Annotated in this window: 102 protein-coding genes (2 of these 102 running past the window's edge); 46 read left to right on the top strand and 56 right to left on the bottom strand. The window is 73.5% G+C overall.

The window, feature by feature from the left end:
* From DOO78_RS10720 to DOO78_RS10740, 5 genes are all read right to left on the bottom strand, one after another.
* A protein-coding gene (locus DOO78_RS10720; RefSeq protein ID WP_111469760.1) for a polysaccharide deacetylase family protein crosses the window boundary here: on the bottom strand, window positions 1–190 show its start. It extends 467 nt beyond the left edge of the window; 190 of the gene's 657 nt are visible here — the first part of the coding sequence; its start codon is at window positions 188–190; its stop codon lies beyond the left edge, outside the window.
* A 100-nt stretch (window positions 191–290) separates the two neighbouring features.
* Window positions 291–884, bottom strand: a complete 594-nt coding sequence (locus DOO78_RS10725; protein WP_111469761.1) for a hypothetical protein — start codon at window positions 882–884, stop codon at window positions 291–293.
* Window positions 885–895: 11 nt separating this feature from the next.
* Entirely contained in the window at window positions 896–2740 is a 1845-nt protein-coding gene (locus DOO78_RS10730) for a methanol/ethanol family PQQ-dependent dehydrogenase (protein ID WP_207802859.1), read from the bottom strand.
* A 93-nt stretch (window positions 2741–2833) separates the two neighbouring features.
* Window positions 2834–3409, bottom strand: coding sequence for a QcrA and Rieske domain-containing protein (locus DOO78_RS10735; protein ID WP_207802860.1), 576 nt, complete (start codon window positions 3407–3409; stop codon window positions 2834–2836).
* Window positions 3410–3699: 290 nt separating this feature from the next.
* Window positions 3700–4917 (bottom strand): polyhydroxyalkanoate depolymerase, encoded by a 1218-nt coding sequence (locus tag DOO78_RS10740; RefSeq protein ID WP_111469762.1) that lies wholly within the window; start codon window positions 4915–4917, stop codon window positions 3700–3702.
* A 169-nt stretch (window positions 4918–5086) separates the two neighbouring features.
* Between DOO78_RS10740 and DOO78_RS10745 the strand changes: the two genes are divergently transcribed.
* The gene (locus DOO78_RS10745) at window positions 5087–5746 is read left to right on the top strand and encodes a glutathione S-transferase (RefSeq protein WP_111469881.1); all 660 of its coding nucleotides are present in this window, start codon (window positions 5087–5089) and stop codon (window positions 5744–5746) included.
* Window positions 5747–5900: 154 nt separating this feature from the next.
* Here DOO78_RS10745 and DOO78_RS10750 read toward each other — a convergent pair whose 3' ends face one another.
* The 5 genes from DOO78_RS10750 to DOO78_RS10770 all read right to left on the bottom strand — a co-directional run bounded on the left by DOO78_RS10750 (window position 5901) and on the right by DOO78_RS10770 (window position 10536).
* Complete coding sequence (locus tag DOO78_RS10750; protein ID WP_111469763.1) at window positions 5901–6335, bottom strand: cupin domain-containing protein; 435 nt, start codon at window positions 6333–6335, stop codon at window positions 5901–5903.
* Between the two features lie 175 nt (window positions 6336–6510).
* Window positions 6511–7428 (bottom strand): substrate-binding periplasmic protein, encoded by a 918-nt coding sequence (locus tag DOO78_RS10755; RefSeq protein ID WP_123060017.1) that lies wholly within the window; start codon window positions 7426–7428, stop codon window positions 6511–6513.
* Window positions 7425–7772 carry a c-type cytochrome gene (locus DOO78_RS27455; RefSeq protein WP_165838829.1) on the bottom strand — a complete coding sequence of 116 codons (348 nt, stop codon included), beginning with the start codon at window positions 7770–7772 and terminating at the stop codon, window positions 7425–7427. The genes DOO78_RS10755 and DOO78_RS27455 overlap by 4 nt, the downstream gene beginning before the upstream one ends.
* 217 nt (window positions 7773–7989) lie before the next feature.
* Window positions 7990–9666 (bottom strand): methanol/ethanol family PQQ-dependent dehydrogenase, encoded by a 1677-nt coding sequence (locus DOO78_RS10765; RefSeq protein WP_207802861.1) that lies wholly within the window; start codon window positions 9664–9666, stop codon window positions 7990–7992.
* 513 nt (window positions 9667–10179) lie between these two features.
* On the bottom strand, window positions 10180–10536 hold the full coding sequence (locus tag DOO78_RS10770; protein ID WP_111469766.1) for a DUF962 domain-containing protein: 357 nt from the start codon (window positions 10534–10536) through the stop codon (window positions 10180–10182).
* A 108-nt stretch (window positions 10537–10644) separates the two neighbouring features.
* Here DOO78_RS10770 and DOO78_RS10775 point away from each other — a divergent pair, with 108 nt between their 5' ends.
* Window positions 10645–12255, top strand: a complete 1611-nt coding sequence (locus tag DOO78_RS10775; protein WP_111469883.1) for an MFS transporter — start codon at window positions 10645–10647, stop codon at window positions 12253–12255.
* Window positions 12256–12428: 173 nt separating this feature from the next.
* Here DOO78_RS10775 and DOO78_RS10780 read toward each other — a convergent pair whose 3' ends face one another.
* Window positions 12429–12947: a hypothetical protein gene (locus DOO78_RS10780; RefSeq protein WP_111469767.1), complete on the bottom strand. Its 519-nt coding sequence runs from the start codon at window positions 12945–12947 to the stop codon at window positions 12429–12431.
* Window positions 12944–13795 carry a calcium-binding protein gene (locus DOO78_RS10785; RefSeq protein WP_111469768.1) on the bottom strand — a complete coding sequence of 284 codons (852 nt, stop codon included), beginning with the start codon at window positions 13793–13795 and terminating at the stop codon, window positions 12944–12946. Before DOO78_RS10785 ends, DOO78_RS10780 begins: the two co-directional genes overlap by 4 nt.
* A gap of 348 nt (window positions 13796–14143) precedes the next feature.
* On the opposite strand from DOO78_RS10785, the gene dps reads away from it, so the two are divergent.
* From dps to DOO78_RS27460, 4 genes are all read left to right on the top strand, one after another.
* Window positions 14144–14647: a DNA starvation/stationary phase protection protein Dps gene (dps, locus tag DOO78_RS10790; protein ID WP_111469769.1), complete on the top strand. Its 504-nt coding sequence runs from the start codon at window positions 14144–14146 to the stop codon at window positions 14645–14647.
* A gap of 263 nt (window positions 14648–14910) precedes the next feature.
* Window positions 14911–16896, top strand: coding sequence for a DNA topoisomerase IV subunit B (gene parE, locus DOO78_RS10795; protein WP_111469770.1), 1986 nt, complete (start codon window positions 14911–14913; stop codon window positions 16894–16896).
* A 373-nt stretch (window positions 16897–17269) separates the two neighbouring features.
* Window positions 17270–17494, top strand: a complete 225-nt coding sequence (locus DOO78_RS10800) for a hypothetical protein (RefSeq protein ID WP_111469771.1) — start codon at window positions 17270–17272, stop codon at window positions 17492–17494.
* A 261-nt stretch (window positions 17495–17755) separates the two neighbouring features.
* The gene (locus DOO78_RS27460; protein ID WP_165838830.1) at window positions 17756–17899 is read left to right on the top strand and encodes a hypothetical protein; all 144 of its coding nucleotides are present in this window, start codon (window positions 17756–17758) and stop codon (window positions 17897–17899) included.
* Between the two features lie 201 nt (window positions 17900–18100).
* On the opposite strand, the gene DOO78_RS10805 is transcribed toward DOO78_RS27460, so the two are convergent.
* The gene (locus DOO78_RS10805) at window positions 18101–19150 is read right to left on the bottom strand and encodes a zinc-dependent alcohol dehydrogenase family protein (protein WP_111469772.1); all 1050 of its coding nucleotides are present in this window, start codon (window positions 19148–19150) and stop codon (window positions 18101–18103) included.
* Between the two features lie 161 nt (window positions 19151–19311).
* On the opposite strand from DOO78_RS10805, the gene DOO78_RS10810 reads away from it, so the two are divergent.
* From DOO78_RS10810 to DOO78_RS10820, 3 genes are all read left to right on the top strand, one after another.
* Window positions 19312–21711, top strand: a complete 2400-nt coding sequence (locus tag DOO78_RS10810; protein WP_243634503.1) for a penicillin acylase family protein — start codon at window positions 19312–19314, stop codon at window positions 21709–21711.
* A gap of 69 nt (window positions 21712–21780) precedes the next feature.
* Window positions 21781–22548 (top strand): arginyltransferase, encoded by a 768-nt coding sequence (locus DOO78_RS10815; protein WP_111469773.1) that lies wholly within the window; start codon window positions 21781–21783, stop codon window positions 22546–22548.
* Window positions 22549–22630: 82 nt separating this feature from the next.
* Window positions 22631–23698 (top strand): spore photoproduct lyase family protein, encoded by a 1068-nt coding sequence (locus tag DOO78_RS10820; protein WP_111469774.1) that lies wholly within the window; start codon window positions 22631–22633, stop codon window positions 23696–23698.
* Window positions 23699–23733: 35 nt separating this feature from the next.
* Here the strand turns inward: DOO78_RS10820 and DOO78_RS10825 are convergent, their stop codons facing one another.
* The 3 genes from DOO78_RS10825 to recO form a co-directional block, all read right to left on the bottom strand.
* The gene (locus DOO78_RS10825) at window positions 23734–24879 is read right to left on the bottom strand and encodes an alpha/beta hydrolase (protein WP_111469775.1); all 1146 of its coding nucleotides are present in this window, start codon (window positions 24877–24879) and stop codon (window positions 23734–23736) included.
* A gap of 84 nt (window positions 24880–24963) precedes the next feature.
* Window positions 24964–27288 carry a DNA topoisomerase IV subunit A gene (locus tag DOO78_RS10830; RefSeq protein WP_111469776.1) on the bottom strand — a complete coding sequence of 775 codons (2325 nt, stop codon included), beginning with the start codon at window positions 27286–27288 and terminating at the stop codon, window positions 24964–24966.
* 34 nt (window positions 27289–27322) lie between these two features.
* On the bottom strand, window positions 27323–28135 hold the full coding sequence (gene recO / locus DOO78_RS10835) for a DNA repair protein RecO (protein WP_111469885.1): 813 nt from the start codon (window positions 28133–28135) through the stop codon (window positions 27323–27325).
* A 183-nt stretch (window positions 28136–28318) separates the two neighbouring features.
* On the opposite strand from recO, the gene DOO78_RS10840 reads away from it, so the two are divergent.
* The gene (locus tag DOO78_RS10840; protein WP_165838831.1) at window positions 28319–29419 is read left to right on the top strand and encodes an SbmA/BacA-like family transporter; all 1101 of its coding nucleotides are present in this window, start codon (window positions 28319–28321) and stop codon (window positions 29417–29419) included.
* Window positions 29420–29627: 208 nt separating this feature from the next.
* Here DOO78_RS10840 and DOO78_RS10845 read toward each other — a convergent pair whose 3' ends face one another.
* From DOO78_RS10845 to DOO78_RS10855, 3 genes are read right to left on the bottom strand one after another with little or no spacing between them, the layout of a single operon-like run.
* The gene (locus DOO78_RS10845) at window positions 29628–31013 is read right to left on the bottom strand and encodes a sensor histidine kinase (protein ID WP_111469778.1); all 1386 of its coding nucleotides are present in this window, start codon (window positions 31011–31013) and stop codon (window positions 29628–29630) included.
* 8 nt (window positions 31014–31021) lie between these two features.
* On the bottom strand, window positions 31022–31687 hold the full coding sequence (locus tag DOO78_RS10850; protein WP_111469779.1) for a response regulator transcription factor: 666 nt from the start codon (window positions 31685–31687) through the stop codon (window positions 31022–31024).
* The gene (locus DOO78_RS10855; protein WP_111469780.1) at window positions 31687–32022 is read right to left on the bottom strand and encodes a PepSY domain-containing protein; all 336 of its coding nucleotides are present in this window, start codon (window positions 32020–32022) and stop codon (window positions 31687–31689) included. Before DOO78_RS10855 ends, DOO78_RS10850 begins: the two co-directional genes overlap by 1 nt.
* 115 nt (window positions 32023–32137) lie before the next feature.
* Here DOO78_RS10855 and DOO78_RS10860 point away from each other — a divergent pair, with 115 nt between their 5' ends.
* The 5 genes from DOO78_RS10860 (at window position 32138) to DOO78_RS10880 (ending at window position 36368) form a co-directional block, all read left to right on the top strand.
* Complete coding sequence (locus DOO78_RS10860) at window positions 32138–32506, top strand: hypothetical protein (RefSeq protein WP_111469781.1); 369 nt, start codon at window positions 32138–32140, stop codon at window positions 32504–32506.
* 162 nt (window positions 32507–32668) lie between these two features.
* A complete protein-coding gene (gene greB, locus DOO78_RS10865; RefSeq protein WP_111469782.1) occupies window positions 32669–33202 on the top strand; it encodes a transcription elongation factor GreB in 534 nt (177 codons plus the stop codon).
* Window positions 33203–33241: 39 nt separating this feature from the next.
* Window positions 33242–34309, top strand: coding sequence for an ROK family protein (locus tag DOO78_RS10870; RefSeq protein ID WP_111469783.1), 1068 nt, complete (start codon window positions 33242–33244; stop codon window positions 34307–34309).
* A gap of 76 nt (window positions 34310–34385) precedes the next feature.
* A complete protein-coding gene (locus tag DOO78_RS10875) occupies window positions 34386–35273 on the top strand; it encodes an alpha/beta fold hydrolase (protein WP_165838832.1) in 888 nt (295 codons plus the stop codon).
* Between the two features lie 114 nt (window positions 35274–35387).
* Window positions 35388–36368: a tripartite tricarboxylate transporter substrate-binding protein gene (locus DOO78_RS10880; protein WP_165838833.1), complete on the top strand. Its 981-nt coding sequence runs from the start codon at window positions 35388–35390 to the stop codon at window positions 36366–36368.
* Window positions 36369–36637: 269 nt separating this feature from the next.
* Here the strand turns inward: DOO78_RS10880 and DOO78_RS10885 are convergent, their stop codons facing one another.
* The 3 genes from DOO78_RS10885 to DOO78_RS10895 form a co-directional block, all read right to left on the bottom strand.
* Window positions 36638–37618: a tripartite tricarboxylate transporter substrate-binding protein gene (locus DOO78_RS10885; protein ID WP_111469786.1), complete on the bottom strand. Its 981-nt coding sequence runs from the start codon at window positions 37616–37618 to the stop codon at window positions 36638–36640.
* Between the two features lie 118 nt (window positions 37619–37736).
* The gene (locus tag DOO78_RS10890) at window positions 37737–38687 is read right to left on the bottom strand and encodes an amidohydrolase family protein (RefSeq protein WP_243634511.1); all 951 of its coding nucleotides are present in this window, start codon (window positions 38685–38687) and stop codon (window positions 37737–37739) included.
* Between the two features lie 37 nt (window positions 38688–38724).
* The gene (locus DOO78_RS10895) at window positions 38725–40134 is read right to left on the bottom strand and encodes a CoA transferase (protein ID WP_111469788.1); all 1410 of its coding nucleotides are present in this window, start codon (window positions 40132–40134) and stop codon (window positions 38725–38727) included.
* Window positions 40135–40349: 215 nt separating this feature from the next.
* Here DOO78_RS10895 and DOO78_RS10900 point away from each other — a divergent pair, with 215 nt between their 5' ends.
* The 4 genes from DOO78_RS10900 (at window position 40350) to DOO78_RS10915 (ending at window position 44692) form a co-directional block, all read left to right on the top strand.
* Window positions 40350–40628: a con-10 family general stress protein gene (locus DOO78_RS10900; RefSeq protein ID WP_243634504.1), complete on the top strand. Its 279-nt coding sequence runs from the start codon at window positions 40350–40352 to the stop codon at window positions 40626–40628.
* Window positions 40629–40864: 236 nt separating this feature from the next.
* Window positions 40865–41137: a DUF6489 family protein gene (locus tag DOO78_RS10905; RefSeq protein ID WP_111469790.1), complete on the top strand. Its 273-nt coding sequence runs from the start codon at window positions 40865–40867 to the stop codon at window positions 41135–41137.
* A 138-nt stretch (window positions 41138–41275) separates the two neighbouring features.
* Window positions 41276–42208 (top strand): energy transducer TonB, encoded by a 933-nt coding sequence (locus tag DOO78_RS28410; RefSeq protein ID WP_111469791.1) that lies wholly within the window; start codon window positions 41276–41278, stop codon window positions 42206–42208.
* Between the two features lie 189 nt (window positions 42209–42397).
* Window positions 42398–44692, top strand: a complete 2295-nt coding sequence (locus tag DOO78_RS10915; RefSeq protein ID WP_165838834.1) for a DUF3141 domain-containing protein — start codon at window positions 42398–42400, stop codon at window positions 44690–44692.
* A gap of 204 nt (window positions 44693–44896) precedes the next feature.
* Here the strand turns inward: DOO78_RS10915 and DOO78_RS10920 are convergent, their stop codons facing one another.
* On the bottom strand, window positions 44897–45892 hold the full coding sequence (locus DOO78_RS10920; protein ID WP_111469793.1) for a Bug family tripartite tricarboxylate transporter substrate binding protein: 996 nt from the start codon (window positions 45890–45892) through the stop codon (window positions 44897–44899).
* Window positions 45893–46165: 273 nt separating this feature from the next.
* Entirely contained in the window at window positions 46166–46975 is an 810-nt protein-coding gene (locus tag DOO78_RS10925; RefSeq protein ID WP_111469794.1) for an enoyl-CoA hydratase-related protein, read from the bottom strand.
* A gap of 155 nt (window positions 46976–47130) precedes the next feature.
* On the opposite strand from DOO78_RS10925, the gene DOO78_RS10930 reads away from it, so the two are divergent.
* The gene (locus DOO78_RS10930) at window positions 47131–48828 is read left to right on the top strand and encodes an N-acyl-D-amino-acid deacylase family protein (protein WP_111469795.1); all 1698 of its coding nucleotides are present in this window, start codon (window positions 47131–47133) and stop codon (window positions 48826–48828) included.
* Window positions 48829–48914: 86 nt separating this feature from the next.
* Here DOO78_RS10930 and DOO78_RS10935 read toward each other — a convergent pair whose 3' ends face one another.
* On the bottom strand, window positions 48915–49418 hold the full coding sequence (locus tag DOO78_RS10935) for a cupin domain-containing protein (protein WP_111469796.1): 504 nt from the start codon (window positions 49416–49418) through the stop codon (window positions 48915–48917).
* Window positions 49419–49520: 102 nt separating this feature from the next.
* Here DOO78_RS10935 and DOO78_RS10940 point away from each other — a divergent pair, with 102 nt between their 5' ends.
* A complete protein-coding gene (locus DOO78_RS10940) occupies window positions 49521–50513 on the top strand; it encodes an NADPH:quinone reductase (RefSeq protein WP_111469886.1) in 993 nt (330 codons plus the stop codon).
* Window positions 50514–50662: 149 nt separating this feature from the next.
* Here DOO78_RS10940 and DOO78_RS10945 read toward each other — a convergent pair whose 3' ends face one another.
* The 3 genes from DOO78_RS10945 to DOO78_RS10955 are packed head-to-tail and all read right to left on the bottom strand — an operon-like array spanning window position 50663 to window position 54082.
* On the bottom strand, window positions 50663–51427 hold the full coding sequence (locus DOO78_RS10945) for an SDR family NAD(P)-dependent oxidoreductase (RefSeq protein WP_111469797.1): 765 nt from the start codon (window positions 51425–51427) through the stop codon (window positions 50663–50665).
* The gene (locus DOO78_RS10950; protein ID WP_111469798.1) at window positions 51424–52383 is read right to left on the bottom strand and encodes a 3-hydroxyacyl-CoA dehydrogenase family protein; all 960 of its coding nucleotides are present in this window, start codon (window positions 52381–52383) and stop codon (window positions 51424–51426) included. The genes DOO78_RS10945 and DOO78_RS10950 overlap by 4 nt, the downstream gene beginning before the upstream one ends.
* A 43-nt stretch (window positions 52384–52426) precedes the next feature.
* Window positions 52427–54082: a thiamine pyrophosphate-binding protein gene (locus DOO78_RS10955; RefSeq protein WP_165838835.1), complete on the bottom strand. Its 1656-nt coding sequence runs from the start codon at window positions 54080–54082 to the stop codon at window positions 52427–52429.
* Between the two features lie 92 nt (window positions 54083–54174).
* Between DOO78_RS10955 and DOO78_RS10960 the strand changes: the two genes are divergently transcribed.
* Together DOO78_RS10960 and DOO78_RS10965 are read left to right on the top strand one after the other, a co-directional pair.
* Window positions 54175–54633, top strand: coding sequence for a hypothetical protein (locus tag DOO78_RS10960; protein ID WP_111469800.1), 459 nt, complete (start codon window positions 54175–54177; stop codon window positions 54631–54633).
* A gap of 77 nt (window positions 54634–54710) precedes the next feature.
* Complete coding sequence (locus DOO78_RS10965) at window positions 54711–55661, top strand: Bug family tripartite tricarboxylate transporter substrate binding protein (protein ID WP_111469801.1); 951 nt, start codon at window positions 54711–54713, stop codon at window positions 55659–55661.
* 7 nt (window positions 55662–55668) lie between these two features.
* On the opposite strand, the gene DOO78_RS26940 is transcribed toward DOO78_RS10965, so the two are convergent.
* The 11 genes from DOO78_RS26940 to DOO78_RS11015 all read right to left on the bottom strand — a co-directional run bounded on the left by DOO78_RS26940 (window position 55669) and on the right by DOO78_RS11015 (window position 70859).
* Complete coding sequence (locus DOO78_RS26940; protein ID WP_243634506.1) at window positions 55669–56148, bottom strand: MaoC family dehydratase; 480 nt, start codon at window positions 56146–56148, stop codon at window positions 55669–55671.
* Window positions 56145–57788, bottom strand: a complete 1644-nt coding sequence (locus DOO78_RS26945) for a hydantoinase B/oxoprolinase family protein (protein ID WP_123060018.1) — start codon at window positions 57786–57788, stop codon at window positions 56145–56147. Before DOO78_RS26945 ends, DOO78_RS26940 begins: the two co-directional genes overlap by 4 nt.
* On the bottom strand, window positions 57785–59824 hold the full coding sequence (locus DOO78_RS10975) for a hydantoinase/oxoprolinase family protein (RefSeq protein ID WP_111469803.1): 2040 nt from the start codon (window positions 59822–59824) through the stop codon (window positions 57785–57787). Before DOO78_RS10975 ends, DOO78_RS26945 begins: the two co-directional genes overlap by 4 nt.
* 3 nt (window positions 59825–59827) lie before the next feature.
* Entirely contained in the window at window positions 59828–61192 is a 1365-nt protein-coding gene (locus tag DOO78_RS10980) for a TRAP transporter large permease (protein ID WP_111469804.1), read from the bottom strand.
* The gene (locus DOO78_RS10985) at window positions 61189–61863 is read right to left on the bottom strand and encodes a TRAP transporter small permease subunit (protein WP_165838836.1); all 675 of its coding nucleotides are present in this window, start codon (window positions 61861–61863) and stop codon (window positions 61189–61191) included. Before DOO78_RS10985 ends, DOO78_RS10980 begins: the two co-directional genes overlap by 4 nt.
* On the bottom strand, window positions 61860–62942 hold the full coding sequence (locus DOO78_RS10990; protein ID WP_111469806.1) for a TRAP transporter substrate-binding protein: 1083 nt from the start codon (window positions 62940–62942) through the stop codon (window positions 61860–61862). Before DOO78_RS10990 ends, DOO78_RS10985 begins: the two co-directional genes overlap by 4 nt.
* The gene (locus tag DOO78_RS10995; protein WP_111469807.1) at window positions 62939–65023 is read right to left on the bottom strand and encodes a hydantoinase/oxoprolinase family protein; all 2085 of its coding nucleotides are present in this window, start codon (window positions 65021–65023) and stop codon (window positions 62939–62941) included. Before DOO78_RS10995 ends, DOO78_RS10990 begins: the two co-directional genes overlap by 4 nt.
* Window positions 65020–66813 carry a hydantoinase B/oxoprolinase family protein gene (locus tag DOO78_RS11000; protein WP_111469808.1) on the bottom strand — a complete coding sequence of 598 codons (1794 nt, stop codon included), beginning with the start codon at window positions 66811–66813 and terminating at the stop codon, window positions 65020–65022. The genes DOO78_RS10995 and DOO78_RS11000 overlap by 4 nt, the downstream gene beginning before the upstream one ends.
* Window positions 66814–66942: 129 nt before the next feature.
* Entirely contained in the window at window positions 66943–67521 is a 579-nt protein-coding gene (locus tag DOO78_RS28570; RefSeq protein WP_111469809.1) for a transposase, read from the bottom strand.
* Between the two features lie 79 nt (window positions 67522–67600).
* A complete protein-coding gene (locus DOO78_RS11010; RefSeq protein WP_111469810.1) occupies window positions 67601–68305 on the bottom strand; it encodes a carbonic anhydrase in 705 nt (234 codons plus the stop codon).
* Window positions 68306–68729: 424 nt separating this feature from the next.
* Complete coding sequence (locus DOO78_RS11015) at window positions 68730–70859, bottom strand: prolyl oligopeptidase family serine peptidase (RefSeq protein ID WP_111469811.1); 2130 nt, start codon at window positions 70857–70859, stop codon at window positions 68730–68732.
* Window positions 70860–71083: 224 nt separating this feature from the next.
* Here DOO78_RS11015 and DOO78_RS11020 point away from each other — a divergent pair, with 224 nt between their 5' ends.
* Entirely contained in the window at window positions 71084–71632 is a 549-nt protein-coding gene (locus DOO78_RS11020) for a hypothetical protein (protein ID WP_111469812.1), read from the top strand.
* A gap of 33 nt (window positions 71633–71665) precedes the next feature.
* Here DOO78_RS11020 and DOO78_RS11025 read toward each other — a convergent pair whose 3' ends face one another.
* Both DOO78_RS11025 and DOO78_RS11030 read right to left on the bottom strand, forming a co-directional pair.
* Window positions 71666–72112 (bottom strand): PaaI family thioesterase, encoded by a 447-nt coding sequence (locus tag DOO78_RS11025; protein WP_243634507.1) that lies wholly within the window; start codon window positions 72110–72112, stop codon window positions 71666–71668.
* Window positions 72109–73284 (bottom strand): amidohydrolase, encoded by a 1176-nt coding sequence (locus DOO78_RS11030; RefSeq protein WP_111469813.1) that lies wholly within the window; start codon window positions 73282–73284, stop codon window positions 72109–72111. The genes DOO78_RS11025 and DOO78_RS11030 overlap by 4 nt, the downstream gene beginning before the upstream one ends.
* Before the next feature lie 141 nt (window positions 73285–73425).
* Here DOO78_RS11030 and DOO78_RS11035 point away from each other — a divergent pair, with 141 nt between their 5' ends.
* The gene (locus tag DOO78_RS11035; RefSeq protein ID WP_111469814.1) at window positions 73426–73785 is read left to right on the top strand and encodes a DUF427 domain-containing protein; all 360 of its coding nucleotides are present in this window, start codon (window positions 73426–73428) and stop codon (window positions 73783–73785) included.
* A gap of 93 nt (window positions 73786–73878) precedes the next feature.
* Here DOO78_RS11035 and DOO78_RS11040 read toward each other — a convergent pair whose 3' ends face one another.
* Window positions 73879–74895, bottom strand: coding sequence for a hypothetical protein (locus DOO78_RS11040; RefSeq protein WP_111469815.1), 1017 nt, complete (start codon window positions 74893–74895; stop codon window positions 73879–73881).
* 47 nt (window positions 74896–74942) lie between these two features.
* Window positions 74943–75686 (bottom strand): TSUP family transporter, encoded by a 744-nt coding sequence (locus tag DOO78_RS11045; protein WP_207802862.1) that lies wholly within the window; start codon window positions 75684–75686, stop codon window positions 74943–74945.
* Window positions 75687–75880: 194 nt separating this feature from the next.
* Between DOO78_RS11045 and DOO78_RS11050 the strand changes: the two genes are divergently transcribed.
* Window positions 75881–77059: an isochorismate synthase gene (locus tag DOO78_RS11050; RefSeq protein ID WP_111469817.1), complete on the top strand. Its 1179-nt coding sequence runs from the start codon at window positions 75881–75883 to the stop codon at window positions 77057–77059.
* Window positions 77060–77134: 75 nt separating this feature from the next.
* Here the strand turns inward: DOO78_RS11050 and DOO78_RS11055 are convergent, their stop codons facing one another.
* The gene (locus DOO78_RS11055; protein ID WP_111469818.1) at window positions 77135–77344 is read right to left on the bottom strand and encodes a TOBE domain-containing protein; all 210 of its coding nucleotides are present in this window, start codon (window positions 77342–77344) and stop codon (window positions 77135–77137) included.
* Window positions 77345–77596: 252 nt separating this feature from the next.
* Between DOO78_RS11055 and queA the strand changes: the two genes are divergently transcribed.
* Genes queA through queE form a run of 7 tightly spaced genes read left to right on the top strand, consistent with a single transcriptional unit; the run spans window position 77597 to window position 83321 of the window.
* The gene (queA, locus tag DOO78_RS11060) at window positions 77597–78688 is read left to right on the top strand and encodes a tRNA preQ1(34) S-adenosylmethionine ribosyltransferase-isomerase QueA (RefSeq protein ID WP_111469888.1); all 1092 of its coding nucleotides are present in this window, start codon (window positions 77597–77599) and stop codon (window positions 78686–78688) included.
* Window positions 78685–79869, top strand: coding sequence for a tRNA guanosine(34) transglycosylase Tgt (tgt, locus tag DOO78_RS11065; protein WP_111469819.1), 1185 nt, complete (start codon window positions 78685–78687; stop codon window positions 79867–79869). Before queA ends, tgt begins: the two co-directional genes overlap by 4 nt.
* Window positions 79866–80336, top strand: a complete 471-nt coding sequence (gene queF / locus DOO78_RS11070; RefSeq protein WP_111469820.1) for a preQ(1) synthase — start codon at window positions 79866–79868, stop codon at window positions 80334–80336. The genes tgt and queF overlap by 4 nt, the downstream gene beginning before the upstream one ends.
* A 3-nt stretch (window positions 80337–80339) precedes the next feature.
* Entirely contained in the window at window positions 80340–81431 is a 1092-nt protein-coding gene (gene queG, locus DOO78_RS11075; protein WP_111469821.1) for a tRNA epoxyqueuosine(34) reductase QueG, read from the top strand.
* 36 nt (window positions 81432–81467) lie between these two features.
* Window positions 81468–82172, top strand: a complete 705-nt coding sequence (gene queC / locus DOO78_RS11080; protein ID WP_111469822.1) for a 7-cyano-7-deazaguanine synthase QueC — start codon at window positions 81468–81470, stop codon at window positions 82170–82172.
* Window positions 82165–82692, top strand: a complete 528-nt coding sequence (locus DOO78_RS11085) for a 6-pyruvoyl trahydropterin synthase family protein (protein WP_111469823.1) — start codon at window positions 82165–82167, stop codon at window positions 82690–82692. The genes queC and DOO78_RS11085 overlap by 8 nt, the downstream gene beginning before the upstream one ends.
* Window positions 82689–83321, top strand: coding sequence for a 7-carboxy-7-deazaguanine synthase (queE, locus tag DOO78_RS11090; protein ID WP_111469889.1), 633 nt, complete (start codon window positions 82689–82691; stop codon window positions 83319–83321). The genes DOO78_RS11085 and queE overlap by 4 nt, the downstream gene beginning before the upstream one ends.
* A gap of 112 nt (window positions 83322–83433) precedes the next feature.
* Here the strand turns inward: queE and DOO78_RS11095 are convergent, their stop codons facing one another.
* The 3 genes from DOO78_RS11095 to DOO78_RS11105 form a co-directional block, all read right to left on the bottom strand.
* Window positions 83434–84168: a peptidase gene (locus tag DOO78_RS11095; protein ID WP_111469824.1), complete on the bottom strand. Its 735-nt coding sequence runs from the start codon at window positions 84166–84168 to the stop codon at window positions 83434–83436.
* A 71-nt stretch (window positions 84169–84239) separates the two neighbouring features.
* Entirely contained in the window at window positions 84240–85178 is a 939-nt protein-coding gene (locus DOO78_RS11100; RefSeq protein ID WP_111469825.1) for an alpha-E domain-containing protein, read from the bottom strand.
* A complete protein-coding gene (locus tag DOO78_RS11105; RefSeq protein WP_111469826.1) occupies window positions 85172–86710 on the bottom strand; it encodes a circularly permuted type 2 ATP-grasp protein in 1539 nt (512 codons plus the stop codon). Before DOO78_RS11105 ends, DOO78_RS11100 begins: the two co-directional genes overlap by 7 nt.
* A 259-nt stretch (window positions 86711–86969) precedes the next feature.
* Here DOO78_RS11105 and DOO78_RS11110 point away from each other — a divergent pair, with 259 nt between their 5' ends.
* From DOO78_RS11110 to DOO78_RS11120, 3 genes are all read left to right on the top strand, one after another.
* Complete coding sequence (locus DOO78_RS11110) at window positions 86970–88619, top strand: thiamine pyrophosphate-binding protein (protein ID WP_165838837.1); 1650 nt, start codon at window positions 86970–86972, stop codon at window positions 88617–88619.
* A complete protein-coding gene (locus DOO78_RS11115) occupies window positions 88616–89233 on the top strand; it encodes an MSMEG_1061 family FMN-dependent PPOX-type flavoprotein (RefSeq protein ID WP_111469828.1) in 618 nt (205 codons plus the stop codon). Before DOO78_RS11110 ends, DOO78_RS11115 begins: the two co-directional genes overlap by 4 nt.
* A 335-nt stretch (window positions 89234–89568) precedes the next feature.
* Window positions 89569–90339 carry a DUF3750 domain-containing protein gene (locus DOO78_RS11120; RefSeq protein ID WP_207802864.1) on the top strand — a complete coding sequence of 257 codons (771 nt, stop codon included), beginning with the start codon at window positions 89569–89571 and terminating at the stop codon, window positions 90337–90339.
* Window positions 90340–90384: 45 nt separating this feature from the next.
* Here DOO78_RS11120 and DOO78_RS11125 read toward each other — a convergent pair whose 3' ends face one another.
* A complete protein-coding gene (locus DOO78_RS11125) occupies window positions 90385–91812 on the bottom strand; it encodes an amidase (RefSeq protein WP_111469829.1) in 1428 nt (475 codons plus the stop codon).
* Window positions 91809–92021, bottom strand: coding sequence for a hypothetical protein (locus tag DOO78_RS11130; RefSeq protein ID WP_128080037.1), 213 nt, complete (start codon window positions 92019–92021; stop codon window positions 91809–91811). The genes DOO78_RS11125 and DOO78_RS11130 overlap by 4 nt, the downstream gene beginning before the upstream one ends.
* Window positions 92022–92194: 173 nt before the next feature.
* Here DOO78_RS11130 and DOO78_RS11135 point away from each other — a divergent pair, with 173 nt between their 5' ends.
* The gene (locus tag DOO78_RS11135; RefSeq protein ID WP_111469831.1) at window positions 92195–92410 is read left to right on the top strand and encodes a PsiF family protein; all 216 of its coding nucleotides are present in this window, start codon (window positions 92195–92197) and stop codon (window positions 92408–92410) included.
* 173 nt (window positions 92411–92583) lie between these two features.
* Here DOO78_RS11135 and DOO78_RS11140 read toward each other — a convergent pair whose 3' ends face one another.
* Window positions 92584–94017, bottom strand: a complete 1434-nt coding sequence (locus DOO78_RS11140; RefSeq protein WP_111469832.1) for an aminotransferase-like domain-containing protein — start codon at window positions 94015–94017, stop codon at window positions 92584–92586.
* A 127-nt stretch (window positions 94018–94144) separates the two neighbouring features.
* Here DOO78_RS11140 and DOO78_RS11145 point away from each other — a divergent pair, with 127 nt between their 5' ends.
* A complete protein-coding gene (locus DOO78_RS11145; RefSeq protein ID WP_111469833.1) occupies window positions 94145–94516 on the top strand; it encodes a DUF983 domain-containing protein in 372 nt (123 codons plus the stop codon).
* 66 nt (window positions 94517–94582) lie between these two features.
* On the opposite strand, the gene DOO78_RS11150 is transcribed toward DOO78_RS11145, so the two are convergent.
* Window positions 94583–96541, bottom strand: a complete 1959-nt coding sequence (locus DOO78_RS11150; RefSeq protein ID WP_111469834.1) for an AsmA family protein — start codon at window positions 96539–96541, stop codon at window positions 94583–94585.
* Window positions 96542–96815: 274 nt separating this feature from the next.
* Between DOO78_RS11150 and DOO78_RS11155 the strand changes: the two genes are divergently transcribed.
* Window positions 96816–98099 (top strand): DUF1835 domain-containing protein, encoded by a 1284-nt coding sequence (locus DOO78_RS11155; RefSeq protein WP_243634508.1) that lies wholly within the window; start codon window positions 96816–96818, stop codon window positions 98097–98099.
* 74 nt (window positions 98100–98173) lie between these two features.
* Here the strand turns inward: DOO78_RS11155 and DOO78_RS11160 are convergent, their stop codons facing one another.
* From DOO78_RS11160 to def, 3 genes are all read right to left on the bottom strand, one after another.
* On the bottom strand, window positions 98174–100414 hold the full coding sequence (locus tag DOO78_RS11160; protein WP_111469835.1) for a TonB-dependent siderophore receptor: 2241 nt from the start codon (window positions 100412–100414) through the stop codon (window positions 98174–98176).
* Window positions 100415–100663: 249 nt separating this feature from the next.
* On the bottom strand, window positions 100664–101257 hold the full coding sequence (locus DOO78_RS11165; protein ID WP_243634509.1) for a COQ9 family protein: 594 nt from the start codon (window positions 101255–101257) through the stop codon (window positions 100664–100666).
* A complete protein-coding gene (def, locus tag DOO78_RS11170; protein WP_111469836.1) occupies window positions 101254–101760 on the bottom strand; it encodes a peptide deformylase in 507 nt (168 codons plus the stop codon). The genes DOO78_RS11165 and def overlap by 4 nt, the downstream gene beginning before the upstream one ends.
* 214 nt (window positions 101761–101974) lie before the next feature.
* Here def and rpsU point away from each other — a divergent pair, with 214 nt between their 5' ends.
* The 5 genes from rpsU to DOO78_RS11195 all read left to right on the top strand — a co-directional run bounded on the left by rpsU (window position 101975) and on the right by DOO78_RS11195 (window position 105914).
* The gene (gene rpsU, locus DOO78_RS11175) at window positions 101975–102178 is read left to right on the top strand and encodes a 30S ribosomal protein S21 (RefSeq protein WP_007006360.1); all 204 of its coding nucleotides are present in this window, start codon (window positions 101975–101977) and stop codon (window positions 102176–102178) included.
* 342 nt (window positions 102179–102520) lie between these two features.
* The gene (locus DOO78_RS11180) at window positions 102521–103132 is read left to right on the top strand and encodes a glutathione S-transferase family protein (RefSeq protein ID WP_243634510.1); all 612 of its coding nucleotides are present in this window, start codon (window positions 102521–102523) and stop codon (window positions 103130–103132) included.
* A gap of 90 nt (window positions 103133–103222) precedes the next feature.
* Complete coding sequence (locus DOO78_RS11185) at window positions 103223–104089, top strand: MBL fold metallo-hydrolase (protein ID WP_111469837.1); 867 nt, start codon at window positions 103223–103225, stop codon at window positions 104087–104089.
* 74 nt (window positions 104090–104163) lie between these two features.
* A complete protein-coding gene (locus tag DOO78_RS11190; protein WP_111469838.1) occupies window positions 104164–104721 on the top strand; it encodes a carboxymuconolactone decarboxylase family protein in 558 nt (185 codons plus the stop codon).
* Between the two features lie 2 nt (window positions 104722–104723).
* On the top strand, window positions 104724–105914 hold the full coding sequence (locus tag DOO78_RS11195) for a pyridoxal-phosphate-dependent aminotransferase family protein (protein ID WP_111469839.1): 1191 nt from the start codon (window positions 104724–104726) through the stop codon (window positions 105912–105914).
* Window positions 105915–105958: 44 nt separating this feature from the next.
* Here DOO78_RS11195 and DOO78_RS11200 read toward each other — a convergent pair whose 3' ends face one another.
* Together DOO78_RS11200 and DOO78_RS11205 are read right to left on the bottom strand one after the other, a co-directional pair.
* Entirely contained in the window at window positions 105959–107059 is a 1101-nt protein-coding gene (locus tag DOO78_RS11200) for a mandelate racemase/muconate lactonizing enzyme family protein (protein WP_111469840.1), read from the bottom strand.
* Complete coding sequence (locus DOO78_RS11205; RefSeq protein WP_165838839.1) at window positions 107056–108306, bottom strand: MFS transporter; 1251 nt, start codon at window positions 108304–108306, stop codon at window positions 107056–107058. Before DOO78_RS11205 ends, DOO78_RS11200 begins: the two co-directional genes overlap by 4 nt.
* A gap of 78 nt (window positions 108307–108384) precedes the next feature.
* On the opposite strand from DOO78_RS11205, the gene DOO78_RS11210 reads away from it, so the two are divergent.
* Together DOO78_RS11210 and DOO78_RS11215 are read left to right on the top strand one after the other, a co-directional pair.
* Entirely contained in the window at window positions 108385–109572 is a 1188-nt protein-coding gene (locus DOO78_RS11210; protein WP_111469841.1) for a CaiB/BaiF CoA transferase family protein, read from the top strand.
* Window positions 109573–109574: 2 nt separating this feature from the next.
* On the top strand, window positions 109575–110215 hold the 5' portion of the coding sequence (locus DOO78_RS11215; protein ID WP_111469842.1) for an aspartate/glutamate racemase family protein. 223 nt of this gene lie beyond the right edge of the window; only the first 641 of its 864 coding nucleotides appear in the window; its start codon is at window positions 109575–109577; its stop codon lies off the right edge, out of view.

The following is a 110215-nucleotide window of genomic DNA, read 5'->3' on the forward strand; positions in this document are numbered from 1 at the left end:
GCGTGTGGTTGCCGACCGGGAAGCCCTCGGCCCGGGCCCGTTCGGCCACCGCCCGCGCCCGGGGATCGTGCAGTTTCTCGCCGACGACGAAGAAGGTCGCCGGGATCCGGCGCCGGCGCAGGGTGTCGAGCACCCCGGGCGTGACCTCCGGCTCCGGCCCGTTGTCGAAGGTGAGGCAGAGGGGCTGCATGCGGGCGGCTCCGGCAGGGCGGTGGTGGGATGCCGCCCGGGCGGCGGGGCGCGGCGCGGCGGCTTCCGCCCCTGCGCCGGCCCCGGCCCCGGCCCCGGCGTCACTGGCCGTAGGGCGGCGCCACCCCATCGTAGTCGATGGTGAGGGTGACCTGCACCTCGCCATGCTGCCCCTCGTAGCGGCGCGGCCGGCCATCCGCCGCCGCCACCCAGAGCCGGCCGGGCGCCTCCGAGCTGCTGCCCTCCCCGGTCCCCGGCAGCACCTGGCGGAAGCTGTAGAGCCGGACCGCGGCGCCACCGATCTCCCCCCCGGCCTCCTCGTGGCAGTCCTGCGGCGGATAGGCGACGAGGCCGGCGCCGAGCGCCTGGCGCTCGGCGGCGGTCATCGGCAGCTTCACCCAGCGGCCGGCCGCCGGCGAGTTGGCATAGACCACGTCGCCGAGGACGAACCGCTCCTGCCGCACCGGCCGCCGCCGCCCGGGCGTCTGCACCGTGAGCAGGGAGTGGAATTGCTCGGCCGCGCCGAGCGCCTGCATGGCGGCGGTGATCGCCGCGCAGTCCGCCTCCGTTGCCCGCGCCGCGCCGGGCAGCAGGGCGGCCAGGACAAGCCCGGCCAGCGCCGCCGCCGGCCGGACCCGAGCCGGGGCACGGCTCGGCGCCGTGCCCCCCGCCCCGCGGCCCGTGCCCGGCGCCATCGCCGCGGCCCTCAGCGGAGGGCCTGCTGCGCCCGCTGGCGCAGGGCGAAGACCCAGACGACGCCGCCCTGCGGCACGTCGCTCTTGAAGCGGACCGGATCGATGTTCTTCAGCGAATCCTGCATGCGCTGCGCATCGACGCCCCAGCCCGACTGCACGGCGATGTACTGCGTGCCGTCCACCTCGAAGGAGCTCGGCACGCCGGTGACGCCGGAGTTGGTGCGGATCTGCCAGAGCACCTTGCCCGACTTGGCGTCGAAGGCGCGGAACATCCGGTCATTGGTCCCGCCCATGAAGACCAGGCCGCCGCCGGTCGTCAGCACCGGGCCCCAGAGCTGGGAGTCCTTGAAGGGATGCGACCAGACCTTCTTGTTGGTCGAGAGGTCCCAGGCCTGCAGCTCGCCGATATGGTCGGCGCCCGGCCGCAGGCTCATGCCGATATCCTCGAGCCCGGCGCCGAGGAAGAGCTGGCCGGGCACGTGGTCCATCCGGTGCCCGGTCAGGGAGCCGCAGAGATTCTCGTTGGCCGGGACGTAGAGCAGCTTGGTCTGCGGGTTGTAGGCCGCCGGCGGCCAGTCCTTGCCGCCCCAGAGCGAGGGGCAGAACTCCACCTTCTGGTCGAGCCGCGGCTTGCGGTTCTCGTTGTAGACGGGCCGCCCGGTCTCGGGGTCGAGCTTGGCGAAGACGTCCTGCTGCACGAAGGGGATGCCGGAGACGAAGCGGATGCTGTCGGCGCGCCGCTCGAGCTGCCAGAGATAGCCGTCGCGCGCCGGATGCACGAGCGAGGGGATGCTGCGGCCGTTGTGCTCGACATTGATCAGGATCGGCGCCGAGACCTCGTCCCAGTCCCAGCTGTCGTTCCAGTGGTACTGGTGGTGGTTGCGGATCTTGCCGTCATCCGGGTTGATCGCCACCACCGAGGAGGTGTGGAGGTTGTCGCCCGGGCGCGCATCGCCCATCCAGGGCGCGGCGTTGCCGGTGCCCCAATAGGCCAGGTTGAGCTGCGGGTCGTAGGAGCCGGTGATCCAGATCGAGCCGCCGCCGGTCTGCCAGCCGCCCTGCTTCCAGGTGTCGTGGCCGGGCTCGCCCGGGCCGGGGATGGTGTAGGTGCGCCAGGCCTCCTTGCCGCTGTCGGCATCGAAGCCGGCGACGAAGCCGCGCACGCCGAACTCGCCGCCGGAGCCGCCGACCATGACCTTGCCGCGGGCGACCAGCGGCGCCAGCGTCATGTAGTGGCCCTTCTGGTAGTCCTCGACCTTCTGCGCCCAGACCTCCTTGCCGGTCTTGGCGTCGAGCGCGACGAGGAAGCAATCCACGGTCGCGACATAGACGCGGTCGCCGTAGAGGGCGACGCCGCGGTTGGTCGGGTGCAGCTGCGTCAGGTCCTCGGGCAGCTCGCGCCGGTAGCGCCAGAGCACGTCGCCGGTGCGGGCATCGAGGGCGATGACCTGCGCCTGCGGCGTGGTGACGTACATCACGCCGTCATTGACGATCGGCGGCGACTGGTGGCCCTCGATCACCCCGGTCGAGAAGGTCCAGACCGGCACCAGCTCGGCGACGTTGCCGGCATTGACCTGATCGAGCGGGCTGAAGGCCTGGCCGTCATAGGTGCGGCGGTACATGAGCCAGTTGCGCGCCTCGGGATTGGCCAGGCGCTGGTCGGTGACCGGGGTGAAGCCCGGCGCCTTGCGCTCCTCCTGGGTGCCAGCGGGGCGCTGCGCCGGCGCGGTCGGCGGCGCGACGGGCGTCGCCGCGTTGCCCTGCGTGGACTGCGCCTTCTGCGCCAGCGCGGCCGCGCCCAGGGCGCCGGAGGCGACCGCGGCCAGCAGCATGGTCTTGAGCATGCGTTTTGCCATTCTCTTTCCCTCCCAAACCCGCATCGCCGCCGCATCGCGGCGCAGACCCGGCAATCCCCCCGACCATCCGCCGCGGCGCGGCGGCCGGCCCCTTCAGCCCGGCTGCGGCGCGCCGACCCGCCCGACGAAGCGCCCGCCGACGACGAGGAGACCGTTCTCGACCCGCACCGGCAGGGCGGCGAGCGGGCGCAGCGCCGGGCCGTTCACCACCTGCCCGGACCGGCGCGGATCGAATTCCGAGCCATGGCAGGGGCAATGCAGCGCCCGCTTCTCCGGCAGCCAGACCGAGACCGGGCATTGCTGATGCGTGCAGACGGCCGAATAGGCGACGACGCCCTCGGCCGCGCGCTTGCGCGTCGTCTCGTCGAGCTCCGCGGGATCGAGGCGGATCAGCAGCACCTGGTTGAGGCGCGAGCCATTCCGCACCGTGCCGCTGCCGGGCTGCATGGCCCAGGCCAGCACCTGATCGCCATTCGGCTCCAGATCGCCCGGCGCGAGGGGCTTCGCGTCCTTCTCGGCATCGGCGAGGATCAGCTGGTCGCCCGGCTCGGGCCGCGCCCGCGCCGCGGCGTCGCCCGACGGGCTTCCCGATTGGGCCGCCGCCTCGTTGCAGCAGACCGCGGCCATCGCCGCCGCGACGCCGCCGAGGACGACCTCGCGCCTTGCCACGGCCGGGCGGTCCTTCCCGCCGGCCTCTTCGCCCGCCAGATCCTCGGACGGCATGAGTTCTCGTTCGCGGGCGCCGGGCACCCGCGTTCTGGACGTTCCTCGAAGCATCGTCGATTTATCGACCTCGACACTATTTGGGCGTTGCGACGCCGTCGCCATCACCACCGGGAGGATGAACCGCGGGGGGCCGCGCACCCGCATCACGATCCGGCGATTTCAGGAAATCCCGGCCGGGCATCCGGGAAACTTCGCCGGACAGGACGGGAGCGGCGCGTCCCGTCCGGCGGCCCTCAGCCTTCGTTCACCTGGATCATCTCGCGCACCCGCGGATAGACCTGCTGCGCCCAGCGCCGGCCGCTGAAGACGCCGTAATGCCCGACGCCGGTCTGCAGGTGGTGCCGCTTCATCGTCACCGGCACGCCGCGGCAGAGATCGAGCGCGGCCATGGTCTGCCCGATGGCGCAGATATCGTCCTTCTCGCCCTCGACGGTGAGGATCGCGGTGCGGCGGATCGCCTCCGGCCGCACCCGCCGCCCCCGCCAGACGAGCTGGCCGAGCGGCAGGGCATGCGCCTGGAAGATGCGGTGCACGGTCTCGAGATAGAACTCGGCCGGCAGGTCCATCACCGCCAGGTACTCGTCGTAGAAGCGGCGATGCAGGGCGGCGCGCTCCGCATCGCCATCGTGCAGCGCCCAGAACTGGTCCCGATGCGCCCGCAGGTGCCGCTCGAGATTCATGCTCATGAAGGCGCTGAGCTGCACCGCCCCGGGATAGACGCGCCGGCCGCCGCCGCGGTGCCGCCAGGGCACGGTGGAGATCAGGCGCCGCTCGAACCACTCGATCGGCTTCGACCGGGCGAGCGCGTTCACCCGGGTCGGCCGGACCCGCGTGTCGATCGGCCCGGCGAGGAGCGCCATGCTGCGCGGCGAGCAGGGATCGTGCTCCTCGGCCATCAGCGCGGCCGCGGCCAGCACCGCGACCACCGGCTGGCAGACCGCGAGCACATGCGCGCCGCGGCCGATGGCGCGCAGGAACTCCATGACATGCGCGGTGAACTCGTCGAGGCCGAAGCGCCCGGCGGCGAGCGGCACGTCGCGGGCATTGTGCCAGTCGGTGATGTAGACGTCGTGGTCCTGCAGCAGCACCTGGACGGTGTTGCGCAGCAGGGTGGCGAAATGCCCCGACATCGGCGCCACCACCAGCACGCGCGGCAGGCGGATCTCCACATCCTTGCGGAAATGCAGCAGGGTGGCGAAGGGGGTCGCGTGCACCGCCACCTCCTCCACCTCGACCATGCGGTTGCCGACGCGCACCGGGCCGATCGCGAAGGCCGGCCGCGCATGGGTGATCCCGGCATGGCCGAACACCTCGAGCGCCGCGCGCAGCGGCCGCGCCGGGTAGAAGGCGGGATGCGCCTCGAGCAGCCCGAGCACGCCGCCCTGGCCGCGGGCCAGGCGCCGCATCGGGGTCAGCAGGTCCTGGCTGGCCTGCAGCATCTGGTAGATCATCCGGACTGCCTGCTCCTGCCCGCCCGGCGGCGGCCTCTCGCATCGTGGCAGCGTGCCACCTTTTCGCAACTGCGAATGCGCTGCTAGGCTCGGCCCTCCAGCACTCGTGGAGGATGCGATGGCCGTGCCGAGCCGCCGCAGGACCGGGCCGGCCGAAATGGCCACCGGGATGGCCACCCTGCGCATCAGCAGCCGCAACTACTCCTCGTGGTCCATGCGCGGCTGGCTGCTCTGCCGCATGTCGGGCCTGCCCTTCGAGACCGAGGTGGTCTCGCCCGAGGATCCCGACAGCCGGGCCGAGCTGCTGCTGCAATCCTCCTCCATCCGCATCCCGACGCTGCGCCATGCGGGCGCCGAGCTCTGGGACACGCTGGCCATCGCCGAATACCTGAACGAGCTGGTGCCGGAGGCCGGCATGATGCCGGAGGAGCGGCTGGCGCGCGCCCGTTGCCGCGCCATCAGCGGCGAGATGCATGCCGGCTTCGCGGCGCTGCGCTCCACCCTGCCGATGAACCTGCGCGCCGTGGTGCCGAATTTCACGCTCTGGTCCGGCGCCCGGGCCGACATCGCCCGCATCCTCCAGATCTGGACCGACTGCCTGGAGCGCTGGGGCGGCCCGTGGCTGCTCGGCGAGCGGCGCAGCGTCGCCGATGCCATGTACGCGCCCGTCGTCACCCGCTTCCGCAGCTACGACGTCGCCCTGGCGGGGCATTGCGAGGACTATGCGCGCAGCATCCTCGCCTGGCCCGACGTCGCCGAATGGATCGAGGCGGCGAAGCGGGAGCCGGAGCCGCCGATCGCCGAGCTCGACCTCGAGGCGGAGTTCTGATCCCCGGCGCACGGTGTTCCGACCTACGGCCCGCAGGGCCGAGCGCCCAAATGGGCGCCGCCGCAAATGCGGCGCAGCCAAGCAAACCGAAGGTTTGCGCCCGGCGTCTGAGGGACAGGAGGGTGAAACCGCCCTGCGCGCGGGATGAAGGGGATCAGCCGGCCCTCGTCCAGGGCGTCGGCGCCGGCACCGCGCAGGGGCCCTCGGCATCGGCGGTGCCGAAATCCGCCGGCGAGACCACCTCGAGATACTCCATGTCCGGCGAGTAGTCGTAGAGGTAGTGCACGATGCCGGGGCGCTGGTGCACGCAGTCGCCCGCCTCGACCAGCGTCTCCCTGTCCTCGTACATGAACTTGGCCCAGCCCTTGGTCATCAGCACCATGTGCCATTCGGCGATGTGCCGGTGCCAGCCCGTGCCCGCCTCGGGCGGCATGTTGGCCTTAACGAGCTGGGCGATGACCCGGCCGCCCGTCGCATCGGCCATGCCGAGGTCGCGGTAGAGGAAGAAGTCGCGCAATCCGTCGCTGCGCCAGGGCGTGTCGCCCGGCTTGACGTGCGAGAACAGCGAGACGACAGGTTTGTCGAGCATCGGGCGCAGTCCGGACTGGCCAGCCGCCTTTCGGGGCTGGCGGGTTGGGTCACGGCCGGTGCGGCGCCTCCCGATCGGGCGATGGCGGCCCGATGGCACCGGCAGCGTGGCATACTCCCTCGCGCTGCGGCAAGCGGCTCGAGCCCGCGGCGCGCCGTCCGGGCGCCCGGCTTGGCTAATCCTCGCGCAGCATGGCGCGGCGGATCGGCGCGCCGATCCCGGGCGGCTGCGGCGGCGCATAGGTCAGCCCGGCCATGGCCGCGAGGCGCGGCAGGCCGCCCTCCTCCCGCAGGCGGTCGAGCGCGGCATCCACCGCCTCGACCAGCGGCGCGGCGGTCGAGAGGGCGACGAAGCCGGCATTGAAGCCGATCGGGTGCCGATAGGCCGCGAGGCGGAGCGGCGTCTGCGGATGCGCCGCCCGCCAGGCATCGAAGCGGTGGGTCTCGACCAGCGCCGCCTCGGTCTCGCCACGCTCCAGCGCCTCGAACAGCGCCGCCCCGGCCGGCGCATGCACCACCGTGTCGAGCAGCAGCCCATCCTGATAGGCGGTCAGGATGGCATCGGCGAAGGTCCGCTCCTCGACCCCGAGCCGGCGGCCGCGCAGCTCGGCGAGCTGCCGGATCTCGAGCTCCCCGGCCGCCGGGCCGGTCACCAGGGCGAGCGTGTCGCGGCGATAGGGATGCGTCGGGACCAGCCGGCCGAGCGTCACCCAGCGGCGCCGGTCCTCCGGCCGCGCCCCGGCGAAATCCGGCAGCCGGCCGCGCTCCGAGGCCGGCGGCGCCAGGCTGCGCTCGGTCAGCGGATAGCCGCCGACCAGGTCGCAGCGCCCATCGGCCAGCAGCGCGTTCACCTGCCGCGCCGGGCTGCTGTCGGGATCGGTCTCGGTCTCGAACCATTGCAGGGCGAGCGGCCGGCCGAGCCGGGCGGCGACCGCGCGCGCCACCGCGAGGTCGAAGCCGCTGCCGCCGCCCGCCTGCCGCGAGAGCGGCGGCACCGCCGCCTCGAGGCAGACGGTGAGCGCGGGCGCCGCCGCGGCGGCGCCGGGCGCGAGGGCGGCGAGGCCGAGCAGCAGCGCCGCGGCCCGGCGCCTCACGACTTCCCCCCGGTCAGCACATAGGCCCAGATCCGCTCGATCTCCTCGGCCTGCAGCATGTCGCCCCAGGCCGGCATGGTGTTCTTGCCCTTGGTCACCGAGGTCAGGAACCGGGCCTTGTCGTCCTGCGGGAAGCGCCGCAGGTCGAAGGAGGAGTTGCCCGGATTGACCATCCGGATGCCGTGGCAATGCGAGCAGTGCCGCGCGTAGAGCCGGCGGCCCTCCACGGCCATCTCGGCCGGGGGCGCCTCCTCCGCCGCCGTCGCGGTCCCGCCCGCGACCCCGACCATCCATCCGACGCCGAGGCCGAGCAGGGCCACGACGCACCACTGTGCAGACGACATCTCACCACCCCGAAGCCGGCTGAAGGATGCGGGGCGGCGCTGCGGCCGCCCCGCGACGGCAGGTTGCGCCGCGGCGGCCTGCGTCCCGGACGGAACGCCGATCCGCGGCGGCGCCGGATCTCGCCTCCGGGTCTTCGCCCGTCCGCGATCCGGCTGGAGCATCGTCATCCGTTCCCGTATTTCCACTGGACCGCAATCTGCTCCAGCGCTGCAGCGTCTAGCGCTGCAGCGCGAAGACCCAGAGCGAGCCGCCCGCCGGGACCGAGGCCAGGCGCTCGTCGCCCGAGAAGATGGCATAGACGCCGCCGATCCCGACCGAGACCGCGACATACTGCGTGCCGTCCTGCTCCCAGGTGACGGGCTGGCCCTCGATCCCCGAGCCGGTCTGGAACTGCCAGAGCTTCTCGCCGGTCTCGGCGTCGAAGGCCTCGAACTCGCCGGTCAGCTTGCCGGTGAAGACGACGCCGCCGGCGGTCGAGAGGGTGCCGGCGAAGCGCGGGATGTCGGAGGGCGCCTCCCATTTCGACTTGCCGGTCGCCGGGTCGATCGCCTTGAGGTAGCCGCGCGGGCCCTGCGGCCAGACCCATTCGATGTCGGCGCCCCAATAGGTCGCGCCGGCCCGGTACTCCTCGCGGGTCGGCGTGTACTTCATGCCGATGTCGAGGGTGTTGGCGTAGACCAGCCCGGTCTTCGGGCTGAAGGAGGTCGGGCTCCAATTCTTCGAGCCGAGGGTGCTCGGCCAGACCTCGACCGTCTTCTCGGTGGCCCGCAGGTTCTGCGTCACCTCGGAATCGATGGGCCGGCCGGTCTTGGCGTCGATGCCGTCCGCCCAGGTCACCTTCTTGCCGTACTGGTTGGCGGCGAGCAGCTTGCCGTCGGTGCGGTCGAGCACGTAGAAAAAGCCGTTGCGGTTGGCGTTCATCAGCGCCTTGACCGGCTTGCCGTTCACCGGGATGTCGGCCAGCACCATCTCCGCCACGCTGTCGTAGTCGAAGAAGTCGTTCGGCGAGAATTGGTAGTGCCACTTGATCTTGCCGGTCTTCGGGTCGAGCGCCACGACCGAGCAGGTGTAGAGGTTGTCGCCCTTGCGGGTGTTGGAGTTCCAGGAGCCGGCATTGCCGGTGCCCCAGTAGACCGTGTTGAGCGCCGGGTCGTAGGAGCCGGTGATCCAGGTCGAGCCGCCGCCGCGCTTCCAGGTGTCGCCCGGCCAGGTCTCCGCCCCCGGCTCGCCCTCCCCGGCCGTGGTGTAGGTGCGCCAGAGATGCTTGCCGGTCGCCGGGTCCCAGCCATCGATGAAGCCGCGGATGCCGTATTCGGCGCCGGAGATGCCGGTGATCACCACGCCGTCGGCGACCAGCGGCGCCACGGTCTGGGAGTAGCCGGCCTTCCAGTCGATGACGTTGGAGCGCCAGAGCTCCTTGCCGGTCTTCATGTCGAGCGCGACGACATTGGCGTCGAGCGTGGTGCGGAAGAGCTTGCCGTCATAGAGCGCGGCGCCGCGGTTGATGATGCCGCAGCAGACGATGCGCGGCGTCTCCGGCGGATACTCGATCTTCGATTTCCAGATCTGCCGCCCGGTCTTGGCGTCCACCGCCATGGTGGCGCTGTGCGTGGTGACGTAGAGCACGCCGTCATAGACGAGCGGCTGCGATTCCTGGGCGCGGTTGTCGTCGTAGCTGTAGTTCCAGACCGGCACCAGCCGCTTCACCGACTGCTTGTCGATCTGTGCCAGCGGGCTGTAGCGCTGCAGGTCGTAGCTCATGCCGTAATTCAGCACGTTCTTCGTATCGGCCGCGCCGCGCTGCAGCTCGGCGGCGGATTGCGCCAGGCCCGCCGCCGGCGCCAGGGCGGTGAGCATGGCGGCAAGCGCGGCTGCCCCCAGGATCCCTTTCATTCTTGGTCCTCCTCTCCCCCCCGATGCGTCTGCCTTGCCTGGCCGCGGCCAGGAGCCACCGCCGGGCTCGGGGCCCCGGAGGCGGCGCGGCAATGGGGCGGGAGGGGCTGCGGACCCCGCGGCGTGGCGAGGACAGGCGCGGGAGGGGCCATGGCGGGACGAGGCGGCCGGCCCGGCCGCGCCGCCCGGACGACCCCGGCCCGGAACGCCTCTCTCCCGCGGCCTGCCCTGACGGCAGCGCCGATCGGCCCGCGGCCCTCGCCCCCCCCTGCCTGTGGCCGGTTGTCCTGATCCCCAGGCCTGTCATTCCCGAAAAGCAGGAATGCAATTCCTGGCACGCGGCCCGTGGGAAGGGAACCGGGAAACACCGGCCTGGACGGCCTGGAGCGGGCCCCGATGCAGGTGCCGCCTGCGCTCCCCCGCGCAGCCTGCAAGGCTCGTCCGCAGGCATGCGGAACCCGCCGGGATCAGGCCATGGCGGGATGGCGGCGCGGCCGCGGCCTCGTCACCCGATCAGCTCGGGCCGCCGGACCCGGATCCGCCCTGGAGCCCGTGCCGCCGCAACTCGGCGCCGAGCCGCCCGGTGGCGGCGAGCCAGGCGAGGCGAAGATCGCCGCGCAGCGACCAGACGGGGTGGCGGAAGCTCGCCGGCCGGTTGCGCTCGACGCGGAGGTGCGAGATCCAGGCGCAGCCATAGCCGAGGACCGGGGCGAGCAGCAGCAGCCACCAGGGCCCGTGCAGCAGCCCGGCCAGCAGCAGCAGCACGCCGCCCCAGGTGCCGGCGATGTGGAGCGCGCGCGTCGCCGGCTGCGCATGCTCGCGCAGATAGAAGGGCCAGAAGGCGGCGAAACTCCCGAAGCGCTCGGCCATGGACGCGGAAGGTGGATGCCCGGCCGGGCCGGGGCAAGGCCCGGGCGTGCTCCGCGGTCGCGGGAGTTTCGCTTCCGGCCGCGCCGGCGCCGGGCCACTGTGCCGGCCATGCCGCTCCGCCTGTCGACTCCGCGCGCCTTCCTCCCCCTCCGCCACGCCACCTTCCGCACGCTCTGGCTGGCGACGCTCGCCAGCAACATCGGCATGTGGGTGCAGAACACCGGCGCCGGCTGGCTGATGACCAGCCTCGACCCGGCGCCGCTCATGGTCTCCATGGTCCAGGTCGCCTCCATGCTGCCGGTCTTCCTGCTGGCGCTGCCGGCCGGCGCGCTTGCCGACATCATCGACCGGCGCGCCTTCCTGCTCGGCGCCCAGGCCTGGATCCTGGCCATGGCGCTGATCCTCTCGGCCCTGGCCGCGACCGGCACGCTCGGCCCCTGGGGCCTGCTGACGCTGACCTTCTGCATCGGCGCCGGCAGCGCGATGAACTTCCCGGCCTGGGCGGCGACCACCAACGAGCTGGTCCCGCGCGAGGACCTGGTCGGCGCCATCGCGCTCAACGGCATCGGCTTCAACCTGGCGCGTGCCCTCGGCCCGGCGATCGGCGGCTTCGCCATCGCCGCCGCCGGCGCGCAGGCCGCCTTCGCGCTGAACGCCGTCTCCTTCCTGGTGCTGATCCTGGCGCTGGTCTTCTGGCGGCGGCCGGCGGCGCCGCGCGGCCGGATGCCGAAGGAGAACCTGGTCTCGGCCATGCGGGCCGGGCTGCGCTTCGTCTCGGCCAGCCCGGCGATGCGCGCCGCCATCCTGCGCGCCTGCACCTTCTTCCTCTTCAGCGCCGCGGTCTGGGGCCTGCTGCCGCTCTTCGTGCGGGAGCGCCTCGGCCTCGGCCCGGAGGCCTTCGGCCTCATGCTCGGCGTCATGGGCGGCTCGGCGGTCGCGGCCGGCTTCGCCCTGCCCGCGCTGCGCAACCGGCTGGACCGCAGCAGCACGGTGTTCTGGGCCTCGCTCGCCATCTGCCTGGCGATGGGCATCCTGGCGCTGTCGCATCACTGGCTGCCGGCCGCGCTCGGCATGCTGATCTATGGCGCCGCCTGGATCACCGCCGGCAGCACCCTGTCCGCCTCGGCCCAGCTCGCCGCGCCGGCCTGGGTGCGGGCGCGGGCGATCGCCATCTATCAGCTCAGCTTCTTCGGGGTCATGGCCCTGGGCTCGGCGCTGGCCGGCTGGGTCGGCGGCCGCTTCGGCGTGCCGCCCGCCCTCGGCGCCGCGGCGATCGGCGGCGCGCTGGCCGCGCTCCTGGTGCGGCGCTGGCGGATCGACAGCGTGGCCCTGGCCGAATCGGCGCCGGTCGCGGCGGCCGAGCCGCGGCCCGAGGCCCCGGCGGCATCGCTGCAGGCGCAGCTCGGCGAGCGCTCGGGCCGGATCCTGGAGGCGGTGCGCTACCGCATCGACCCGGCGGAGCGCGCCGCCTTCCTCGCCGCGATGCAGGAGGTGCGGCGGGTGCGGCTGCGCTCGGGGGCGGTGAGCTGGCGGCTCTACGAGGACGTGGCGCATCCCGAGCGCTGGATCGAGCTCTGGGCGGTCGAGAGCTGGACCGAGCATCTGCGCGAGGAGACGCGGCGGACCGAGGGCGACCGCGCGGCGCTGGCGCGCGCCGCGGCGCTGCACCGGGCCGAGGCGCCGCCGGAGGCGGCGCGCTTCCTGAACGTGGTTCCGTGAGCAGCGGCACCGGCCGTCGGATGCGGTCCGGAATGCCACCTTGCCTGGGATCAGCGCAGGGATGCCCTGGCACGACGCCCCCGGCAGAGCCGACCCGATCAGGCGGCCTCGCCTGATCGGGTGAAGGGGCTCTGGCCCGGCGCGTTCGCCGCTTTCGGGCGTGCGGCGCCGGCTCAGCCGAGCGGCCGGCCCTCATACACGCCGTATTGCAGATAGTGCTGCAACGGGTTGATGCCGGCCGCCGCGACATCCGGATTGGCTGCGAGGTAGCCATTGGTATGGAAGGCAGCGGAAGGATCAATGCCGGCGCGCCAGCCAAACATCTCGTAGTGGACCAACGGATCAATCCCGGCGGCGGCAACGCCCGGATTCTGTGCCAGGTAGTACTTCGTATCGAAGAGATAGTTCGGGTTGACGCCCGCCTGCCAACCATAGGCATGCCAGTGCTGGAGCGCGTCCATGCCGGCGTTGCCGACCGTGGGGTTAGTCAGCAGATAGTATTCCGAATCGAAACCGCCGCGGATGTCGAAGCCAACCGCGGCATGGGCGGCGCGGCCCTCGGACCGACCATAGTCGAGGAAGTGTTGGAGTGGGTTGATGCCGGCCTGCGCCACATCGGGATTCTGCAGCAGGTAGAGCGTGGTATCGAAGGAAGCGGAGGGGTCGCGCCCCTCTTTCCAGCCGAAATTCATGTAGTGGCTGAAGGCGTCGACGCCGGCACGACGGACCTCCGGATAGGCGGCGTTGTATCCTCCATAGTCGAAATAGCCGGGCTGGATGGCGAGCGAGCCGGAGGACAGATCCCATATCGTACCCGTCGCCTGGAAATAAACGATTCCACTTTCTGGGCGCTTTGCGATGTCGAGTAGTAATTGTTGAAATTGATCGAATTCACGCCACCTGGCGTCTGCATAACGAGGTCTGCGCCGTTGTTCGGCCGGGTGAACTGGAAGTAGGCTTCCGTCCAGTCGCGCCCGACGATCAGGATGTCGACGCCCGAACTATCGGTGATGGTATCGCGTCCGAAGGCGCCGGAGACGAAATATGTGTCGTCGCCATCATAGCCGAGCATCGTGTCGTTCCCGCCGAGCCCGGCCAGGAAATCCGCCCCTGGCGAGCCGGCCACCGTCTCGCTCGCGCTGGTACCGATGAAACCAACAGTGAGGAAGGCCGAGCCGTCGGCGAGGTTCCAGGTGACGTTGCTGGCCGGGAAATAGACAGTTTCGATCGCGCCGCGCGGTGTCGTGGTGCCAAAGTAATTATTTAGCTCAATCTGGTTGTCGCCACCATTCTGGCGGATGAGCAGATCGGCACCATCCCGCACGAGGCGAAAATTGGCGTCGGTGTAATCAAGGCCAAACTGTATCTGGTCCAGGCCCGAGGTGTCGCGGATTTGGTCCCGGCCGAAGCCACCCGAGAAGATGTAAATATCGTTGCCGTCACCGCCGCTGAGCGTGTCGTTGCCACCGAAGCCGGTGATCACGTCGTCCTGGGCCGTGCCCGCAAGAGTTTCGCTTGCCGCCGTTCCATTAATGATCATAAACGTTACGCTCCAATTCAAGCTCTGTGGGGAGGATCTCGCCCCGTAAGAATCTCGCCGCCCAACTGAACTGCATGCAATCTTTCTGAGAAGTTCGAACTCTTTAGACACTCGAACGTGATGGTGCCTTTCGTGATATTGATGTCATATTGCAATGAAATATCGACTGGTTAGGCCTGAAGTGGCTGTCGAGCGACCAAGTGGTGCAGACCGCCCCGGCGCACGCTCTTGTCATGCCGCCGGAACGCCGCTCATGCGCTGCCGCATGGCAGGCATCGACGCTGCAGGGGCTGACCCCGTGGTCGGCGCTGCCCACATTCACCCGGCAACAGCTTGAGGAGAACAAGCATGGCCAAGTCCGCCACCCTTCCCACCCGCAACGACGTCCCGAACAATGCCAAGCAGGTCTCGATCGGCGTGCTGCAGGGTTGCCTGGTCGACGGCATCGACCTCTACAACGCCACGCGCCAGGCCCATTGGAACGTCAAGGGCCCGCATTTCGGCGAGCTGCACAAGCTGTTCGAGGAGTTCTACCAGGCCCTGCAGACCAGCACGGACGACCTGGCCGAGCGCATCGTCCAGCTCGGCGGCACCGCCTGCGGCACCACCCAGGTTCTGGAGAAGACCACCCGGCTGCAGCCCTACCCGACCGACCTCCATGCCGGCATGGACCATGTGAAGGCGCTGGCCGACCGCTACGCCGCCGTGGCCAAGACGCTGCGCGAGGGCATCGACCAGACCGACGAGGCCGGGGACGCCGACACGGCCGACCTGCTCACCGAGCAGTCCCGCGCCACCGACAAGATGCTCTGGATGATCGAGGCGCATCTGGGCGGCGACAAGGCGGCCTGATCCCGGCCCGCGCGAGCGGGACGGCCGGCCTCCGGGCCGGACGGGGCGGCGGGGCATCCCGCCGCCCTTTTTCATGGCCTCGGCCGGCGCCGCCCCTCCATCAACGGGTCATGGAATTGCGCTTCCCTGGCGCGTCCCCGGCCGGCGGCGGCCGCGCACCGTGCCGGCGGCGCAAGGGCCGGGGCGCCGCCGGCCGCGACTCGCCGGGCGCATTGTATGGGGATGGCGCGGAGGCTATCTTGGCGGGGTCAGGGGAACAAGACATGAACGACCTGTTCGGCGGCCGGCGCCCCCCGAAGGGCGGCGCAGCCGAGGCCGCCTCCTATTCCGCCAAGGACATCGAGGTGCTGGAGGGGCTGGAGCCGGTGCGGCGCCGGCCCGGCATGTATATCGGCGGCACCGACGAGACGGCGCTGCACCACCTGGCGGCCGAGATCCTCGACAACGCCATGGACGAGGCGGTGGCGGGCCATGCCAATTTCATCGAGGTGACGCTGGAGCCGGGCAACTGGCTGACGGTGCGGGACAACGGCCGCGGCATCCCGACCGACCCGCACCCGAAATTCCCCAAGCTCTCGGCGCTGGAGGTCATCTTCACCACCCTGCATTCGGGCGGGAAGTTCTCCGGCAAGGCCTATGAAACCTCGGGCGGGCTGCACGGCGTCGGCAGCAGCGTGGTCAACGCGCTGGCCGAGCGGCTGGAGGTGGAGGTGGCGCGCGACCGCACCCTCTTCACCCAGGCCTATGCCCGCGGCAAGCCGCTCGGGAAGCTGAAGAATGCCGGGCCGGTGCACAATCGGCGCGGCACCTCGATCCGCTTCCGCCCCGATCCGGAGATCTTCGGCAAGCTGGAATTCCAGGCCGCCCGGCTGTACCGGCTCTGCCGCTCCAAGGCCTATCTCTATCGCGGCGTCGAGATCCGCTGGGCCTGCGACGCCACGCTGGTGAAGGATGGCGAGACCCCGACCGCGGCGGTGCTGCATTTCCCGGGCGGCCTCGCCGATTTCCTCGCCTCCGCCATCGAGGGGCGCGGCCAGGTGGTCCCCGCCGCCTATGCCGGGGAGGCCGGCTTCCCCGACGGCCAGGGGCGCTGCGAATGGGCCATCACCTGGCTCGAGCAGGGCGACGGCTTCCTCTCGACCTATGCCAACACCATCCCGACGCCGCAGGGCGGCACGCATGAGGCCGGGCTGCGCGCCGCCCTGGTCAAGGGCCTGCGCGCCTATGGCGAGCTGAAGAAGGAGCGGCGCGCCGCCAGCGTGACGGCCGAGGACCTGTTCGGCGGCATGGCCGGCATGCTCTCGGTCTTCGTCCGCGACCCGCAATTCCAGGGCCAGACCAAGGAGAAGCTGACCAGCCCGGAGGCCGCCCGGCTGGTCGAGGCGGCGCTGCGCGACCATTTCGACCATTGGCTCGCCGGCGACACCCAGACCGCCGACAACCTGCTCGCCTGGGCGATCGAGCGGGCCGAGGAGCGCATCCGCCGCCGCGAGCAGAAGGACACGCCGCGGAAGAGCGCGACCCGCAAGCTCCGCCTGCCCGGCAAGCTGGCCGATTGCGCGCGGGAGAGCGCCGAGGGGACGGAGCTGTTCCTGGTCGAGGGCGACAGCGCCGGCGGCTCGGCCAAGCAGGCGCGGGACCGCGAGACCCAGGCGGTGCTGCCGCTGCGCGGCAAGATCCTGAACGTCGCCTCGGCCAGCGCCGACAAGCTGCGGCAGAACCAGGAGCTGAAGGACCTGATCGAGGCGCTGGGCTGCGGCGCCGGCGAGCGCTTCGACATGGCCCGGCTGCGCTACGGCCGCGTCGTCATCATGACCGATGCCGATGTCGACGGTGCGCATATCGCCGCGCTGCTGATGACCTTCTTCTACAAGGAGCTGCCCGAGCTGGTGCGCCAGGGCCGGGTGCATCTGGCGCAGCCGCCGCTCTACCGGCTGCAGGCCGGCGGCAAGTCGGTCTATGCCATGGACGACCGCGACCGGGAGCGGCTGCAGCGGCGCGAGTTCAAGCCGAACCAGCGGGTCGAGGTCAGCCGCTTCAAGGGCCTCGGCGAGATGCCGCCGGCGACGCTGAAGGAGACCACCATGGACCCGCGGCGGCGGACGCTGCTGCGCGTGGTGCTGCCGCCGGAGGAACGGGCGCGGACCTCGGAGCTGATGGAGGCGCTGATGGGCCGGCGGCCGGAGCTGCGCTTCAAATTCATCCAGGACAATGCGGCGAAGCTCGATGTCGAGGAGGTCGATGTCTGAGCGCGCCGCGCCGCCCGCCTGCCCCGCCGCCACCTTGACGCCGCCGGCGCGGAGGATTTATGGCCTTCGCGCCGGCGGCTCGCCCCGGCCCTACGACAACCCGAGAGAGAAATGGACTGCCACCCTAGCCGTGGCGCCGTCCGGCTCGTCCGCCATGCGGGAGCCCCGGCGCCGCGCCTGACAGCAAGGGCCGAAGCACCCGGCGCGATGCGGCCGGGCGATGTCGGAGGTGGGGCCTCGCCCGGGCCGCGTCCTGGATCACGGGGCGCGCGGACCTAAGGGGAGGCCGCAGCGGCACCAAGGGCCCGCGGGCCGGTGCCGATGCCTCCCGCACTCGCTCCCGTCGCGCGCCGTGGCCCGACGGAGACGAGCAATGTCGATCACCGCGAGCGTCCTCGCCTGCATCCCCGGCCTCGCCGCCATGGTCACCGACCGGCGGGAGGCGCCAGCGATCCCAGCCCCGCCGGGCCGTCCCGACGACGCGCCGGCCGGGGGGCACGACCCCGCCGCCCAGGCCGCCCCGGCGCGCGATCCCTGGTCCGGCGTCGTGGCCAGCCGCCTGAGCCGCGCCGCCCTGGCCCGCGACGACGCGGCCTGATCCCCTCGCGCGCGTCCTGATCCCGCAATCCGGCGGACTGCGCCGTTCCGCGGCGTTCGGGGATGGCCCCCCGGATGCCGCGGCAGGGCCTGCATGCGCGGTCCGCACCCGGACGTTCATGGAGCATGAACCAGGATCGTTGCCTGATCGTCGCGGCCGGGCCCGCCGATCGGGATCGGCGCCGGAACGCGCGCTTCGGCGCCCGAGTCGGCGCCGCCACAATGTGCGCCAGCGCACAGCCCCTCCGCTGCCGCTGACGGCATGGTGCGCTCGCCGGGCCAGGTGGAGGAGAGAATGGTGATCGAGGAGCCGGACCACCCCCGCATGATGCTGCCGCTGTTCCTCGTGGCCTGCGCGGTCGGTGCCTGGCTGCTGGTGCTCTGCAGCCTCATCCTGCCGCCCTAGGGCGTTGGCCGTCACCTGCGTTCACGGCCAATGCTCCAGCCTTCTGTGTTCAGAGCATCGTCGCCCGATCAGGTGGGTCCACCTGATCGGGATCCGCTCAAGGGCGGTTCCCCTGAACACCGGTTCAGGAGAAGCGCCCTAGACTATTGTTTTCAGAGCATCTTCACCTGATCAGGTGAGTCCACCTGATCGGGATCTGCTCTAGATCAGGAACACGCCCTTGCCGCTCGTCTGGGTGTCGAACAGCCGGTAGGCCTCCTCGGCCTGGTCGAGCGTCCAGGTCTCGGTGAAGAGGTCGTCCACCTTGATGCCGCGGTCGACGATGAACTGCGCGCATTCCTCCTGCCCGACCGTGGAGAAGGTCCAGGAGGCGACGACGCTCGCCTGCCGGCGCAGCATGTCGGGCGAGACGTCGATCGTCACCTCGCCGCCCTCGCCGACGAAGCAGCAGGTGCCCCAGACCTTCAGCGCGCGGATCGCCTGCACGCGCGCCTGCGGCGAGGAGGAGGTGTCGAGGCTCAGCTCGGCGCCGAGCCCGTGCGTCAGCTCGCGGATCGCCGCCACCGGATCGACGTTGGAGGGGTTGATCGTCTCCGCCGCGCCGAAGGCCCGGGCCCGCTCCAGCCGCTGCGGCGAGATGTCGAGGGCGATGACCCGCGCGCCCATGGCGGCGGCGAGCTGCGTCGCCGAGAGCCCGACCGGCCCCTGGCCGAAGATCGCGATGGTGTCGTTGCCCGAGACGTTCAGCCGCCGCAGCGCGCCCCAGGCCGTGCCGGTGCCGCAGGAGATGGCCGCGCCGGCCTTGAAGCTCAGCGCCTCGTGCAGCGGCACCAGCGTGTTCGCCGGCACGCAGAGATAGGGCGCGTGGCCGCCATGGGCGTTGTTGCCATAGACCTTCACCGCGGTCTTCTGGCAGAGCTGCTGCCAGCCGGTGCGGCAATGGCCGCAGGTGGTGCAGCCCTGGTAGTGGTGCACCATCACCCGCTGCCCGAGCTGCGCCTGGCGCGGATCGACGCCCGGGCCGATGGCGGCGACGACGCCGCAGGGCTCGTGGCCGACGATCACCGGCCCTTCCGCCGCGGCCAGGCCCATGCCCTGCCGCACGCCCTTCGGCCGGCGGTACTGCTTCAGGTCGCTGCCGCACATGCCGGAGGCCTTCATCTCCAGCACCACCTCGCCCGGGCCCGGCGTCGGGTCCGGGAAGGTCATGATCTCCAGCTCCCGGTCGCCCGGGAATACGACGCCGCGCATGCGCTTCCTCCGCTTTCCTGTGTTGCGGCGAAGGCTAGAGCAGAAGCCGCCTGGGGGAAATCGCCCGCGCGGGCCGCGGCGGCCCGCCGGGCGCAGCGCCGGCATCGCCACCGGCGCGGCGGCGGTGGACGCCGCCTGGCGGCCGGGGCATGGTCCGGCCGATGATGCCGGACACCCTGTCGGACGGCGCCGGGCGGGCCGGCGACCAGCGCCTTCCGCCGGAGACGCCGCGCCGCCGCTGGCTCGCCCCTCTCCTGCGCGGCCTCCTGCTGCTCCTCCTCCTCGCCATCCTCGCCGCCGGCGGCCTGCTCTGGGCGACGCGGCCGGCGAGCGATGCGACGCTGCGCCTGCCCGGCCTCTCCGCCCCCGTCACCATCACCCTCGACGGGCACGGCATCCCCCGCATCGCGGCGCTGACCGAGACGGATACGGCGATGGCGCTCGGCTGGCTGCATGCGCGAGACCGGCTCTTCGCCATGGAGCTGATGCGGCGCGGGGCCGCCGGCCGCCTCTCCGAGATCGCCGGGCCGGCGACGCTGCGCTCGGACCGCTTCGTGCGGCTGCTCGGCCTCGCCCGCCGCGCCGAGGCGGATTTCGCCGCGCTGCCCGGCGATGCCCGCGCCCTGCTCGAGGCCTATGCCGTCGGGGTGAATGCCTGGATCGCCGCCCGGGGCCGCTTCGCCGCGCCGGAATTCCTGCTGCTCGGCCGGCCCGAGCCCTGGCGGCCGGCCGACAGCCTGCTCTGGGCCAAGGTCATGGGCCTCTGGCTCTCCGGCAATTGGCGGAGCGAGATCGAGCGCGCCCGGCTGGCCGCGATCCTGCCGGAGGCGCGGCTGCGCGAGCTCTGGCCGGAGGATCGCAGCATCGGCCGCCCCGACCTCGCCGGGCTCGATCCCGGCCATCTCGCGCGGCTGGCCGCCGCCCTGCCGCGCTTCCCCGAGCCCGGCACCCTGCCCGCCTCGGCGAGCAATGCCTGGACGGTCGGGCCGTCGCGCTCCGCCTCCGGCGCGCCGCTGCTCGCCTCCGACCCGCATCTCGGCTTCCAGGCGCCGATCCTCTGGTACCTGGCGCGGATCGACATGCCGGGCGGGCGGATGCTGGCCGGCGCCACCAGCCCCGGCGTGCCGCTGATGGTGATCGGCCGCAACGCCGACCTCGCCTGGGGCTTCACCACCACCTCCTCCGACACCCAGGACGTCTTCATCGAGCGCCCGGCCGGCCCGGACGCCTATGAGACGCCGGAAGGGCCGCGCCCCTTCCTGGTGCGCGAGGAGGTGATCCGGGTCCGCGGCGCGGCGCCGGAGACGCTGCGGGTGCGCGAGACGCGGCATGGCCCGGTGATCTCCGACCTCGACGCGACGCCGCCCACCGACCACCTGCTTGCCGTCGCCATGGCCAACCTGGCGCCGGGCGACACCGGCGCGGCCGGGCTGCTGGCCCTGAACCGCGCCCATTCGGTCGCCGAGGCGCGCAGCGCCGCCGCCCTCATCACCAGCCCGCCGCAGAACCTGATGCTGGCCGATGCGGGCGGGCATATCGGCATGGTCCTCACCGGCCGGGTGCCGCTGCGCCGCGCCGGCGACGGCACCCGGCCGGCCCCGGGCTGGGACGGCAGCCATGACTGGACCGGCTGGGTGCCCTTCGCCGCCCTGCCGCATCGGCAGGACCCGCCGAGCGGCCTGCTCGCCAATGCCAACAACCGCCCCGCGCCGCCGGACAGCCCGGTCTTCCTCGGCCGCGACTGGCCGGATGACTGGCGCTTCCGCCGCATCGGCGAGCGCCTGCGCGCCGTCCCGCGGCACGATGCCGCCGGCTTCGCCGCGATCCAGCGCGACACCGTCTCGGCCTTCGCCCGCGGCCTGGTCGGGCCGGACTCCCTGCTCGCCCGCCTGCCGCGGCCGCCGGGGCTTGCCGGCGCCGCCCAGGCCCTGCTGCTCGCCTGGGACGGCGATCTCCGCGCCGAGCGGCCGGAGGGGCTGATCTTCAATGCCTGGCTGCTCCGCCTGGGCGAGCTGGCGCTCGCCGCCGGCGGCGTCCCGGCGGACAGCGTGACGCCGCGCGCCGGCTTCCTCGCGCTGGTGCTGGCGCCCGATGGCGGCGGCGCCGCCTGGTGCGGCGGCGACTGCCCGGCGCTGGCGGCGCGGGCCCTGGAGGAGGCGATGGCGCCGCTGGCGGCGGCGCTCGGCCCGGACCCGGCCGGCTGGCGCTGGGGCGAGCGCCATGTCGCGCGCTTCGAGCATCCGGTGCTGCGCGGCCTGCCCCTGCTCGGCCCGCTCACCACCCTCTCGGCCGCGGTCGGCGGCGACGAATGGACCATCGCGCGCGGCGGCCTCCGCGGCCGCGGGCCGGACCCCTTCGCCGACATCCACGGCGCCGGGCTGCGGCTGGTCGCCGACCTCGCCGATCCGGACCGGACGCTGGCGATCATCGCCACCGGCCAGTCCGGGCATCCGCTCTCGGCGCATTGGGGGGATCTGCTGCCGCTCTGGCGCGATGGCGGGATGGTGGCGCTCGGTCGCCTCGCCGGGCGGCCGCGGGGCCGCATCACCCTCAATCCCTGAGCGGCGCGGCGGGTTTTCGCACGGAAGTGGTTGATTCCCCGGCCCGTCGCGCCGAAACTGGCATCGCCGATGTTGCACCGCCCCACCCGCCGTCCGCAATTCTTCTACACCACCGCGCCCCTGCCCTGCCCCTATCTGGCGGGCAGGACGGAGCGCAAGATCGTGACCGAGCTGACCGGCCCGGATGCGGAGGCGCTGCACGACCGGCTCTCCCGCGCCGGCTTCCGCCGCAGCCACAACATCGCCTATTCGCCGGTCTGCCCGGGCTGCAACGCCTGCATCCCGATCCGCATCCTGGCGCCGCAATTCGAGCTCAACCGGGCGCAGCGCAAGCTGCAGCGGATCAATGGCGACGTCGCCGGCTTCGAGATGCCGGCCCGGGCGACCGCCGAGCAGTTCCAGCTCTTCCAGCGCTACCAGCAGGCGCGGCACGGCGACGGCGACATGGCGGCGATGGGCTTCTACGACTATCGCGCCATGGTCGAGGACACGCCGATCACCACCGGCATGGTGGAGTTCCGCGACGCCCAGGACCGGCTGCTCGGCGCCTGCCTCACCGACTGGCTCTCGGACGGGCTCTCGGCGGTCTATTCCTTCTTCGACCCGGCCGAGGCGCGGCGCAGCCTCGGCAGCTGGGCCATCCTCTGGCTGGTGCAGCGGGCGGTGGCGCTCGGCCTGCCCTATGTCTATCTCGGCTACTGGGTGCCGGAGAGCCGGAAGATGTCCTACAAAAGCCGCTTCCGGCCGAGCGAGGTGCTGATGGGCGGCGTCTGGCGGGTGCTCGAGGAGAGCGCCGCGGCGCCCGAGCCGGCGGTGGTGCCGGAGACGGCGGGCTAGCCTTCCCCACCCCACCCCATCCCCTTGGCAACGGCGGAACGGGGCTGGCGCGGCGGCGGGGCTTCCCCATCTCTCGCCCTGCATGACCGGCGCCCCCGCCACCCCGCTCCTCGACATCCGCCGGATCTATTGCGAGCCCGCCGCCGCCGCGCTGCCGCGCGGCGCCGCCATCCTGGCGCGCTTCCCCGCCGCCGAGCGCATCCCGGTCGAGTCGCACTGGCGCATCCCGGCGCTGCGCGAGGGCGATCCCGGCGACTACCTGCGGCCGAAGCGCGAGACGCTGGTGCTCGGCGTGAAGCAAGGCCTCGGCTTCCGCCCGAACGGGCGCAGCGCCGACTTCATCGCCCCCTCCACCTCGAATGGCTGCGCCATGGCCTGCGCCTATTGCTATGTCGCGCGCCGCAAGGGCCACGCCAACCCGATCACCGCCTTCGCCAACATCGAGGCGATCCTGGCGGCGACGGCGCGGCACGCGGCGCGGCTCGGCCCGAAGCCGCAGCCGAACCAGGTCGATCCGGCGGCCTGGGTCTACGACCTCGGCGAGAACGGCGATCTCTCGGTCGATGCCCTCATCTCCGACAATGTCCGCGACCTCGTCGCCCTGTTCCGCACCCTGCCCAACGCCAAGGGCAGCTTCGCCACGAAAGGGGTGAACCCGGCCCTGCTGGACTACGACCCGCAGGGCCGCACCCGCATCCGCATGTCGCTGATGCCGCCCGGCCTGGCCCGGCTGCTCGACGTGCGGGCCGCGCCGGTCGAGGCGCGCATCGCCGCCCTGCCCGAGCTGCACCGCGCCGGCTATGAGGTGCAGGTGAACTTCTCCCCGGTGGTGCTGCGCGAGGGCTGGGAGGCGGAGTGGGCGGCGCTGTTCCAGGCGCTCGACGATGCCTTGCCGGCGGCGATGAAGCCCGGCCTCGCGGCCGAGGTGATCATGCTCACCCACAACGCGGCGCTGCACGAGATGAACCTCGCCTGGCATCCGAAGGCGGAGGCGCTGCTCTGGCGCCCCGACCTCCAGGAGGAGAAGCGGAGCGGCACCGGCGCGGTCAATCTCCGCTACCGCGCCGCCTGGAAGGCGCGCTGGCTCGCCCGCTTCCAGGCGCTGCTCGCCGCCCGCCTGCCCTATTGCCGGGTGCGCTACGCCTTCTGATATCGAGCGCAGGCCGGCCTCCGGCGGCCTCGGCGTCAGGGCGGCCCGGCGATGTCGAAGATGCTCGGCAGCAGGACATGGGTGCGGGCGCGCACCAGGTCGCCCAGGGGCTCGCGGGCCAAGCGATCCGCCGCGGCCAGGGGCTGGCGCGTCTGCTCCAGCCGCGCCGCGTCGCCGGCGAAGGCGGCCGCCAGATGCGCCCGGACATTCTGGTTGTTGCGGTAGTACTGGTGGTGGATGGAATCCCATTCGGTGCCGCCGGCCGCCAGGATGCGGCCGCGATCGACCGCGTTGATCCCCGGCAGGCAATCCACCACCGCCACATGCCCCGGCAGCCCCTCCAGCCGGCCCGGCCCGACATGGCCGAGGCGCCGCCCGCCGCCATTGGCCAGGCCGCTCACCGTCTCCAGCACCGGATCGACATTGGTGCCGATCGTCACCGCCCGGGCGAGATCGGCCAGCCGCAGCAGCGGCGTGCCGGCCTGGCCGAGATGCTGGTCGATATCCGCCGCCATCAGCACCGCATGCCGGATGGCGAGGCGGTCGGCGGGCGCCGGCCAGCCGGGGGCGAAGCTGGAGAGGGCGTGGTGCAGCACCCAATTCCCCATGCTGTGCGCCAGCAGGGCGAGGCGCCGCCCCGGCGCGCCGGCGGCGGCGCGGGCCAGCAGCACCTCCTGCAGCAGCCGGGCCATGGCCGGGCCGCTCCGCATCGCCGAATCCTGGTCCGTGCGATAGGGCTCGGCGGCCGCATCGAGGTCGAGGCCCTGCAGCCGGCCGAGCGTTACGCCGAGGGAGGGCCAGGCGCAGACCAGGGGCACCAGCCGCACCCCGGGCTCGGCCCCGGCATAGAATTCGACGATCTGCGCCGCGCGTCGCAGCACGCCCTCGAGGCCGTTGGCGAAGCCGTGCAGCCAGAGCAGCGGCACCCCGTCCACCCCCGCCTCGGCGAGCCAGGCGGCGAACGCCGCGCCGGCGGCGGGCGACGGCCGGGGATCGGCCAGGGCCAGGGCGCCGGTCTCGGTGATCTCGAGCAGGTCGCGCTCCGCCTCGGTCCGCAGCGGGTCGCCGAGCTCGGCCAGCCGCGCCTCGCCGAAGCGCAGCCCCTCCAGCCGCGCGGCATCGCCGACCGGCGGCGGCAGGGCGCCGGCCCGGTTGGTGGCGAAGAAGACGCGGATCGCCATGGCTGGCCTCCCCCTGCTGGGGCGCCAGCCTAGGGCGGCCGCGCCGGCCGGGCCGTGCGGCGGCGCACGCCGCGGCGCGGCCGATCAGCCGAAGCGGTTGCTGCGCGGGAAGCCGTTCGGCGGCATCTTGCCCGCCCCGGCCCGGTTGCCGCGCCAGGGGGTGAGGTCGGTCTCCACCCGCTGCCGGTCGCCGAGCGCCCAGCTCAGCCCCTCCTTGCGGGTGAAGACCTTGAGGTCGGACAACTCGCCATCCTTGTAGGATTGCAGCTGCACGCCGCGGCCGCGCGCCATCTCCGGCACTTGGTCGAGCGGGAAGAGCAACAGCTTGCGGTTGCTGCCGATGACGGCGACGGTGTCGCCCTCGGCCGGCGCGCAGGCCGCCGCCTCGCGGCCTGGCTCCAGCACCAGCACCTGCTTGCCGGTGCGGCGCTCGGCCAGCAGGTCCTCGCCCTTCACCAGGAAGCCGCGGCCGTCGCTGCCGGCGACGAGGTAGCGCCGGCCCTCCTCGTGCACGAAGAGGCAGAGGATGGCGTCCTCGTTCGTCAGCTCCACCATCAGCCGCACCGGCTGGCCGTCGCCGCGGCCGCGCGGCACCGCATCGGCCTTCAGCGTATAGGCCTTGCCGTTGGTGGCGAAGAGGACGAGGCGGTCGGTGCTCTGGGCATGCACCCAGGTGTGCAGGCTGTCGCCCTCCTTGAAGCGCAGCTCGGCATCCTCGGCGATGTGCCCCTTCTGGGCGCGGATCCAGCCCTTCTCGGAGAGGATGACGGTGATCGGCTCGCGCTCGACGAAGGCGGTCTCGTCCACCAGCACCGCCGGCAGCAGCCGGCCGGTCTCGGTGCGCCGCTTGCCGAGCGCGCCCTCCCCGAAGCGCTCCCGCGTCGCCCGCAGCTCGGCCTCGATCGTCTCCCAGCGCCGGCCCTCGGACTGCATCAGGCCGCGCAGCGCCTTCTGCTCGGCCGAGAGCTTCCTGTGCTCCTTGCGGATCTCCATCTCCTCGAGCTTGCGGAGCGCGCGCAGCCGCATGTCGAGGATGGCGTTGGCCTGCACCTCGGTCAGGCCGAAGGCGGCCATCAGCGCCTCCTTCGGCTTGTCCTCCTCGCGGACGATGCGGATCACCTCGTCGAGGTTGAGGTAGACGATGAGGTAGCCGTCGAGGATCTCGAGCCGCCGGGCGATGGCGGCGAGGCGATGCTCGCTCCGCCGCACCAGCACCACGTGCCGGTGCTCCAGCCAGGACCAGACCACCTCCGCCAGGCCCATGACGCGCGGCGTGCGCTCGGCATCCAGCACGTTCATGTTGAGCGGGATGCGCGCCTCGAGCCCGGTCGCGCGGAACAGCGTCTCCATCAGCACGCCGGGATCGACCGTGCGGCTCTTCGGCTCCAGCACGATGCGCACCACGTCGGTGCTCTCGTCGCGGATGTCGCCGAGCAGCGGGAGCTTCTTCTCCTCCATGAGCTGGGCGATCTGCTCGATGAGCTTCGCCTTCTGCACCTGGTAGGGGATCTCGCTCACCACCACGCCCCAGCTGCCGTTCTTGCCGGCCACCTTCTCCCAGCGCGCCCGCACCCGGAAGCCGCCGCGGCCGCTGGCATAGGCCTCGCGGATCGCCTCGGGCGGCTCGACCAGCACGCCGCCGGTCGGGAAGTCCGGCCCCGGCAGCACCGCCAGCATGGGCGCGAGGCTGGCGGCGAGGAACCCGGCGCGCGCCGAGGGCGCGGCCCCCTCGGCCGGCGCGGCCGGCCGCACCGCGTCGAGGGTGAGCCGGCGCTCGCGGAACAGCGCGAGCTGCGCCAGCGCCGCGTCGCAGAGCTCGCCGGCATTGTGCGGCGGGATCGCCGTCGCCATGCCGACGGCGATGCCGTTGGCGCCGTTCGCCAGCAGGTTCGGGAAGGCCGCCGGCAGCACCACCGGCTCCTGCTCCTCGCCATCGTAGGTGGCGCGGAAATCGACGGTGTCCTCGTCGATCCCCTGGAGCATGGCCTGCGCCACCTCGGTCAGGCGGGCCTCGGTGTAGCGCATGGCGGCGGCGTTATCGCCGTCGATGTTGCCGAAATTCCCCTGCCCCTCGACCAGCGGGTAGCGGGCGGCGAAATCCTGGGCGAGGCGGACCATGGCGTCGTAGATCGCGGCGTCGCCATGCGGGTGGTACTTGCCCATGACGTCGCCGACGATGCGGGCGCATTTCTTGAAGCCCGCCGCCGGGTCCAACTTGAGTTGGTGCATGGCCCAGAGCAGCCGGCGATGCACCGGCTTCAGCCCGTCCCGCACATCCGGCAGCGAACGCGCCATGATGGTGGAGAGGGCATAGGCGAGGTAGCGTTCGGACAGGGCATCCGCGAGGCGGGCGTCCCTGATGTTGCCGCCATCCGGCGCGGCCGGCGGGGCCTTGATGTCGTCGGGCATGGAGCTCCGGGATTCGCGCTTCGTTCCCCTCCTTCTAGCGCGTCCGGCCGCTCTCCGCCACGTCCTCGGCCAGGACCGGGCCCGGCGGGACGCGCCGCGCCACCCGGTCCTGCAGCAGGGCGCGCGCCTGCGGCAGCCCCTCCGGCCGCTCGGCGAAGACGTCGCGGGCGAGGAAATGCCCGGTCAGCCGCAGCCCCGCCAGCCAGTCCGCCGGCCCCTCGCCGGCCGACTGGCCGAGCAGGTAGGGCGGCAGCGGCAGCAGCCGGTCGCGCCAGGGGGCGCCGGCGGCGGCGCTGACGGCGCGGCCGGTGCGGGGCGAGACGAAGACCAGCTCCTCCGCCGTGCCGGTCGCGGCGCAGCGGCCGAGATCGAGCCCGTAGCCGAGCTCGCCGAGCAGCGCCGCCTCCCAGCGCACATAGTCGGGCAGCAGCGCCGCCGCCTGCCCCGCCCCCTGCCCTGCCCCGTCCCCTGCCCCCTGGGACAGCCGGGCGACCAGCGAGACCAGCCCCTGGAAGCAGCGGGGATGCGGCACCCGCTCGGGCAGCGCCGCCTCGGCGACGGCGCAGGCGGCCGAGAGCAGCGCCAGCGCCAGCGGCTCCTCCATGGCCAGCGCCGCCGCCGGATGCACCAGCTCGCCGGTCAGGCTGCCGAGCTGCTCCGGCAGCCGCGCCACCCAGCGCGCCTCGACCAGGTTGCCGCGCTGCCAGACCGGCGCCTGGGCGCGCGAGGCGCCGCCCTTGGCGAGGCCGGCATGCCGCCCCAGCGCCTCGGTCAGCAGCGAGACCACCGCGCCGCTCTCGCCGAGCGGCCGGGCGTCGAGCACCACGGCGGGGGCCTGCCATTCCATCACCGCAGCATATGGCGTGCGGCCCCGGCCGGCGCCAGCCGGGCGCCGGCCGCCCCGGCGCCGGCCGCCTCAGAACACTGTGCGCGCTGCGCTGCGGCAACGGCCCGGCGCAACCCGGGGCGGGTCCGCATTGTTCCATGCCGGGGCGGCGCGACGCCCCTCGGCAGCAGGGAGGGCGAGCGCATGTCCGAGATCGAGGAGCTCGCCAGGCTGCGGCCGCTGCCGCTGCGCTTCGCCCATCTCGCCGGCGGCTTCTGGCGCGGCCCGACGCGCTGGCAGGCGATGGCCCTGACCGGCATCCTAGGCAGCCTGACCGCCGCCGAGATCGCCCTCTCGGTTCGCTTCAACGCCTGGCTCGGCGACCTCTTCGACGTGCTGGAGCGCCGCGCCGCCGGCGAGCTGGCGGCGCAATGCCTGGTCTTCGCGGCGCTCGTCCTCGGCTTCGGCCTGCAGGCCGGGCTGCACCTCACCTGCCGCCGGGCCCTGCAGCTCCGTTGGCGGCGCTGGCTGACCGAGCGGCTCGCCGGGGCCTGGCTGCGCCGCGCCGAGCCGCTCGACGCCAGCAGCGGCGCCGCCAACATCGACGGCCGCATCGCCGAGGATATCCGCATCGCCACCGAGGAGGCGGTGGAGCTGTGCGGCTCGCTCTGGCAGGCGCTGCTGCTGCTGGTGGTCTTCGGCAGCCTGCTCTGGGAGATCTCCGGCAGCCCGAGCTTCACGATCCTCGGCCAGGAGGTCCGCATCGCCGGCTACATGGTCTGGCTCGCCCTGCTCTACGCCCTGGTCAGCGGCGTCGCCGCCTTCGTGCTCGGCCGGCCGCTGGTGCCGGCGACCGACCGGCGCCAGGCGGCGGAGGCCGAGTTCCGCGTCGCCCTGGTGCATCTGCGCGACAACCGGCCGGCCTCGCGGCTGGGCGGGCTGGCGCGGCTGCGGCCGCTCTTCGCCGGCATCGCCCGCACCTGGGACGGCCAGACCCGCAGCATGGCGCGGCTCTCCGGCTACAATGCCGGGCATGGCCGGCTGACGACGACCTTCCCGATCCTCGCCGGGCTGCCGGGCTATTTCCAGGGCGTGGTCTCGCTCGGCGGGCTGATGCAGGGGGCGCAGGCTTTCCAGCAGCTCGCCGCGGCGCTGACCTGGCCGGTGACCAGCATGGAGCGGGTGGCGACCTGGGGCGCCTCGGCCGAGCGGGTTCTGGCGCTGCAGGCGGCGCTGGCCGCCGGCGAGGCCCCCGCCCCCGCCGCGGCGCCCGCCCCGGCGGTGCTGCCGGTGCCGGCGGGCTGATCCCGGACGGCCGTTGCTGGTGACCCATCGACGGCCCCCTCGAGCGCCGGGCGGGTTGCTCCGCGCCCTTGGCTGCGCGGCACGAGCCGCGGCGCCCGGTCGGGCGCGCGGCATGAACGGGACATTCATGCCGCTGGCATGAGACGCGGCCCGGCGCGGCGCTGGGCCGCCTGCGTCACGCCTTCGGTCATCCCCGCAGGCGATCGCCCTACCCCGCCGCCCCCCGCCCCGGCAGTTCCAGCCGCGCCAGCAAGCCGCCCTCCGGGCTCCGCCCGAGGCTCAGCGCGCCGCCATGCAGGGCCGCCAGATCGGCGACGATGGGCAGGCCGAGGCCCGATCCCGGCGCCGCCTCGTCGAGCCGCACCCCGCGCCCGAGCACCGCGGCGCGGCTCGCCTCCGGCACGCCCGGCCCGTCATCGCCGACCTCGATGACCACCAGGCCCGGCGCCGCCCGCACCGCCACCCACACCCGCCGCGTCGCCCATTTGCAGGCATTCTCCAACAGGTTGCCGAGCATCTCGGCCAGGTCCTGGCGGTCGATCCGCACCCGCGCCGCGGCATCGCCCCCAAGCTCGATCGCCACCCCATCCTCGGCGAAGAGGCGGGCGAGGGCGCGGGCCATCTCCTCTGCCACCTCGAGCGGCGCCGCCTCGGCGGCACGCGCCAGCCCCGGCGCGGCGCTCGCCCGGGCGCGGGCCAGATGGTGCCGCACCAGCCGGTCCAGCGCCTCGGCCTGCACCCGCGCCTCCTCCGGCGCCGGCACCGGGCCGGCCGCCTCCGGGCCGAGGGCGTTGCGCAGCACCGCGATCGGCGTCTTCAGCGCATGCGCGAGGTTGCCGAGATGCGACCGCGCCCGCTCCACCGTCGCGTGGTTCTGCGCCACCAGCTCGTCGATCTCGGCGACCAGCGGCGCCACCTCGGCCGGCGCCGGCACCTCGCCCAGCCGGTCGCGGGCGCCCGCCCGCACCTCCGCCAAGGCCTGGCGCAGCCGGCGCAGCGGCGCCAGGCCGAGCACCACCTGCCCGACCACCAGCCCGACCAGGCCGAGCCCGAACAGGGCGAAGGCCAGCACCAGGTTGCGCCGGAGATGCGCCAGCTCGGCATCCACCGGGCCGCGCGCCACCGCCACCTGCACATGCACCGGCGCGCTGGCCCGCAGCGGCACCACCTCGCGCTGCACCAGCCGCAGCCGCTCGCCGCGCGGGCCGAGGATGTCGGAGATGGCGACCGACCCGGGGGCGGCGCCAGGCCCGCCGCCCTCGCGCGGCGCCGGCAGGCCGGAATCCCAGAGCGAGCGGGAGCGCGCGGTGGCGCCGTCCGGCCCGGTGAGCTGCCAGTAGCGGCCGGAGAGCGGGCGCTCCAGATCGGGATCGGGCAGCGGCCGGGCGAGGCGCGGCCGGCCATCGGCATCGAGGCCGGTGGCCGCGGCCACGGCATCGAGCAGCCCGGTGGTGCGGGCGTCGAAGGCATCCTCGACCTGGTCGATGACGAGGTCGGTGACGTACCAGCCAACCAGCGTCAGCCCGCCGGCGACCCAGAGCGCGCTTGCCAGGGCGAGGCGGAGGGTGAGCGAGGCGCGCGCCGCGCGAAGCATCCCGCCCGTCACCCCTCGGGCGCGACCAGCCGGTAGCCCTGGCCGCGCAGCGTCTCGATCAGCCCCTCGCCCAGCTTGCGCCGCAGCCGGCCGATGACGACCTCGAGCGTGTTGCTGTCCCGGTCGAAATCCTGGCCGTAGAGATGCTCGGTCAGCGCGGTCTTCGAGACCACCTCGCCGCGGCGATGCGCCAGATAGGCGAGCAGGCGGAATTCCAGCGCCGTCAGCCGCACCGGCGCGCCATCCAGCATCGCCCGCGCCGCCGCGGTGTCGATCACCAGCCGCCCGAGCGCGATCTCCGGCCGCGCCAGCCCGTGCGCGCGGCGGATCAGCGCCTGCAGCCGGGCGATCAGCTCGCCCATGGCGAAGGGCTTGGCGAGGTAGTCGTCGGCGCCGGCATTCAGCCCCTCGACCTTCTCGGTCCAGGCATCCCGCGCGGTCAGGATCAGCACCGGCATGCGGCGGCCGGCGGCGCGCCAGCGGCGCAGCACCGAGAGCCCGTCGAGCCGCGGCAGGCCGAGATCGAGCACCACCGCGTCATAGGGCTCGGTCTCGCCGAGGAAGAGGCCCTCCTCGCCATCCGGCGCATGGTCCACCACGAAATGCGCCGCCTGCAGCGCCTCGGCGACCTGGCCGGCCAGCGCCGCATGGTCCTCGACCAGCAGGACGCGCATCAGCGCCGTTCCTGCGACTTTTCCTGCACGGGCCCGTCGGTGTCCACCAGCTCGGCCGTCGCCGCGTCGAGCTCGATCTTGTACATGCGCCCGGTCGGCGGCATCAGCTTGAACTCATAGGTCCAGCGGCCGTCGTCGTGGTCGAGCTCGGTCTCCACCACCTGCCCGACATAGCGGCGCTCGACGATCGCCAGCAGCTCGGCGAGCGGGCGGATCTGCCCGGCCTGCATGGCCGCGCGGGCCCGGTCGTGGTCGTCCTCGTCGCGGGCGAGCGCCGGGGCGCCGGCCAGCGGCAGGAGGGCAAGACCGAGGAGGAGGGGGCGAAGCGTCCGCATGATCCGGGCTCCCTAGCGGGCCTTGGCTGAACCCAGGCTGAACGGCGGGTTCAGCACGGGTTCAGGCAGCCCCTGCCACACCAGGCCCAGGACGTCATCACCTGGAGCCTCGACGATGTGGACCTGGACCGTGGAATGGGATCTCGCGCTGCTCGCCGCCTGCATGGCGCTCTGCGGCCTGGTCCCCGGCGTGATCGCGCATCTGCGGAGCACCGACCGCGCCGTCCGGCCGGAGCCGGCGCGGGCCTGGGCGGCGGCGGTGGCCGGCCTGCCCTCGCGGCCGGTCGAGGGGCTGAGCGGCCCGGCGCATGCGGCGATCGCGCGGCAGGTGACGCTGCGCATGCAGGCGATCGGGGCCATGCCGAATGGCGGCGCCCCTGGTCATGCCCGTGGCGCCCCGGCCCTGGCGCCCAGCCTCGCCCTGGCCCTCGGCCCCGAGGCGCTCGGCCGGATCGCCGATGGCCGCGCCCGCCCCGATGCCTGACACCAGGCGCAGGACGTTCTGGCCTGCGTCTGGTGGCGCGCAGCCAAGCAAGCCGGAGGGTTGCGCCCGGCGTCTGAGCAGAGGCAGGACGGTGAAACCGTCCCGCGCTGGGTATGAGCCCCGGCCGTTCAGCCTTGGGCCGATCCGCGCTACACCGCCGCGATGGCAGCCGATGACGACGACGAGGACGAGGCCGGCCCGCCGGGCCTGCCGCCGGGCACCCCCTTCTACATGACCCCCGCCGGCCAGGCTGCGCTCACCGCCGAACTGCGCCGGCTCTGGAGCGAGGAGCGGCCGAAGGTGGTCGAGGTGGTCTCCTGGGCCGCCGGACTCGGCGACCGCTCGGAGAATGCCGACTACCAGTACGGCAAGCGCCGCCTGCGCGAGATCGACCGCCGCGTCCGCTTCCTGCGCAAGCGCCTGGAGCGGGTGCAGGTCGTCGATCCGGCGGCGCAGACAAGGCGCGACCAGGTCTTCTTCGGCGCGACGGTCACCTATGCCCGCGAGGATGACAGCGAGGTCACGGTGACGATCGTCGGCGTGGACGAGGCCGAGAGCGGCGCCGGCCGCATCTCCTGGGTCTCGCCGGTGGCCCGCGCGCTGCTGGGCGCCCGCATCGGCGACCTGGTGCGGCTGCGCCGGCCGCAGGGCACCGAGAGCATCGAGGTGGTGGCGATCCGCTATCCGGCGGCCTGAGGCGGGCAACGGCATCGCTGCCGCTGCGTTGGCCGTATCATGAGCGAACCGGTCGTCCGCCCCCTGCCCCCGCATTTCCAGGATCACGGCGCGGCCATCCTGCCGGCCGTGACCGTCGATGCCTACAATGCCGAGCTGCGCACGCCGGAGGGCTTCCTCGGCGACCGCGCCAGCAGCCGCGCCTTCAAGGCGATCCTCGACTGGTGGCGCAAGCGGGTGCGCGAGGCCGGCGAGGAGGACCCGCTCGGCCGCGCGCCGACCCGCGACATCCCGCGCAAGCAGCTCGACGCGATGATCGAGGGCGACGACGCCGAGGCGGCGGCGCTGGTGCATGGCGCGGTCGAGGAGTTCGCCCAGTCCCTCGCCGAGGTGGTGCGGGCGCTGCTGACGCAGAAGGCGTGGCGCGACACCGAGCGCATCGTGGTGGGCGGCGGCATGCGCGGCAGCCGCATCGGCGAGCTGGCGATCGGCCGCGCCGGGCAGCTCCTGAAGGCCGATGCCATCCCGGTCGAGCTGCACCCGATCCGCCACGACCCGGACGAGGCGGGGATGATCGGCGCGGTGCAGCTCGCCCCGCCCTGGATCTTCAAGGGGCACGACGCGCTGATCGGCATCGACATCGGCGGCTCCAACATGCGCGCCGGGCTGGTGCGGCCGCATCTGAAGAAGGCGTCCGACCTCTCGGCCGCCTGCATCTGGGAGAGCGAGATCTGGCAGCACCGCGCCGAGCGGCCGGCGCGCGAGGCGGCGATCGACCGGCTCGGCGAGATGGTCCGCGACCTGGTGCGCAAGGCGGGGAAGCGCGGCCTGCACCTCGCCCCCTTCATCGGCGTCGGCTGCCCGGGCCATATCGAGGCGGATGGCCGCATCGCCAAGGGCGCCCAGAATCTGCCTGGCAATTGGGAGAGCAGCCGCTTCAACCTGCCGGACCGGCTGCGCGAGATCCTGCCCGAGGTGGACGGGCACGAGACCGTCGTCGTCCTGCACAACGACGCGGTGGTGCAGGGGCTGAGCCAGGTGCCCTGGATGACCGAGGTGAAGCACTGGGGCGTGCTGACCATCGGCACCGGCCTCGGCAATGCCCGCTTCACCAACCGCCGCGGCTGACCGCCCGCGCCCCGGCTTGCCAGCCTCGCCGGCGCCGCCGAGAAAGAGGGCGATGCGCAGCGTGGGTGGGACTGGGATGGCGGCGTCGCAGGGGATGCAGGAGGAGGAGGCTCCGGAGGCGCTGCTGGCGCGGCTGGAAGGCGCCGCCAGGCGGCACGAGACGCCCTGCGGCGAGGGCCGCATGGTCTGGCACCTCTGGGGCGAGGCCGCGGCCGAGCCGCTGGTGCTGCTGCATGGCGGCAGCGGCTCCTGGCGCCACTGGGCGCGCAACCTCGAGACCCTGGCGCGGCACCGCCTGGTGCTCTGCCCGGACCTGCCCGGGCTCGGCGAGAGCGCCATGCCGCCCCCGGCCGCGGACCCGGCGCCGGTCGCCGCCATCGTGCGCGCCGGCATCCTCGCGCTCCTCGGCACCGAGGCGGGCCGGCCACGGGCCTATGACCTCTGCGGCTTCTCCTTCGGCGCCCTGCTCTCCGGCCATGTCGCGGCGCAATCCGGCGCCGAGCTGCGCAGCGTCACCCTGGTCGGCGCCGGCGCGCTCGGGCCGCGCCGGCAGGTGACCGAGCTGACCAAGGTCCGCAGCCTCGAGGGCGAGGCGCGGGTCGCGGCGCACCGGCACAACCTCGCCGCGCTGATGTTCGCCGATCCGCGCAACATCGACCCGCTGGCCCTGGCGATCCAGGAATGGAACACCCGCCGCGCCCGCTTCCAGAGCCGCGGCTTCGCCGGCAGCACCTCGCTCCGCGACGCCATCGCGGCGGCCCGCTGCCCGGTGGCGCTGCTCTATGGCGAGCGCGACGCCATCGCCTGGCCGGAGGTCGAGCTGCGCTTCCAGGCGCTGCGCGCGGTGCAGCCGGAGGCCTGGACCGGCGTGATCCCCGGCGCCGGGCATTGGGTGGCCTATGAGGCGGCGGCGGCCTTCGACGCCATGCTGCTCGAGATGCTGGCGCGGCGGCTCGGCCGGTAGGGCGGGGCCGGGCGGCCCCGGTCGGATGCGGGGGCCGCGAAACAGGGGACCGGCGCCTGCCACGCAGGCATGTGAATGGCGGGCGCTCCGGGCTCCGGGCAGGAGGGGGTCAGGATGGCCCGTCCAGGACGCCCGCTGCAACGCCGCACCCTGCTCGCCTCGGGCGGCGCGCTCGCCCCGGGGGCGGCGCTGGCGGCCTGGACGCCGCCCGGGCCGATCCGCCTCGTCGTCCCCTTCGCCACCGGCGGCGGCAACGACCTCACGGCCCGCCTCCTCGCCCCGGGCTTCGGTGCGGCGCTCGGCCAGCCGGTGACGGTGGAGAACCACCACGGCGCCGCCGGCACCCTCGGCGCCGGGCTCGTGGCGCACGCCCCTCCCGATGGCGCCACGCTGCTGGTCGATGGCATGAACCAGGCGGTGGCCCCCTTCCTGCTGCCCTCCCCCGGTTTCGACTACCTCCATGCCTTCGCCCCGATCAGCCAGCTCTGCCGCATCCCGCTGCTGCTCGTCATCCGGGCCGATGCGCGTTTCGACAGCCTCGCCGCGCTGCTCTCCCGGGCGCGGCTGCAGCCCGGCCGCTACGCCTACGCCTCCTCCGGCAACGGCGTCGCCAACCATGTCGCCGCCGCCCTGCTGGCGAGCCGGGCCGGGGTGAGCTTCACCCACAGCCCCTATCGCGGCGGCGCCCCGGCGCTGCGGGCGATCCTCGGCGGCGAGGCGGATTTCGGCTTCGTCATCACCGCCCTCGCCCTGCCGCTCCTGAGCCGCGGCCGGCTGCGCGCGCTCGCCCTCTCCACCGCGGCGCGGCTGCCGATGCTGCCCGCGGTGCCGAGCATCGCCGAGCAGGGCTTCCCGGGCTTCGACGTCACCGCCTGGAACGGGCTCTTCGGGCCGGCCGGGCTGGCGGCGGAGGCCATCGACCGCCTGTACGCCGCCTGCCGCGCGGCGCTCGACACGGCCGAGGCGCGGCAGCGCCTGGCGGCATCCGGCGCGACCGCCCTCGCCACCGCCCCGGCGACCTTCGAGGCCTTCCTGCGGCAGGAGCGCGCGGCGATGCGGGCCCTGGTGGAGGCGGCGCGGATCCAGGCCGATTGATCCCGCCCCGCCCCGCCCCGCGCGGGCGCCGTCGCCCGACCAGGTGACCGCCTCGGCGCGATCCGGCGCAGGGGCCTCATGCCCGGCGCGCGACGTTCGGCCTGCGGCCCGCAGGACCGAGCGCCCGGATAGGCGCCGCGGGTCGCGCCGTAAGGCGCGCTCAATGGCGCGACGCCGCGAAGGCCGAGGCAAACCGGAGGGTTGCGCCCGGCGCCAGGGGACCGCCGATGGGGGCCGTCGATGGGTCGCCAGCAACGGCCGTTGGTATCTCAGCGCGGCGGCTGCGCCGAGGCCATCAGCCCCTCCCAGCGCTCGACGTCGCGGGCGACATAGGGCACGGCCTCGGCCGGCGGCAGGGCGAGGACGCGGTCGACGCCGAGCTCGGTCCATTTCCGCCGGACGGCCTCGGCCTGCTGCACCCGGGCGATGGCGGCATGCAGCGCCGCCTGCACCGGGGCGGGCGTCGCGCTGGGGACGAAGACCGCCTGCCAGACCACCATCTCGGCATCGACGCCGATCTCGCGCCAGGTCGGCACCTCGGGCGCCGCCGCGCTGCGCTGCGGCGAGGTGACGGCGAAGGCGCGCGCCTGCCCGCCCTTGGCGGTCTGCAGCCCGGTGAGCGCGATGTCGAAGACGAGGGCGATGCGCCCGGCGGCGAGGTCGAGCGTCGCTGGCGCGCCGCCGCGATAGGGGATCTCGTTCATCGAGAGGCCGGTGGTCTTCAGGAAGAGCAGCGCCGCCATGCCGAGCGTGCCGCCGCCGCCGGTGCTGCCATAGTCGTGGCGCCCCGGCTCGGCGCGGATGCGCGCGAGGAAGGCCTTGCCATCGGCGGCCGGGAAGGCGTTGCCGACCAGCATCACCATCGGCATCTCGGAGAGGATGGCGACCGGGGCGAGCTGGCGGATCGGGTCGATCGCCGCATTCGGCACCACCACGCGCAGCACCGCATGGCTGGTGTTGTTGAACAGGATGGTGTGGCCATCGGCCGGGGCGCGGGCGACGAACTCGGCGGCGATCATGCCGGCGGCGCCGACCCGGTTCTCCACCACCACCGGCTGCGGCAGCACCTGGCCGAGCGCCTCCGCCAGCACCCGGGCGCCGACATCCGTCGCGCCGCCGGCGGAATAGGGCACGACGAGGCGCAGCGGCCGGTCCGGCCAGGCGGCGGGGGCGGTGGCGGCTGGCTGCGCCGCCGCGGGCGCGACGCCGAGCAGGAGGGCCAGCAGGCCCGGAACGAGGTGGCGGCGCATGGGGGTCCTCCCGGCTTGGGGCGGCGCCGGCCGGGCGCGCCTGCCCGGCCGGGCGGCAACCGCCCGTCCGCCTCGATAGCGGCATCGCCGGCCGCCGCCTACCGCCCGGGCCGGCGGCTCAGGCGAAGCCGTAGAGCCGGGCCGGGTTGCCGACCAGGATGCGCCGCCGGATCGCCGCCTCCGGCGCCCAAACCGGCAGCTGGTTCAGCAGCAGCCCATCATCCACCTCGATCGGCTCCGAGACCTCGCCCGGCGGCCGGCCGGACTGGCTGTTGGTGTGCGGCCAGTCGCTGCCCCAGAGGATGCGGTCGGGATTGGCGGCGATCAGCGCCCGGGCGAGCGGCGCCATGTCGGGGAAGGCGGGCGCCGCCTCGCTGCCGCGATAGGCGCCGGAGAGCTTCACATAGGCCCGGCCCGAGCGGACCAGCTCGAGCAGCGCGGCGAAGCCCGGCTGCGCCGGGCCGGCGGCGCCGCGCGCGCCGCCGAAATGGTCGATGACGAGCGGCACCGGCAGCTGCGCCAGCGGTTCCCGCAGTGCCTCGATCACGGTCGGGCGGGTGTAGACCTGCACGTGCCAGCCGCGCGCCTGCACCAGCGCGACCGCGCTGCGCAGCGCCTGCGCCGCGGCCGCCGGATCGGCGACGCCATGGGTCTCGAGATTGACCCGGATGCCGCGGATGCCGGCCTGGTGCAGCTCCTCGAGCTGGGCCGGGGTGGTGCTCGCATCGATCACCGCGACGCCACGGGCGCGGCCCGGCCCGAGCGCGCGCAGCCCCTCGAGGGTGGCGCGGTTGTCGGTGCCGTAGACGCTCGGCGTGACGATGACGACGCGGTCGAGATGCAGGGCGCGCTGCAGGGCGAGCAGCATGGCCGGGCCCGCCGGCGGCGGCGTGTAGCGCCGGGCGGCGAGCAGCGGGAAGCGCTCGCGGTCGGGGATGACATGGACGTGGCAGTCGCAGGCGCCGGGCGGCACCTCGAACGCCGGCGGGGTGAGCAGCGCGGCCCAGGGCCGGCCGGGCCGGGCCGCCAGCGCCGCGGCGGGCCCGGCGAGCAGCAGGCGGCGGCGCATGCTCAAGGGCGCGCCCGGTCGCTGGCTCGTCGCTGGCTCATTCGCTGGCCCATTCGGCCGCATGCGCCCCCAGCGGCACCGGCGGCAGCGCCCAATAGGGCGGGGTCGCCGGCAGATGCCCGGAATGCCGCAGCGCCGTCAGCCGGCCGAAGCCGCTCGGCCCCTCCTCCAGCAGCGCGCCGAGCTCCGCCATCTCCGGCACCGGCAGGCCGAAGGCGCCCTCGACGCGGCCGAGCCGGCGCAGCCATTGCCCGGTGCCGGCGAGCGAGACCCGCACCAGCCAGGAGCCGCCCTCCTCCGCCCGCCGCAGCAACGCCGCCAGCGTCCCGAAGGCCAGCAGGAAGCCGGAGGCATGGTCGAGCGCCTGGCAGGGCAGCACCCGCGGCGCCGCCTCCGCGGGATCGGCGCCGGCGGCCACCGCCTCGGCATGGTTGAAGCCGCTCGCCGTCTGCACCAGGGAATCGAAGCCGCGCCGCCCGCCCCAGGGCCCGGCCTCGCCATAGGCCGAGAGGCTGGTGCAGACGATGCCGGGCCGCAGCGCCGCCAGGTCCTGCGGCGCGAAGCCGTGGCCGGCGATGGCGCCGGGCCGGTAGCCCTGCAGGAAGACATCCGCCTCCGCCGCCAGCCGCCGCAGCGTTGCCCGCCCCGCCTCCTCGCGCAGGTCGAGGGCGGCGCTGCGCTTGCCGCGGCCGGTATCGGGCAGCAGGTCGTCGAAGCTCGGCAGATGCGCGGCGCTGACATGCAGCACGTCGGCGCCATGCGCGGCGAGGGTGCGGCCGCAGACCGGCCCGGCGATCACCCGGGTGAGATCGAGCACGCGGAATCCCTGCAGCGGCCGCGCGGCGAGCGGCGGCAGGGGCGTCGGCGGCGCCTCGCCGATCCGCTCGATCCGCAGCGCCGGCAGGGCGGCGACGGCCTGGCCCTGCGGATGCGCATCCCATTCCGCCTGGCTGCGCATGGCGGCGACGCAGAGCCCGGCCTCGGCCGCCGCCTGCTCGAAGGCGAATCCCTCCCAGTCGCGCAGCGCAGCGCCCACCGCCTCGCGCGTGCCCTCGCAGCCGAGCAACCGCAGCACCCCGGCGCGGTGATGCGGGAAATTCGTGTGCAGCCGCACGAAGCGCCCGTCGCCGCAGCCATAGGCGCCGGCGATGCTGTCCCAGCGCGCCGGGGCCGGCGCGCCGTCCAGCCGCAGGTAGCGCTCCGAGCTGAACTCGAGCGCGGCATGGCGCAGGTCGATCTCGGCCTGCTGCGCCGGGCCGCCGCGGCGGCGATGGATCTCGGCCACGGCGGCGGTCGCGGCGGCCACCACGGCGCCGGCCGCGGCGGCGATGCGGAAGGAGGAGGGCAGCACCGGCTCCTCTCCCCCGAGCCGCGCCGGCACCGCCCCGGCGAGGCCCGCGCCCTGCCAGAGTGCCTCGAGACTCGCGCGCGGCGTCGGCTCGGCCATGCATCCCTCCTGTTCCGGAGGAAAGCCTAGAGCCGATCGCCGGATGGGGGGAACGCCCCAGGGGAGGAATGCCCAAGGGGAGGAATGCCCCAAGGGGAGGAATGCCCGCGCCGCGAAACGGCCCGGCGGCGCGCGATGCAACGAGAACCGTTCTAGGACCGTCAGCATTTTGCCCGGGGAAGGGGAAACGCCGGCGGCATCCCGCGTTTTCCGCCATGGACCGCCATGGCGGCGGCTCCGCACAAGCAAGACGAATGGAAACGGCCATGGCCAATCAGCAGCAGTCGGGCGGCGGTGGTGGTCACAGGAATCCCGGCAATTTCGCCAACAACCGCGAAAAGGCCCGCGAGGCCGGGCGTGCCGGCGGCATGCACCAGGGCAAGGCGAACAATCCCGGCAATTTCGCCAACAACCGGCAGAAGGCCGCGGAGGCGGGCCGCAAGGGCGGCCAGCACAGCCATGGCAGCCAGGGATCGGGCAAGGCGCCGGCCTGACCGCCAGGCCGCCCGCGCCGCACCCTGACTGATCCGCTCGCCGGGCCCGGCCCAAGCCCGGCCCAGGCCCGGCACAGGGAGGGCGGCGGGGCGCGTCCGGCGCCCTGCCCGCCCCGCGGCGTGGCCGTGGCGCGGCAATCCACCGGACAGGTGCCCGTCATGGCTTCGCGCTGGCGTTGCCGCGGCGCTGGCCCCATATGGGCGGCACGGCCGCAGCGGCGCGGAGTGCGTGGCACATGAAGGTGAATGTCGAGATCGATTGCACCCCGGAGGAGGCCCGGCGCTTCCTCGGCCTGCCCGATCTGCGGCCCATGCAGGATGCGGTGATGGCCAAGGTCCAGCAGCAGATGCTGGACGCGGTGGATGCCCTCTCGCCCGAGACGCTGCTCAAGACCTGGATGCCCCTCGCGCCGCAGACGCCCGAGCAGATGCGCGAGGCCATGGCCTCGATGTTCCGCCTCTTCACCCCCGGCGCGGGCTCCTCCGGCGGCAGGCCCGGCAAGGGCTGACCCGGCGGCGTGCGCCTCACCGATCCGCCGCTGCTCCTTCGGCCGGGAGACGAGGGGCTCCGCCGCCCGCGACCGCCCGGACTGGTTGCCGATCCCGCGGCCAGGCTGCGGCTGCGCCTGCCCCGGCGGGGCCGGGGATTGCGGCCGGGGCTGGCCGCCTCGCTGCTGCTGCATGCCGGCTTCGCCACCCTGGTGATCCTGGCGGCGCTGATGCGGCCGAAGCCGGCCGAGCCGCCCTCGCCCCTGACCTACGACCTGGTCTACCGGGAGGGCGAGGTCGGACAGGAGGAGCCGCCGGCGCCGCAGGGCCAGCCCGTCCCGCCCGCCCCGCCGGCGCCGACCCAGCCGCCGACGCCGCCCAACCGGGCCGAGATCCCGCGCCCGGTCGCGCCGCCGCCGCCCACCGCCCCGCCGCAGCCGCAGGCCCCGCCCGCCCCGCCGCCGGCCAATGCCAGGCTCGCCGCGCCGAGCCCGGCGCCGGCCCCGGCGCCGCCCGCCCCCTCGCCGCTTGCCGAGGCCCTGCCGCTGCCGCCGCCCGCCCCGCCGGCGCCGCAGCCGCAGCCGCCGCAGCAGGAGGCGGCGGTGATCGCCCCGCCCCGCCCCGCCCGGCCGCAGACCGATCGCCTGCCCGGCCTCTGGCTGCCCGATGCGGCGCGGCTGATGCCCTCGCCGCGGCAGCAGGAGGCGACCCGGCGGCCGCTCGACCTCTCCCTCGGCTCGCTCGCCGCGATCGGCCGGGCCGACCGGACGGCGCCGCAGGTCAGCGTCCGCGGCGCCCAGGTCGGCTCCGACTGGATGCGCGCCTTCCAGCGCTGGGCGGAGGAGAACATCCGCTATCCGCAGAGCGCCGCCGTGGTGGGCGATCAGGGCGTCAACCGCATCCAGGTGCTGGTCGCGGCCGATGGCCGGGTGAAGTCCTGGCGGCTGGTGCGGCGCTCCGGCTCGGTCTGGCTCGATGCCGGGCTGGAGGGGCCGTTCCGCAATGCCGTGCTGCCGGCCTTTCCCGGCCCGGTTGATCCGGAAGGCGCGGTGGTCGACCTGACGGTGAACTGGCATATCATCCGCCAATGACGCCCGGCCCCGTCCGCCCCGATGCCGCGGCGTCGCCGGGCCGCCGGACGAAGCCGGAGGCGGCTTGCTGCGTTGCGATACGACCACTGGCCGCGCCGCGTCGCCCCGCGGGAGGGTCGGCCGACCAAACGCCTGGACCGGCGCCATGCTGCATTGCACAATAAGCCCAGGACAAGGAAACCCAGCCCGATGACCGTGGTCACCCCCCTGCCGGCGCGCGAGCTGATGCTCCGGGGCGCCGAGACCATGTCGCGCGTGATGGACCAGGCCAGGGCCCTGGCCGATGTCACACGCCGGCAGGCCGAGGCGCTGCGGCCCGATTTCGTGGCGCCGCGGCTGCCGCCGGCGCCGAGCGACCCCTTCACCCTCGCCCGCGACGCCGCCGAATACGCGGTGGACGCGGCGCAGCGCGCCGTCCTGTTCTGGGACACCATGCGCCAGGCCGGCAACACCTTCACCGAGCACGAGCTCGCCGGCTGCCCGCCGGTGCTGTTCTTCGAGCACGAGATGGTGGTCGACGGGCGCACGCTCTCGCGCCCCAGCAACTACGCGCTGGTCCGGATCAAGGTGCCGGAGGGCTGCCCGCCCACCGATGCGAAGCTGCGGCCCTTCGTCATCATCGACCCGCGCGCCGGCCACGGCGCCGGCATCGGCGGCTTCAAGTCGGACAGCCAGGTCGGCGTCGCGCTGCGCCGCGGCCATCCGGTCTATTTCGTCATCTTCTTCCGCGACCCCGAGCCGGGCCAGACCATCCTCGACATCACCCAGGCCGAGGGCATCTTCCTGCGCAAGGTGGCCGAGGCGCATCCGGAGGCGCCGAAGCCGGTGGTGATCGGCAACTGCCAGGGCGGCTGGGCGGTGATGATGCTCGGCGCCAGCCAGCCCGAGCTGACCGGGGCGCTGGTGCTGAACGGCGCGCCGCTCTCCTACTGGGCCGGCGAGCGCGGGCGGAACCCGATGCGCTATCTCGGCGGCCTCGCCGGCGGCTCCTGGCCGGCGGCGCTGCTGGCCGATCTCGGCAACGGCAAGTTCGACGGCGCCAACCTGGTGCTGAATTTCGAAAGCCTGTCGCCGGGCAACACCTGGTTCAAGAAGTACTACAACCTCTTCGCCAACGCCGACACCGAGGCGCCGCGCTTCCTGGAATTCGAGCGCTGGTGGGGCGGCTACTTCCTGATGAACCGCGACGAGATCCGCTGGATCGTCGAGAACCTGTTCATCGGCGACCGCTTCGCCCGCGGCGAGATCTCGGCCGGCGGCGGCGCCACCTTCAACATGCGGGCGGTGCGCTCGCCGGTCGTCGTCTTCGCCTCGGCCGGCGACAACATCACCCCGCCCGGCCAGGCGCTGCGCTGGATCGCCGATGTCTACCGCGACGAGCAGGAGATCAAGGCGCTCGGCCAGACCATCGTCTACCTGATGCATGACGAGATCGGGCATCTCGGCATCTTCGTCTCCGGCGCCGTGGCGCTGAAGGAGCACAGCGAGATCGCCGAGCTGCTGACCCTGATCGACAGCGTCGCGCCCGGCCTCTACGAGATGCTCATCACCCGCGAGCCCGGCAGCAATGCATGGCAGGTGGAGCTGAAGGAGCGGACCATCGCCGATATCCGCATCCGCAGCGGCGAGGCGAAGAACGAGGCCTTCCCCGCCGTCGCCCGGATCTCGGCGCTGAACCAGTCGCTCTACGACCTCTTCGTCGCCCCGGTGGTCCGCCAGGCCGCGACCGAGGAGAGCGCCGAGCTGCGCCGCCAGATGCATCCGCTGCGGCTGCGCCGCACCCTGGTCAGCGACCGCAACCCGGCCATGGCGCCGGTCGCGGCGCTGGCCGAGCAGGTGCGGCAGCACCGCGCGCCGGCGCGGCGCGACAACCCCTTCCTCGCCTGGGAGCGGCTCTGGGCCGACGGCATCGAGCGCAGCATCGACACCTGGCGCGACTGGCGCGACGCCTGGACCGAGATCGCCTTCCACGGCGTCTACGGCATGCTGGCCGCGGTCGGCGTCGCCGGGGGCGAGACGCCGGAGGAGCCGCCCTCGGCGGCGGCGCTGGCCGATGCCCCGGAGGTGCGCCAGGCGCTCGGGCGGATCGCCACGGGCGGCTATGCCGAGGCGGTGGTGCGGATGATGATCCTGCTCGCCCAGGCGCGCGGCGGCGTGCGGCGCTCCCGCCTCGCCCGCTCCAACGCGGTGATGCAGAACGAGCCGCCCTTCAGCGAGATGACGGCGAGCGCCCGGCAGGCGCTGATCCGCGAGCAGACGGTCATCGCCAGCATGGCGCCGGCCGAGGCGTTGGCCGCGCTGCCGAAGCTGCTGCCGAAGCTGGCCGACCGGCGGCGGGCGATGGCGACGGTCGAGGATGTGGCGGGGCCGGAGGAGGAGCTGGGCGATGCGGCGCTCGCCATGCTGAACCAGCTTCGCAGCGCCCTCGGCCTGGCCGCCGGCCTCGTGCCGGTCGGCTACGAGCAGGCGGCGGTGCCCGATTAGGGCCGGTGAGGGCTAGGGCGCTTCCCCTGGACACCAGTTCATGGGAAGCGCCCTAGATTATTGTTTTCAGAGCATCTTCACCCGATCAGGTGAGTCCACCTGATCGGGATCTGCTCCAGCCCCTTCGCCCGTTTCCACCCGAACGGGCTCTGCCCTGTCCGACGCGGCTGCCCGAAGGCATGGGGCCGCAGGACCGCGCCTGGATCAGTCCAGCGTCGCCCCGGAGATCTCCACCAACCTCTGCCAGACCTTCTCCTGCTCGCGCGTATAGGCGCCGTAGGCCGCCGGGGACTCGTCGGCGACCGGAGCGAAGCCGATCGGCTCCATGCGCTGCCGGAATGCGTCGGATCGCACGACCTGCGTGACGGCGCGATGCAGGATGGCGATGCGGTCCTCGGGCGTGCCGGCCGGCAGGTTGATGCCGTACCAGCTCTGCATGTCGATACCGGCGTTGGGCAACAGCTCCTTCATCCCGGGCACCTCGCGCAGCTCCGGCACGTAGGTGACCCGCTCGGCGCTGCCGACCGCCAGCGGGCGGAACTTGCCTTCCCGCACATTCGGCATGGCGGCCGGGATCACATCGAACATCATGTCGATGTTGCCCGCATACAGGTCCTGGAAGGCCGGCCCGCCGCCGCGATAGGGCACATGGGTGATGTCCACCCCCGCCGCCCGCTTCAGCGATTCGATGGCGAGATGGCTGATCGTGCCGGCTCCGGAGGAGCCCATGGTGAGCTTGCCCGGATCGCGCTTCGCCGCGGCCATCAACTCGCCGAAGGTCTTCCAGGGGCGGTCGGCGTTCACGATCAGCAGCACGGTCCCGGTGGTCACCCGGGTCACCGGCGCCAGATCGCGGATCGGATCGAGCGGCATGGAGCGGCGATACAGGAACTTGTTCGCGCAGAGGATGGAGACCGAGCCGAGCAGCAGGGTGTAGCCGTCCTTCTCGCCCTTGGCGACGACATCGGCGCCAAGGTTTCCGCCGGCGCCGCCGCGATTCTCCACGAGCACGTTCTGCCCGAGAAGAGGCTGGAGGTGTTCGGCCAGGAACCGCCCCGTCAGATCGACCGCCCCGCCGGGCGCGTAGGGCACCACGATGCGCACCGGCCGGGTTGGAAAATCGGGCGTCTGGCCCCACGCCACCGGGACGACAGGAGCGGATAGGGCAGCGGCCCCCAGCAAGGCGCGTCGGCTGATCATGCTCGGATCTCTAGAGCGGATCCCCTTCGGGTGGAACCACGCGAACGGGTGACGATGCCCTGAACACAAGAGGCTGGAGCCCGTGCCGTGAACGCGGGTGGACGGCAAAGGCTCCAGGAAGGGTGCCGCCGAAGACAGCCCCTCGGCCGGGCCTCGCGCCGGCAAGGCCCGCATCGCCCGGACGGATGCCACCATGTCGCCCTCGGGCTCGCCAGGCGCCAAGGCGAGCGGGACCGGCCGCGGCGACACCGCGGACGGGCAACCGGGGCGGGGTCAGCGGCCCTGGAAGCTGGGCTTGCGCTTCTCGTTGAAGGCGCGGATGCCCTCGATCCGGTCCTCGGTGCCGATGAGCTGGTAATAGGCCTCGATCTCGAACAGCATGCCCGAGGCGCGGTCCATCTGCAGGCCCTGGGTGATCGACTTCTTCGCCTGCCGCACCGAGAGCGGCGCATTGGCCGCGATCGCCCGCGCCGTCTCCCGCACCGCGCCCAGCACCTCGCCGGGCGGGCAGAGCCGGTTCACCATGCCCCAGCCGAGCGCGTCCTGGGCGCTGAAGGGCCGGCCGGTCAGGATCACCTCCTTCGCCCGCCGCTCGCCGATGGTGCGCGGCAGGTTCTGGGTGCCGCCGGCGCCCGGCATGATGCCGAGCGTCACCTCGGTCAGCGCGAAGCGCGCCGTCTCGCTGGCATAGGCGAAGTCGCAGCAGAGGGCGAGCTCCAGCCCGCCGGCGAAGGCGGCGCCGTTGATGGCGCCGAGCAGCGGCGGCGGGCAGGCCAGCACGGCGCGGGCCATGCGCTCGAACAGGTAGTGCTGCTCGGCGAATTGCGCATCGGTCATGCCGTTGCGCTCCTTCAGGTCGGCCCCGGCGCAGAAGGCGCGCTCGCCCGCCCCGGTCAGCACCACGCAGCGATAGGCGCCGGGCGCCGCCTCCAGCGCCTGGAACACCTCGACCAGCTCGCGCCCCATCTGGGTGGTGAAGGCATTGGCGCGCTCCGGCCGGTTGAGCGTGACCTGCAGGATATGCGGGTCGGGCTCCTCCACCAGGAGGGTCTCGAAGGCGCGGTCGAGCGCGGCGGGCGGCATGGCGGTCTCCCCCAAGGGATCAGGGCGGCGGATCAAGGCGGCGACGCCAGGCGGCAGCGCCCGTCCGGCCCCCCTCTATCCCGGCATCGACAGGCTTGGAACCCCGGCCGAAACCCCCTAGCCTGCTACCCAAAGACAAGGAAGGAAGCGGACGCATGGTCGATCTCGTCATCCGTGGCGGCACGGTGATCGACGGCAGCGGCGCCCCCGGGCGCGTGGCGGATGTGGCGATCGAGGGCGGCCGCATCGCCGCCATCGGCGCGGGCCTGCCCCGCGGGCGCGAGGAGATCGACGCCTCCGGCAAGCTCGTCACCCCCGGCTTCGTGGATATCCACACGCATTACGACGGCCAGGCGGTCTGGGACAGCCACCTCGCCCCCTCGGCCATCCATGGCGTGACCACGGCGGTGATGGGCAATTGCGGCGTCGGCTTCGCCCCCGTCCGCCCCGGCACCGAGGACAAGCTGATCGAACTGATGGAGGGGGTGGAGGACATCCCCGCCCCGGTCCTCTCCCAGGGCCTCGACTTCCGCTGGGAGAGCTTCGCCGAATACATGGCCGCGCTCGACCAGAAGCCGCGCGACATCGATATCTGCGCCCTCGTGCCGCATGCCGCCGTCCGCGTCTATGTCATGGGCGAGCGGGCGCTGGCGCTCGAGAGCGCCAACCAGGGCGACATCGCCGAGATGCGCCGCATCGTCGCCGAGGCGGTGGAGGCCGGCGCCTTCGGCTTCTCCACCAGCCGCACCATCAGCCACAAGACGCTGAAGGGCGACTTCACCCCGACGCTGCGGGCGCAGGAGGAGGAGCTCGCCGGCATCGCCGAGGGGCTGCGCGCCGTCGGCAAGGGCTTCATGGAGTTCGTCTCCGACTTCAACCAGCCCGACCCGGCGACCGAGTTCGGCCTGATCCGCCGCGTGGTGGAGCGCAGTGGCCGGCCGGCGGTCTTCTCGCTCACCGCGCGGCACGACCGCACCGAGGCCTGGAAGGAGCTGCTCGCCCTCTCCAACCAGGCGGCGCGCGAGGGCGTGCCGATCCGCCCGGTCTTCCCGCCGCGGCCGATCGGCATCCTGATGGGGCTGCTCGGCAGCCAGAACCCCTTCAGCGGCACGCCGAGCTACAAGGCGATCGCGCATCTGCCGCTCGCCGAGCGGGTGGCGGCGCTGCGCGAGCCGGAGACCCGCGCCCGCATCCTCGCCGAGGACCGCTTCGCCGGCAGCAATTTCCCGCTGCTCGCCCGCCTCTCCTTCGAGCGCATGTTCCCCTTCGGCGACCCGCCCAACTACACGCCGCCGAAGGAGAGCAGCATCGCCGCCCAGGCGGCGCGCGAGGGGCGGCGGCCGGAGGAGGTCGCCTACGACATGCTGCTGGCCGATGACGGCAACAGCTTCATCTTCTGCGCGCTGACCAACTATGCCGACTACACGCTGGATGCGAGCGCCGAGCTGCTGCGGCACCCGAACACCATCATCGGCCTCTCGGACGGCGGCGCGCATGTCGGCTTCATCTCCGACGGCAGCTTCCCGAGCTTCGTCCTGGCCTATTGGGGCAAGCAGCGCGGCCTGCCGGTGGAGGAGCTGATCCGCCGCCAGACCAGCGACACGGCGCGCGCCGCCGGCCTGCCGGATCGCGGGCTGCTGAAGCCCGGCCTGCGCGCCGACATCAACGTCATCGACTGGGAGGCGCTGGCGCTGGAGCGGCCGGGGATGCTGTTCGACCTGCCCGGCGGCGGCCGGCGGCTGATGCAGAAGGCCCGCGGCTACGACGCGACCATCGTCGCCGGCGCCGTCACCTATCGCGGCGGCGAGGCGACCGGCGCCCTGCCCGGCCGCCTGGTCCGCAGCATGGCCTGAGCGCCGCGGCGCCCCGGCCCGGACGCGGCCGGGGCGCCCGGTTCAGGCCCCGCCTCTCAGGCCCCCGCTTCTCAGGCCGCCGCCTTTCAGGCCACCGTGTCGTAGGGCAGCCGCTTGATGCGGTCCATGTTGAGCCCCTCAATGCGCAGCAGCCGCGTCGCGCCGTCGCGGCGCGGCGAATGCAGCACGCCCGGCTCGTAGAGATAGGCGTCGCCCGGCTTCAGCACGTAGTCGCGCATCGGCTTGGCCTTGCCGGGCGTCTCGCCCTCCGGCCGGGCGAGGCATTCGTAATCGGTCATCACCGTCTCGCCCGCCGCCTGGCCGTAGATCGCCCAGGACGGCCCGTGGTCGTGCGGCTTGCTGTTCTTCGCCCCCTCATAGGCATGGGCGAGGATGGTGAAGCCGAGATCGGGGTCCTCGTAGAGCACCTTCCGCTCGGGCGTCCCTTCCGGGATCGCCGCGGCGACGAAGCCCGGATCCTTCAGCGCCTCCTGCACCAGCTCGACCACATGCACCCGGCCGGCGGGGCCGGGTTCGGCCAGCAGCGCCTCGCGGCAGCTTTTGGCGAATTGCTCAACCGAGAGCGACATGGCGGCTCCTCCTTCAGGGCGCCAGCAAAGCCGCGCCGCGCGGGGGATGTCAAACCCATCCGCCGCCGGCAGACTGGCGCCCGGACAGGGAGGGAGATGGCCATGCGCGCCGTCTGGTACGAGCGTCCGGGCCCGGCCCGGCCGGTGCTGCAATTCGGCGAGCGGCCGCGGCCGGAGCCGGCCCCCGGCGAGGTGCTGGTGCGGCTCCTCGCCTCCGGCGTGAACCCGGCCGATGTCTACCGCCGCGCCGGCACCGCCTATGCCAATGAATGGCCGCTCATCATCCCGAACAGCGACGGCGCCGGCCTGGTCGAGGCGCTGGGCGAGGGCGCCGAGCCGGCGCTGCTCGGCCAGCGGGTCTGGCTCTACAACGCCCAGCGCGGCCGGCCCTTCGGCACCGCCGCCGAATACACCTGCGTGCCGGCGGCCTGCGTGCACCCCCTGCCGGCCACCCTGCCCTTCGAGATCGGCGCCTGCCTCGGCATCCCGGCGATGACGGCGCATCGCTGCCTCTTCGCCGATGGCCCGGTCGCCGGGCTGCGCGTGCTGGTCTCGGGCGGCGGCGGCGCGGTCGGCAATTACGCCATCCAGCTCGCCCGCTGGGGCGGCGCGGCGCAGGTGCTGGCGACCGCGAGCGGCGGCTGGAAGAGCGAGGACGCCCTCGCCGCCGGCGCCGGGCAGGTCTTCGACTACCGCGCGCCGGATTGCGCGGAGCGCATCCTGGCGGCGACCGGCGGCGCCGGCATCGACCGCGTCGTCGAGGTGGATGTCGGCGGCAACCTGGCGATCTGGGGCGCGGTCGTCGCCCTCAACGGCAGCGTCATCGGCTATGCCAGCCGCGGCGGGCTGACGCCGGCGGTCCCCGTCTCGGCGGTGCTGATGCGCAAGAACGTCAACCTGCGCGGCGTGGTGCTGAACAGCGCCCCGGCGGCGGCGCGGCGGCTGGCGATGGAGGAGGTCACGCGCTGGGCCGCCGAGGCGCCGCGGCTGCACCGCATCGCCGGCACCTATCCGCTGGCCAATTGCGCGGCGGCGCATGAGGCGGTGGAGGCCGGCGGCAAGCGCGGCACGGTGGTGGTGCTGCCCGCGGCATAGCGCCCCACGACGCCGCTGCGCGCCGCCGTGGGGATCCCGGGCTTCGCCTCGGGTCGCAGCGGCGTCACAGCCTGCCGCGGCGAAGCCGCGGAAGGGCAACGGGTGGGGGCGGCCGCAGCGGGCGGCCTGCGACCCGGCGCCGGCTAGGATCAGCCGAGCGTCAGCCCGCCATCCACCGTCACCGTCTGGCCGGTCACCATGGCCGCGCCGGCGAGCAGGAACAGCATCACCTCGGCCAGGTCGTCCGGCGTGCAGCGGCGCTTCAGCAACGCCTTCTCGATCGAGCCGCTGCGCTGCTCGTTGGTCCATTCGATCGCCCAGGCGCTGTCCACCGCCCCCGGCGCGACGGCATTCACCCGCACCTCCGGCGCCAGGGCGCGGGCAAGGTTCTGGGTCAGGCTGACCACGCCGGCCTTGGTCGCGCCATAGGCCAGGGAGGAGCCGACCTGCCCGAGCCCGGCGATCGAGGCGGTGTTGACCACCGCGCCCTTCGCCGCCCGCAGCGCCGGCGCCGCCGCCTTGGTGCAGCGGAAGACGCCGACCAGGTTCACCTGCACCACCTCGTTCCACAGCGCCTCGGTGATGCGGTCGAGCGCGACGGGCGGGATGCTGGTGCGGGTGCCGGGCGTGCCGGCATTGTTCGCCAGGTAGTCCAGCCGGCCGAGCTCCTGCACCGCCTGCTCGACCAGGCGCGGCGCATCCGCGGCATCGCCGACATTGCCGGGCGCGGCGATGACATCCAGCCCCTCGGCGCGCAGTCGCTCCACCTGCTCCGGCCCGCGCGGGTCGTCGGCGAGGTGGTTGATCGCCACCTTCGCCCCGTTGCGCGCGAGCTGCGTCGCCAGCGCCAGGCCGATGCCGGAGGCCGCGCCGGTGACCAGCGCGGCCTTGCCGGTCAGCTCGTAGCGGATCACAGGTCGCGCTCCGTCCCGGCCATCACGCCGATCTCACGCATCGCCCGCTTCAGCGCGATCAGCCGCCGGTCGCGCTCCTCGAAGAGCTGCGCCGGGTCGCCCGGCCAGTCGTAGTAGCCGGCGCCGGCCAGCACGCCGGTGCGCCCCTCGGCGATCAGCGCATCGAGCGTCGGGCTGCTCTCCCGCGGCTCGGGCGGCGTGTAGCTCTTGTTGCGCGCGACCGCCTGCAGCAGCGGCAGGCCGGTGAAATCCGCCTTGGCGTAGACGCCGAGGATCTGCAGCCGCAGCGCCAGCCCGTGGATGATCGCGGCATCGATCTCGGGCGCCGTCGCCACCCCCTCGTCCAGCAGGCTCTGCACCTCGTTGCTGATCGCCGCCTGGATGCGGTTGGCGACATAGCCGGGGACGAATTTCTTCAGCCCCAGCGGCTGCTTGCCCATCGCCTTCAGCAGGCCGAAGACCTGCTCGAAGGCCGCCGTCTCGCAGCGCGGCCCGGGGATCATGTCCACCAGGTCGACCAGATAGGGCGGCGTGTACCAGTGGGCGATCATCGCCCGCGCCTGCCGCCGCTCCGGGATCAGCGGAAAGACGTCGAGATAGCTGGTGTTGCTGGCGAAGATCGCCTCCGCCGGGGCGCAGGCATCGAGCCGCTCGTAGAGCGTGCGCTTCGCCTCCGGCACCTCGATGATCGCCTCGACGATCAGCTCGGCGCCGTCCACCGTCTCCTCCAGGCTCTCGTGCCGCGTCACCGCCTGCGCCAGATGCCCCGAGGTCCAGTCCTTCGGCGCCTCGCCGCCCTCGATCAGCGTCGCCAGCGCCGTCTCCATCAGCCCCTGCGCCCGGGCGAGCGTCGCCGGGTTGCTGTCGGTCAGCCGCACCCGGTGCCCGCCGAGCGCGAAGACCAGCGCCAGCGCATGCCCCATGGTGCCGGCGCCGATGACTGCCACGCGTGCCATGTTCCCACTCCTTCTCCGTCCGAACGCCGCCCGATGCCTCGCCTCACGGCGTCCAGGGCTCGGGCGCCCGGCAGTCGATGTCGGTGACGACATCGACCACCACCGTCTCCTCGGCCGCCACCGCCTCGGCCAGCGCGCCGGCGAGGTCGCGCGGATGCTCGACGCGGATGCCGCGCAGCCCGAATTGCCGCGCCACGCCGGCGAAATCCGTCGGGCCGAAGCGCAGCACCTGCTCCGCCGCCGCCGGCCGGTTGCCGGCCTGCCGCAGATAGCCCGGCCAGCCCTGGCCGAAGCCGGAGTTGTTGTTCACCACCAGCACCACGGCGATGCCGCGGCGCTTCGCCGTCTCCAGCTCCGGCAGGTGGTAGTAGAGCGCGCCGTCGCCCGACCAGCAGACCACCTTGCGCCCGGGCGCCGCGCATTTCGCGCCGAGCGCCGCCGGGAAGGCCCAGCCGAGCGAGCCGGCGGCGCGCAGATAGGTCTGGCCCGGCGCGAGATCGACCAACGTGCCGGTCCAGATGCCGGAATAGCCGGTATCGGCCACCAGGATGCCATCCGCCGGCAGCGCCCGCGTCACCTCGGCGCAGAGCCGCGCCGGGTCGATCGCCACCGCCTCGCTGGCCAGCCTTGGCGCGATCTCCCGGTGCCAGGCGGCGCGGATGCCCTGCGCCTCGGCGAGGAAGGCGCCGTCGCGCGCCGCGCCGCCGAGCGCCGGCAGCAGCGCCTCCAGCACCGCCCGCGGGTCGCCGAGCAGGGCGACCTCGGTCGCGTAGCTGCGCTCGAATTCCAGCGGATCGGCATCGACCTGCACGATGCGCGTGCCCGGCCGCGGCACCCGCCAGCCATGCGTCACCTGGTCGCCGGTGTCGCAGCCGACGAGCAGCACCAGCTCGGCCGCATGCAGGATGCGGTTGGCCGGCGGCGCGGAATAGCTGCCGACCACGCCGATATGCAGGGGGTGCCGCGTGTCGATCAGCCCATGCGCGCCGAGCGAGGTGGCGACCGGCGCCCGCAGCGCCTCGGCGAGCGCGAGCAGCGCCGCGCCGCAGCCGGACAGCGCGGCGCCGTCGCCGGCGACGATGGCGATGCGCTGGCTCGAGCGCAGCGCCTCCGCCGCCGCCCGCAGCATGGCCGGCTCCGCCTGCGGCCGGTGCCGCGGCGCCGTCCAGCCGGCGAGCGCGGCCGGCGGCTCCCCGGTCTCCGTGGTCTCGACGAACTCGCCCATCAGCCCGTTCAGGTCGAGATGCACCGGCCGCGGCGGCACCGAGACGGTGGCCGACCAGGCCTGGCGGAACTGCCGCGGCAGGTCGGCCGCCTCCTGCACCTGCGCCGAAAGCTTCGTCACCGGCGCCGCCAGCGGCGCATGCGCCACTTCCTGATAGGCGTTGCGGTGCTGGTGGCCGATCGGCTTGCGGCCGGTGATGGCCAGCACCGGGCTGCGGCCGAGCCAGGCATCCTGCAGCCCGGCGATGAGGTTGGCGGCGCCGACCGACTGCGCCGCGACGATGCCCGGCCGGCCGGAGACCCGGCCATAGCCATCGGCCATGTAGACCGCCGCCTTCTCGGTATGCGCCAGCACCGGCTGCACGCCCAGCCGCTCCATGTCGAGCAGGCTGCGCCGCAGCACCGCATCGACGAAGAAGACATGCGTCTGGCCCGAATCGCGCAGGCTGCGCACCAGCCACTCATGGCCCATCATCGGCCATGCCTCCGCATTGCCATCGCCCGGCATCCCTCCGCTTGTCGTTCTCCGTGCCGGCGCGATACTGCCGCGGGATGGGAGGAAACCCAATGGCCGATCTGCTGATCCAACACGGGCGGGGCCCCGGGCTGCGCTACCAGGACATCGAGAACGCGGGCGATGTCTGGCATTGGTGGGAGGCGCCGCCCGCCGATGCGGGCGGGGGCGTCCCCTATGCCGCCATCGCCGCGCTCGGCGATGTGAGCCGGCCGGCGCCCTTCCTCTACACCGTCGAGCTCGACATCGCCGAGCCGGACCTGCCGGCGATCTACGAATGGTACGAGCAGGAGCACCTGCCGCTGCTCACCGCGGTGCCGGGCTGCATCGGCGGCACGCGCTACCGCCGGCTCGATGGCGGCGCGCCGAACCTGCTCGCCGCCTACCGCTTCGAGCGGCCGGAGGTCAACCAATCCCCCGAATGGATCGCCGCCCGCAGCACCCCCTGGTGCGAGCGCGTGCGGCCGCTCTTCCGCAGCACCCGCCGTTTCGTCCGCCGACTTATCGATTGAAGCGGCCGCGCGCGAGTCGCTAGCCTCCATGTGGGAGCCGCGCCCAGACGCGGCCCCGCGGGAGAGGAGACGACAGGATGCGCATCGCACCGCGCCTGGCCGCGCTGGCGGCCGGGCTCTGGCTCTGGCCCCTGCTTTGGGCCGGACAGGCGGCCGCCCAGATCCAGATGCTGATCCCCTGGCCGGCCGGCGGCGGCACCGACATCATCGGCCGGCTGATCCAGCCCGTCTTCGCCGAGACGCTCAGCGCCCAGCTCATCATCCGCAATGTCGGCGGCGCCACCGGCACCATCGGCACGGCGGAGGTGGCGCGGTCGAAGCCGGACGGGCTGACCCTGATGCTCACCTCCATGGCGCCCATCGCGGTGCAGCCGAGCTTCCGCAGCAACCTGCCCTACAAGGCCGAGGACCTGGCGCCGGTCTGCCTCATCGCCGAGGCGCCGCTGACGCTGATGACGCCGAAGACGACGGGGCTCCGCAGCGTCGCCGACATTGCCGCGCGGGCCAGGGCGGCGCCCGGCCAGCTTCCCTATGCCTCGGGCGGCGTCGGCGGGCTCGGGCACCTGGCGATGACCGGGCTGACGCGGGCGCTCGGCGTCGAGATGAACCACGTGCCCTTCCGCGGCTCGGGCGACAGCGTGCTCGCCATGCAGTCCGGCACGGTGCTGCTGCTGGCGGCCGAGGCCAATCTCGTCGCGCAATACGGGTTGCAGGCCATCGCCGTCTTCGCCGAGCGGCGCAGCCCGGACACGCCGGATGCGCCGACCTTGCGCGAGCTGGGCCATGACCTGGTCTACCCGCTCTGGACCGGCCTCTTCGCCCCCGCCGGCACGCCGGAGACGGTGCTGGCGCGGATCGACGCCGCCTGCGCCACCATGCTGCGCACGCCGAGCGTGGTCGAGGGCATGCCGCGCGCCTCGCACCCGATCCGCTACCTCGACCGCCGCGCCTTCGGCGACTATGTGCGCTCGGAAGTGGCGAAATATGCCGAGCTGATCCGCGCCTCCGGGCTGAAGCCGGGCGAGTAGCGGAGGCTCAGCCGGCGGGCCGCTTGCGCAGCAGGTAGCGGTGCCGCCCGTCCAGCACCTGCACGCCGTGCTGGTTGTGGATGCTGGCGGCGAGGCCGAGGATGCCGGTGCTGCGCTGCGGCACCAGCTCGTCCACCACCAGCAGCGGGTAGAGCGTGTCGCCGAGGATCACCGGGTGCAGGAAGCGCGTGGACTGCTCGAGGAAGCCCTTCAGCGACTCCTCGACCATATGCGGGAACAGCCCCGCCCCGGCGCAGGTCTGGATCGCCACCTGATAGCCATGCGCCAGCATCCCCGGCAGCCCATGCGCGCGGCAATACTCGGCATCGTAGTGGATCGGGTGGTTGTCGCCCGAGGCGGCCTGGAAGGCGGCGAAGAGGCCGCTGGTCATGGTCCAGCTCGGCAGCGGGAAGCGCTCGCCGAGGGTGAAATCCTCGAACCAGCGCTGCGCCGGGACAAGGCGGTGCGCGCGCGGATCGAAGCTCACCGCGTCACATAGCCCATGGCGCGGTCGCGCGCCCGCGCCGCGGGGTCGCGCGCCGCCGGGTCGCCGAAGCCGCCGCCGCCCGAGGTCTCCAGCCGCACCCGGTCGCCCTGCCGCAGCGGGACGTTGTCGGATTTCGGCGGCAGCGGGCTCTCGGCGCCGTCCCGCGTCAGCACCAGCCGCCCGACCGAGGCCGCGTCGCCGCCCGCGAGGCCATAGGGCGCATGGACGAAGCGGTCCATGTTCGCGGTGAAGAAGCAGCGCGGGCTGTCGATGCGCCATTCCCGCAGCAGGCCGAGCCCGCCGCGCCGCGCCCCCGCCCCGCCGCTGTCCGGCAGCAGGGCGTAGCGGGTGACGGTGAGCGGCGCCTGCGCCTCGATCATCTCGATCGGGATGTTGCTGTTGTTGTGCATGCCGGCCGAGAGGGCGTTGACGCCATCCTTCGCCGGATGCGCGCCGGTGCCGCCGATCTCGATCTCCACCAGCACCTCGCGCCGCGCATCCGCGGCGACGGTCTGGAAGGTGCAGACATAGGAATTGCCGTAATAGGCGGCGGGGATGCGGTCCGGCACCGCCTGGTGCAGGGCGCCGAACATGGCGTTCAGCAGCCGGTGCGTCACCGCGATGCGGTGCACGACCGGCGCCGGATGCCGGGCATTCACCACCAGCCCCTCGGGCGCGATGGTCGTCACCGGCCGGTAGCAGCCGGCATTGGCGGCGAAGGGCTCGTCGCAGGCGCACATGACGGCGAACATCACCGCGGCGTTGCTGCTGGCGAGCGTCGCGTTGGTCGGCCCCTGCACCTGCGGCGAGCAGCCGGAGAGATCGACCGAGATGGCGTCGCCCTGGATCGTCAGCGCCACATGCAGCCGGATCGGCTGGTCGAGGTCGATGCCGTCATCGTCCAGCCAGTCGGTGAACTCATAGGTGCCGTCCGGCATGCGGGCGATGGCGGCGCGCATCGCCTGCTCGCTCATGTCGAGGATGCGGCGCCCGGCCTCGATCATCCCCTCGGCGCCGTAGCGGCTGGCGAGGCGGCGCAGCGCCGCGGCGCCCACCTCGAGCGAGGCGATCTGGCTCTGCAGGTCGCCGAGCAGCAGGTCGGGCTTGCGGATGTTCTGGCGGATCATCGCCCAGACCGCCTCGTTCCGCCGGCCCTTCTCGATCAGCTTCAGCGGCGGGATGCGCAGCCCTTCCTGGAAGATCTCGATCGCCTTCGCCGCGTAGCTGCCCGCGACCAGCCCGCCGACATCGATATGGTGGCAAAGCGTGCCGACGAAGGCGATGCGCCGGCCCTCATGGAAGACCGGCTTGAAGGCGCAGATATCCGGCAGGTGCTGGCCGCCGCAATAGGGGTCGTTGGAGATGACGACATCCTCCGGCCCCCAGGTCTCCGGGTCGATCCACCGGTCCAGCAGCTCGCGCAGGAAATGCGACATGCTGTTGAGGTGGCTCGGGATGCGCGCCGATTGCGCCAGGTTGTTGCCCTCGGCATCGAAGACGGCGGTCGAGTAGTCCAGCAGCTCGCGCACGATGGTGCTGCGGCTGGTGCGCCAGACGGTGACGTCCATCTCCGCCGCCGCGGCGGTCAGGGCGTTGCGGATCACCTCGATCTCGATCGGGCCGAGCGTGGCGGCACTCATGCGTCGCTCCGTGCGATCAGCGCGCCCGCCGGGCCGAGCGCCGCAGTCCAGCCGCGGCCGATCCAATGGGTGGCGAAGGGTTCCTCGACGATGGCGGGGCCGGTGATGCGGTCCTCCGGCGGCAGCGCCTCGCGGTCCCAGACCGGCACGTCACGCCAGGCGCCTTCCTCGAAGACGCGGCGGCTGCCCTTCAGCGCCGGCCGCGGCGCCGGCACCGGCTCCGCCGCCTCGGGCTTCGGCAGCCGGCCGGTGGCGATGGCGCGCAGGGTGACGATCTCCACCGCCTCGGCCTCGTCGGCATAGCTGAAGCGCTGCCGGTGCGTCGCGTGGAAGCGGGCCAGCAGCGGCGGCAGCGCGCAGGCCTCGGGCCAGGGCACCAGCAGCTCGAAGGCCTGGCCGTGATAGCGCATGTCGGCGGCGATCGCGATCTCGCGCCGCTCCGCCGGCACGCCGTCCCGCGCCAGCCCGGCCTCCGCCTCGGCCCGCAGCCCGGCGACCAGCGCCTCGATCGCCGGCAGGCTGGCGGGCAGCGCCGGCATCACCCGCGAGCGGGCGATGTCCTGCACCAGGTCGGAATAGAGGATGCCATAGGCCGAGAGCGTGCCCGGTTCCCGCGGGAAGATCACCTCGCGGATGCCCATCTCGGCCGCCACCTCGGTCGCGTGCAGCCCGCCGGCGCCGCCGAAGGAGAGCAGCGCGAAGTCGCGCGGATCGAGCCCCTTCTCGAACAGCGAGAGCCGCACCGCGGCGCCGAGATTGGCATTCGTCACCGTCAGCATGCCCTGCGCCGCCGCCTCGACCGGCAGGCCGAGCGGCGCGCCGACCCGGGCCTCGATCGCCGCCCGCGTCGCCGGCATGTCGAGCCGCATCATGCCGCCGAGGAAGTAGTCGGGGTCGAGCCGGCCGAGGGCGAGGTTGGCATCCGTCACCGTCGGCTCCGTCCCGCCGCGGCCATAGGCGACCGGGCCGGGGCGCGAGCCGGCGCTGCGCGGCCCGACCGTCAGCCGCCCGCCGGAATCGACGCCCGCGATGGAGCCGCCGCCGGCGCCGATGGTGCGCATCTCCACCATCGGCAGGCGCACCGGCAGCCGGTCGATCTCGCCCTGCGTCACCACCGAGACGCGGCCGCCCTGCACCACCGAGACATCGTAGCTGGTGCCGCCCATATCGACGGCGACGAGGTTCGGCCGGCCCAGCAGCGCGGCGATCCGCCCGGCCGCCAGCGCCCCGCCGGAGGGGCCGGAGAGCAGCAGCCGCGCCGGCTGCTCCGCCGCCTGGCGCAGGCTGCAGACGCCGCCATTCGACTGCACCAGGAAGACCAGGGGCCGGAACCCGCCTTCCCCGAGCCGGGATTCCAGCCGGTCGAGATAGGCCTTCACCACCGGCACCAGCAGGGCATTCAGCACCGTCGTGCTCGCCCGCTCGTATTCGCGGATCTCGGGGCTGATCTCGCTGCTGAGCGAGACCGGCAGGCCCGGCCGCGCCGCCGCCAGCAGGGCCTTCAGCCGCTGCTCATGCGCCGGGTTGGCGTAGCTGTGCAGCAGGCAGACCGCCACCGCCTCGGCGCCCAGCGCCTCCAGCCGGGCGACCAGGCCAGGGATCGCCGCCTCGTCCAGCGCCCGCTCCGGCGTGCCGTCGGCGCGCATCCGCTCGGCCACGCCGAGCCGGCGGTCGCGCTCGATCAGGCAGGGGAAGGGATCGAGGTCGAGCCGATAGAGCTCGCGCCGCACATGCCGGGTGATCTCCAGCACGTCCTCGAACCCCTCGGTGGTCAGCAGCACGCCGCGGGCGAGCCTGCGTTCCAGCACCGCATTGGTGGCGATGGTGGTGCCGTGCAGCAGCAGCCCGACCTCGGCGAGGGCGAAGCCGAAGCGCCGGGAGGCCTCCTCGACGCCGCGCAGCAGCCCGATGGAGGGGTCCTCCGGCGTCGTCGGCGTCTTCCAGGCTCGCACGCTGCCGTCGCGGGCATCGAGCACCTGCAGGTCGGTGAAGGTGCCGCCGATATCGACGGCGATGCGGACGGGTCGCTCGCTCATGCGCTACCCCATAACCCGTGGCAGCCAGAGCGCAATCCCCGGCCAGACCATCAGCAGCGCGACGGCCAGCAGATAGGCGGCGAGGAAGGGCGTGACGCCGACGAAGACATCGGTGATCGGCCCGGCCCGCGGTCGCATCCCCTGCAGCACGTACATCACCGTGCCGTCCGGCGGGCTGATCTGCGCGATCTCGACCAGCATGGTCACCATCACGCCGAACCAGACCGGATCGTAGCCGAGGGCGGTGACGATCGGGAAGACCACCGGCACCGTGGTGATGATCATGGAGAACCCCTCCATGAAGGTGCCGAGCGCCAGGTAGAGCGCCAGGATGCAGCTCATGATCGCCCAGGGCGGCAGCGGCAGGTGGCCGATGAACTGGGCCAGCGCCTGCGGCACGTTGATCGCCGTCAGCAGGTAGTTCAGCAGATAGGCGCCGAAAATGATGAGGCCGAGCAGCGCGGTGTTGCGCGCCGTCGCCTCGGCGCTCGCGTTCAGCAGCCGCAGGCTGAGCTTGCCCTCCACCGCCGCGAAGCCCGCGGCGCCGACCACGCCGAGCGCCGCCGCCTCGGTCGGCGTCGCATAGCCGGCATAGATCGAGCCCAGCACCAGCAGCATCAGCAGCAGCGTCGGCACCAGGTCGAGCAGCGCCCGCAGCTTCATCCCGAGCGGCAGCGCCGGCGGCCGCTGCAACGGGCTGGCCATGCCGTGCCAGAGGATCACCAGCAGGAACAGACCGGTCACCAGGATGCTCGGCAGCAGCGCCGCGATGTAGAGCGCGCCGACCGAGGTCTCGGTGATCAGCCCGTAGATGATGAAGGTGATGCCGGGCGGGATCAGGTTGCCGAGCGCGCCGCCGGCGGCGAGCGAGCCGAGCACCATGCGCTGGCTGTAGGCCGAGTTGTTGAAGTAAGGCAGCGCGACGGAGCCCATGGTGGCGGCCGTCGCCACCGAGGAGCCGGAGATCGCCGAGAAGACGGCGCAGGAGACGATGTTGGTGTGCAGCAGCCCGCCCGGCAGGCGGTTCAGCCAGACATTCAGCGCCCGGTAGAGCCGGTCCGAGAGGCCGGCGCGCAGCAGTATCTCGCCCATCAGCAGGAAGAGCGGCACCGCGACCAGCACGAAATTCGAGGACGGCCCCCAGAGAGTCTGCCCCGCGAAGGCCCACCAGGGCCGGTCCGAGAAGGTCAGCCCGATCAGGATGCCGAGCAGGCCGAGCACCGCGGCGATGTAGACCCCGGCGCCGAAGAACAGGATGAAGACGCCGGTGAGCGCCAGGATCTCCATCACCGGCACCGCCTCGCCGCCGGTGGCGGCGGCGAAGAGGGCCGCCGCCAGCAGGGCGAGCAGGAAGACGACCGCGATCATGCCGAGAGGCTCCGCTTCAGGCCGGGCGGCGCCTCGGCCGGCGGCCGCGCCCCCTCGCGTGCCATCTCCACCGCCTCCAGCGCTTCCGCCGTCTCGTCCTCGAGGGTGCGGGAGCCGAGCAGCCGGTCGAGCTCGCCGGCGCGGCCGAGCAGCAGGGAGAGCACGGATTCCAGCACCAGCGCCGCGATCATGGCGCAGAAGACCAGGATGCCGAAGCCCCAGATGCCCTGCGGCAGGGCCAGCGGGATGCGCAGCGCGCTGTTGTCGTGCGCCTCGAACAGCAGGCTCTCGTCCAGCAGCGCCCAGGCCGCCCAGGCGCAGAACAGCGCGAAGCCGAAGAGCAGCAGCAGCGAGACCAGGTGCAGCACGGAGCGGAAGCGCAGCGGCAGCCGGTTCACCCAGACATCGACGCGGATATGCGCCCGCCGCGCCAGGGTGTGGGCGAGGCTCCAGGCGATGCCGCCGGCCAGCATGTAGCCGGTGACCTCGGTGGTCGCCGCCGAGGAGAAGCCGAGCAGGCTGCGCGCCACCACGTCGAAGGTGATGAAGAGGGCGCAGAGGATGTAATTCCAGCCCGCGAGATAGGCCATCACCGCGGCGAAGCCGGCGATGCCCTGCCGCAGCCGCCGCGCCGCCCGCAGCGGCGCGGGCAGTCGCGCCCCGCCGCTCACCCGCCGAAACGCACGCCGGCGATCGGCGCGATCACCTGGTTTAACACCTCGCCGCAGCGGGCGCCGCAGCGCTTGACGAAGCCGGGCAGCACGCTTTTCTCCAGGATCTCGCGCAGCGCCGCGCGGTCGGCCGGCGTCGCCGCCACCTCGGCGATCGGCTTGCCGGCGAGGCTGTGGATCTTGCACTCCTCCGCCTTGCCGATGGCGCAGTCGAGACCGTCGCGCGTCGCCGCGGCGCCGAGCGCCCATTGCTTCTCGCTGACCTCGGCGAGCGTCGCCTCCACCGCCGCCCGCACCGTCGGGTCGAGCCGGTTCCACCAGGCGATGTTCACCATGTAGCCGGCCAGCGCCCAGGAGATGGGCAGGTTGGAGACATGCGTCGTCACCTCCGTCCAGCGCGCCGCGACGCCGCTGCCGGTGCCGGTGATGGCGCAATCGACGACGCCGCGCTCCAGCGCCGAATAGACCTCGGGGAAGCCGATCGAGACCGGCTGGGCGCCGAGCGCGGTGAAGAAATCCACCAGCGAATTGCCGAAGGTGCGGATCTTGCGGCCCTTGAGGTCGGCCAGGCTGGCGAAGGGCTGGCGGCACCAGACCACCTGCGCCGGGAAGGGGTAGATCAGCATCAGCCGGGCGCCGAAGCGCTCCAGGTCCTTGTTGACCACCGGCAGCATCGCCTCGGCGATCCGCTTCGCCGTGCCGATATCGGGCGCGAGGCCGGCGAGATCGACGCCGTCCAGGATCGGCACGTCGCCCGAGAGGGTGGTCAGCGTGCTGGCGCCGATATCCGCCTGGCCGGAGCGGACGAGGCGCACCAGCTCGGTGCCGGAGAGATTGCGCTCGGCATGGGTCGAGAGCTGCACCTCGATGCGGCCGTTGCTCGCCTTGGCCAGCCCCTCTTTCAGCACCGGCACGTCGACGCGGGTGAATTGCGGCTGCGTCGGCAGCGGCTGGGTGACGGCGACGATCGTCACCTTCGGGCCGGGCGGCACCGCCTGCGCCATGGCGGGGCCAATGGGGAGGCCAATGGCGAAGCCGGTGGCAAGCAGCGCCGCGGCGCCCAGAACCCAACTCCTCATGCGCTCGGCCCTTCCTGCAGCGTAATGGCGATGTTGCCGAAACCGTCCAGCGCGGCGCGCGCGCCCGGCGGGACCAGGCAGGTGCAGTCGTATTCCTCGATGATCGCCGGCCCGACGACCGGACTGACAAGCGAGGACCGTGCCAGCACCGCCGTCTCCCGCCAGCCGAGCTCGCGGCCGAAATAGGCGCGGCGGCTGGCCTGGGGCGGGCGGATGCTGCGCGGCGAAAGGCGCTCCGGCAGGCGCGGACGGTCGGGCAGGCCGGTGCCGATCACCTGCAGGGTGACGAACTCCACCGGCTCCCCGGCGCCGGCGCGATGGCCATAGGTGCGCTCATGCTCGGCGCCGTAGCGCTCCTCGACGATCTCCGGCCCCTCCCCCGCGGCGAAGCCGACCTGCAGCTCGAAGGACTGGCCCTGGTAGCGCAGCGTCGCGCCGCGGCGGATGGCGATGCGCTCCGGCGGGAAGCCCTGCGCCCGCAGCCGCGCCCGCGCCTCCGCCTCCAGCGCCGCGGCGGCCGCCTCCAGCGCCGCCGGGTCGAGGCCGCGCGCCAGGTGCCGCCAGGAGCGCGAGAGATGCAGCTCGACATCCGAGGCGAGCAGGCCGAGCGCCGAGAAGACGCCGGCCGAGGGCGGCACCACCACCCGCCTCATGCCGAGCGCCCGCGCCATGCCGGCGGCAAACAGCGGCCCGTTGCCGCCGAAGGCGACGAGGGCGAAGCCGCGCGGATCCCGCCCGCGCTCGGAGGAGACGGCCTTGATGGCGCGGATCATGTTCGAGGCGGCGATCAGATGCGCGCCATGCGCCGCCTCCTCGGGGCTGAGGCCGAGCGGCGCGGCGACCCGTTCGGCGATGGCGGCGCGCGAGGCGGCGGCGTCGATCGGCAGGGCGCCGCCGACCAGCGCCTCCGGGTTCAGGTAGCCGAGGACGACATTGGCATCCGTCACCGTCGGCTGGGTATTGCCCTGGCCGTAGCAGACCGGCCCCGGCCAGGCGCCGGCGCTCTCCGGCCCCACCTGCGGCGCCCCCGCGGCGTCGAGCCAGATGAGCGAGCCGCCGCCGGCGCCGACCTCGGCGAGGTCGATCGCCGGCACCTTGAGCTGGTAGCCGGCGCCCGAGAGCAGGCGCGAGCCGACCATGATGCCGCCGCCGACGCTGTACTCGCCGGCCCGCGTCACCTCGCCGCCCTCGATGACGCCGGCCTTGGCCGTGGTGCCGCCCATGTCGAAGGAGATGGCGTCGGCGAGGCCGATGCGCCGCGCCAGCATCTGCACGCCGATGACGCCGGCGGCCGGCCCGCTCTCCACCACATGCACCGGCAGCCGCGCCGCCTCGGCCGCCGGCATCAGCCCGCCCGAAGACTGCATCAGCAGCAGCGGCGCGGCGAGGCCGGCCCCCTGCAGGTCGCGCGAGAGGGCGGTGAGGTAGCGGCCGAGGATGGGGCCGAGATAGGCATTGATGACGGTGGTCGAGCTGCGCTCGTACTCCTTCATCTCCGGCAGCACCTCGACGCTGAGCGAGACCGGCAGGCCGGGGGCGAGACGGGCGACGATCTCGCCGATCCGCCGCTCATGCGCCGGGTTGGCATAGGCATGCAGCAGACAGACGGCGATGGCCTCGACGCCCTCGGCGAGGAGCTGCGCGACGGCCGCCTCCGCCGCCGCCTCGTCCAGCGGGTGCTCCACCTCGCCGCGCACGTTCACCCGCTCCGGCACGCCGAGGCGGAGATGCCGCGGCACCAGCGGCGCCGGCTTCTCCCAGCGCAGGTCGTAGAGGCGCGGCATGCGCAGCGTACGGATCTCCAGCACGTCGCGGAAGCCCTCGGTGGTGATGAGGCCGGTCTTCGCCCCCTTGTGCTCGAGGATGGCGTTGGAGGCGACGGTGGTGGCGTGCAGGATCTCCTCCACCTCGCCCGGCGCGATGCCGGCCTCGGCGAAGAGCGCGCCCAGCCCCTCGACGATGGCGCGGCCATAGTCGCCGACCGAGGAGCTGACCTTGCGGGTGCGCAGCGCGCCATCCGTCCCGATGGCCACGAGATCGGTGAAGGTGCCGCCGATATCGGCCGCGACGCGCCAGCTCATGCCAGGCGCTCCCGCGTCACGGCGGGCAAGGGCCCGGGCCGCGCCGCCTGCCGCTCCGCCCGCAGCGCCGCGGTCGCCGCCGCATCCACCCGCCAGTCGGGCGTGAGCACCACGCCGTAGTCGCGCCGCGCCGCCTCGGGCGAGACGAGGCCGTTGCGGGCGTCGCGCAGCACCAGGGCCGGGTCGCGCGCCAGCGGGTCGCCCCAGCCGCCGCCGCCCGGCACCTCCAGGCGGGAGATGTCGTCGCGCTTCAGGGTGATGCAGAATTTCGAGGGCAGCGCCTCCGTCACCCCGTCCCGCACCAGCCAGTTCATCGAGGGCGCGCCGGCGCCGCCGCCCTGCAGGCCGAAGGGCAGGAAGGCGCGGCGGTCGGCCCGCACCTGCAGCACGCCCTCCTCCTCGAGGAAGCGGTATTCGCGGCAGAAGGGCGCGCCGCCGCGATACTGGCCAGGGCCCATGGTGTCGGGCAGGAATTCGTAGCGGGTGATCTGGATCGGCTGCTCCGCCTCCGTCACCTCGATCGAGGGCGAGGCCATGTTGGCGAACATGTGGCTGTTGCCGTCGCAGCCATCGGCGAAGGGCCGGCCGCCCCAGGCGGAGCAGGTGAAGTCGACATAGATGAAGGGCTCGCGCCGCACCCCGTCGCCGCCCGGCGGCCGCCGCCAGCCGCCGACCGAGACGCCGAGATTGCCGCCATCCCCGGCGGCGCCGACGCGGTCCGGCAGCATCTGCGCCAGGGCGCCGAAGAGGCAATCGACCATGCGGAAGCCGGTGAGGCCGCGCGCCGCGCAGGCCGCCGGCAGCACGGCATTGGCGATGCTGCCCTCGGGCGCCACCACCTCGATGGCGCGGAAATACCCCTCGTTGTTCGGGATGTTGGCCGGCAGGATGCTGCGGATGCCGCAATAGCTGGCCGAGCGGGTGAAGCTCAGCGTGTTGTTGATGGCGCCCTTCACCTGCGGGCTGGTGCCGGTCCAGTCCACCAGCATCCGGTCGCCGCGCTTCTCGACCCGCACGCGGAGCGGGATCGGCTTGCCCAGCTCGACGCCGTCGTCGTCGATATGGTCCTCGAAGCGCCACTCGCCATCCGGCAGGTCGCGCAGCGCCGCGCGGGTCAGCGCCTCGGCATGGTCGAGCAGCGCCCCCATGGAGAGCCGCGTCGTCTCGACTCCGACGCGCGCCACCAGGTCACGGAAGGCGCGCTCGGCGATGGTGCAGGCGGCGAGCTGGGCGCGGAGATCGCCGAAGACCTTCACCGGCACCCGCACGTTGCGCTCGATCAGCGCCCGCAGCGTCTCGTTCATCCGGCCGCGCTCGTAGAGGCGGAGCGGCGGGATGCGCAGCCCTTCCTGGAAGATCTCGGTGCTGTCCGAGGCGTTGGAGCCCGGCACCCGGCCGCCGACATCGGTGTGGTGGCAGATGGTGGCGGCGATCGCCAGCCGCTCGCCGCCCATGAAGATCGGCTGGAAGAGGAAGATGTCGGGCAGGTGCATCCCGCCCTCGAAGGGATCGTTGAGGACGAAGATGTCGCCCTCCGCCATGCTGTCGCCGTAGCGGCGCAGCACCGCGCCGAGCGCCTCGGGGATGCTGCCGAGATGGCTCGGCAGGGTCAGCCCCTGCGCCACCAGCCGGCCCTGCCCGTCGCAGAAGGCGGTGCTGTAGTCCATGTTGTCCTTCAGCACGGCGGAATAGGTCGTGCGATGGACGGTCAGCGCCATCTCGTCCGCGATGGAGAAGAGAGCGTTGCGGAAGAGCTCGAACTCGATGGGGTCGATCGCCGTCGCTGTCATGCCCTGCCCTTCCGTCGCGGGCGCAGCTTGGCACGGGCGGGCGGCGGCGCCACCCCATCACCTGGCGGCCATGCAGGGCCGCCGGACCGGCCTTGCCCGCGGCGCGAGCAGCGGGGCGCCGCGTCTGCATCAGGGCGGGGCGAAGCGCTTCGACCAGACCGGGCGGCCGCCCACCGTCGCCAGCACCTTGCCGGCCACCCGCAGGAAGCCGGGCGGCGGCCAGCGGCGCGGGATGTCAGCGATCGCGCGCCAGATGCGGCGGAACAGCCATTCGGACAAATCCGGGTCGGGCATCATCCAGGGCACCATCGGCAGCGCCGTGTAGAGGCCGAGCCGGCGGGCCAGCACCAGGCCGCGCATCTGCAGCAGCCGCATGGCGCGGCGGGCGGCGCGGCAGAGCCAGTATTCGATGGCCCGCAGCGCCGGCGGGCAGCGCCGGTCCGCCAGCGCCTCCAGCAGCCGCAGCCAGAGCCCGGCATGGGTCAGGCGGCGGAAATGCCGGCCGACCGTGTCCGGCTTGCCGAAGCGCTCCGGCAGCAGCCGCCAGGGGAGGTCGGCGACGGCCATGTGCAGGATGGCGTCCATCCGCCCGCGCGGATCGGCGAGCGGCCGGCCGGGCAGCGCCGCATCCCGCAGATGCGGCAGCAGCGCCGCCCATTCGGCATCGGAGAGCGGGGCCCAGTCGCGGCGCGGGGTGAAATGCGGCATGCGGACCCCTCCCGGTGACGGGGCCGCACGATAGACATTTATTCCTGTTGCGTCAAGCTCGTTCCGACGACGCCGGTGGTCAGAGCATGGTGACGCGGCCGGTCGCCAGCTCGTAGATCCCGCCCCGCACCGCCAGCGCGCCGCGCTGGATCAGCGGCGAGAGGAGCGGCGAGCCGGTCCGCAGCACCTCCACGCTGTGCCGCACATTCGCCTCCAGCGCCCGGCGGGCCAGGTCGCCGCCCGTCTCCTTCAGCGCCGGCTCGATCCCCGGCTTCATCGCGGTGACGAGGCCGGCGATGCTGCCGGGCAGGTCGTTCCCCTTCTGCAGGGCCTGCACCGTCGCATCCACCGCGCCGCAACTGGTATGGCCGAGGACGAGGATGGCCTTGGTGCCGAGCACCGCGGCGCCGAATTCGAGGCTCGCCAGCCCCTCGGGCGTGACGAAATTGCCGGCGACGCGCACGACGAAGAGGTTGCCCGGCGCCTCGTCGAAGACCAGCTCCGGCGCCACGCGGGAATCGGCGCAGCCGAGCACGGCGGCGTAGGGGGCCTGCCCCGCGGCGCGGCGCACGCGCTTGGCCGAGACGTCCCGCGCCTTCGGCGTGTTCGCGGCATAGCGGGCATTGCCGGCGGCGAGCCGCGCGAAGGCCGCGCCCGGATCCTCCGCGGCGCGCGCCGGCGGCTGGGCGCTGGCCGGGGCGGCGAGCTGCGTCACCGCCAGGGCGCCGAGACCCGCGGCGAGGAGCCCTCGCCGCCCCGTCGCGGGCTTGCAGCAATGGCACATGTGCCGTCCCCTCCCTTTCGATATGCGAAGACCAGCCCGAAGGCGCTCCGTCGTCGCAGGACACTACACCCGGAGCAACGGCATGCCCTTGGCGCCGCGTCCCGCATCGGACCCCGGCGTCCCAGCGATCGCCGTCGAGGCCGCGGAGGCGACCGCAGTCGGCCGCTGCGCCTCGACTATTCCCCTGCATTGATGGTGGCGCATCAATGTCCGCAAGCCCCGGCTTGGCGCGGCGATATCATACCGAAGGTATGAATGTTTCCTTTATGCCGAGCGCCCGAATGGGCGCCGCCGGTCGCGCCGTCAGGCGCGCCTGTCAGCGCGACGCGGCGCAGCCAAGCCAAGCAAACCGGAGGTTTGCGCCCGGCGCCAAGGGGACTGCCCATCGGGGCCGTTGATGGGTCACCAGCAACGGCCGTTCGTATCAGGCCTCCGGGCGCGCCGGCCCCGCCGCCTCCCAGCCGATGGCCCGCCGCAGGAAGGCCGAGCCGAGGGCGGCGAAGCGCGCCACCTCGTCATTGTCCTTGCCATAGCCATGGCCGCCCGCCGCCGGCTCGTGGAACAGCGCCGGATAGCCCAGCGCCTGCAGCTTCGCCGCCATCTTGCGGGCATGGCCGGGATGCACCCGGTCGTCCCGCCGCGTCGTCGCCAGCAGGATCGGCGGGTAGCGCCGCCCGGCCTCCGCCCGGTGATAGGCCGAGACCCGCTGGAGGAATTCCCAGTCCTCCGGCGCGTCGGGGTCGCCGTATTCGGCGATCCAGCTCGCCCCGGCGAGCAGCTTGCTGTAGCGGCGCATGTCGATCAGCGGGATGGTGCAGAACAGCGCCCCGAACCGCTCCGGATAGCGCACCAGCATGTTGGCGATCAGCAGCCCGCCATTGGAGCCGCCCTCGGCGGCGATGCGCCCGGGCCGCGTCACGCCGCGCCGCACCAGATCGGCGGCGACGGCGGCGAAATCATCGTGCGAGAGGTATTTGCGCTCGCGCCGCCCGGCCTCGTGCCAGGCGGTGCCGAACTCGCCGCCGCCGCGGATATGGGCCAGCACCGTGGTGCCGCCGCGCTCCAGCCAGAGCTTGCCCTGGATGGACTGGTAATAGGGCATGCTGGCGACGCGGAAGCCGCCATAGCCGGTGAGATGCCCGGGCGCATCGCCATCCGGCGGGCCGGCCGGGCCGGTCTGCACATAGGGGATGCGCTCGCCATCGCTGGAGACCGCCTCGTGCCGCGTCACCACCAGCCCGGCGGCGTCGAAGACCGCCGGGGCCCGCTTCAGCAGCACCGGGGCGGCGAGGTCGGTGTCGGTCCGCTGCAGGCTGGGCGGGGTGACGGGGTCCTGCACCATCAGCATCAGCGTGCCGTCCGACTCCTCGCGCGCGGCATCGAGCGGCCAGAGCGAGGCGGTGCCGATCTCCGGCAGGCCGGGCAGCGCGGCGGCGGCCCAGGGGCCCTCTCCCTCGCCCTCCCCCTGGCTTTCCCCTTGGCCGTCCCTGGGCGTCAGCACCTGGTAGGCCGGCCGCAGCTCATCCAGCACGGCGAGGATGAGGCGGCCGTCGCACCAGTGCATGTACTGCAGGGCCCGGCGCGGCGCCGGGGTGAAGAGGCGGACGACGTCCCGCCCGCCGGCGAGGAAGGCGTCGAGCCGGAGGCCGAGCACCGCATCCGCCGGATGGGTGGCGCCGCCGATGGTCCAGGGGGTGCGCAGCCGCACCGCCAGCCAGCCGCGCTGCCAGCTCGGCTCGGCATCCGCGGGCAGGTCGAGCGCCTGGCGCGGGCCGCTGCCGTCGCCGAGATGCAGCCGGCGCTCGTAGAAGCTGCGGAGGTCGATGAAGGTGACCTGGCCGCCCGCCTCGCGGTCCACCGAGGCGCCGACCGCCATGTGCTCGGGCGGGCAGGCGAAGATCACGGGGGCGGCGGCCGGATCGGTGCCGCGGGCCCAGCGGCGCACGGTGCGGGCATAGCCGGAGGCGGTCGCCATCCCCTCCCCCCAGGCGGAGGCGAGCAGCAGCGTATCGGCGTCGAGCCAGGCGACGTCGCTCTTCGCCTCGGGCAGGCGGAAGCCGTCCGCGAGGAATTCGCGGCGGGCGAGGTGGAACTCGCGCAGCACGGTGGCGTCGCCGCCGCCGCGCGAGAGGCTGAGCAGCGCCGTCTCGCCGGCCCCGGGCTGCGCCCGGACGCCCTTGAAGACCCAGTCCTCGCCCTCGGCGGCGGCGAGCGCATCGAGATCGAGCAGGATCTCCCAGTCCGGCGCCTCGGTGCGGAAGCTGGCCTCCGTGGTGCGGCGCCAGAGGCCGCGGGGATGCGCGGCATCCTGCCAGAAATTGTAGAGCAGCCCGCCGCGGCGGCTGACGAAGGGCAGCTTGTCCGGCCGGTCGAGGATGGCTTTCACCGCGGCGCGGTCGGCCTCGAAGCGGGCATCCGCGAGGCGGGCCAGGGTTGCGGCGTTCTGGGCGGCGACCCAGGCGAGGGCGCGGGGGCCCTCGACCTCCTCGAGCCAGAGATAGGGGTCGTCGTCGGGGGTGGCGAGGGTTGGGCGGGGGTCGGGATTTGCGGGCATCAGCCGATCCTCTTTCCGCTGGCGCGGCGCCATGGGGCGGGCGGGGCTAGGAGAGAGGGCCTAGCGGGGTGGCGGCAGGAGCGCCATGGGCGACCGGCCCCGCCTGTGCGGCGGGGCACGTCACGCGCCGTGCGGACCGGGGCGGCGGCGGGCGCCCGACGCATTCTCCCTTCCCGCGAGGGCGCGGTCTGCCATGCTCCCGAGCCTCAAGCCTGGATCCCCCCATGGCCATCCTCCTCGCCTTCTCCCCCTTCCTCGCCTTCGCCCTCCTCGATCGCCTCGCCGGCCCCACCCCCGGCCTGGTCGCCGGCGCGTTCGTCGCCGCGGGGCTGCTGCTGCGGGACCGGCTGGCGGGCCGCGCGCCGAAGCTGCTCGAGCTCGGCACCATGCTCCTCTTCGGCGCCCTCGCCCTCATCGCCCTGGTGCTGCGGCCGGACTGGTCGGTGATCGGCGTCCGCCTCGCCGTCGATGCCGGGCTGCTGCTCATCATCCTCGCCTCGCTGGCGCTGCGCCGGCCCTTCACCCTGGCCTATGCGCGCGAGCAGGTGGCGCCGGCGCTCTGGGCCTCGCCGGGCTTCCTGCGGACCAACATGGTCATCAGCGGCGTCTGGGGGTTGGCCTTCGCGGTGATGGTCGCGGCCGAGGCGGCGCTGCTGCTGGTGCCGGGGATGCCGCCGAAGCTTGGCATCCTCGTCATCGTCCTGGCGCTGGTCGGCGCCATCCAGTTCACCGGCTGGTATCCGGCGCGGGTGCGGGCGCGGCACGCCGCCTGAGCCCGGCGGCCGCCGCGCGCCCGGGCGGCGCCCTCAATCGGTGATGCCCTCGCGGTCCTCGATCGCCATCAGCGTCGCCGTCAGCAGGGCGACCAGCCGCTCCTGGCCGCCGCTCGCGGCGAAGACCTCGGTCTGCGCCAGGGTCAGGGTGCGGCCCGCCTTCACCACCCGGCCGCGCGCCAGGATGCGCTCGCCCCGGGCCGGCGCCAGCAGGTTGATCTTGAACTCGGTGGTCAGCACGCCCCGGCCCGGCGGCATCAGGCTGAGCGCCGCATAGCCCGCGGCGCTATCGGCAATGGCGCTGACCGCGCCGGCATGGACGAAGCCGTGCTGCTGCGAGATCGCCGGCCCCGGCCTCAGCGAGATCGCCACCTGCCCCGGCGCGACATGGTCGAGCACGGCGCCGAGGGTGCGCATGAGGCCCTGCCGGGCGAAGCTCGCACGGATGCGCGGCGCGACATCCTCCGCCCCGGCCGTCACGCCGGACCCCCGCCCGCCACCACCCGCCCCCGATACACCACCAGCCGCCGCGGCGGGTGCTGCGCCACCGCTTCCCCCACCGTCTCGACCGGCAGGGCGACGAAGCTCGCCACCCCGCCCGGCGCCAGCGAGGGCGGCTCGATCCCCATCGCCCGCGGCGCGGCCTCGGTCATCATGCGCAGCAGCGCCGCGATCGCCGCATCGGTGCGCGCATCCAGCCGCCAGCCGATGATCGCCGCGCGCTCCAGCATGTCGCCGGTGCCATAGGGGCTCCAGGTGTCGCGCATGTTGTCGTTGCCGAGCAGGACAGAGACGCCCAGCTCGGCCAGGCGCAGCAGCGGCGGCAGGGCGGCGCCGCCGGCGCCGTGGCTGACCAGGCCGACGCCGCTCTCGGCCATCTCCGCCGCCGCCCGCAGCAGCCGCGCCTCCGGCGCCGCGCCGAGGGCGAAGCCGTGGCTGACCCAGACCTGGCCCTGCAGGCCGCCGGCGCGCGTGCGGGCGCAGATCTCGGCCAGCGAGAACAGGCCGAGCTCGCCCGCCTCGTGCAGATGGATGTCGAGCCCGACGCCATGCCGCCCGGCCAGCGCAAACAGCGCGTCGAGCTGGCCGCGCGGGTCGCGGTCCACCTCGCAGGGGTCGAGGCCGCCGAGCAGGTCGGCGCCCATCCGCAGCGCCTCCTCCAGCAGCTCGAGCGTGCCGGGCGCGCGCATCACCCCGGCCTGCGGGAAGGCGACGGTCTGGATGTGGCACTGCCCCGCATGCGCCTCGCGCACCGCCAGCACCGCCTCGAGGTTGCGCAGGCCGAAGGCCGGGGTGATGTCGACATGGCTGCGGAGGTGGACGCTGCCCTGGGCGATGCAGCGCCGCAGCAGCGCGGTCGCGCGCGGCCCGGCCGGCAGGGCGGGCAGCACCCGCGCATCGGTCTCGATCCGGCTCATCCGGTCCGGGCCGGCGGCGTGCGGCATCCAGGGCAGGCCGAACAGCGCCTTGTCGAGATGGACGTGGAAATCCGTCAGCGCCGGCAGCAGCAAGGCGCCGCCGCAGTCGACGATCTCCGGCCCGCCGGCGGGGACCTCCGGCGGCGCGTCGAGGATGGCGGCGACGCGGCCGTCCCGCACCAGCACATGCAGGCCCGCGCGGCCATCCGGCAGACGGCAATTGCTCAGCAGCATGATGGGCTCTCCCCTCGGCCGGCGGCAGTCTGGCAGGGGCGCCGGCCTGCCGGCCAGCCCGGCGGGGCTGCCAATGGGGCTGCCAGCGGGATTGGATGTGGCGCCCGGCGACGCCATCTCTTCCGCCGGAGGTGCATCGCCATGAAGCAGCCCGGCCCGGATCATCCCATCGCCATCGAGCCCAATCCGAAGCGCGTGCGCGTCACCTTCAACGGGCAGGTGGTGGCCGAGAGCGGGCGCGCCCTCACCCTGCGGGAGGCCAGCTACCCGCCGGTGCAGTACATCCCGCGCGAGGATGCGGCGATGGCGCTGCTGCAGCGGACGGAGCGCAGCACGCATTGCCCCTACAAGGGCGATGCCGCCTATTACAGCATCGAGGCCGGCCCCCGCCGCGCCGAGAACGCGATCTGGAGCTACGAGGCGCCCTACCCCGCCGTGGCGGCGATCGCCGGGCATCTCGCCTTCTACCCGGACCGGGTGGACGCGATCGAGGAGCTGTAGGCCTTCGGGCGCCCATCGAGACCGTCGCGGCCCGTCGCCCCGGCGCGGCGGGCCGCGACGCATCCTGGGCGGGAGGACCGCTGTGGGGCGGCCCTACTGCGCCGCCCGCAGCGCCGCGTAGCCGGGACAGGGCGGCGGCTGCGGCGGGTCGCCGGGCGGGCCGAGCAGCTCGAAGCGATAGGGCTCCGCCGCCTCGGGGTCGAGCGTGACCAGCACCGCCTGCACATCCGCCTCGCCCGGCACCTGCAGCCGGGTGAGGTTCGGCACCGCGGCGATCGGGCGGTGATGCACGAAGAGATGGCTGTCGCCGTTCAGCAGCAGCACCGGCCGGCCGAAGCGCGCCGCCGCCTCGGCGATGGCCTCGCGGATCGCGGCATAGCCGCTGTCATAGCCCGCGCCGCAGACCTGCCGGTAGAACAGGTCGGCCTGCAGGGCGATCACCGCCGCCCGCGCCTCCGGCGCGGCGGCGAGGCTCTCGGCGAGCCAGGCGCGGTTGGCGGCGTCGCGCAGCCGGAACTCGGCGAAGGCCCGCTCGCCCTGCGGCAGCATCCGCGCCCCCGGCTCGCCCGGCTCGCCGGGGCGGCCGTTGTTGCTGCCGGGGACGTGCAGCGTCAGGAACAGCACGCCGTCCTGCATCCAGCGGGCATTCTCCACCGCCGGCGCCGCCTGGCGGAGCAGCGGCATGGGGCGCCGGCCGAGGCTCGCCGGGCGGTCGAAGAAGCGCTGCCGCAGCAGCGCCAGCCGCTCGAGCGGGTCGAAGCGCCCGGCGCGGTCCTGCCAGCAATCCGTCCATTCGTTGTCGCCGGGCGTGTAGACCAGCGGGTGGTCGGCGAGCCCCATCCAGGTGAAGGCGCGCAGCACCCGCTCATCGGTGCAGAGCTCGGCCCCGCCCTTGGTGTCGCCGAGGAAGATCGAGACCGCCGGCCGCGCCGCGTTGATCGCGGCCATCAGCCGCGCGACGCGGCCCTCCTCGGCCGGGCAGAGCTCCGGCGCCTCGGGGCGGCAATAGGGCATGTCGCCGAAGGCGACGAAGCGCAGCGGCTCGGCCCGGGCGGGCGCGGCGGCCCCGGCCAGGAGGGCGAGGAGGAGGAGCAGGCGCGGCAGGGGCATCGGGGCGGTCCTTGCAGTCCGGCCATGATGCCACCGGCCTGGCCCGGTTACAGCAGCCGCGGCACCGCCGCCGTCACCAGCAGCAGGCCGGAGACGGCGAGCAGCCCGAGCACGATGCGCTGGAAGGCGATGTCGCTGAAGCGGCGATAGAGCCGGAGGCCGAGCAGGGTCGGGAGCAGCAGCGCCGGCGCCGCCACAAGGCAGAGCGTCGCCACCTCCGGCGTGACGGTGCCGCTCGCCACATAGACCGTCATGGTCATCGCCTGCATCACCAGGGTGAAGGCCTGGAACACCGCGCGCTGCGCATCCCGCCCCCAGCCGCGCAGCGTCACCCAGAGGGTCGGCGCCGGTCCGGTGAGGCCGCCGAGCCCGCCCATGACGCCGCCCGCCAGCCCGACCGCGGCATCCGCCAGCCGGCCGCCGCGGGTGATGCGCGGCAGGGCGCGGGCCAGCAGCATGGCCGGGCACCAGACCAGCAGCAGCAGCCCGACCCCGGCGCGGAACCAGTCCGGGTCGATCCGGTGCAGCAGGGCGACGCCGAGCGGCACGCCGAGGAGCCCGCCGAGGATGAAGGGCGCCGCCCGCCGCGCATCGAAGCCGCGGCGGATGGCGCCGATGCCGAGGATCTGCCCGAGCAGCGAGCCGAAGACGGTCAGCGGCCCGGCCAGCGCCGGATCGAGCGTCCAGGCCCAGATCGCCTGCGCCACCAGCCCGAAGGCGAAGCCCGAGAGCCCCTGCACGAAGCCGCCCGCGGCGGCGCCGAGCGCCACCACGGCGATGAGACTCTCCACGTCCCGGTCTCCCCCTCGGCCCCTGACTGCCATGGGCCGCCGGCGGGCGCCAGACGCCGACGCCGGAGCCGACGCCGGCGCGGCGCCCGGAGCCGGCGGGCAGGGCATGGGTTTTTATTGATATTTCAGAATGAAGGACCAGGCGATACAACCGCAGGCGCCCCGCAGCACCCGCCTCCGACGGACCGCCCCGCATGCCCCTCGGCGAAGCCGCCCCCGCCCCGCTCTTCGCGTTCCGCAGCGCGGAGGGCACGCTCATCGGCCTCGGTCAGGCCGCCGCCCTGCCAGGCGGCCCCGCCGCCACCCTGGCCGCCCGGCTGGACACCTTCTTCCGCAGCGCCGGCCCGGACGCCATCCTCGCCGGCGCGATGCCCTTCGATCGCGCGGCCAAAGACGACCTGCGCCAGGCAGCGCGGGTCGCAAGCGCCTTGCCGCCCCAGCCTGCGCCGGCCCGTTCCGTCCGCTGGTCCCTGCGGCACGAGCCGGATGCCGCAGGCTATGCCGATGCCGTGCGGCGCGCGCTGGACATCCTGGCCGCGGAGGCGGCCCTGTCCGCGCCGCCGGGCGACGCGCTCACGAAGATCGTTCTGTCCCGCAGCCTCCTGGCGACGGCCGATGCGCCGATCGACCCCGTCGCCCTGCTGCATCGCCTGGCCGCCGACCCGTCCGTGACCACCTTCCTGGTGCCGCTGCCGGACGGACAGGCCGGCCCGCGCCAGCTGGCCGGGGCGACGCCGGAGCTCCTGCTCTCCAAGCGGGCCGACCGCGTGGCCTCGCACCCGCTGGCCGGCTCGGCCCGTCGCCACCGCGAGCCGGCGCGGGACGCCGCGGCCGCCGAGGCGCTGCTACGCTCCGGGAAGGACGGGCGGGAGCACGCCATCGCGGCCGAGTTCGTCCTCGACACCCTCGCGCCCTGGTGCCGGACACTGGCGCGGCCCCAGGGCGTCCAGCTCCGGGGCACCGCCAGCCTGTGGCATCTCGGCACCCGGATCGAGGGCCGGCTGAAGGACCCCGGCCTCTCCGCCGCCCTGCTGGCCTCCATCCTGCACCCCACCCCCGCCGTCTGCGGTCTGCCGCGCGACCGGGCCGCCGCGCTGATCGACAGGCTGGAGCCGCGCGACCGCGGCTTCTATGGCGGGGCCATCGGCTGGTGCGACGGGCGCGGCGACGGCACGTGGCATGTCGCCATCCGTTGCGCCGAGCTGTCCGGGCGGCAGGCGCGGCTCCATGCCGGCGCCGGCATCGTGCCGGGCTCCGAGCCCTGGAAGGAGGTGGACGAGACCGCGGCGAAGTATGGGGCGATGCTGGCCGCGCTCGGCATCGACCTGCCGGAGGACCGCGCAGGGACAGCCGGCCCGCCGGGGCCGCCGTGACCCCGCGGGGTCACGCCCGGCGCGGATCGCGGCGGGGCGTGACGCCCCGGGACGGCGATGCCCCGGCGGCGCCGCTCAGCCCTTGCCCACCATCACGTCGGAGGCCTTGATCACCGCGAAGACGCTGTCGCCCGGCTTCAGCGCCAGGTCGGCCACCGCCTCGTTGGTGATGGAGGCGACGACCGTGCCGCCGCCGTTCAGCTTGATGGTGACATGGGCGGTGGTGGCGCCGGGCGAGACCGCCTCGACGGTGCCGGGGAGCTGGTTGCGGGCGGACAGCTTCATGGGGGATCTCCTCGTCGGGTGGCGGCGCCCGGCGGCGCGGCGCGGCGCGCAGCCATGTCGCGCGGCCGGGGCAGGGTCAAGCCGGGGGCGGACCGGCCCGGCCGGCGCCCGGCGCTCCGCCCGCCGCAATTCGCCGCGATGCCGCCGGCCGGCCCAGCTGGGGCGGGTTTGGTTGCCTTCGCGCCCCGCCCGCGCTAGCCCCCCGCCGTGCCCGACAGCCCCGCCCTCGCGCCTCCCCCGCCGCATCGCCCCCTGCGGGCGGAGGAGTTCGACTTCGCCCTGCCCGAGCGCCTGATCGCCCAGGCCCCGGCGCGGCCGCGCGACGCCGCCCGGCTGCTGCTGGTGCGGCCGGAGGGCTGCGCCGATCGCGGCATCGGCGACCTGCCGGCGCTGCTCGGCCCCGGCGACGTCATGGTGGTGAACGACACCCGCGTCATCCCCGCCCGGCTGCGCGCCCGCCGCGGCGCGGCGGCGATCGAGATCATGCTGAACCGCGCCGAGCCGGACGGGACATGGGAGGCGCTGGTGCGCAACGCCCGCCGGCTGCGCCCGGGCGATGCGCTGCAGGTCGAGGGCGCGCCGGAGCTGCCCTGCCGGGTGCTGGCGCGCGAGGGCGGCACGGCGCGGCTCGATTTCGGCCCCGATCCGGCGGTGCTGGCGGCGGCGCTGGAGCGCGCCGGCGAAATCCCCCTCCCCCCCTATATCGCCCGGCCGGAGGGGCCGCGGCCGGAGGACCGGGAGGACTACCAGACCCTCTTCGCCGCCCGGCCCGGCGCCGTCGCCGCGCCGACCGCCAGCCTGCATTTCACCCCCGGGCTGGTCGCGGCGCTCGAGGCGCGGGGGGTGCGGCGGGCGACGGTGACGCTGCATGTCGGCGCCGGCACCTTCCTGCCGCTGCGCGGCGAGGACCCGCGCGCCCACCGGCTGCATGCCGAATGGGGCGAGGTGACGCCGGAAGCGGCGGCGATCATCAACGCCGCCCGGCCGGCGGGCGGGCGGATCCTGGCGATCGGCACCACGGCGCTGCGGCTGCTGGAGACGGCGGCGCAAGGCGCCGGGGGCGACCCGCTGCGGCCGGTGCGGCCCTTCCGCGGGCTGACCGATCTCTACCTGCTGCCCGGCCACCGCTTCCGGGCGGCGGATCTGCTGCTGACCAATTTCCACCTGCCGCGGAGCACGCTCTTCATGCTGGTCTCGGCCTTCGCCGGCACCGCCCGCATGCGCGCCGCCTATGCGCATGCCATCGCCGCGGGCTACCGCTTCTACAGCTATGGCGATGCCAGCCTCCTGACACGGGCGGATGCCGTAGCGGGCTCTCGAGCCAGCGAAGGCCAACAGCCGTGACGCTCTCCTGGACCTGCGCCGCCACCGACGGCGCCGCCCGGCGCGGGGTGCTGCGGACCGCGCATGGCGCGGTGGAGACGCCGGTCTTCATGCCGGTCGGCACCGCCGGCACGGTGAAGGCGATGACCGCCGACGCGGTGCGCGCGACCGGCGCCCGCATGGTGCTCGGCAACACCTACCACCTGATGCTGCGCCCCGGCGCCGAGCGCGTCGCCCGGCTCGGCGGGCTGCACCGGATGATGGACTGGCAGGGCCCGATCCTGACCGATTCCGGCGGCTTCCAGGTGATGAGCCTCGCCGCGCTGCGCGAGATGGACGAGCAGGGCGTCACCTTCCGCTCGCATCTCGACGGCTCCCGCCACCGGCTGACGCCGGAGCGGAGCGTCGAGATCCAGCGCCTGCTCGGCGCCGACGTCACCATGTGCCTCGACGAATGCACGCCCTTCCCGGCGAGCGAGGCGGTGGCGGCGGAGTCCATGCGCCGCTCCATGCGCTGGGCGGCGCGCTGCCGCGAGGCCTTCGTCCCGCGCCCCGGGCATGGGCTGTTCGGCATCGTCCAGGGCAGCACCTATCCGGCGCTGCGGGCCGAGAGCGTGGCAGCGCTCGCCGCGACCGGCTTCGAGGGCTATGCGGTGGGCGGGCTCGCCGTCGGCGAGGGCCAGCCGGCCATGTTCGCGGTGCTCGACTGCACCCTGCCGCTGCTGCCGGCCTCGGCGCCGCGCTACCTGATGGGGGTCGGCACGCCGTCCGACATCCTCGGCGCGGTGCGGCGCGGCATCGACATGTTCGACTGCGTCATCCCGACCCGCAGCGGGCGCACCGGCCGCGCCTATACCAGCCGCGGCGTGCTGAACCTGCGCAACGCGAAGCATGCCGAGGACCCGCGGCCGCTCGACCCCGCCTGCCCCTGCCCGGCCTGCACCCGGCATTCCCGCGCCTATCTGCACCACCTGATCAAGGCGGCGGAGATGCTCGGGCCGATGCTGCTGACCTGGCACAACATCCAGTACTACCAGGACCTGACGCGCGGGCTGCGCGAGGCCATATCGGCCGGGCGGCTGGCGGCGCATTGCGCCGCGGTCGAGGCCGGCTGGGCGGCGGGCGACGCGCTGCCCGAGGACAATATCGGCGACGACCCCGCCGCCGCCGCGCTCGCCGAGGACCGGGAGACGCCCGCATGACCGAAGCCAGCACCGACACCAGCGGCCTCACCCTGCTCGGCCGCCCCGCCGGGGTGCCGGCGAGCCCGGAGGCGGCGCGGCTGGAGCGGGTGCCGAACCCGCATCCCGGCACGCCCTATCTGGTGCGCTTCGCGGCGCCGGAGTTCACCTCGCTCTGCCCGCTGACCGGCCAGCCGGACTTCGCGCATCTGGTGATCGACTACCTGCCGGGCGACTGGCTGGTGGAGAGCAAGTCGCTGAAGCTCTACCTCTCGGCCTTCCGCAACCACGGCGCCTTCCACGAGGCCTGCACCGTCGCCATCGCCCGGCGGCTGGTGGCGGAGCTGGCGCCGGTCTGGCTGCGCATCGGCGGCTACTGGTATCCGCGCGGCGGCATGCCGATCGACGTCTTCTACCAGACCGGCCCGGCGCCGGAGGGGGTCTGGATCCCCGACCAGGGCGTCGCGCCCTATCGCGGCCGGGGATAGCGGATGGCGGCCGAGGCCGGGGCGCGGGCGGCGATCCGGGACGAGGCGCTGCGCCTCGGCTTCGACGCGGTCGGCTTCGCCCGCGCCGAGCTGGGGCCGGAGGTGCGGCAGCGGCTGGGGGATTTCCTCGCCGCCGGGATGCATGGCGAGATGGGCTGGATGGAGGCCCGCGCCGAGCAGCGGGCGCAGCCCCGGGCGCTCTGGCCGGAGGCGCTCTCCGTGATCTGCCTCGGCCTCTCCTACGCCCCGGCCGAGGACCCGCTGGCGCCGCTGGCGCGGCCGGATCGCGGCACCATCAGCGCCTATGCCCGGCACCGCGACTACCACGACATCGTCAAGCCGCGGCTGAAGGCGCTGGCGCGCTGGATGGTGGCGCGCTTCGCCGGGACGGGGGTGAAGGTCTTCGTCGACACCGCCCCGGTCTCGGAGAAGCCGCTGGCGGCGGCGGCCGGGCTCGGCTGGCAGGGCAAGCACACCAACCTCGTCTCCCGCGCGCATGGCTCCTGGCTCTTCCTCGGGGAGGTCTACACCACCCTGGCGCTGGCCCCGGACGCGCCGCATGCCGATCGTTGCGGGAGCTGCACCCGCTGCCAGGCGGCCTGCCCGACCGAGGCCTTCCCCGCCCCCTACCGGCTCGACGCGCGGCGCTGCATCTCCTATCTCACCATCGAGCATCGCGGTCCGATCCCGGCGGCGCTGCGGCCGAAGCTCGGCAACCGCGTCTATGGCTGCGACGACTGCCTGGCGGTCTGCCCCTGGAACCGCTTCGCCCGCCCGACGACGGTGCCGGGGCTGATCGCGCGGGAGGATCTGATCGCGCCGGCGCTCGCCGAGCTGGCGCGGCTCGACGATGCCGGCTTCCGGGCGCGCTTCGCCGGCTCGCCGGTCAAGCGGATCGGCCGCGACCGCTTCGTGCGCAACGTGCTCTATGCCATCGGCAATTCCGGCGAGGCCGGGCTGCGGCCGGTGGCGGGGGCGCTCTGCGGCGATTCCGACGCCGTGGTGGCGGAGGCGGCGCGCTGGGCGCTGGCCCGGCTGGAGGCGACGGCGCCCGCCCTGGAGGCGAGGGCCGAAGGGATGGTGCAGGATGGGTGACGGCAAGGGATGCCGCCAAGTGCGGCGGAGGGCGTGATGCGCGAGGATGCGGCGCTGGTGCTGTTCAGCGGCGGACAGGATTCCGCCACCTGCCTCGCCTGGGCGCTGGATCGCTTCGCCCATGTCGAGACCATCGGCTTCGACTACGGCCAGCGCCACCATGTGGAGATGCTGGTGCGCGGCGGCTTCCGGGCGCGGCTGCGGCGGGAGAACCCCGGCTGGGCGCCGCGGCTCGGGCCGGACCACGTGCTCAGCCTCGATGCGCTGCGCGCCGTCTCCGACACCGCCCTGACCCGCGAGACCGAGATCGCCATGCAGGCGGACGGGCTGCCCAACACCTTCGTCCCCGGGCGCAACCTGCTCTTCGTCACCTTCGCCGCCGCGCTCGCCTATCGCCGCGGGCTGAAGCACCTCGTCGCCGGCATGTGCGAGACCGACTATTCCGGCTACCCCGATTGCCGCGACGACACGCTGAAGGCGCTGCAGGTGGCGATCAACCTCGGCATGCAGACGCGCTTCGTGCTGCACACGCCGCTGATGTGGCGCGACAAGGCGGCGACCTGGGCGCTGGCGGAGCGGCTGGGCGGCACGCCGCTGGTCGAGGCGATCCGCGAGGACACCCATAGCTGCTATCTCGGCAACCGGCAGCAGCGCCACGTCTGGGGCTATGGCTGCGGCACCTGTCCCGCCTGCGAGCTGCGGCGGCATGGCTGGGAGGCCTGGCGGGCGGAGCATGTTTGAGCTGGTCTTCCGCCGCCGCTTCGCCATGGCGCACCGGCTGCTGACCGACGGCACGGCGCAATGCGCGGTGCCGCACGGCCATACCGAGACGGTGACGGTGCGGCTGCGGGCGGTGCGGCCGGAGCGGCTGGACGGGGCGGCCAACATGGTCGAGCCCTTCGCGCGGGCGAAGGCGCGCTGGCACCACTGGATCGACGGCCATGTCGACCACGCGCTGCAGCTCGGCGAGGCGGACCCGCTGCTCGGCTGGTTCCGCGCGGCGGAGCCGGAGCGGCTGCCGCGCCTCCTGGTGACGCCGGGCGATCCGACGACGGAGCTGCTCTGCGGCCTCTTCGCGGCCAAGCTCGGCGCCTTCCTCGCCGCCGATGGCGGGCGGCTCGCCTGCGTCGGGGTCGAGATCGAGGAGACGCCGACCAACACGGTGCGCTTCGAGGGCGACCCCTACGACATCCTGCCGCGGCGCCACGGCTGGTGGTCGCGCGCCGATCTCAGCATCAACGCATGGGACGCGGCGCGGTGAGCTACGCGGTCAAGGAGATCTTCCCGACCCTGCAGGGCGAGGGCGGCCAGGCCGGCCGCGCCGCGGTGTTCTGCCGCTTCGCCGGCTGCAACCTCTGGAGCGGGCGGGAGGAGGACCGGGCGGCGGCGGTCTGCCGCTTCTGCGACACGGCGTTCGTCGGCCTGGATGGCGAGGGCGGCGGCCGCTTCGCCGATGCCGCGGCGCTGGCCGCGGCGATCCTCGCCGCCTGGCGGGGCGGCGCCGAGGGGCGGCACGTGGTCTTCACCGGCGGCGAGCCGCTGCTGCAGCTCGATGCGCCGCTGATCGCGGCGATGCATGCGGCGGGCTTCGCCATCTCGGTCGAGAGCAACGGCACGCTGGAGCCGCCGCCGGGGATCGACTGGCTCTGCGTCAGCCCCAAGGCCGGGGCGCCGCTGCGGGCGACGCGCGGCGAGGAGCTGAAGCTCGTCTACCCGCAGCCCGGCCTGATGCCGGAGGCGGTGGCGCATCTCGACTTCCGCCACTTCTTCCTGCAGCCCATGGACGGGCCGGACCGCGCCGCGCATACGGCGGCCGCCGTCGCCTACTGCCTCCGCCACCCCCGCTGGCGGCTTTCGCTGCAAACCCACAAGCTGATCGGGATTCCCTGAGTCGCCCCGCGTTGCCCTGGCGCGGCTTCGCCGCGGCAGGCTGTGCCGCGCCTCGGGCCCTTCGCCAATCCCGGGGCCCCCGCGAAGGCGCGCAGCGGCTTCGTGGGGCGTATCACGGCACCCAGTCGGGCCGCGGCATCTCCAGATAGGCCTGCCGCAGCGCGCTGCTCCAGCCCTCGCGGATGATGCGCAAATAGGCATCCTCCTCGGTGAGCCGCTTGCGCAGCGTCACCGCGAAGCTGTCCGCCCGGTAGACCAGCAGATCGACCGGCAGTCCGACCGTCAGGTTCGAGCGCAAGGTGCTGTCCATGCTGATCAGCACCAGCTTCACGCCGTCGACGAGGGCGGTGTCGAAGCTCACCGCCCGATCGAGGATCGGCTTGCCGTATTTGTGCTCGCCGATCTGCAGGAAGGGCGTGTCGGCCGTCGCCTCGATGAAATTCCCCGCGGCATAGACGAGGAAGAGCCGCGGCGCCTCGCCGGCGATCTGGCCGCCCAGCATCAGCGAGATGTCGAAGCGCACCTCCTGCGCCTTCAGCGCCTCGCCATCGGCGGCGAAGACGTCGCGCACCGCCTGGCCGACGAGCTGGGCGGCGCGGAACATGTTCGGCACGCTGCGCAGCGTGTGCCGCACGCCGCTGAGCTCCACCCCCTCCTGCAGCCGGTTCCAGACCGCCTGGGTGATGGCGAGGTTGCCGGCCGAGAGCATGGCGAGCACCCGCTCCCCCGGCACCTCCTCGACCTGCATCTTGCAGAAGACCGAGATGTGGTCGACGCCGGCATTGGTCCTGGTGTCCGAGAGCAGGACCAGCCCGTCCCGCAGATAGAGTCCGACGCAATAGGTCATGCCACCCGTTCCCGCCTGCGCGTCCCGGCGCGGCCGGGCGCAGGCGGAGCATAGGGCCGATCGCGCCGCCCTCAATGGCGGATGTAGAAGGCCTCGATCTCCGCGCCGAGTTCGGCGGTGTGGGTGATCATGTCGGTCAGGAACTCGTGCAGCCCCTGGGCGAAGATGTCCTCGATGCGCCCGTAGCGGAGCTGCGCCTTCAGCAGGCCGGAGACGCGGTGGCATTCGCCGAACCGCCCGCCCTGGCCGACGCCGATCGCCTCCAGCGTGTCGGCGACGGCGGCATGGCAGGCGGCGAGGCTGCGCGGCAGCTCCGGGCGCAGGATCATCAGCTCGGCGATGCGCCGGCCGGAGAGCCGTTCCCGGTACACCCACTGGTAGGAGCGCATGGCCGAGACCGAGCGCAGCACCGCCTGCCACTGCACGTAGTCCACCGCCCCCTCGATCTCCGGCGCGAAGAGGGCGTGCTTCACGTCGAGCAGCCGGGCGGTGTTGTCCGCCCGCTCCAGCATCGTGCCGAGATGCACGAAGCGCCAGGGCTCGTAGCGCAGCATGGTCTCGTTCGCCGCGCCATTGAACAGCGTCACCCGCTCGCGCACCCAGCCGAGGAAGTCGACGAGGTTCTCGCCCTCGGTCGCGTCGGGGGCCAGGTTGCGCAGGTGGTTCCAGCTGTCGTTCAGCGCCTCCCACATGTCGACGGTGAGCGCGGTGCGCACCGAGCGGGCGTTGCGCCGCGCCGCCTCGAAGCAGGCGAGGATGGAGGAGGGGTTGTCGGGGTCGAGGAGCAGCCAGTGGATGGCGGCCTCGGCGGTCGGCGCCTCGTATTTCCGGTAGAAGCCGGCATCGCCGCCCGAGGCGGTGAGCAGGGCGCGCCACTCGGCGCCCTCGTCGCCGAGCCGGGCCGAGATCGCCGCCATGCGGAAGGCGACGGCGACCCCGCGCGCCACGTTGCCGGCCCGCTCGGTGTAGCGGGCCAGCCAGAACAGGTTCTCGGCCGTGCGGCTCAGCATCCGAGCGAGGCCGTCTGCGCCTGTCCCTTCCCCTGGCTCTGCCCTTGGCCCTGTCCCTGGCTTTGGCTCTGCCCCTGGATTTGGCCCTGGCTTTGGCCCTGGCTTTGGCTTTGGCCCTGGGCCGCCGCCTCGCCCGGCCCCTCGTCCTCCAGCACCCAGGTATCCTTGGTGCCGCCGCCCTGGGAGGAGTTCACCACCAACGAGCCGTCCTTCAGCGCGACGCGGGTCAGGCCGCCCGGGACGATGCGGATCTCCTTGCCCGAGAGCACGAAGGGCCGCAGGTCCACATGCCGCGGCGCGATGCCCTGCTCGACCACGGTCGGGCAGGTGGAGAGGGCGAGCGTCGGCTGGGCGATGTAGTCGCCCGGCTTGGCCAGGATGCGGGCGTGGAATTCCTCGCGCTGGCCCTTGGTGGCGTGCGGCCCGATCAGCATGCCGTAGCCGCCCGAGCCCTTGGCGAGCTTCACCACCAGCTTGTCGAGGTTGGAGAGGACGTATTTGCGGTCCTCCTCGCGCTCGCAGAGGAAGGTGGGCACGTTCTGCAGGATCGGCTCCTCGCCGAGATAGAAGCGCACCATCTCCGGCACATAGGGGTAGACCGCCTTGTCGTCGGCGATGCCGCCGCCCGGCGCGTTGGCCAGCGCCACGTTGCCGGCGCGGTAGGCCTCCATCAGGCCGGGCACGCCGACCAGGCTGTCCGGGCGGAAGGCGTCGGGGTCGAGGAACTCGTCGTCGATGCGGCGGTAGAGGACATCGACCCGCTTCGGCCCCGCGGTGGTCCGCATGTAGACCACCCGGTCCTGCACGCAGAGATCGGCACCCTCCACCACCTCGACGCCCATCTCGTCGGCGAGGAAGCAATGCTCGTAATAGGCGCTGTTGTAGGGGCCGGGGGTGAGGATGGCGACCGTCGGGTGCTCCCCGGCGCGGGCCGGCGCCACCGCCTTCAGCGTCTCCAGCAGCTCCTCCGGGTAGCGGCTGACCGGCGCGATCCGGTGCCGGGCGAAGAGCTTGGGGAAGAGCCGCAGCATCGCCTCGCGGTTCTCCAGCATGTAGGAGACGCCGGAGGGGGTGCGGCAATTATCCTCGAGCACGTAGAAGTCGTCGGGCCCGGTGCGCACCATGTCGATGCCCGAGATATGCGTGTAGACCCCGCCCGGCGGCCGCACGCCCACCAGCGCCTTGTGGAAGCCCTCGTTCTCCAGCACCAGGGCGCTCGGGATCCGCCCGGCCTTCAGGATCTCCTGCGGCCCGTAGACATCGGCGAGGAAGGCGTTCAGCGCCTGCACCCGCTGGCGCAGCCCGACCGAGAGGCGATCCCATTCCGATCTCGCAATGATGCGGGGAATGATGTCGAAGGGGATCAGCCGCTCCGGGTCGCCACCCTCCCCATAGACGGCGAAGGTGATGCCGATGCGGCGGAACAGCAGTTCCGCCTCGCGGCGCTTGCGGTCCAGCTGCTCGCGCGGCGTGGCACGAAGCCAACGCTCGATCTCGGCATAAGCGGCACGGACCCCATCCTCGGCGCGCATTTCGTCGTATGCGGCACTCTTAGCAGGCGACACTCGGCTCCGATCCCCTGATGCAGCGGCTCCCCGCGCAAAGCAGCACGGCGAGCGGCATCCCTGCAAGCCGAGACGCGCATCGAAATGCGGCGTTCCCGGTTGCCCTGCTCAGCTTTTTGCCAGGCATGCCTAAGTGAACGGCAGCGGCCCGCGCCCGACGGGCTGCGGCGGCCGCCGCGGGCGCCTATGCTGGGGCGCCACAGGACCGGAAGGACATGCGATGCCGATGCCGCAGCGGGATGCCACCCCCTCGACCGGAGCCGGGGCGGTCGCCGCCGCCCTCCACGCCGCCGGCGTGCCGCGCCTCTATGGCGTGCCGGGCGGCGGCTCCAGCCTCGATCTCGTCGAGGCGGCCGCCGCCCGCGGCATCCCCTTCGTCCTGGCGCGGCACGAGACGGCGGCGGTGATCATGGCCGCGACCGAGGCCGAGCTGGCGCAGCGGCCCGTCGCCGCCCTGGTCACCCGCGGGCCCGGCGTCGGCAACGCCGCCAACGGCATGGCCCAGGCCTCGCTCGACCGCGCCCCGGTGCTGCTGCTGGCCGATGGCTTCACCGGCGCCGAGCGGGCCTATGCCAACCACCAGTTCTTCGACCATGCCGCCATGCTGGCGCCGGTGACCAAGGCGGCCGCCCGGGCGGTCGAGCCCGGCGGCGCGCCGGGCCTCATGGCGGCGAGCCTGCTGGCGACGGCGATGGCCGCGCCGCGCGGCCCGGCGCTGCTCGAGCTCTCGGGCCAGGCCGCCCGCGCCCCGGCCGCCCTGCCCGGCCCCGCGGCCCTCGCCGCCGCCGGCACCGTGCCGGAGGGCGCGGCGCTCGAGGCGGCGCGGGGGCTGCTGCGGGCGGCGCGGCACCCGGTGATCGTCGCCGGGCTGGAGGCGGCGGAGCCCGCCGCCTGCGCCGCGCTGCGCGCCCTCGCCGAGCGGCTCGGCTGCCCGGTGCTCGTCACCTACAAGGCCAAGGGCGTGCTGCCGGACGCGCATCCCCTCTTCGCCGGGGTCTTCACCGGCGGCGCGGCGGAGGCGCCGGTGCTGGCGGCGGCGGATCTCATCCTGCTCGCCGGCGCCGATCCGGTGGAGTTCATCCCGCAGCCCTGGCGCTACGCGGCGCCGCTGCTCGATCTCGGCACCGCGCCGCGGCCGCTGCACTACGCGGTGCCGGCGGCCGGGCTCTACGGCCCCCTCGCCCCGGCGCTCGCCGCGCTCGGCGGCGGGGCCTCGGCCTGGACGCCGGCGGCGATCGCCGGCCACCGCGAGGCCTGGCTGGCGGCGCTGGCCAACGGCGCGACCCCGCCCGGCGGCGGCAATCGCGGCCTCTCGCCGCAGGCGGTGGTGGCGCTCGCCGCCGCGGCCTGCCGCGAGGCCGGGCGCGACCCGCGCGTCGCCGTCGATGCCGGGGCGCATATGTTCCCCTGCACGACGTTCTGGCCGGCGGCGCGGCCGGGCGACCTGCTGATCTCGAACGGCCTCGCCACCATGGGCTTCGCCCTGCCCGCCGGCATCGCCGCGGCGCTGCACGACCCGGGGCGCGGCGCCATCGCCTTCACCGGCGATGGCGGGCTGCTGATGGCGCTCGGCGAGCTGGCGACGGCGGTGACCCTCGGCGTGAAGCTCGCCATCGTCGTCTTCAACGATGCGACGCTCTCGCTCATCGACATCAAGAAGGCCGGGCGCGACCTGCCGGGCGGCGCGCTCGGCTGGCCGGAGGCGGATCTCGCCGGCGTCATGCAGGCGCTCGGCGGGATCGGGCTGCGCGCGACGGACGAGGCGGGCTACCGCGACGCGCTCGCCACGGCGCTCGCCGCGCCCGGCCCGGCGCTGGTCGATGTGCGGGTCGATCCCGGCAGCTATCCGGCGCAGATCAAGGCGCTGCGCGGATGAGCGACCCGCATGCGGTGGACAGCGAGGCGGCGCTGGCGGCGCTCTACGAGCCGCCGCATCCGCGCTTCCTCGCCAAGGTGACCGACCGGCTGGAGGCGACGGCGCGCGCCTTCATCGCCGCCTCGCCCTTCTGCATCCTGGCGACCGCCGGGCCGGCGGGGCCGCATGCGACGCCGCGCGGCGACGCGCCGGGCTTCGCGGTGCCGCTGGAGGACCGGCTGCTCGCCCTGCCCGACCGGCGCGGTAACAACCGGCTGGATGCGCTGCGCGACGTCATCGCCCATCCCGAGGTGGCGCTGCTGTTCCTCATCCCCGGCGTCGGCGAGACGCTGCGGGTGCAGGGCCGGGCGCGCATCACCGCCGACCCGGCGCTGCGCGCCCGGCTCGCGGCGCAGGGGCGGGAGCCGGCGACGGTGCTGCTGGTGGCGGTGCGGGAGGTCTATGCGCATTGCGCCAAGTCGGTGCTGCGGTCGCGGCTCTGGGGCGATGCGCCGCGGCCGCCCGGCGTGCCGACCAACGGGCAGATGATCGCGGCGCACAGCGCCGGCGCGGCGATCGACCCGGCGCGCTACGAGGCGGAGTACCAGGCGCGGATCCGGGCGCAGATGTACTGATACGAACGGCCGTTGATGTCGACACATCAACGGCCCCCTCAAACGCCGGGCGCAAACCTCCGGTTTGCTTGGCTTCGCCGCATGTGCGGCGGCGCCCATTCGGGCGCTCGGCATGAATGAAGCATTCATGCCGTTGGTATGATAGTCCCACGACGTCGCTGCGCGACGCCGCGGGGCCCCGGGGATTCGCTCCGGGTCCGGGATGCGTCACAGCCTGCCGAGGCGAAGCCTCGGCAGGGCAACGGGAGGCGGCGGGCGGCGGCAGGGGGCTCCCCGGTGCGGGGGCCGTGGGGCGGCTTGTCCGGTGGGTGGGGCGGGCAAATATGGTGGGGCGGATGTCCCTGCTTCGCCTGGCCCTGCTGCTCTTCCTGGTCGTCTTCCTGCTCCCCATCGGGCTTTCCGCGGCGCGCCACGCCTGGGCGGGCGGCGGCGAGGGCTGGCGCACCGCCGACCGCTCCAGCGCCGGGCTGCTGCCCCCGGCTGCCGCGCACCGTCCGGCCCTGGTCCGCGTCCTCGCCGCCCGCACCGTGCGCTGGCGCGGCATCTTCGCCGTGCATTGCTGGCTGGTGCTGAAGCCCGAGGGCGCGCCGGGCTACACGCGCTACGACTACACCGCCTGGGGCGAGCCGATCCGCATGAACGGCTTCGAGCCGGACGGGCGCTGGTTCGGCCAGGTGCCGGAGGTGATCCTCGCCGCCGACGGGCCGGAGGCGGCGGCGATGATCCCGCAGCTGCAGGCGGCGATCGAGACCTATGCCTGGCGCAACCGCGGCGACTACCGGCCCTGGCCGGGGCCGAACTCCAACACCTTCGTCGCCGCGGCGCTGGAGGCGGTGCCGGGGCTGCGCGCCACCCTGCCGCCCACCGCGATCGGCAAGGACTACCCCTATGACGGGCGCTGGCTGCGGCCGACGCCCTCCGGCACCGGGCTGCGCCTCAGCCTCGGCGGCTATGCCGGGCTCACCCTCGCCTGGGTCGAGGGGATCGAGCTGAACCTGCTGGGCGCCGTCGCCGGCCTCGACCTGCGGCGGCCGGCCCTGAAGCTGCCCGGGCTCGGCCGCCTCGGCCTGCCCGGGCGGGAGGGCGCGGGCACGGCCCTGCCGTGACGTGCCCCCCCACGGCGTCGCGCGGCGACGCCGTGGGGAAAACCCTTACAGCGCCGGCGCGCGGCGGTGCCAGTCCGTCACCCGCTGGAAGGCGTCGCCGGCGCGCAGCACCGTCGCCTCGGCGAAGGGCCGCCCGGCGAGCTGCAGCCCGACCGGCAGGCCACGGTCGTCGAAGCCGCAGGGCACGCTCAGCGTCGGCAGGCCGAGATAGTTGAAGGGCCGCGTATTCGCCGAGACCGCCATGAAGCGGTGCCAGTTCGCCGGATCGGCATCGATGTCGGTCTCGGCGAGCGTCGGCACCCGGATGCGGAGCGTCGGCGTCGCCACCAGGTCGTGGCCGGTCAGCGCCTCGGCGACGAATTGCCGCAGCAGCGCGCCGCGCCGCGACAGCGCCTCGACATAGAGATGCCCCGGGATGGCATAGCCGCCGAAGAGCCGCGCCGAGAGATGGATGGCGTAGTCGCCCGGATGCTCGCGCATCCAGTTGGCGTGGATCGCCGCCCCCTCCACCCGGCTGACGAGGGCGGTGTAGGCGGCGATGGCGGCGAGGCTCGGCGCCTTGACGCGCGTCACCACCGCCCCCGCCTCGCGCAGCGCGGCGAGCGCCTGCTCGAAGGCGGCCACCACCGGCGCATCGGCGCCGTCAAGGAAATAGGTCTCGCAGACCGCGATGCGCATCCCCTTCACGGTGCCGGAGAGCGCCGCTTCGTAGTCCGGCACCGGCTCGGCGGCGCTGGTCGGGTCCTTCGGGTCCTGCCCGGCGGTGACGCGGAGGAAGCGCGCCGCGTCGCGCGCGGTGCGGACCAGCGGCCCGACATTGTCGCAGGAGAAGGAGAGCGGCATCACCCCGTGGCGCGAGACCCGGGTCTGGGTGGCCTTCAACCCGGTCACGCCGCAGAGCGTCGCCGGCAGGCGGATGGAGCCGCCGGTGTCGCTGCCGAGCGCCGCGGTGAAGAAGCGCGCCGCGACGCCGGCGCCCGAGCCGGAGGAGGAGCCGCCGGTGCAGTAGTCGAGGTTCCACGGGTTGTGGCAATGGCCGAAATGCGCGTTGTGCCCGGTCGGGTTCTGCGCGAACTCCGCCATGTTCAGCGTGCCCATGTCGATCGCGCCGGCCGCATCCAGCCGCTCGAGCACGGTCGCGGTCACCGGCGGCACGAAGTCGCGGCGGATCTTCGAGCCGCAGCTGCTCACCTTGCCGGCACGGTAGTACATGTCCTTGTGCATCATCGGCGCGCCGGCAAGCGGGCCGCACGCCTCGCCGGCGGCGCGCGCCTTGTCCTGCGCCGCGGCGGCGGCGAGCGCCGCCTCGCGGTCGAGCCGGATCACGGCATTGACCTTGCCGTCATGCGCCTCGATGCGGGCGAGGCAGGCGCGGACCAGCGCCTCCGCCCGCAGCTCGCCGCGGGCGAAGGCGTCGGCGGCCTCGGTCATGGAGAGATCGGCGAGATCGCTGGCGGCGACGGGGGCGTTCATTGGCCCGGCTCCTTGCAGGCGCGCAGCGCCGCCTCGAAATTGCTCGGCTCCTCCTCGAACGCCATGCTGCCGCGCAGCGCCTCGAGCTCGGCGATCAGCGCGATATGGTCGGCGAGGCCATGGCGGGCGGCGGCATTCGGCACGCTGACGCCGCTCCAGCGGCGGATCGCCTCCATCGTCGGCACGACGAGCTCCGGTTCCATCGGCATCCTTGTCCCCTCTGTTCGGGCGCCGGCCGCCGGGGTCCCCCCGGGGTCTCCGCGCGGCGGCGCGCCTGCACGGGGCGAGCGGGTCTGCAAGGCGCGTGCCGCACTATAACTCTACGGTTGAATTACGCCGCGGCGGCTTCTATGCAGACCGGCGGAGCCTGGAAGGAGTCCGCATGCGCCGCCTCGCCCTGCCCCTCGCCCTGGTGCTGTTCGCCAGCCTGCCCGCCCTCGCCGCCGAGACCAAGCCCCAGAAGGCGCCGAGCCCGGCGCAGCAGGCGCAGCACGAGAAGATGCGCCAGTGCAGCGCCTCGGCGAAGGAGAAGGCGCTGCATGGCGACCCGCGCAAGGCCTTCATGAAGGACTGCCTCTCGAAGCACGGGGCGGGATAGGGCGTCGCCCCTCCGCAGGCCTGCGCGGCATGAATGGAACAGTCATGCCGTTGGCAGGAGCGCCCGGTGAAACCGTCGCTGCCCGTTGTCCTGTCGCGGCAGGTTGAGGGAACGCCCCGGGGTCCCCGCACCGCCGCGACGCGGTTTCGGGGGGCGTCCCGAGGGCGCCTCCGTCAGACCACCTCCGCGAACGGGGCCGGCGTCTCCTCCGTCAGCGCGTTTGCGACGACGCGCAGGGCGGCCCGCAGCCCCTCCTGGCCCGGCGCCGCGCCCAGCGACACGCGCACCCGGCCGGCCAGCGCCGGTTCCGCCGCGGCGCCGGCGGCGAAGGCGTCGCTCGGCACGACCGCCAGGCCGCCATGCCGGCGGAGATGGGCGGTGAAGTGAAGCCGGTCCCAGCGGGCCGGCAGCCGCAGCCACAGATGCAACCCCTCGGGATGCGCCTCGAACGAGCCGGGCGGCAGGATGGCGCGCGCGATCCGCTGCCGCGCCGCGCATTCCCGGCGGATCGCCGCGAGGATCGCGCCCGCGGTGCCGTCCCCGATCCAGGCCGTCGTCAGCCCGCTCAGCAAGGGCGAGGCCATCAGCACGTTGGCGCGCAGCGCCCCCGCCAGCCTGGCCGCGCCGGCGGCGTCCGGCGCGACGAGATAGGCGATGCGCAGCGCCGGCGTCAGGACCTTCGACAGGGTTGCGATGTGGAAGGTGCGGTCCGGGGCGAGCGACCCGATGGCGGGCAGCGGCGTCGAGGGCAGCAGCCCGTAGGCGTCATCCTCCACGATGCTCAGCCCGTGGCGCCGGGCCAGCTCGGCGATGGCCTGCCGCCGCCCCGGCGGCAGGGTCGCGGTGGTCGGGTTCTGCACCGTCGGGATGCAGTAGAGCGCCCTGGCGCCGGTCTCCCGGCAGGCGGCCTCGAGGGCATCGGGGGACAGGCCCTCGCCATCGGCAGCGACACCCACGAGCCGCAGGCCGAGCGCGGCCGCGGCGCTGCGCAGCCCCGGATAGGTGAAGGCATCCGCCAGCAGGGTGTCGCCCGGCGCGGCCACGGCGCCGAGGACGGCCAGCAGGGCCGGCTGGGCGCCGGGGCAGACCAGGATGCGCGCCGGGTCCACCGCGCCGAGCGTCGGGCGCAGCCAGGTCGCGCCCGCGGCGCGCTCCTCGGCCGAGCCGGCGCCGGTGCGGTAGGTCAGGAGGTCGGGCGCGTCGCCGCGCGCCAGCACGCCCGAGAGGCCGCGCTGCAGGAGGTCGGGCAGCGCCAGGCCGGCCGGGTGGGGCGGCATGTTCATGCCGAGATCCACGGGGCCGCCGCCCTCCTCGGCCCGGCTCGCCGCGACGGGCAGTCGGTGGCGGCGCACGAAGGTGCCACGCCCGATCGTCGCCTCCAGCAGGCCGCGCCGGCGGGCTTCGGCATAGGCGCGGGTGATGGTGGTGAGGTCCAGGCCCAGGGCCTGGGCCAGGGCGCGATGGGTCGGCAGCCGCGCTCCGGGCCGCAGCGCGCCCGAGGCGATCGCCGCCGCGATGGCATCGGCGACGGCGCGGTAGAGCGGCCCGGTGGCGCCCGCGATGTCGGGCACCCAGCCGCTGTCCTGGCGCTCCGGTGGCGCAGTCATCTTGCGTACAAGTCCTACAATCCATATATTGGGCGTGTTGCCCGTCGCATTGTATGTATATCTTCTGCCATTGTATGGCAAAGGCGCCAGGGGCACCCAGATCAGGGGCACCCAGAGGAGACAGCCGATGACCGAGACGTCCAGAATCGCCGTGGGTGTCCGCCGCGGCCTTGGCCTGCGCTGCCCGCATTGCGGCGAAGGCCGGCTGTTCTCGCGCTTCCTCAAGGTGCGGGAAAGGTGCGACGCCTGCGGGGCCGACAACACGATCTACCCCTCCGACGATGCGCCGCCCTATCTGACGCTCCTCCTCGTCGGGCACCTGATCCTTCCCTTCATGTTCTGGATGGACAAGGCGTGGGCGCCGGCGATGTGGGTGATGTTCGCGATCTGGCTGCCGCTGATCGCCGTGCTCACCCTCGCTGTCCTGCCGGTCCTGAAGGGCGCCGTGGTCGGCTTCGCCTGGGCCACCGGCGTGACGCGCGAGACCGCCCGGCAATAGGCCCCGGGGCGCGCCCGCCCGGGACGGCCGCGCCGCGAGGCGCGGATCACGCGACCCGGCGGGCGGTCAGCGCCGCCCGCTGCCCTCGGTGCCCTGGCCGCCCCGGCCGCCCCGGGCCAGCCGCTCGCATTTGTCGTTCTCGCCGACGCCGAATTGGATGGTCGGCAGCAGGGCGAGCGGCGGGAAGACGATGCCGAGCCCGGTCGCCGCGCCGGCCCGCGCCGCGAGCTCGCCGACATCGGGCATGATGCCCGGCTCCTTGAAGGTGCCGGTGATCTTGATGCTGGTCGGCAGCGAGCCGATGCTGAAATGCTTGCTGTCGGTGCGCAGCCAGAGATCGAGGATCTCCTTGCCCAGCCCGGCCATGCCGCCGCCCGTCACCAGGTTGGTGTCGGTGTCGAGCATCAGCGTGTCGACCGAGAGCGCGCCGCGGCGCAGGCTGACATCGCCGATCATGCACTCGATATCCGATTCGGCGGGGATGCCGAGGGCCGAGAGCAGCGCCCGGCCGAATTGCAGGCCGGAGAGATCGGTCAGGAGGGCGCTGACCTTGCCGCCGGTGCTCACCACCGTCAGCCCGCCATCGCCGTTGCCGAGCATCTCCGACATCGAGCGGCCGGTGGCGTCCAGCCGGCCCTTGCCGTTCAGGGTCCCGGCCCCGGTCGCGCCGGCCGCCTGCATCAGGCGCGAGATGTCCACCCGGCGCAGCTCGAAGGTCGCTTGCGCGCGCGGCATGCCGTTCTCCTGCGGGGTGACGGTGAGGTCGGTGCCGATCTCGCCGCGGCCGACGCGGAACTTGCCCGGCTGCAGCCGGATCACGCCGTCGACGATGTCGAGCTTGGCCTCCAGCCCGTCGAAGGGGATGCCCTTGCCGCGGATGCTGTCGGCGCGGTAGCGCACATGCACATCGGCCATCTTCAGGTTCGGCACGCTGATCGGCGTGGTCGGGATCAGCCGCGGGCTGGCCTCCGCCTGGGCCAGGGCGCGCCGCTGCGCCGCGGTCTGCCCCGGCGTCCCCTCCCGGCCCGGCTGGGCGCCGATCAGCCCGCCGAGATCGGCGAGATCGACGCGCTTCGAGCGCAGGTCGGCGGTGAAGACGGTGGGGGTGCCGGTGCCGACGGTGAAGTCGCCGGCGAGGTCGCTGCTGCCGAGCGTGCCCTCGACATCGGTGAAGCGCGCGCGGCCCTCGGCATAGTCGAGCTGGCCGACGACGTGCAGCGGCGGCGTCGGGGCGATCGGCACGCCGATCAGCGGCCGCAGCAGCGCCATGTCCGGCGTGCGGATGTCGAGCCGCAGATTGGCGCCGGCGAGCTTCACCGGGTCCCGCACCGTCCCCTTCAGCGCCACCCGGGTCGGGCCGTTGGCGAGCTGCAGGTCGATCGGCCAGGGGCGGTTGGGGTCGCGCAGGTTCAGGATGGCGCCGCTGCGCAGCCGGGCCTCGATCGGCTGCGCCGCATAGGTGCCCTTGGCATCGGCGAGCAGCGCCGGATCGCCCTCCGCCGGCTCCTCGGTGCGGAAATCGACGTTGAAATCCGCCTTCAGCCCGGCGATGGCGGTGTGCACCTTGCCGCCGTTGATGCGGAGCGCGCCGATCTTCGGGCCGCCCTCGCCCGCCCCCTCGCCCGCCGGCCCCGAGGCGTTGAAGGCGTAGTTGGTGCTGCCATCGGGGCGGCCGAGGACCTCGACCTGCGGCTGGTCGAGGGTGACGGAGGGGATCACCACCTCGCCGCGCAGCAGCGGCGCGAAGGCGACGTCGATGCTGCCGCGCGGCAGCACGGCGAAGGGCGGGTCCTCCGGGAAGCCGGCCGGGTTGCCGACGCGCACCCCCTCGGCGGTGATGGTGATGGTGCGGCCGAGCCCGACATGCAGATGCTCGATCTTCACCGGCCGGCCGAGCTTGGCGCTCGCCTGCGCCTCGATGATCGGGATCAGCCAGTCCCAGCGGAACAGGGCGAGGAAGAGCGCGAGCGCCAGCAGGGGCAGCCCGACCCCCAAGCCCCACCGCCATGCCCTGCGCGTCGCCATGGATGCGTGCCCCGTCCTGTCATGGCCAGATCCGTCAGGGCCAGGCCCCGTCATGGCCAGAGCGCAACAGGCGGTTACGAGTTCACCCGGGATGCAACCGGATCGGTCGGCTTGACGTCGCCGCGGATTCTTGATGTCCTGCGCCGCTGGCTCGGTCGGAGCCTCCCTGTCCGCGGAAAGGGCTGCGCCCACGACCAACGGTAGAGCGGCCTGCTTTTCCTCTCCACCCTTTCCTGTCTGGCCGGCGGACGCAGACGCGAGGAAGGGGCATGCCTTGGCCGATCCGTCCGAACCCGCGGCGCTGCGCGCGGCCTCGCCGTTCCGGCTGACTCTCGAACAGCAACGCAAGCGCGCCAAGGAATTGCTCGCCGCCCTGCGCGCGGGCGAGCCGGCGGCGCTGCAACGCCTCCGCAGCCGGCATCCGCGCGGCGCGGCGGCGGCGCCGCGTCTCGCCGAGGCGCAGCTCGTCATCGCCCGCGAGCTCGGCCTGCCGAGCTGGCCGTGGCTGGCGGCACATGTCGCCGCGCTGGAGGACAGCCGCGCCCGCATCCGGCAGGGCGCGCCGCCGCCGGATGGCGCGGTGCCGACGCTGCATCTCCGCTGCGGCTGCGACATCGCGCCGGGGCTGCGCGAGGCCGGCTTCGTCGGCGCGTTCCTGGAATATGCCGATCCCCTCTGCCAGGGGCCGGTGCTGCCCGGCGCCGACTGGCTCGAGGCCCGCATCGATTTCCTGCACCAGAGCTACAGCGCCGGCACCGGCCTCGACCAGGCGGCGATCGCGGCGCGGCGGCAGCGGGAGGAGGCGGCGCTGCTCGCCGCCGCCGATCATCCGCGCGTCGTGCTCTGGTTCGAGCAGGACAGCTACGACCAGCTCCTCCTCGCCCGCTGCCTCGCCGCCTTCGCCGAACGCCCGCCGGCGCGGCTGGAGCTGATCTCGCCGGGCCACTACCCGGGCGGCACGCGCTTCATCGGCCTCGGGCAATTGCCGCCGGAGGCGCTGCGCCTGCTCTGGGCGGAGCGCGTGCCGGTTTCGGCGGCGATGCTGGCGCTGGGCCAGGCGGCCTGGGCGGCGCTGCGGGCGCCCGATCCCCGGCCGCTGGCCGCGCTCGCCGCCGGCACGCCGGACCTGCCGCAGCTCGGCCGGGCGCTGCGGCGGCATTGCCAGGAACTCCCCTGGGCCGGCGACGGGCTCGGCCTGAGCGAGCGGCTGATCCTGCAGCTCCTGGCCGAGGCGCCGCGCAGCGCCGGCGCCGTGTTCCACGCCCTGATGATGGAGCGCGAGCCGCTGCCCTGGATGACCGACCTCATCGGGCAGGCGGTGATCGAGGGGCTGCGGCGCGGCGGCACGCCGCTGCTCGCCGGCCGCTTCGAGGGGGCGGACCGGCACTGGCCGCGCGAGCATCTCAGCCTCACCCCGGAAGGCCGGGCGGTGCTGGCGGGCGGGCGGGACCGGATGGCCCTCGGCCCGACGCCGCGCTGGGTCGGCGGCGTGCGCATCCCCGGCGCGGCGCCCTGCTGGCGCTGGGACGAGCAGGCCGGCGGCGTGGCCTGGGGCTAGAGCGTGATCGCGTGAGGCGGAGTCACCGAAAGCGTGACTCACGCCATCAAACAATTGCCTAGACTACGATCCGCTCAGAACTGCTGCCGCAGCGTGGCGATGACGCTGCGGCCGAAGCCGTACCAGCACCAGGAATAGGTGTTGCAGGTCGAGACGTAGCGCGTGTCGAAGAGGTTGGTGACGTTGAGCTGGAGCTGGGTGTCGCGCAGGCCCGGGATGACCTGGCCGAGGTCGTAGCGCGCCATCAGGTCGACCAGCGTGTAGTCCGGCACGCGCAGGGTGTTCGCGGTGTCGCCCCAGCTCGCGCCGACATAGCGGATGCCGCCGCCGAGGGCGAGGCCATGCAGCCGCGCCTCCGGCTGGAAGCGGTAGCTGGCCCAGGCCGAGGCCAGCCAGTTCGGCACCCCGACCGGCGTCTTGCCCTTCTCCGGGATGCCGGTGACGACCGTGGTGCCGGCGAGGCCGCGGTTGATCGAGACGGTGGAGTTGCTGCCCGTCACCTCGTTGTCGAGATAGGAGAAGGAGGCGGCCAGATCGAGGCCCGCCGCCAGGCTGGTCTTGGCCTCGACCTCGATGCCGCGGGAGCGCACCTCGCCGGTCTGCACCGAGTAGTTGAGGTTGGCGGTGTCGGCCGTCAGCACGTTCTGCCGCCGCAGGTCGTAGAGCGCGGCCGAGAACAGCGCGTTGGTGCCGGGCGGCTGGTAGCGCAGGCCGATCTCGTGCTGCTGGCCGGTGGTGGGCTCGAAGGGGCCGCCGCCGCGCGCCGGCGCGAAGGTGCCGGCCTGCGGCTCGAAGCTCTCGGCATAGGAGTAATAGGGCGCGAAGCCGCTGTCGAAGAGGTAGACGATGCCGACGCGGCCGGTGAAGGCGCCGGCATCCTGGTCGGTGCTGGTGCGGGCGCCGGTGGCGAAGGTGAGGTTGCGGGTATTGGCGTTGTACCAGTCGTAGCGGCCGCCGAGCTGGAGCGCGACGCGGCCGATCCGGATCTGGTCCTGGGCGTAGAGGCCGAGGCTGTCCTGCACCTGGCGCGACCAGGTCTGGTAGGTGAGCGGGCCGATCCTGGCGGTGCCGAAGGAGGGCGCGAAGAGGTCGTAGCTCGGCGCCAGCGCGGCGCTGCTGGAGGAGCCGCTGAAGGTGCGGTTGCGGTTGGTGTAGTAGTCGATGCCGGTGAGCAGCGTGTGGCGCAGCGGCCCGGTCTCGAAGCGCGACTGCAGCTGGGTGTCGAGCGTCAGCGTGTCGTGGTCGACATCCGTGCCGGTGATGCCGCGCTGCATGGTGCGGTAGTCGCGGCCGAGGGTCAGCCCCTGGGTGCCGTAGAGCTGGCGGTAATAGCCGTCGCTATGCGCGTAGCGCAGGTTCTGGCGCAGGGTGAAGGTGTCGTCGAAGCGGTGCTCGGCGAGGTAGCCGAGCTGCCATTGCGTGCGGTCGAGCCGGTCGAAATTCGGGTCGCCGTCCCAGCGCTCGCGCGGGATGCGGCCATTCGGGTTGCCGAGCACCGAGCCATAGGCTGGGACGGAGCCATAGGCGCCGCCCCAGGGGTCGCGCTGGTAGAGGCCGAGCAGGGTGATGCTGGTGTGGCCGGTGGGGCGCAGCGTCAGCGAGGGGGCGATGAAGTAGCGCTCCTCCTCCACCCGCTCGATCTGGGTGTCGGAGCGGTAATAGGAGCCGACGACGCGGCCGAGCACGGTGCGGTCGGCGTTGAGCGCGCCGCTGAGGTCGAGGCCGGCGCGGAAGGTGCCGTAGCTGCCGCCCTGCAGCAGCAGCTCGCGGTAGGGCTCGGCGGTCGGGCGCTTGCTGACCAGGTTGACGAGGCCGCCCGGCGAGGACTGGCCATAGACCACCGAGGGCGGGCCGCGCAGCACGTCCACCCGCTCGAGCCGGTAGAAATCGACGCTCGGATTGGCGTCGCGGCCGCCGAATTGCCGCATGCCGTCGAGGAAGGTCGGCACGCTGAAGCCGCGCATGCTGAACTGGTCGAGCCGCAGCGCGATGGCGCCGCGGGTGTCGGCGGCGATGCCGGGCGTGTAGCGCAGGATGCCGTTCAGGTTCTGCGCCGCCTGCGCCTCGATCTGGTCGCGGGTGACGACGGAGAGGGATTGCGGCGTCTCCAGCAGCGGCGTGTCGGTCTTGGTGGCGGTCGAGCTGACCTCGGCGACATAGCCGCGCACCGGGCTGTGGCCCTGCAGCGCGCCGGCATTCACGTTCACCTCGGGGAGCGCCACGGTCCCCCTCGCCGCCTCGCGGTCGCCGCCCTCCTGGGCGAGCAGGCCGGTCGGCAGGCCGAGCGCCAGGATGGCTGGCAACAGGGTTGGCATCAGGGCACGGGCCCGGCGGGAGCGAGGATGGACAGGGACCCGGTGCACGGCGACGCCTCCAGAAGTATATCCGGAAAGTTACCGAGACGTCATTACAAGTGCAATTGGGTCGCATTCGCATATCTGTGGGAAACCCATGGCCGGGATGCGTGGCGCGGCCCGCCCGGGAGCGGCGGGCGGGCCGGCCCAGGATGTCCCGATCCTATCCCTCCCCTTGCCCCCTCCCCTCGCCTCCTCCTGGCGCGGCCCTCAGGCGGCGCGCGGCCGCCCGCGCCGGCCGAGGCCCTGCAGCCGCGCCAGCCCGGCGAGGCGGCGGTCGAGGAATTGCAGGGCGCCGGCGAGGCCGGGGTCGTCGTCGCGCAGCCACCAGGCGATGGTGGCGGCATAGATCGCGGCGAGCGTGGCGCGGCGCGTGTACCAGGAGAAATCCGCCGAGACATCGCCCGCGGCGTGCCACAGGGAATCCGCCGCCGCCCCGGCCGCGGCGGCGGCGCAGCCGGCGTTCCAGGGCAGGGCGAGCAGGCTGGCCGCCCGCCGTAGCGCCTGCTTGTGCGGCGCCAGGGCCGCGAGGCGCAGCTCCACCACCCGCCGGATGCGGGCCGGGACGCGCAGGCCGGCCACCCCCTCGGCGGCGGCGGCCGCCTCCGTCTCCCGGTTCACCAGGTCGAACCAGGCCAGCACGGCCCCGACGGCACCGCGCGGGAAATGGCTGGGGGCGAGCGCCGGATCCTCGCCGATCGCCGCCAGCCCGGCCCGCAGCGTGCCCTGGTTCCAGCCCTCGCGCGCGGCCAGGGGCAGCATCGCCCGCACCGCCCGGTCGCGGATGTCGCTGCGCTCGATCACCGGCCGGTGCTCCCCGCCGTCCGCGCCAGCTCCTCGGTGAAGCCGAACAGGGAATGGTCGCGCATGCGCATGGGATAGAGCACCCCGTCGAGATGGTCGGCCTCGTGCTGCATCACCCGCGCCAGCATCCCCTCCGCCTCGCCCTCGACCGGCGCGCCCTCGGCATCGAGGCCGCGGAAGCGGATGCGGGCGGGCCGGCTGACGCAGCCGCGCAGGCCGGGGATGGAGAGGCAGCCCTCCCAGGCGCTCTCCTCCGCCTCGCCGAGCGGCGCGAGCTCGGGATTGGCGAGGCAGCCGACGCCGCCCTCCGGCTCGCGCCAGACGAAGAGGCGGAGCGGCACATGCACCTGCGGCGCGGCGAGGCCGATGCCGCCGGCATCCTGCATGGTCTCGGCCATGTCGGCGATCAGGCGGCGGATCTCCGGATCGGTCGGGTCCTCGACCGGATCGGCCCGCCGCAGCAGGACGGGGTGGCCCATGCGGGCGATCTTGAGAATGGACATGGCGCTCCGAGGGGAAGCCGGGCTTTCCCGGGACATAGGCGCGCCGGGGCGCGGCGGCGAGGGCTTCCTGTCCGGCGAGGAATCGTGCTAGAGCCCGCCTCTCCGCATTCCGGTGGGTGGTGCCGCGCGGCGTCCCGAGGAGGGACCCGGCCGGACCCATCCGCCGCCTGCGGCCATTTCCCATTGGTCCCACAGCGATTGGAGGCTGGGCCGCGTGCAAGTCGTCGTCCGTGACAACAACATCGATCAGGCGCTGAAGGCGCTCAAGAAGAAGCTGCAGCGGGAAGGCGTTTTCCGCGAGATGAAGCTTCGCCGCCATTACGAGAAGCCGTCCGAGCGCCGCGCCCGCGAGGCCGCCGAGGCCGTTCGCCGCGCCCGCAAGGTCGAGCGCAAGCGCCTGGAGCGCGAGGGCTTCTGAGCCTGGGGGCGTCGCCGCCCCCGAGCCTGCCCTGCCTGCCCGCCCCTTGGCAGGCCTTCCCGATCAGGACGGATCGCGGCGCGGGGAAACCTGCGCATCGCGCTTTCTTGAATTCTGGCTGCCCTGCCCTGGGCCGCAGCCGCGCGCCGGCCTGTCGCCGCGCCGGTCGCACGCCCTGTTGCCGGGCATCCCCCCCTGCGCGCCCCTTGGCCCGGCCCCTTCCGGGGCTTCTGCCGCGGCGCCGCCAGGGGCAGACTGGCCCCCTGCCCGGGCGGACGGGCCCGGAACGGGATGGGGGAACACGATGCCAGCAGGCCGCCACCACGCCGGGCCCGGCGCCGCATGATGCAGCTGCACTGGTCCTCGCGCTCGCCCTTCGTCCGCAAGGTCATGGTGGCGGCGCATGAGCGCGGCCTCGCCGGGCAGATCGAATGCCTGCCGACGGTGGTGGCGCTGACCCGGCCCGACCTCTCCCTGCTGCCGCGCAACCCGCTCGGCAAGATCCCGACCCTGGTCCTGCCGGACGGCAGCACCCTCTACGATTCCCTCGTCATCTGCGAATATCTCGACGGGCTCGGCAGCGCCCCGCCGCTCTTCCCCGGCCCCGGCCCGGCCCGCATCGAGGCGTTGCGGCGGCATGCGCTGGGCAACGGCTTCCTGGACTTCCTGCTGCTCTGCCGCACCGAGATGGGGCGCGAGCAGCCGGACCGGCGCATCCTCGACGGCTTCTCCGCCAAGCAGGCGGCGGTGCTCGAGGCGCTGGAGGCGGAGGCGCCGCGGCTCGGCGGCGCGGGCCTGGACATCGGCCGCATCGCCATCGGCTGCGCCCTCTCCTATCTCGATTTCCGCTGGCCGAAATGCGGCTGGCGCGGCCTGCACCCGGCGCTCGCCGCCTGGCATGAGGGCTTCGCCGCGCGCCCCTCGGTGCGGGCGACCGAGCATGTCGATGCCTGACCGCCGCGGCGCCGCGCGGCACCGCCCCCCGCATCTTCGCGCCGCCGCCGATCCGCTCTAGGCTCCCCCGCAACGGGGGAGAGGATGGCCATGCGGCCCTTGCGGATCGGCGACGTCGGCATCACCAGCATCGTCGAGCGCGACGGCCCCTGGCGCCGCCCGGCCGACATGTTCCCGGCCTATGACGAGGCGAAGGGCGCGCGGCACCTGGCCGAGCTCGACCCGGTGGTCTTCGACCCCGCCTCCGGCCGGATGGTCATCACCTACCAGACCTTCGTGCTGCGCACGCCGAAGCACACCATCCTGGTCGATACCTGCACCGGCGAGGACAAGGGCTACCCGCCGCCGATGGATTTCCCGAAGGCGCCGTGGCTGGAGGGATTCAAGGCCGAGGGGCTGCGCTTCGAGGACATCGACTACGTCTTCTGCACCCATCTGCATCTCGACCATTGCGGCTGGAACACGCGGCTGGTGAACGGGCGCTGGGTGCCGACCTTCCCGCGCGCGAAATACGTCTTCCACAAGCGGGAATACGCCGCCTGGGAGGAGGCGACGCGGCAGGGCGCCAACCCGCCGGGCAATGTCTGGCGCTACAACTGCGAGCCGGTGGTCGCCGCCGGCCAGGCGCTGCTGGTCGATGACGACTTCCAGCTCGACGACACCATCTCGCTGACGCCGACGCCGGGCCATGCGCCCTGCCATTGCTGCGTGAACATCCATTCGCGCGGCGAGCGGGCCGTCGTCACCGGCGACCTCATGCACCACGCGCTGCAGATCCGCGAGCCGGACTGGTCCACCATCTTCGACTGGGACCCGCGCCAGGCCGCCGAGTCGCGCCGCCAATTCCTCGGCGAGGTGGTCGACACGCCGACCGTGGTGCTGCCGATCCACTTCCCCGGCGGCACCGCCGGCCGCATCACCGCCCGCCCCGACGGCTTCGACTACCGCTTCCTCTGACAAGACCGGCCCGCGCCGGCGCCCGAGGGCGGCGATGCCCCTCATCGCCGCACGCATATGGAAGGAGACGCCCCTTGGCCCGCCTGCCCTACCTGGAAAAATCCGACCTCCGGCCGGAGGACCAGGACCTGCTGAAGCGCGAGATCACCCTGCACAAGGCGCTGGTGAACAATCCCGGCGCGGCGCGCGCCTTCGGCACGCTCGGCCAGTACATCCGGCACGGCTCGAAGCTCGATCCGCGGCTGCGCGAGCTGGCGATCCTGCAGGTCGGCTGGCTGGCCCGCTCGCCCTATGAATGGTCGCACCACGTCAAGATCGGCTACGATTTCGGCGTCACCGACGAGGATATCGAGGCGGTGAAGGCCGAGAGCCGCGGCGAGGCCTCGGCGCTGGAGCCCCTCGCGCGGCTGGTGCTGCGGGCGGCGCGGGAGGTCTATGCCGGGCCGGGGATCGGCTACGAGACCTTCGCCTCGCTGCGCGCCGCGCTCGACAACGAGAGCCTGGTCGACCTCGCCATGACCGCGAGCTTCTACTGCGCGGTGGTGCGGGTGCTGGCCTCGCTCGAGGTGGATGTGGAGGAGAGCTACATGCCCTATCTGCGCAAGCACCCCTTTCCGATCCAGGCGGGCTGAGCATGGGCGCGACGCCGAAGCCCGCCCGCCCGCGCGGCCGCCACTTCTTCGCCAATCCGGGGCCGACCAACATCCCGGACAGCGTGCTGCTCGCCACCGCGCATCATACGGTGGACTTCAACGATCCCTCCTTCGCCGAGGTCTATTGGGGCTGCGTCGAGGGGCTGAAGCGGGTGCTGCGCACGACGCAGCACGTCTTCCTCTATACCGGCTCCGGCCATGCCGCCTGGGAGGCGAGCCTGGTCAACCTGCTCTCGCCCGGCGATGCCATCCTGATCCTGGAGAGCGGGCATTTCTCGCAATCCTGGGGCCGCATGGCGCAGGAATTCGGCCTCGAGCTGCGCACCGTCCCGGCGGATTGGCGCCGCGGCGTGGAGATGGAGGCGGTGCGCGCCGCCCTCGCCGCCGACACCGCGCATGCCATCAAGGCGGTCGGCGTGGTCCACAACGAGACCTCGACCGGGCTGACCACGCCGGTCGCCGCGGTGCGGGCGGCGCTGGACGCGACCGGGCATCCGGCGCTGCTGCTGGCCGACACCATCTCCTCCCTCGGCAGCCTCGACTTCCGCATGGATGAATGGGGCGTCGATGCCGCGGTGGGCGGCAGCCAGAAGGGGCTGATGCTGCCGACCGGGCTCAGCTTCACCGGCGTCTCGGAGAAGGCGATGCGGGCGCATGCGGAGTCCCGCCTGCCGAAGCACTACTTCCGCTGGAGCGCCATGCTGCAGCGGCCGCTGAAGAGCTTCCTCGGCACGGTGCCGACCAGCCTCTTCTACGGCTTGCAGGAATCGCTGCGGCTGATCGAGGAGGAGGGGCTGGACAAGGTCCTCGCCCGCCACAGCCGCCTCGCCGGCGCGGTGCGGGCGGCGGTGCAGCGCTGGTCGGGCAATGACGGGCCGCAGCTCTTCTGCCTCGACCCGTCGCGCTATTCCGACAGCGTCACCGCGGTGCTGATGCCGGAGGGCGGCGATGCCGATGCGCTGCGCCGCGTCGCGCTGCAGCGCTTCAACCTCTCGCTCGGCGGCGGGCTCGGGCCGCTCGGCGGCCGGGTCTTCCGCATCGGCCATCTCGGCGACCTGAACGAGCCGATGATCCTCGGCACGCTGGCGACCGTCGAGCTGGCGATGCGGGTGAGCGGCGTGCCGCATCGCGCGGGCGGGGTCGAGGCGGCGCTGGACGCCCTCGCCGCCTGACCCTGCCGGGGCGGTGACCGGGGCGGCGCCGCGGCCGCCCCCCCCTACCCTTTCAGGACGTGGTCGCGCAGCACCTCCGGCTTGAAGGCGAGGCCATGGCCCGGGCGCTCCGGGGCGATGGCATGGCCGGCCTCGAAGCGCGGCGGCTCGACCCAGAGATCGTCCAGCAGCCCCATCTGCTCGATCCAGGCGCCGTTCGGGATGCTGGCCAGGAGATGCACGTTCAGCTCGGGGAAGAGATGCGGCGCCATGCTCATCCCCCAGGTCTCGGCGACGGTGGCGATCTTGCGCAGCTCGGTCAGGCCGCCGCGCATCGGGTCCGGCTGCAGGATCGGCAGGCGGGGATTCGCCAGCACCGGCTTCAGGTCGGCGCGGCCGAAATGCGTCTCGCCGCCGACGACGCGCGTGGTCAGCGCCTCGGCGCAGCGGAGATAGCCGGCGAAGTCGTCGGCGGTCACCGGCTCCTCGATCCAATAGGGGTCGTAGTCCTGGAAGGCGCGGCCGGCGATGATCGCCTGGTCGGCGGTCCAGCCCATGTTGATGTCGATCATGATCTCGACATCCGGCCCCACCGTGTCGCGCACCAGCCGGAGGTTGCGCACATCCTGGCGCCAATCGCCGATATGCGCCGCCTGCATCTTGATCGCCCGGTAGCCCTGGTCGACGTAGTGCTTCGCCTTGGCCGCCATCCCCTCGCCCAGCGCGCCGCGGAAGCAGCCGCTGCCATAGGCCGGGATGCGGCTGCGCACATGGCCCCAGAGCCGGTGCAGCGGCAGCCCGGCCGCCTTGCCCAGCACGTCCCAGAGCGCGATGTCGATCGCCGACTGCGCCATCATGGTGACGCCGCCGCGCCCGCCGGTCAGCGTCGCCCGCCAGAGATCCTGCCAGATCCCCTCCACCTCGGTGGCGTCGCGGCCGATGAGGCGGGGCGCCATCGCCTCGGCGAGGCAGGCGCCGATGGTGCGCTGCAAGGGCAGGTTCAGCAGGTGCAGATAGCCCATGCCGGCGAGGCCGGAGCCGGTGACGACCTCCACCACCACCAGGTCGCGCGTCGCGCCGAGCGCATGGCCGGCGAGCCAGGGATCCGCCGCCCAGGGCAGTTGCAGCAGGGTGGTGCGGAGCTCGCGGATGGTCAGGTCGGTCATGCGGGCGTCTCCTCCTCGCGCGCCAGGATGGCACGCCAGAGCGGCAGGGTCAGGGCCAGCACCAGCAGCCCGGCGATGCCGGTGAGGGCGCAGGCCGCGGTCGCCCCGAAGCTGTCCGCCAGCAGGCCGAGGCCGAGGAAGCCGATGGGGCCGAGGCCGATGCAGACCGAGAGCAGGCCGAGCACCCGCATCCGCACCTCCGGCGGCGCCAGCAGGTAGACCAGCGTCGCCTGCATGATGCTGAAGCCCGACTGGCCGAAGCCGACCAGGAACAGCGCCCCGCCGGCCGCGACCGCGCCGGGCGCGAGGGCGAAGCCCGAGACCATGGCGAGGTAGAGGGCGAGGCCGCCGACATAGAGCCGGGCATACCAGGCCGGCCGGGCGAACCAGGCCATCAGCAGCGCGCCGAGGAAGGCGCCGACGCCGTCCATGCTGGCGAGCAGGCCGGTCGTCTCGGCGCCGAGGGCGAAGCGGTCCTGCGCCACCACGGGGACGAGGCTGGTGAAGGGCCAGCCGAAGACGTTGAACAGCACCGTCACCAGCAGCGTGCCGCGCAGCCGCGGCGAGCGCCGCACCACCGCCAGCCCCTCCCCCATCCGCGCCAGCACCCCCTCCCCGGTCGCCGGGGCCGGCGCGGTGCGGTAGCGCAGCAGCAGGGTGGCGATCAGGGCGCCGCCATAGAGCAGGACGGAGGTGATGAAGGTGCCCTCGATGCCAACCGCGGCGAAGAGCAGGCCGGAGACGGTCGGCCCCATCATGCGGCTGGCATTGTTGCTGCCGACGTCGAAGGACATCGCCTCGCCCATGCGGGCGGGGCCGACCACCTGGCCGATCATCATCCGTCGCACCGGGTTGTCGGCCGCCCAGGCGACGCCGTTGATGAAGCTCGCCACCGCCAGGTGCCAGACGGCGAGCGCCCCGGCGAGGCTCAGCAGGGCGAGGGCGAGGGAGGTGGCGAGGCTGGCGAGCACGATCGCCAGCAGCGCGGTGCGCGGCTGCACCCGCTCGGCCAGCACGCCGAGCGGCGCGCCGAACAGCCCCATGGGCAGGATGCGCAGCATGCCCATCATGGCGACGAGGAAGGCCGAGCCGGTGGCCTGCCAGATGAAGAGGGAGACCGCCAGCATCTCCAGCCAGCGCACCAGGAAGACGACCAGCCCGACCGCCCAGAGGCAGCGGAAATCGCGGACCGCGAATGGGCGCGGCGGCGCCACCGCGGCCGGCGCTGCCCTGATCGTTCCCTCCATGCGCCCATGGTGCCGCCGATTGGCGCCCGCCGCCAAGCCCGGCATAGTCCCTGTCGAAGCATTGCAGGGATGACGTCCATGCGGCCCTTCGAAGGCATCCGGATCATCGACATCACGCATGTGCTGGCCGGGCCCTTCGCGGCCTATCAGCTCGCCCTGCTCGGCGCCTACGTCATCAAGGTGGAGCCGCCGGAGGAGCCGGACCAGAGCCGCGACAGCGGCCCCGACCTGGCGCTGAACCGCGAGGCCATGGGCAGCTACTTCCTCACCCAGGCCGCCAACAAGCGCGCGATCACGCTCGACCTGAAGCAGGACGCGGCGCGCGAGGTGCTGCGGAAGCTGGTGGCGGGCGCCGACGTGCTGGTGGAGAATTTCCGCCCCGGCGCCTTCGAGGCGCTCGGCCTCGGGCCGGAGGCGCTGCTGGCGATCAACCCGCGCCTCATCTACTGCTCCATCTCCGCCTTCGGGCAATCCGGCCCGCGCGGCCACCAGACCGCCTATGACCATGTGATCCAGGCCACCTCCGGCATCATGGCGGCGACCGGCACGCCGGAGGTGAACCCGATCAAATTCGGCGCCCCGGCGATCGACTACGCGACCGGCACCATGGGCGCCTTCGCCCTCGCGGCGGCGCTGTTCCAGCGGGAGCGGACGGGCCGCGGCCAGCGCATCGACCTCGCCATGCTCGATGTGGCGATGATGATGCAGGCCTCGCATGTCACCGCCTGGCTCGCCTCCGGCAAACCCGCGCGGCCGAACGGCAACAAGCACGCCCATGCCACGAACAGCGCCTATGCCACGCAGGACGGGATGGTGATGCTGGGCGCCAGCAACCTGCGGCAGCAGCGGCGGCTCTGGGCGGCGCTCGGCCGGCCGGAGATGGCGAAGGACAGCAACGAGGCGCGCCTCGCCGACCGCGACCGGGAGGAGGCGGTGCTGGCCGGGATCATGCTGACCCGCACCGCCGATGAATGGGAGGCCTATCTGCAATCGCGCCACGTGCCGGCGGCGCGGGTGCGGCGGATGGAGGAGGCGCTGGCCGACCCGCATCTCGAGAGCCGCGGCCTGCTGCACCGCTTCCCCGAGGGCGCGCCCGGCGTGCCGCAGCCCTTCGGCGTGCCGGTCGCCGCCTTCACCCTGGCGCATGGCGGGCCGCGGGTGGACAGCCCGCCGCCCCGCCTCGGCGCCGATACCGAGGCGGTGCTCGGCGAGCTCGGCTACGGCCCCGGGGAGATCGCGGCGCTGCGCGCGAGCGGCGCGATCTAGCCATGGGGGACCCGGCGCGGCGGCCCCGCTTCCTCCTGGTGCAGGCCTTCAGCCTGCCGCCCGGCTCGCCCAATCAATTCCGCGCCGCAGAGGGCGGGAAGGAGGCGCAGCTCATGAACCACGCGGCGCTGGCCCCGCTGCTCGCCGATCTCGACTGGGACCTGCATCCCGGTCCCCTCGCCCCGCATGGCGACTGGCCGGTGGAGACGCGCGAGGAGTTCGCCATCGCCGGCGTCGCCCGGCTGCCGATCGTGCGCGAGGCCTGCGCCGGCGGCGGCTACGATGCCATCGTCCTGCTCGGCGGCGGCGATCCCGGCTATATGGAGGCGCGGGAGATCGGCCGGCGCCACCGCATCCCGGTCACCGCCAACGCGCATGCCCAGATGCATCTGGCGATGACGCTCGGCAACCGCTTCTCGATCATCGACATCGCCGAGACGCACAATGCCCGCATGGCCGAGCTGGTCGTGCAGTACCGCATGACGCACGGCCTCGCCTCGATCCGCAACATCGACGTCCCGCTGCCGCGGCCGGCGCATCGCGACCGGCCGACCCTGCGCGGCGAGGCGGAGCGGCATGCGGCCGGCGAGCCGAGCCCGATGCTGGAGGCGGCGGTCGCGGCCGCCCTCGCGGCGCTGGAGGA

The sequence above is a fragment of the Roseicella frigidaeris genome (genome assembly GCF_003258945.1).
Classification (GTDB): Bacteria; Pseudomonadota; Alphaproteobacteria; order Acetobacterales; family Acetobacteraceae; genus Paracraurococcus; species Paracraurococcus frigidaeris.

Bases quoted from the DNA above. Each gene is read 5' to 3' on its own strand.
- DOO78_RS10725 (WP_111469761.1), bottom strand. From the start codon at position 884: ATGGCGCCGGGCACGGGCCGCGGGGCGGGGGGCACGGCGCCGAGCCGT.
- DOO78_RS10730 (WP_207802859.1), bottom strand. From the start codon at position 2,740: ATGGCAAAACGCATGCTCAAGACCATGCTGCTGGCCGCGGTCGCCTCC.
- DOO78_RS10740 (WP_111469762.1), bottom strand. From the start codon at position 4,917: ATGATCTACCAGATGCTGCAGGCCAGCCAGGACCTGCTGACCCCGATG.
- DOO78_RS10745 (WP_111469881.1), top strand. From the start codon at position 5,087: ATGGCCACCCTGCGCATCAGCAGCCGCAACTACTCCTCGTGGTCCATG.
- DOO78_RS10750 (WP_111469763.1), bottom strand. From the start codon at position 6,335: ATGCTCGACAAACCTGTCGTCTCGCTGTTCTCGCACGTCAAGCCGGGC.
- DOO78_RS27455 (WP_165838829.1), bottom strand. From the start codon at position 7,772: ATGTCGTCTGCACAGTGGTGCGTCGTGGCCCTGCTCGGCCTCGGCGTC.
- DOO78_RS10765 (WP_207802861.1), bottom strand. From the start codon at position 9,666: ATGAAAGGGATCCTGGGGGCAGCCGCGCTTGCCGCCATGCTCACCGCC.
- DOO78_RS10770 (WP_111469766.1), bottom strand. From the start codon at position 10,536: ATGGCCGAGCGCTTCGGGAGTTTCGCCGCCTTCTGGCCCTTCTATCTG.
- DOO78_RS10775 (WP_111469883.1), top strand. From the start codon at position 10,645: ATGCCGCTCCGCCTGTCGACTCCGCGCGCCTTCCTCCCCCTCCGCCAC.
- DOO78_RS10780 (WP_111469767.1), bottom strand. From the start codon at position 12,947: ATGAATTTCGGCTGGAAAGAGGGGCGCGACCCCTCCGCTTCCTTCGAT.
- DOO78_RS10785 (WP_111469768.1), bottom strand. From the start codon at position 13,795: ATGATCATTAATGGAACGGCGGCAAGCGAAACTCTTGCGGGCACGGCC.
- dps (WP_111469769.1), top strand. From the start codon at position 14,144: ATGGCCAAGTCCGCCACCCTTCCCACCCGCAACGACGTCCCGAACAAT.
- parE (WP_111469770.1), top strand. From the start codon at position 14,911: ATGAACGACCTGTTCGGCGGCCGGCGCCCCCCGAAGGGCGGCGCAGCC.
- DOO78_RS10800 (WP_111469771.1), top strand. From the start codon at position 17,270: ATGTCGATCACCGCGAGCGTCCTCGCCTGCATCCCCGGCCTCGCCGCC.
- DOO78_RS27460 (WP_165838830.1), top strand. From the start codon at position 17,756: ATGGTGCGCTCGCCGGGCCAGGTGGAGGAGAGAATGGTGATCGAGGAG.
- DOO78_RS10805 (WP_111469772.1), bottom strand. From the start codon at position 19,150: ATGCGCGGCGTCGTATTCCCGGGCGACCGGGAGCTGGAGATCATGACC.
- DOO78_RS10810 (WP_243634503.1), top strand. From the start codon at position 19,312: ATGATGCCGGACACCCTGTCGGACGGCGCCGGGCGGGCCGGCGACCAG.
- DOO78_RS10815 (WP_111469773.1), top strand. From the start codon at position 21,781: ATGTTGCACCGCCCCACCCGCCGTCCGCAATTCTTCTACACCACCGCG.
- DOO78_RS10820 (WP_111469774.1), top strand. From the start codon at position 22,631: ATGACCGGCGCCCCCGCCACCCCGCTCCTCGACATCCGCCGGATCTAT.
- DOO78_RS10825 (WP_111469775.1), bottom strand. From the start codon at position 24,879: ATGGCGATCCGCGTCTTCTTCGCCACCAACCGGGCCGGCGCCCTGCCG.
- DOO78_RS10830 (WP_111469776.1), bottom strand. From the start codon at position 27,288: ATGCCCGACGACATCAAGGCCCCGCCGGCCGCGCCGGATGGCGGCAAC.
- recO (WP_111469885.1), bottom strand. From the start codon at position 28,135: ATGGAATGGCAGGCCCCCGCCGTGGTGCTCGACGCCCGGCCGCTCGGC.
- DOO78_RS10840 (WP_165838831.1), top strand. From the start codon at position 28,319: ATGTCCGAGATCGAGGAGCTCGCCAGGCTGCGGCCGCTGCCGCTGCGC.
- DOO78_RS10845 (WP_111469778.1), bottom strand. From the start codon at position 31,013: ATGCTTCGCGCGGCGCGCGCCTCGCTCACCCTCCGCCTCGCCCTGGCA.
- DOO78_RS10850 (WP_111469779.1), bottom strand. From the start codon at position 31,687: ATGCGCGTCCTGCTGGTCGAGGACCATGCGGCGCTGGCCGGCCAGGTC.
- DOO78_RS10855 (WP_111469780.1), bottom strand. From the start codon at position 32,022: ATGCGGACGCTTCGCCCCCTCCTCCTCGGTCTTGCCCTCCTGCCGCTG.
- DOO78_RS10860 (WP_111469781.1), top strand. From the start codon at position 32,138: ATGTGGACCTGGACCGTGGAATGGGATCTCGCGCTGCTCGCCGCCTGC.
- greB (WP_111469782.1), top strand. From the start codon at position 32,669: ATGGCAGCCGATGACGACGACGAGGACGAGGCCGGCCCGCCGGGCCTG.
- DOO78_RS10870 (WP_111469783.1), top strand. From the start codon at position 33,242: ATGAGCGAACCGGTCGTCCGCCCCCTGCCCCCGCATTTCCAGGATCAC.
- DOO78_RS10875 (WP_165838832.1), top strand. From the start codon at position 34,386: ATGGCGGCGTCGCAGGGGATGCAGGAGGAGGAGGCTCCGGAGGCGCTG.
- DOO78_RS10880 (WP_165838833.1), top strand. From the start codon at position 35,388: ATGGCCCGTCCAGGACGCCCGCTGCAACGCCGCACCCTGCTCGCCTCG.
- DOO78_RS10885 (WP_111469786.1), bottom strand. From the start codon at position 37,618: ATGCGCCGCCACCTCGTTCCGGGCCTGCTGGCCCTCCTGCTCGGCGTC.
- DOO78_RS10890 (WP_243634511.1), bottom strand. From the start codon at position 38,687: ATGCGCCGCCGCCTGCTGCTCGCCGGGCCCGCCGCGGCGCTGGCGGCC.
- DOO78_RS10895 (WP_111469788.1), bottom strand. From the start codon at position 40,134: ATGGCCGAGCCGACGCCGCGCGCGAGTCTCGAGGCACTCTGGCAGGGC.
- DOO78_RS10900 (WP_243634504.1), top strand. From the start codon at position 40,350: ATGGACCGCCATGGCGGCGGCTCCGCACAAGCAAGACGAATGGAAACG.
- DOO78_RS10905 (WP_111469790.1), top strand. From the start codon at position 40,865: ATGAAGGTGAATGTCGAGATCGATTGCACCCCGGAGGAGGCCCGGCGC.
- DOO78_RS10915 (WP_165838834.1), top strand. From the start codon at position 42,398: ATGACCGTGGTCACCCCCCTGCCGGCGCGCGAGCTGATGCTCCGGGGC.
- DOO78_RS10920 (WP_111469793.1), bottom strand. From the start codon at position 45,892: ATGATCAGCCGACGCGCCTTGCTGGGGGCCGCTGCCCTATCCGCTCCT.
- DOO78_RS10925 (WP_111469794.1), bottom strand. From the start codon at position 46,975: ATGCCGCCCGCCGCGCTCGACCGCGCCTTCGAGACCCTCCTGGTGGAG.
- DOO78_RS10930 (WP_111469795.1), top strand. From the start codon at position 47,131: ATGGTCGATCTCGTCATCCGTGGCGGCACGGTGATCGACGGCAGCGGC.
- DOO78_RS10935 (WP_111469796.1), bottom strand. From the start codon at position 49,418: ATGTCGCTCTCGGTTGAGCAATTCGCCAAAAGCTGCCGCGAGGCGCTG.
- DOO78_RS10940 (WP_111469886.1), top strand. From the start codon at position 49,521: ATGCGCGCCGTCTGGTACGAGCGTCCGGGCCCGGCCCGGCCGGTGCTG.
- DOO78_RS10950 (WP_111469798.1), bottom strand. From the start codon at position 52,383: ATGGCACGCGTGGCAGTCATCGGCGCCGGCACCATGGGGCATGCGCTG.
- DOO78_RS10955 (WP_165838835.1), bottom strand. From the start codon at position 54,082: ATGATGGGCCATGAGTGGCTGGTGCGCAGCCTGCGCGATTCGGGCCAG.
- DOO78_RS10960 (WP_111469800.1), top strand. From the start codon at position 54,175: ATGGCCGATCTGCTGATCCAACACGGGCGGGGCCCCGGGCTGCGCTAC.
- DOO78_RS10965 (WP_111469801.1), top strand. From the start codon at position 54,711: ATGCGCATCGCACCGCGCCTGGCCGCGCTGGCGGCCGGGCTCTGGCTC.
- DOO78_RS26945 (WP_123060018.1), bottom strand. From the start codon at position 57,788: ATGAGTGCCGCCACGCTCGGCCCGATCGAGATCGAGGTGATCCGCAAC.
- DOO78_RS10975 (WP_111469803.1), bottom strand. From the start codon at position 59,824: ATGAGCGAGCGACCCGTCCGCATCGCCGTCGATATCGGCGGCACCTTC.
- DOO78_RS10980 (WP_111469804.1), bottom strand. From the start codon at position 61,192: ATGATCGCGGTCGTCTTCCTGCTCGCCCTGCTGGCGGCGGCCCTCTTC.
- DOO78_RS10990 (WP_111469806.1), bottom strand. From the start codon at position 62,942: ATGAGGAGTTGGGTTCTGGGCGCCGCGGCGCTGCTTGCCACCGGCTTC.
- DOO78_RS10995 (WP_111469807.1), bottom strand. From the start codon at position 65,023: ATGAGCTGGCGCGTCGCGGCCGATATCGGCGGCACCTTCACCGATCTC.
- DOO78_RS11000 (WP_111469808.1), bottom strand. From the start codon at position 66,813: ATGACAGCGACGGCGATCGACCCCATCGAGTTCGAGCTCTTCCGCAAC.
- DOO78_RS28570 (WP_111469809.1), bottom strand. From the start codon at position 67,521: ATGCCGCATTTCACCCCGCGCCGCGACTGGGCCCCGCTCTCCGATGCC.
- DOO78_RS11010 (WP_111469810.1), bottom strand. From the start codon at position 68,305: ATGTGCCATTGCTGCAAGCCCGCGACGGGGCGGCGAGGGCTCCTCGCC.
- DOO78_RS11015 (WP_111469811.1), bottom strand. From the start codon at position 70,859: ATGCCCGCAAATCCCGACCCCCGCCCAACCCTCGCCACCCCCGACGAC.
- DOO78_RS11020 (WP_111469812.1), top strand. From the start codon at position 71,084: ATGGCCATCCTCCTCGCCTTCTCCCCCTTCCTCGCCTTCGCCCTCCTC.
- DOO78_RS11030 (WP_111469813.1), bottom strand. From the start codon at position 73,284: ATGCTGCTGAGCAATTGCCGTCTGCCGGATGGCCGCGCGGGCCTGCAT.
- DOO78_RS11035 (WP_111469814.1), top strand. From the start codon at position 73,426: ATGAAGCAGCCCGGCCCGGATCATCCCATCGCCATCGAGCCCAATCCG.
- DOO78_RS11040 (WP_111469815.1), bottom strand. From the start codon at position 74,895: ATGCCCCTGCCGCGCCTGCTCCTCCTCCTCGCCCTCCTGGCCGGGGCC.
- DOO78_RS11050 (WP_111469817.1), top strand. From the start codon at position 75,881: ATGCCCCTCGGCGAAGCCGCCCCCGCCCCGCTCTTCGCGTTCCGCAGC.
- DOO78_RS11055 (WP_111469818.1), bottom strand. From the start codon at position 77,344: ATGAAGCTGTCCGCCCGCAACCAGCTCCCCGGCACCGTCGAGGCGGTC.
- queF (WP_111469820.1), top strand. From the start codon at position 79,866: ATGACCGAAGCCAGCACCGACACCAGCGGCCTCACCCTGCTCGGCCGC.
- queG (WP_111469821.1), top strand. From the start codon at position 80,340: ATGGCGGCCGAGGCCGGGGCGCGGGCGGCGATCCGGGACGAGGCGCTG.
- queC (WP_111469822.1), top strand. From the start codon at position 81,468: ATGCGCGAGGATGCGGCGCTGGTGCTGTTCAGCGGCGGACAGGATTCC.
- DOO78_RS11085 (WP_111469823.1), top strand. From the start codon at position 82,165: ATGTTTGAGCTGGTCTTCCGCCGCCGCTTCGCCATGGCGCACCGGCTG.
- DOO78_RS11095 (WP_111469824.1), bottom strand. From the start codon at position 84,168: ATGACCTATTGCGTCGGACTCTATCTGCGGGACGGGCTGGTCCTGCTC.
- DOO78_RS11100 (WP_111469825.1), bottom strand. From the start codon at position 85,178: ATGCTGAGCCGCACGGCCGAGAACCTGTTCTGGCTGGCCCGCTACACC.
- DOO78_RS11105 (WP_111469826.1), bottom strand. From the start codon at position 86,710: ATGCGCGCCGAGGATGGGGTCCGTGCCGCTTATGCCGAGATCGAGCGT.
- DOO78_RS11110 (WP_165838837.1), top strand. From the start codon at position 86,970: ATGCCGCAGCGGGATGCCACCCCCTCGACCGGAGCCGGGGCGGTCGCC.
- DOO78_RS11115 (WP_111469828.1), top strand. From the start codon at position 88,616: ATGAGCGACCCGCATGCGGTGGACAGCGAGGCGGCGCTGGCGGCGCTC.
- DOO78_RS11120 (WP_207802864.1), top strand. From the start codon at position 89,569: ATGTCCCTGCTTCGCCTGGCCCTGCTGCTCTTCCTGGTCGTCTTCCTG.
- DOO78_RS11125 (WP_111469829.1), bottom strand. From the start codon at position 91,812: ATGAACGCCCCCGTCGCCGCCAGCGATCTCGCCGATCTCTCCATGACC.
- DOO78_RS11130 (WP_128080037.1), bottom strand. From the start codon at position 92,021: ATGCCGATGGAACCGGAGCTCGTCGTGCCGACGATGGAGGCGATCCGC.
- DOO78_RS11135 (WP_111469831.1), top strand. From the start codon at position 92,195: ATGCGCCGCCTCGCCCTGCCCCTCGCCCTGGTGCTGTTCGCCAGCCTG.
- DOO78_RS11140 (WP_111469832.1), bottom strand. From the start codon at position 94,017: ATGACTGCGCCACCGGAGCGCCAGGACAGCGGCTGGGTGCCCGACATC.
- DOO78_RS11145 (WP_111469833.1), top strand. From the start codon at position 94,145: ATGACCGAGACGTCCAGAATCGCCGTGGGTGTCCGCCGCGGCCTTGGC.
- DOO78_RS11150 (WP_111469834.1), bottom strand. From the start codon at position 96,541: ATGGCGACGCGCAGGGCATGGCGGTGGGGCTTGGGGGTCGGGCTGCCC.
- DOO78_RS11160 (WP_111469835.1), bottom strand. From the start codon at position 100,414: ATGCCAACCCTGTTGCCAGCCATCCTGGCGCTCGGCCTGCCGACCGGC.
- def (WP_111469836.1), bottom strand. From the start codon at position 101,760: ATGTCCATTCTCAAGATCGCCCGCATGGGCCACCCCGTCCTGCTGCGG.
- DOO78_RS11180 (WP_243634510.1), top strand. From the start codon at position 102,521: ATGATGCAGCTGCACTGGTCCTCGCGCTCGCCCTTCGTCCGCAAGGTC.
- DOO78_RS11185 (WP_111469837.1), top strand. From the start codon at position 103,223: ATGCGGCCCTTGCGGATCGGCGACGTCGGCATCACCAGCATCGTCGAG.
- DOO78_RS11195 (WP_111469839.1), top strand. From the start codon at position 104,724: ATGGGCGCGACGCCGAAGCCCGCCCGCCCGCGCGGCCGCCACTTCTTC.
- DOO78_RS11200 (WP_111469840.1), bottom strand. From the start codon at position 107,059: ATGACCGACCTGACCATCCGCGAGCTCCGCACCACCCTGCTGCAACTG.
- DOO78_RS11205 (WP_165838839.1), bottom strand. From the start codon at position 108,306: ATGGAGGGAACGATCAGGGCAGCGCCGGCCGCGGTGGCGCCGCCGCGC.
- DOO78_RS11210 (WP_111469841.1), top strand. From the start codon at position 108,385: ATGCGGCCCTTCGAAGGCATCCGGATCATCGACATCACGCATGTGCTG.